Source organism: Massilia orientalis (assembly GCF_030411975.2).
GTDB classification, from domain to species: Bacteria; Pseudomonadota; Gammaproteobacteria; order Burkholderiales; family Burkholderiaceae_D; genus Telluria; species Telluria orientalis.
The window spans coordinates 343,583-456,646 of sequence record NZ_JASNRB020000003.1; the positions used below are offsets into that span (position 1 = coordinate 343,583).

Below are 113,064 nucleotides of genomic sequence, written 5' to 3' on the forward strand. Positions count from 1 at the left end.
GGCGCGGGGCGGTCATGCGCACGGCGATGTCGGCTTCGCGCTGCAGCAGGTCGTGCACCCGGTTCGACAGCACCAGCTCCACCTTCAGCGCGGGATGGCGCTGGACGAGGTCCGCGACGATGGCCGGCATCACCTCGACGCCCACGACCTCGCTGACGCTGATCCTGACCGTGCCCGCCACCGACCCGGCGCCGCCGCGCAGGCCGGACGCCGTCCGTTCCAGCGCGGCGGCCGTGCTTTCCATCGTTTCCGCGTGCGGGCGCAGCGCGAACGCCGCCTCCGTGGGCAGCAACCCCGTCTGGGAGCGGGTGAACAGCACGAGGCCCAGTGCTTTCTCGAGCGCAGCCACGTGGCGCCCGACCGTCGGCTGCGCCACGCCCAGCGCCCGGGCAGAGCCGGACAGCGAGCCTTCGCGCAGCACGCCGAGGAAGGCGCGATACAGTTCCCATTCGATGTCCGATGCCATGTAGTTATACAAAAATGTTGAGCGGATGGTAAAACTTATGCAATTCCATTGAGCCAGAACCGGCGCTACGCTGTCAACACTTTCAACGCACGGAGGACGGCATGAACGGGAACGACACGGTACTGGTACTGGGCGCCGGCGGCGGCATCGGCGGCGAGGTGGCGCGGCAGCTGGCGCGGGCCGGATGGCGGGTACGCGGCATGAAGCGCGGACTGGCCGCCGCGGCGCCGGACGCCGACGGCGTCGCATGGATAGGCGGGGACGCCATGTCGGCCGCCGACGTGGCCCGCGCCGCGCAGGGCTGCGCCGTCATCGTGCACGCCGTGAACCCGCCGGGCTACCGCGACTGGGACCGGCTGGTGCTGCCGATGCTGGACAATACGATCGCGGCGGCCGCAGCGAACGGCGCGCTCGTCGTCCTGCCGGGCACGGTGTACAACTATGGCGCGGACGCGTTCCCGGTCGTCGCCGAGGACGCACCCCAGCATCCGACCACGCGCAAGGGTGCGCTGCGCGTACGGATGGAAGCGGCACTGCAGGCGTATGCGGACCGCGGCGGCCGCGCGCTCATCGTCCGCGCCGGCGATTTCTTCGGCCCCCGCGCCGGCAACAACTGGTTCGCGCAAGGCCTCGTCAAGCCGGGCAAGCCGGTGCGCCGCATCGCCAACCCGGCCGCCCCCGGCGTCGGCCACCAGTGGGCTTACCTGCCGGACGCGGCCGCGGCGATGGTCGCGCTGATCGGGCGCCGCAACGCGCTCGAGCCGTTCGCCCGCTTCCACATGAACGGCCACTGGGACCCGGACGGCACGGCGATGTGCGCCGCCATCGCCCGCATCGTCGGACGCCGCGGCGGCCGCGCGACCGTCGCTACCTTCCCATGGTGGCTCGTGCGGCTGGCCACGCCGTTCAACGAAACCCTGCGCGAACTGTGGGAGATGCGCTACCTGTGGCGCCAGACCGTCCGCCTGGAAAATACCCGCCTCGCCGAGGTGCTGGGCGCGGAGCCGCACACGCCGCTGGACGTGGCCGTCGAGCGCACGCTGGAAGGACTCGGCTGCCTGCCGCCTAACCGCCCAGCCGCTGCCCTTTCCCGTACATCCGGCACTCCGCCGCCAGCGCCAGCAGGTTCGGATCGCGCTCGCGGCTCTTCGAGATGAGCAGGCTGATGATCTGGTGCGACGCGTACGGCGCATCGAGCGGGATCAGCTGGATGCGCGTGCTGAATTCGGCCACGCGGCCCGGCAGCAGGCTGTAGCCCATGCCGCCGCTGACGAGGTTGATCAGCGAGAAGATGTCGGACACGCGCATGATCGTCTCCGGCGTGTAGCCGGCCTGGCGGAACGCGTGGTCGAAGCTGTCCGACGTGACGAAGCCACCGCCCAGCGTGATGAATTTTTCGCCCTCCAGGTCGCGCAAGTCGACGTGCGCGCGGCCCGCGTACGGTGAGCCCAGCGGCGCGGCGAGATGCACCTCGTCCTCGAACAGCGGCACCGTCAACAGTTGCGCATCGTCGAGCGGCGCCTGCAGCCCGATCACGATCGCATCCAGCCGGCCCTCGTCGAGCCCGCGCAGCAATTCCTGGTTCGAGCCCAGCGTGAGGTCGATCTGCAGCTCGGGCCGGCGCAACTTGAGGCCCATGAGCAGTTGCGGGATGCAGCGCAGCGTCAGCGAATACAGCGACCCGATCTTCAGCCTGCCGCCCGCGAAGCCGGCCAGCTCGCGCACCTTGCGCACGCCCTCTTCCGTTTCGCTGACGGCGCGCTGCGCGTGCTTGGCGAACGCGTAGGCGGCCGGCAGCGGCACGAGGCTCCTGCCTTCGCGCCGGAACAACGGACAGCGCAATCCCTCTTCCAGCGAGTGCAGCGCGCGGTGGATGCTGACCGTGCTCTGGCCCAGTTCCTCCGACACGCGCGCGAGGCTGTGCAGGCGCATGAAGGCCAGGAAGACTTCCAGTTTCTTTAAAGTAATCTCTTCATCGATCATCGCGCCGCTCCTCGGTAAAGCATACCCGAATCATTAACCTGGGAGTAAACATTGCGCTGCCGCGTTGATTGAAGCCCGGCCGTCTCCTTTCTATGCTGGCCCTACCTTCCATACAAAGGAGACAACATGGAAAGCAACACTCCCCGCCGATGGGACACGCGGCGCCAGGACAAGGCGCGGCGCATGGCGGCAGCGAGCCACCTGGCCGACGGCCCCGTGCTGGACAGCGCGCGCATCGTCGATGCCCTCGAACTGCTGCTGGCCGGCGGCGACCGCGTCGTCCTCGAGGGGAATAACCAGAAACAGGCGGACTTCCTCGCCCGCGCCCTCGTGCAGGTGGACCCGGACCGGATCAACAGGCTGCACATGATCATGCCCAGCGTGAGCCTGCCGGAGCACCTGGACCTGTTCGAGCGGGGCATCGCCAGCAAGCTCGATTTCGCCTACGCCGGCGCGCAAAGCCTGCGCATCTCGCAATTCCTGCAGGAGGGCACGCTCACGGTCGGCGCCCTGCACACCTACATCGAGCTGTATGCGCGCCTGTACGTGGACCTGTCGCCGAATGTCGTGATGGTCGCGGGCTATACGGCGGACCGCCACGGCAACCTGTACACGGGACCGAGCACGGAAGACACGCCGGCGCTCGTCGAGGCGGCCGCCTTCCGCGACGGCATCGTGATCGCGCAGGTGAACGAGATCGTCGACGACCCGAAGGACCTGCCCCGCGTGGACATCCCCGGCGCGTGGGTCGACTACGTCGTACGGGCCGACAAGCCGTTCTACATCGAACCGCTGTTCACGCGCGACCCGCGCCTCATCAAGCCCGTGCATATCCTGATGGGGATGATGGCGATCCGCGGCGTCTACGAGCGCCACGGCGTGCAGTCGCTGAACCACGGCATCGGCTTCAACACGGCCGCGATCGAACTGCTGCTGCCTACGTACGGCGAGCAGCTCGGCCTGAAAGGCAAGATCTGCCGCAACTGGACCTTGAACCCGCACCCCACGCTGATCCCCGCCATCGAATCGGGCTGGGTCGACAGCGTGCACTGCTTCGGCGCGGAGCTGGGCATGGAAAAGTACACGGCCGCCCGCCCCGACGTGTTCTTCATCGGCCGCGACGGTTCCATGCGCTCGAATCGCGCGTTCTGCCAGCTGGCGGGCCAGTATGCCGTCGACCTGTTCATCGGTTCGACCTTGCAAATGGACGGCCTGGGCAACTCGTCCACCGTGACGCACGGCCGCATGACGGGCTTCGGCGGAGCACCGAACATGGGCCACGACCCGCACGGCCGCCGCCATCCGACACCAGCGTGGCTCGACCTCGTGGAGACGGACGATCCGCTCGCGCGCGGCAAGAAGCTCGTCGTGCAGATGGTCGAGACGTTCCAGGACGGCAGCCAGCCCACGATCGTGGAATCGCTGGACGCCGTCGAGGTGGGCAAGACATCCGGCATGCCGCTGGCGCCGGTCATGATCTACGGCGACGACGTCACCCACGTCCTCACCGAAGAAGGCATCGCCTACCTGTACAAGGCGCGCTCGCTCGAAGAACGCAAGGCGATGCTGGCGGCGGTGGCGGGCGTCACGCCCATCGGCCTCACGCACGATCCGAAGCAGACGGCCCGCATGCGCGCGGAAGGCCTGATCGCGCTGCCGGAAGACCTGGGCGTGCGCCGCGCCGACGCGACCCGCTCGCTGCTCGCGGCGAAGAGCATCGCGGAACTGGTCGAGTGGTCGGGCGGCCTGTACGAGCCGCCGGCGAAATTCAGGAGCTGGTGATGACGGCGCGCGATCCGATTCTCATCCCGGCCGACGCCGCGCCCGACCTCGCATTGGCGCTGGCCGACCACGCCGTCGCGGCGCTGGTCGACGAAGCGATGCTGACGCCGAAGCCCGGCCTCGTCGACCTGCGCGGCGCGGGCGCCCACCGCGACCTCTCGTGGCCGCTGATGTGCGCGTCCGCCTGCGCTCTCCGGCCCGCATTCGGCCAGATGGCGCTGGCGGGCCTGCTCATCGCGGACGACGACGCGCGGCTGCGCCGGCGCATCGGCGCCATCGGCCGCGACGGCGAAGCGGCGATGATGGCGGCCAGCGGCGGCGTGAACACGCACCGCGGCGCGATCTGGGCCCTGGGCCTGCTCGTCACGGCGGCCGCCGGCTCGATGGAACGCGAGGCGCGAACCATCGCGGCCCACGCCGGCAGGCTGGCCCGCATCGCCGACCCGGGCGCACCGTCGACCACGGGTCACAAGGGCGAGCGCGCCTGCATCGAGCACGGCGTGGGCGGCGCCCGCGGCCAGGCCCGCGCCGGCTTCCCGCACGTGATCGACCACGCGCTGCCGATGCTGACGCTGGCCCGCGCGCGCGGCGATGCCGAACACCACGCCCGCGTGAACGCCTTGCTGGCCGTGATGGCCACGCTGGACGACACCTGTTTGCTCGCGCGCGGCGGCCGCAAGGCGCTGGATGCGGCGCAGGACGGCGCGCGCCGCGTGCTCGCGTGTGGCGGCATCGCCACGCCGAACGGGCGGCGCGCATTCGACGTGCTGGAAGCGCGCCTGCGCCGGCTGCACGTCTCGCCCGGCGGCGCCGCCGACCTGCTGGCGGCCGCGCTGCTGCTGGACCGAATCGAACGAGGAGAATAAGACAATGGAGAGACTGGAATACGAATTTGCCGCCGGCCAGAGCGCGCTTGGGCGCACCGTCAGCGGCGTCGTCAGCTCCGGCGACCTGGAAGTGCTGCTGGAGCCCGCAACCGCCGGCCGCACGAAGGTGTCCGTGCAGACGTCCGTCGACGGCTATGGCGCCACGTGGAAGGCGCTGCTGGAGCGCGTGTTCGGCGCCGGCGACCTGCCGGCCGCGCACATCGAGATCAACGACAACGGCGCGACGCCGGGCGTCGTCCGCATGCGCATCGAGCAGGCGTACGAACAGTCAGCGAACAACGGAGGCACGCCATGAACATCGAGAACCTGTTGAAGCGCGACAGCTTCATCGAACGGGGTGCCCGCAGCCGCGCGCAGGCGCTGCTCGACCCGGGCACGTTCCGCGAACTGGCCGGCCCGTTCGCACGCCTGCACTCGCCGTGGCTCGCCATGCAGCACCTCGTCACCCAGGCCGACGACGGCGTCGTCGTCGCCAAGGGCAAGCTCGCTGGCCTGCCCACCGTCGTGCTGGCCATCGAAGGCGCGTTCCAGGGCGGCAGCATGGGAGAAATCGGCGCCGCCAAGATCGCCGGCGCGCTGGAACTGGCGCTGCGCGACAACGAACGGGGCACCCCGACGCAGGCCGTGATCGTGTTCGAGACGGGCGGCGTGCGCCTGCAGGAAGCGAACCTGGGCCTGGCCGGCATCGCCGAGATCCAGTCCGCCATCGTCGCCCTGCGCCGCCACCGTCCCGTCATCGGCATCAGCGCGGGCACGGTGGGCTGCTACGGCGGCATGTCGATCGCGGCCGGCCTGTGCTCGTACTTCGTGATGACGCGCGAGGCCCGGCTGGGCCTGAACGGTCCGCAGGTCATCGAGCAGGAAGCGGGCGTCGCCGAATTCGACGCACGCCAGCGCGCGCTGATCTGGGGCCTGACAGGCGGCGAGCAGCGCGCCGCGACGCACCTGGCCGATGCCTGCGTGGACGACGACACGGCCGCCGTGCGCGCGAGCGTGATCGACTGTTTCGCCCGCGGCGTGCCGGCGGTGCACCGCAGCGACCGCGCGGCGGATTTCCTCGCCTGCCTCGAACGGGTCGATACGGACCGGCAGGCCACGGCGCAGGACGTCCGTGAACTCTATGCGAAAGGACTCGAATGATGGACACGAACCACGCCTCGCGCGGCGCCATGTGGCTGCGCCTGCTCACGGGCGGCGCCCACCCGGCCCACGACTGGACCACCGTGCACGCCTGCGACGCCATCCTGGCTGGCCGGCCCGCACGCTACATCGCCGTCGTGCCCGACCCCGACAACGCATTTCCCCGCGCCCGCAACGGCGAAGTGGGCCTCGTCGAGGGCTGGCGTCTCGCCCAGGCCGTGCGCGACGTCATCGACCTGGACCGGGACGCGTCCGACAAGCGCGCCATCGTCGCCGTCATCGACGTCCCGAGCCAGGCCTATGGCCGGCGCGAGGAAGCATACGGCATCCACCAGGCGCTGGCCGCCGCCGTGGCCGCGTATGCGGACGCACGCCAGGCCGGCCACCCCGTCATCGGGCTGATCGTGGGTCTCGCGATGTCCGGCGCGTTCCTCGCGCACGGCTACCAGGCCAACCGGCTGATCGCGCTCGACGACCCGGCCGTCGCGGTGCACGCGATGGGCAAGGCCTCGGCCGCCCGCGTGACCCTGCGCTCCGTCGAGGCACTGGAAAGGCTCGCGGCCAGCGTGCCCCCGATGGCCTACGACATCCGAAGCTTCGCGTCGCTCGGCATCCTGCACGAGGTGCTGCAGCTGACGAACCTGGCGCTGCCGGACGAGCAGGACATCGCCCTCGTCCACGGCGCACTGGAAGCGGCGCTGGCGGACATCCTCGAGGACCCGCGCCGTGACCTGTCCTGCCGCCTGCGCGGCCAACACCGGGGTGCCTCGCGGTCAGTACGCGCGCTGCTCGCAGCGGAATGGGAGGGCGACGAATAATTCCCCGCAGTACCCGGCCGCCAACAACAATACCTTCGGCCGGTCCACCTTTTTCTGGAAAAAGAGGAGACAGACATGATTATCTACGGAACCGCATTGCTGGCCATCTGCCACCTGCTCGGCATCTTCCTGGGCGACCTGCTCGGGGCGCTGCTGGGCGCCAAGACCAACGTCGGCGGGGTGGGCATCGCCATGATCCTGCTGATCTGCGCCCGCCTGTGGCTGCACAAGCGCGGCCTGATGCCGCAGCAGACCGAAATGGGCGTCGCGTTCTGGGGCGCGATGTACATCCCGGTCGTCGTCGCGATGGCCGCCCAGCAGAACGTCGTCTCGGCGCTGCGCGGCGGACCCGTCGCGCTGCTCGCCGCCCTCGCCTCGGTCCTCGTGTGCGCGGTGTGCGTCTCGCTGATCAACCGCGGCGAACGCCCGGTTCCCGAAGCGGACGCAGACGCCCGCGTCGCCACCCAACACGCCTGACGGAGACCACCATGCTCGAACTCCTGGAAAAGACCGCGAAACACAACGGCCTCGTGCTCGCCTTCGCCCTCGTGGGCCTCGTGATGATCGTGTCGATGCAGTTGTCGCGCCGCCTCACGTTCGGCCGCGTGCACGGCTCCGCCATCGCCATCCTCATCGGCCTCGGCCTCGCCTACTGGGGCGGCATCCAGACCGGCGGCCAGAAAGGCCTCGCGGACGTCACCCTGTTCGCCGGCGTCGGCCTGATGGGCGGCGCCATGCTGCGCGACTTCGCCATCGTCGCCACCGCCTTCGAAGTGCAGGTCGTGGAAGCGAAAAAGGCCGGCCTCGTGGGCGTCGTCGCGCTGATGCTCGGCACCGTGCTGCCGTTCATCGTGGGCGCCAGCGTGGCGTGGGGCTTCGGCTACCGCGACGCCGTCAGCATCACGACCATCGGCGCCGGCGCCGTCACCTACATCGTCGGACCAGTGACGGGCGCCGCGATCGGTGCCAGCTCGGAAATCATGGCGCTGTCGATCGCGACGGGTCTCGTGAAGGCGATCATGGTCATGGTCGGCACGCCGATGGCGGCGCGCTTCCTGCGCCTGTCCACGCCGCGCTCGGCGATGGTGTTCGGCGGTCTGGCCGGCACGGTCAGCGGCGTCTCGGCGGGTCTCGCCGCCACCGACCGCAGGCTCGTGCCGTACGGTGCCCTCGTCGCGACGTTCCACACGGGCCTCGGCTGCCTCCTCGGTCCGTCTCTGCTGTTCTTCGCGACCCGCGCGCTGGTGGGCTGACATGGTCCCGCACGACCTGCTGTTCGTCCGCCGGCCCGACGCGTTCGCGTGCGACGGTGCGCGGCCGGACTGGCTGGATCCGGCCGCGCCGCTGGTCGTGCGGAGGGAGGCGACGGCGCCGGGCATCGTCCCCGTGGGCGCACGCGGCCTGGCACGCAACGAACGGTGCAAAGGCTACGTCGCCGCCAGCGATGTGGCGTCCATCGTCACCCCGCGCATGCTGGCGGCGCGGGCCCGCACGGCAGACGGCGATCTTCCCTGCATCGCGGCCCTGCGCGCGCTGGCCCCGCGGCTGGATGCGCTCGACGTCGACTGGGGGCCGGCCGGCGGTGCGGGCTTCTGGCTCGCGTGCGGCCTGCCCGTGCTGCGCGCTTCGAGCGACCTCGATCTGCTCGTGCGCCTGCCGCGCCGGCCGTCCGCCGGGTTGATCGAGGCGCTGTGCGCACTGTCGGACGGCCAGCCGTGCCGACTCGACATCCAGCTCGATACGGGCGCCGGCGGCTTCGCGCTCGCGGAATATGCGCGCGGCGGGCGCGTGCTGTTCAAGACGGACGCCGGTCCCCGTCTCGTCGACGATCCCTGGGAGGCCGCATGACCGTGCTGTTCACCTTTCCCGGCCAGGGCGCGCAAAAGCCCGGCATGCTGCACGCGCTGCCTGCGCACCCCACAACGGAACGCACGCTGGCCGAGGCCACGCAAGCATTGGGCCGCGACGTCCTCGCACTGGACGCCGCCGAGGCACTGCGTTCCACCGTCGCCGTCCAGTTATCGCTGCTGGTGGCGGGCGTCGCCATGGCGCGCGTGCTGGCGGCGCACTGCGCGGTGCCGCGGATGGTGGCCGGCTTGTCGATCGGCGCCTGGCCCGCGGCCGTCGTCGCCGGCGTGCTGGATTTTAGCGATGCCGTGCGCCTCGTCGAACTGCGCGCCCGGCTGATGGAGGATGCGTACCCGCACGACTACGGCATGACCGCGATCGGCGGGCTCACGCGCCAACAGCTGGAACCGCTGCTGGCGCAGGTCCACGGTCCGGCGTACCTGGCGAACCTGAACGCGCCGCGGCAACTCGTCGTCTCGGGCAGCGCGCCCGCCCTGGACGCCGTCGCCGCGCTGGCCCTGGCGCACGGCGCCACTCGCGCGGAACGGCTCGCGGTGCCGGTGCCCTCCCACTCGCCGCTGCTGGACGACCAGGCGCGCACGCTCGCCTGTGCCTGCGACCAGGTGCCGCGCAAGCGCCCGCGCATCACGTATGTCAGCAGCAGCGCGGCGCGTGCGCTGTTCGACGCCGACCGGATCATGGCGGACCTCGCCGCGAACATGGCGCGCCCCGTGCTGTGGGCGGATACCTTGCGCCACGCATGGGAACGGGGCGCCCGCACGGCGCTGGAAATGCCCAGCCGGTCCGTGCTGACGCGGCTCGCGCTCGAAGCCGACTTCGGCGCCGGCATCGCCCTGTGCGCCGACGGCAACCGGCTCGATACGCTGGTGCAGGTCGCGCGCGCGGATCAGTAGCCGGCGCGGTCCAGCGCCTCGTTCACGGCGTCGACGACGGCTTGCGGCTTGTCGGCCTGGATAATGTGCGACGCGCCCGCCACGACGTGCAGACTGGCGCGCGTGGACAGCGCGGCGATGTCCTTCTGGATCGCCAGGTTTTCCGCCTCCGTCGCCTTGTTCAGGGCACTCTGCGGCTTGCCCGGCACCGCGTACGGGCTCACGCCGCGTACGAGCACGACGAGCGGCAGGTCGCCGAAACTGCGGCGCGCGGCCCGCAACTCCGCTTCGCTCGCGTCGCCCGCCTTGTTGCCCGCGACGAGATCGTCCCAGTACGCGGGTCGGCGCACCGTCGCGAGGCGCGCGGCCGCCAGTTCGCGGCCATACGCCGTGCCCGTGCCGCCCGTGCAGGCGGCGAACAAATCGCTCTCCAGTTCGAATCGTTTGCGGGCCGCCTGCGCGCACTGCTCGATGAACCGGTTCTGTGCGTCGTAGAACTGTTTCAGCTTGCCCTGCGACGCGGCGTTGACCCGCTTTTCTTCGTCCTCGTGCCCTGCTTCGACAAGCACGAGCGCCTTCACATCCTGCGGATAGCGGTACGCATACAACTGGACGGCCGCGCCGCCGAACGAGTTCCCGACGAGGACGTAAGGCGGCGCGATGCCGGCCTTGCCGAGCAGCGCGTGCAGGTCGGACACGGCATTGCCGAACGTGGGCGGCAGCGGCGACGGGTCGCTGAAGCCGCGCGCCGCGCGGTCGTACACGCAGGCACGCGTGCGCGCCGCCACCTTCGGCTGCACGCCGTGCCACGTCCAGCCGCCATCCCCCGACGGCGCGTCGAACACGACGGTCACCGGCCCGCTGCCCGCGCAGTACAGGTTCAGGCGGCGTCCGCCGATGTCGACCATCTGGTGCGGGCGGGCGAACTCGCGGTCGGCGTCGTTCATGGCGGCGCAGATCGCGCCGGTCGATACGCAGGCCAGCACGAGGGAAAGCAGGACGGGACGCGCCATGGAATCTCTGGAAAAGTGGGAAACCGCCATCCTAGCGCGCGGCGCCGGCGTGAAAGCTCACCAATCTCCACACCGCAAGATTTGACACACCCGAGCGGTGCGCGGAGGTTACACTGAGCCCAAAAAACCGACTGGAGACGACATGACGGCAGCCCTCTCGAGATCCCCCGCCTGGTCCACCCGCTACCTGCTGTTCATCGCCGGCATGGGCGGCCTGCTGTACGGCATCGACGTGGGCATCATCGCGGGCGCATTGCCTTACCTGGAATCGACGGCCGCGCTGGCGTGGAAGCTCAATGCCCAGCAGCTCTCGTTCGTCGTGGCGGCCGTGCTGCTCGGGTCCGTGCTGTCGTCGCTGTTCGCCGGCCTGCTCGCCGACTTCATCGGGCGCCGTCCCGCGATGGTCGTGTCGGGCGCGCTGTTCGTCGCCAGCATTCCGCTGATCGCGCTCGCGGATGGCTATGTCGCGCTGCTGTGCGGACGCCTGCTGCAGGGCGTGAGCGGAGGACTCATCGGCGTGATCGTGCCGCTGTATCTCGCCGAGTGCCTGCCGGCGGACCGGCGCGGACGCGGCGCCGCGCTGTTCCAGCTGCTGCTCACGGTGGGCCTCGTGGCTGCCGCCGTGATCGGGCTCGTGCAGGCGCGTAGCGTGCAGGTCGCGACGGAGGCCGCGGCGGTGCTCCCGGATGCGGCCCGTGCCGCCGCGGTGCTGGCCGCCAAGGACCACGCGTGGCGCGGCATCTTCTGGATGTGCCTCACGCCCGGTGTCGTCTTTACGCTGGGCTGCCTGCTGCTGGCGGAATCGCCGCGCTGGCTCGCGCAGCGCGGCAAGCGGGAAGCGACGGCCACGCCGGGTGCGCGCGCGACGGACCCGCTGCTGTCGCGCCGCTACGTGCTGCCGTTCCTGCTGGCCTGCCTGATCCTCGCCTGCAACCAGGCGACCGGCATCAATTCCGTGCTGGCATACGTCGTCAACATCCTCAACCGCGCGGGCCTGTCCGGCGCCAGCGCCAACCTGGCGGACGTGCTGCTGAAAGTGCTGAACGCGCTGATGACGATCGTCGCCGTGCTGCTCGTGGACCGCAAGGGCCGCCGCTTCCTGCTGATGGTGGGCACGGCCGGCATCGTCGTCGCGCTGCTGACTGTCGGCCTGCTGTTCCGCGCGAACGAGATCCGGCAGCGCGACGTGAGCGCGCAGGTGACCGCGCAAGCGCGCGACGACGGCCTGGCGCTGCGCCTCGACGCGCCGACCCTGCGTGCGCTCGGCGCCGACCCGGCCGGCCCGCCGCAGGTGCTGACGGTCGCGTATGCGTACGGCCCGTTCACGAACGTGGCCAGCATTCGCAGCGACGATCCCGCCCTACCGCGCCTGGACGCGCGCCGCGTCGACACCGTGCAGCCCGACAGCGTGATCGGCGCCGCGTTCCGCCGCCTGCACCTGAACCCGTTCCCGGATCCGGCCGCGGCGGCCACCGCGCCGTTTTCGATCGAAGCCGCACGCCTCGGGCCACTGCCGACGGCGGGCCACGGGTGGCTCGTCGCGGTGGCGATCTGCCTGTTCGTCGCGAGCTTCGCCATCGGGCCGGGCGTCTGCGTGTGGCTCGCGCTGTCCGAGCTGATGCCGACGCGGATCCGCTCGAACGGCATGAGCATCGCGCTGTTGATCAACCAGTTCGTGTCGACGTCGATCGCGGCCGTGTTCCTGCCGACCGTCGGCCGCCACGGCTATTCCACGATCTTCTTCTTTGGCGCCGCGTGCACGGTCGTGTATTTCCTCGCGTCCGCCTTCCTGCTGCCCGAGACACGCGGCAAGACGCTGGAGGAGATCGACGCGTTTTTCGCGGGGCCGGCGGCAAAGTAAGCATATGGCACGTCATCCTCGCGCACGCGGGGATCCATGCTCAGTAAAAGACTTCGCTACGTCGACAATTCCGCAGTCTCTCAACGGGTTGGCTTCGGCACTTCAGCATGGGCTCCCGCCTGCGCGGGAGCGACGTGGCGTAGCTGCTCGCGCCGGGCCGCCACGCCGTCCAGCACATCGAGAATGTCCGCCGCCATCACGGGCTTGACGAAATGGCGGTCGAAGCCGGCCGCCAGCGCCCGCTCGCGGTCGCGCGCCTGGCCGTAGCCGCTGACGGCGACCAGCGGCACGTCCGCCATGCCGGGCAGCGCGCGCAGGCGGCGCGCCAGCTCGTGGCCGTCGAATTCGGGCAGGCCGATGTCGAGCACGCACACGTCCGGGTGCCGCTCGGCCGCGTACGCGAGCGCCTTGCCGGGGCTGTGCCACACGGTCGCGCGGTGGCCCACGGCCTCGATGTACATGGCGAGGATCTGCGCCGCGTCCACGTTGTCGTCGACGATCAGCACTTCCAGCGCCTCGGCCGGGGCGGCGGCGCCCGTCGCCACCGGCTCGGCGAACGCGTCGTCGGTGTCGCTGGCCAGGCGCGGCAGCACGACGGTGAAGCGGCTGCCCCGCCCCGGCCCGTCGCTGTGCGCGGCCACGGTCCCGTCGTGCAGCTCCACGAGGCTCTTCACGAGCGCGAGGCCGATCCCGAGGCCGCCCTGCGACCGGTCCGCGCTGCGCTCGGCCTGCGAGAACAGGTCGAACGCGCGCGCCGCCAGCTCCGGCGCCATGCCGATGCCGTTGTCGCACACGTCGACGGCGACGCTGGCGCCGTCGAGCCGCACGTGCACGTCGATGCGCCCGCCGTCCGGCGTGTACTTGGCCGCGTTGCCGAGGATGTTGGCGAAGACCTGCACGAGGCGCTTGCGGTCGCCTTCCACCTGCGCGTCGTCCGACGGCAGGTGCAATTCGAGATGGTGCGACTTCGCCCTGACCTGCGGCCGCACCTGTTCCACGGCCTCGCCGATGACACCCGCCAACGGCACGGGCGCGCGGTCCAGCGTGATCAGCCCGCGCGTGACGCGCGAGACGTCGAGCAGGTCGTCGATCAACCCTGTCATGTGGCGCGCCTGGCGGCCGATGATCGTCGTCACCTGGCGCACGCGGTCCTCGTCCAGCCGGCCGACCTTGAGGAAGTCGGCGGCCGCCGTGATCGGCGCGAGCGGATTGCGCAGCTCGTGCGCCAGCATCGCGAGGAACTCGTCCTTGCGCCGGTCGGCCTCGCGAAGGGCGCGCTGCGCGTCCTGGATCGGCGTGACGTCGACCATCACGGCCACGCCTTCCGTCGCCGGATGATCCATCGTGACGGAGCCCATCTGCACGCTCACCCGGCTGCCGTCCTTGCGCAAGTATTCCTTGACGAGGTTTTCCATGCGCCCGGTCGTGCGCAGCTCTTCCATCGCGCGCGCCGTGGCGTCGGCCCATTCCGGCGGCGTGAGCATGCGCGACTCGAGGCCGTCGCGCTCGAACTCCTCGCGCGTGTAGCCCAGCATATCGAGGAAGGCCTGGTTGGCGTCGATCAGGGTACCGTCCATGCGGTAGCGCACGATGCCCACCACGTTCGATTCGGCCAGGCGCGCGAAGCGCATCTCGCTCGCGCGCAGCGCTTCCTCGGCGCGTTTCTGCCCGCTGATGTCGAGCACGACGCCCGGCAGCCAGGCGGGCCGGCCGGCGGCATCGAGCGTGACCTTGCCGCGCGCGAGCACGTCGCGCCAGGTGCCGTCCGCACGCCGCACACGGTACGTGCATTCGAAGCCGTCGCCGGTCGCCAGGGCGTCCTCGATGCAGCGCCGCGTGTGCGCCACGTCGTCCGGGTGCACGGCCGCCAGGTAGGCGGACAGCGGACCGCCCGCCGCCGCCGCATCGTCCACGCCGTAGATGCCGGCCAGGTTGCGGTCTGCGTACACGCGGTCGTGCGCGAGGTCGTACGTCCAGGTGCCGATGTCGGCCGCCACCAGCGCCGCCGACAGGCGCATGCGCGCATCCTGCAGGGCTTCCTCGTTGCGCTTCTGCTGATGGATGTCGGTGCAGGTGCCCATCCAGCGCGCGATGCGTCCCTGCGCGTCGCGCACGGGCTGGGCGCGGCCCAGCACCCAGCGGTATTCGCCGCTGCGGTGCCGCAGGCGGTATTCGATCTCGTACGTCGTCCCGGTCTCCAGCGAGTGGCGCCAGGCTTCCCACGCGCGCTCCCGGTCGTCCGCGTGGAACATCGCGTTCCAGCGCTCGCCGTCCGTGTCGCCTTCGCGCATGCCGGTGAACTCGTACCAGCGCTGGTTGTAGAAGTCGTGATAGCCGTCCGGCAGCGTGGACCACACCATGTGCGGCATCGCGTCGCAGATGGCGCGGAATTCCGCGTCGACGGGCCGCAGCGCGCCGGTGCCGGACACGATGCACGTGAAGCCGCGCACCGTGCCGTCCAGGTCGCGCAGCGGCGCGAACGCGAGTTCGAGCCACGCCGGCGCATCGTCGTGTCCACCGAGCGGGCACGCGGGCTGGCCGACGCGGAACGATTCGCCCGCCAGCGCGCGCGCCACGTGCCGCCGCAGTTCGCTCCAGGCTTCGGGCCAGTCGGCGAGGCTGCCGCCCAGCAGGGCGGGATGGTACGCGCCGAGCAGCGGCACGGCCGCGTCGTTGTAGAGCAGGCCAGGCGCGTCGCCCCAGCCGATGAACGCGGGCAGCGTGGCGTCGAGGAAGAACCGGGCCGCGTACGCGAGCGCCGGCGGCCACGTCGCCGGCGCCCCCAGTGGGGATGCCGTCCAGTCCCGCGCGCGCAGGATGCGTTCGACGCCCGGTGCGGACACCCCGCCGGCAGAATCGTTCATGATGTCGTGGCCAAAAGCGCCATTCTACCGGAGTCACGCATAGCGGGGCATCCCGGGCAGCAGCTTGTCGAGCGTGACGGGATAGTCGCGCACCCGCACGCCGGTCGCGTTGTAGATGGCGTTCGCCACCGCCGCCGCCACGCCGCAGATCCCCAGCTCGCCCACGCCCTTCGCCTTCATCGGCGACGAGACCGGATCCGTCTCGTCGAGGAAGATGACCTCCTGGTGCGGGATGTCGGCGTGCACCGGCACTTCGTAGCCGGCCAGGTCGTGGTTGACGAAGAAGCCGGCGCGCTTGTCGACGACGAGGTCTTCCATCAGCGCGGCACCCACGCCCATCGTCATCGCGCCGATCACCTGGCTGCGCGCGGATTTCGGATTCAGGATGCGCCCGGCCGCGCACACGGCCAGCATGCGCCGCACGCGCACTTCCGCCGTCGCCGCGTCGACCGCGACCTCGACGAAGTGGGCGCCGAACGTCGACTGCTGGTACGTCTTGTCGAGGTCACCGTATTCCATGGTGTCCTCGCCGATCACGTCCGCCTCGCGCGATGCCTGCTCCAGCGGCAGCGCCTTGCCGCCGGCGCGCACCATGCCGCCGCTGAAATCGGCCTGCGCGGGGTCGAGGCCCAGCTTCTTCGCCACGTTCTCGCGCAGCTTGACACAGGCGGCGTACACCCCGGCCGTGGAGCTGTTGCCGCCCCACTGGCCGCCGGAGCCGGCCGACACGGGATATGCCGAATCGCCCAGCCGCACCGTCACGCGCGACAGCGGCACGCCCAGCATCTCGGCCGCCGTCTGGCCGACGATGGTATAGGTGCCGGTGCCGATGTCGGTCATGTCCGTTTCGACGGTGACGGTGCCGTCGCGCTCCAGGCGCACGCGCGCCGCCGACTTCATCACGAGGTTGTTGCGGAACGCGGCCGCCATGCCGTAGCCCACGAGCCAGCGGCCGTCGCGTACCTGGCCCGGTTTCGGATTGCGCCGGTTCCACCCGAAGCGTCCCGCGCCGAGGCGCAGCGTGTCGACGAAGCGCCGCTGCGAGAATCTGCGGCCCGGCTTTTCCGGATCGACCGTCGTGTCGTTCACGACGCGCAGCGTGACGGGGTCCATCTGCAGCTTTTCCGCCAGCTCGTCCATCGCGATTTCCAGCGCCATCATGCCCGGCGCCTCGCCCGGCGCGCGCATCGCATTGCCTTCCGCGAGGTCGAGCACGGCGAGACGCATCTGCGTGAAGCGGTTCGGGCCGGCGTACAGCAACCGGGTCTGGTTCACCGCGGTCTCCGGTCCGCCGTCCGGCAGGTCGCCCGACCAGCTCTCGTGCGCGATCGCCGTGATGCGGCCTTCGCGCGTGGCGCCGATGCGGATGTGCTGGATCGTCGCCGGCCGGTGCGTCGTGTTGTTCATCATGAGGGCGCGCTGCAACGTGACCTTCACGGGCCGGCCGACGGCCTTCGCGCCCAGCGTGGCCAGCAGCGCTTCCGACCGGAGGAACAGCTTGCCGCCGAAGCCGCCGCCGATGTAGGGCGACACGAGGCGCACGTTTTCCTCGGGGATGCCGAGCGTCCGCGCCATGTCCTTCTTGCCCCAGTTGATCATCTGGTTCGCGGTGTACAGGGTCAGCGTGTCGCCCTGCCACACGGCCGTCGACGCGTGCGGTTCCATCATCGCGTGCGTCTGGTCCGGCGTCTTGTACGTCGCGTCCAGTTTCACGGGCGCGGATGCGAAAGCAGCTTCGAAGTTGCCGACCTTCGTCGTCGATTTCGCCTTGTCCTTGCTGGCCGGCCCGGCGGCGTTCATCGCCGCTTCCAGGTCGTAGACGCCGTTGACCGGCGCGTATTCCACGTGCAGCAGCGCCGCGGCGGCGCGCGCCTGTTCGAACGTCTCCGCGACGATGAGCGCCACGGCCTGGTGGTAGTGCTGGATCTCCGGCCCGCCCAGCAGGTGCGCCGTGTTGTACTTGCCCTTGACGAGCTTGCCCGCGTTCTCGTGCGTGATCACCGCGAGCACGCCTGGCGCCGCCCGCGCGGCACGCGTGTCGATGCGCCTGATGGTGCCCTTGGCGATGCCGGCGCCGACGACCCAGCCATACGCGGCGTTCGGCGCCACCTTGTGCTGTTCGTACGCGTACGGTGCCGTGCCCGTCGTCTTGAACGGACCGTCGATGCGGTCGGTCGGCTTGCCGATGACCTGCAGGCGGTCGATGGGATTCGTGGTGGCGGGTGTCGTGAATTTCATGGGTGCCTCCTCATGCCTGCCGTGCATCGGCCAGCACGGACGCCAGCGTGCGCTGGACCAGCGGGACCTTGAACGCGTTGTCGCTCGTGACGCGCACGCCGGCCAGCAGTCCGTCCGTCACGGCCTGCGCGCCGCGCGGCATGGCCGCTTCCGCCGCCGGTACGCGCCAGGGCCGGTGCGCGACGCCGCCCAGCGCCACGCGCCCGCTGCCGTCCGGCTGCACGACCGCGGCGACGGACACCAGCGCGAACGCATACGACGAGCGGTCGCGCACCTTGTGGTAATAGTGCCTGCCGCCCAGCGGCTTCGGCAAGGTCACCGCCGTGATCAACTCGCCCGGCGCGAGGGTGTTCTCGATGTGCGGCGTGCCGCCCGGCAGGCGGTAGAAATCCGCGATGGGGATGGTGCGCGCCGAGCCGTCCGGGCGCACCGTTTCCACGCCCACGTCCAGCAGTTGCATGGCGACGGCCATGTCGCTCGGGTGCGTCGCGATGCACGCCTCGCTATGGCCGACGATCGCCAGCTGGCGCGTAAAACCGCCGATGGCCGAGCAGCCGCTGCCCGGCTTGCGCTTGTTGCAGGCCATGTTCGTGTCGTAGAAGTACGGACAGCGGGTGCGCTGCAGCAGGTTGCCCGCCGTCGTCGCCTTGTTGCGCAACTGCGCCGACGCGCCCGCGAGCAAGGCGCGCGACAGCACCGCGTAGTCGCGCCGCACGCGCGCATCGGCCGCGAGGTCCGTGTTGCGCACCAAGGCGCCCACGCGCAGGCCGCCGTCCTGCGCCGGCGCTATCCCGTCGAGGCCCAGGCCGTTGACATCGACGAGGTGCGGCGGCGTCTCGATCTCCAGTTTCATCAGGTCCAGCAGGTTGGTCCCGCCCGCGATGAAGCGCGCGCCCGGATGCTGCGCGGCGGCGGCCGCCGCTTCCGCCGGAGTGCGGGCGCGCTGGTAGGTGAACGCCTTCATGCCGGCCTCCCCGCATATTCCGTGATCGCCTCGATGATGTTCGAGTACGCGCCGCAGCGGCAGATGTTGCCGCTCATGCGTTCGCGCAGCTCGGCCGCCGACAGCAGCGGTTGCGCGTCCAGGTCGGCGCTGGCGTGGCTCGGGACGCCGCGCCGGATCTCGTCCAGCGCGGCGACGGCGGAGCAGATCTGCCCCGGCGTGCAGTAGCCGCACTGGTAGCCGTCGTGCTTCACGAATGCGGCCTGCAGCGGATGCAGCTTCTCGGGCGTCCCGAGGCCTTCGATGGTCGTGACGTCCGCGCCCTCGTGCATCACGGCGAGGCTGAGGCAGGAATTGATCCGGCGGCCGTCCACGATGACCGTGCAGGCGCCGCACTGGCCCTGGTCGCAGCCCTTCTTGGTGCCCGTCAGGCGCAGGTGCTCGCGCAGCATGTCGAGCAAGGTGGTGCGCGTGTCGAGGTCCAGCTCGTAGCGCTGGCCATTTACGCGCAACGCCACCCTGGCCGTGACTGGCGCCGGCGTGGCGGCGGCGGGCGCCTGGCCTGTCTCCGGTCCCTGGGCGGACGCCATGGGCGGCAATGCCGCGGCCGTGGCGGACAGCGCGCCGCCGATCAGCAGGTCGCGCCGCGTCTGGTTGATGTCGCTCGAGTCGATCATGAGTACGCTCCCTCCTGTGTACGGCATCGTCGTCAGATTGCGCATATTAAATCCGATCGCCCGAGTACCCGTGCACGATACGCGCGTCCATGCGTAGATTCGGCATTTCCAACCCGTCACCGCCGGCCGGTAGCACATTCCGATACCGTACGGCGCACACCGTGCACCCGCCGCGACATGGCCTTGGCCCGGCCCGGAACGACGGGCAAGATGGCGCCACGTTCAAAAACAAGGAGGAATCATGAAGCGCCTGTTGCTTGCAACCCTGTTTGGCCTGGCCTGTGCAAGTGCCCATGCCGCCGATGCGTCGGCGCCGTCGCATGCCGCCAGCGAACTCGCGGGCAGCGTCGCACTCGGCTCGATCGCCGTCGTGGGCGTCACCGGCAGCGCCGTCGTGGCGAGCGTCGAAACCGTGGGCGACGGCATCGAGGTCGTGCTGGAGGGCGCGGGCCAGGCCAGCCGCGCCACCGTCCGGCTGTCCGGCGCGGCGGCGCGCGGCCTGTCGATCGGCGCCGGGACCGTGCTGCAGGTGGTCGCCATGGCGGCCGGCCATGCGCTGGTCCTGTCCGGCAAGGTGATCGCGTTCATCCCGAACGAAGTCGGCCAGGCGTTGCTGCACCATGCGCGCGCGTCCTGACCGCCTGGCCGGGCTGGCCTGCGCGCTGATGTTGACGACGGCGCCGCCGGCGCATGCGGGCCAGGCCTGCCGCGACGAGCCCCTGAGCGTGGACGAAGTGCGCCGGTCGCTGGAACTCGCCCAACGCACGTTCGCCGCCCTCGACGCGAGCGGCGCCAGCGTCGCGATCATCGCCCGCGCCGGCCAGGACCTCAGCAAATACGGGGTGGAGTACTCGCACATGGGCATCGCCGTGCGCGACCATGCGGCGGGCCGCTGGACCGTCGTCCATGAGCTGAATGCCTGCGGGACGGCGGACTCGGACCTGTTCGTGGAAGGCGTCGGCAATTTCTTCCTGACGGACCTGTACCGCTACCGGGCCCAGGTCGTGATCCCCGGCCCGGACGCGCAGGCGCGCGTGGCGGCACTCGCCGCGGGCCGCACGGCGCGGCGCCTGCACGAACCGCGCTACAACATGCTGTCCTACGTGTACTCGACCCGCTACCAGAATTCGAACCAGTGGGTGCTGGAGACGCTGGCCGCCGCCAGCGCGCCGGCGGGCGCCGTCGAGACGCGCGCCGAGGCGCAAGCGTGGCTGAAGGCCCAGGGCTACCGCGTGCCGACGGTGGACATCCCGGCCGTGACGCGCCTGGGCGCCCGCATGTTGCGCGCCAACGTGGCGTTCGACGACCACCCGTTCGACCGGCGCATGGCCGGGCAGATCGACACCGTGACGACGAACGCCGTCGTGAATTTCGTGCGGGAGCGCGATCCACAGGCACGCGTGCTCGTCGTCGAATAAATACGCCGGTGTGACAATTCTTGAATTTTGCGACACATTCCGGCTGCTATCCTTGCCTCGTTCGACCCATGAGCGGGGATGGCGCGGACCGGCGCATCTTTGCAAGGATTTACACAAACCGTCAGCACCTTGACGGCCAGCGCGTCCATACTCCGGCGCAGGAAACGACACGAGACCATGCACCTGCCCGCCCTGCCCTACAAACAGCTCGCCGCCAGCCTCGCGCTGGCGGTCCCCATGCTGCTCGCCGCACGCGCCGGCGGCGACGTCGTCCCGGTGCGGGCGCCGCTCGTGCGCGTCGCCACCGCGCCGGTGCTCCATCCGCCCGCGCCCAGGGCCGCGCACACGCCGTGAGCCTCGTCCTGCGCCTCGTCCTCGCCTGGCTTGCGCTGGCCTGGTCCGGCAGCGCCGCGGCATCCGGCTCGGAAGTGCTGCTCGAATTCCGCGACGACGCCGTGCTGGCCGAACTGCGCCTGCCGCTGCGCGATCTCGCGCTGGCGCTGGGGCGGCCGCTGCCGGCCTCGCCGCTCCCCGTGCGGGGCCGCCTGCATGCGGTACTCGCGCGCTACCTGGGCGCGCACATCGATCCCGTCAGCGCCGACGGCCGCCACTGGTGGGTGGAACTCGCGGACATGCGCGTCGCCGTCGATGCGGACCCGCAGGTCCTCGTCGCGCACGCGGTCCTCGTGCCGCCCGCCGGCGCCAGCCCGCGCAGCTTCGTACTCGGCTACGACACCATCGCGCGCGAACTGCCCGGCCATCCGACCCGCCTCGCCATCCGCAGCGACTGGCACGGCGGCGTGCTGGCCAGCCACCCGGCCACGATCGCGCTGCTGGATGCGCCGCGCGGCCGCGTCGCCGTCGACCGGGGTCGCGATGGCGCCTGGCGCGGCTGGCTGGCCTCCTGCAGGCTGGGCGTGCGCCACGCGGCGGACGGCGGACGCTACCTGCTGCTCCTGCTCGTGCTGGCCGTGCCGGCGGCCGTGCGCTCGCCGTCCCTGCTGGCGCGCGTCGGCACCGCGTTCGCACTCGGGCAGACGCTCGCCCTGCTGGCGGGCGCGCCCGGCTGGTTCCGGGTGCCCGCCGACATCCTCGACGCACTGGCCGCGGGCGCCCTCGTGCTGGCGGCCGTGCACGCCGTGCGTCCCGTGTTCGCGGGACGCGAGACGTGGTACGCCACCGGCTGCGGCCTGCTGTACGGCCTGGCCGCCGCCGGGACCGTGGGCGCGCTGGACCTGGACGGCTGGCAGCTGGCCGCCGCCATCCTCGCGTTCGCCGCCGGGTGCGCGCTCGCCCAGGCGGCACTGTTGGCCGCCACGCTCGCCGTGGCGGTGGCCGCGGGGCTGCTGGTGCGGCGCCGCACGGCGTGGCTGCCCGCCAAGCGCTGACGCCAGGTCCACGACGCTTGACGACGGCGCAACACCGGTGCTACTGTACTATCCGTACTAGTACAGTGAATTCACCATGACCCGACGTGCCCTTTTGATGCTGCAGATCGTGACCGGCGATCCGCGCCCCATCACCCGCCAGATCACCGACGGTATCAAGCGCCAGATCGCAGGCGGCGACCTGCTGCCGGGCGACGCGCTGCCCAGCGTGCGCGGCCTGGCGCAGCAGCTGTCGATCAACCCGAACACGGTGGCAAAGGCCTATGCCGAACTGACGGCGGAAGGCTGGCTGTTGTCCCGCACGGGACTCGGATTGTTCGTGGCCGAGCAGCGCCAGCGCCTGTCGGACGAAGAACGCGAACGCCGCCTGGCCGAGGCGGTCGACCGCTTCGTCAGCGACGTGATCGGCCTCGATTATCCGCAGCAGACCATCCTCGACCGCGTGGCGGCCGACCTTTCCAACTACGAGACGAAAAAAACCGCATGAGCGATTACGCCATCGATACCGAGGACCTGTGCCTCGTCTACAAGCGCAAGCCCGCCCTCGACCACCTGACCTTGCGCCTGCCGCGCGGCGGCATTCACGCCTTCGTGGGCGCCAACGGCGCCGGCAAATCGTCGCTGTTCCGCGTGCTGCTCGGCTTCGAGCCCGCCGCCAGCGGCCGCGCGCGCATCCTCGGCCACGACTGCCGCCGCCTGACGCCCGCGCTGCGCGAACGCATCGGCTTCGTCAACGAAGAGCACACGCTGCCGGCGTGGATGCGCGTGCGGGACCTCACGGACATGCAGCGCCGCCAGTACCCGCGCTGGAACGACGCGCGCTACGACGACGTGCTGGGCCATTTCAACGTCGAACCCGGCCAGCGCATCGGCGAGCTGTCGCGCGGCGAACGCGCGGGACTGAACCTCGCCATGGCGCTGGCGCAGGGCCCCGAGCTGCTGATCCTCGACGAACCCACGCTGGGCCTCGACGTCGTCGCCAAGCGCGCCTTCCTCGACGCCATGCTGCAGGGCACCCTGGACGACGCCGGCGCCACCGTCGTCTATTGCTCGCACCAGATGGACGAGATCGAACGCGTCGCCGACAACCTCGTGATCCTCGAGCGCGGGCGCATGCGCTACATGAGCGGCCCGGACGACTTCTGCGAGCGCATCCGGCTGTGGATCGCGGCGTTTCCCGCCAAGGTGCCCGAAGTCCGCCAGCTGCCCGGCGTGCTGCAGGTGCAGGTCATCGACGACCTGACCCACGTCGTCGTGTTCGACCAGGACGACAGCTTCGGCGCGCGCCTCAAGCTGCTGGGCGCGCACTCGGTCCAGGCGATGCCGCTGGGCCTGGACCGCGCCGTGAACGCCTTCCTCGCCCACGGTCACGCCCGGCCCGTGGCCAACCTGCTTGCCGCGTAAGGAGACCCCATGCTCGAATTCTTCCTCGCCGAACTGCGCCGTTTCCGGAACGGCGCCGCAGCGTACGCGCTCGCGAATTTCATCGCCCTGGCCGTATTGCAGCAGATGCTTGACGTCCCCAACGGGCCGGTCGGCCTGCACATCATCATGCTGGGCTTCTACGTGCTGTCCGGCCACGCCCTCGCGGTCTACCAGTTCGGCAGCTACCGCCAGCCGAGCCGCTGGATCTGGCTGCAGCACCGGCCCGTCCACCGCGCCCGCATCCTGGCGGCCCTGGTGCTGGCCGCGGCCGTGCTGAGCGCCGTGGCCGTCGCGCTGCCCCTGTGCGCGGCGCTGCGCATCCAGGCGCATTACACCCGCAGCGTCGTCGACGCGCGCCACTACGCGGGCGCCGCCTACCTCGCGCTGTCCGCATTGACCGGGTGGCTGGCCGGCGGCTACATCACGCTGCACCGCAGCCGCTGGGCGTTCGTGGTCTTCGCGCTGCCCACCGTGCTGACGATCCGCCTGGCCACCGCCTCGACGGTCCTGGGACTGACGGCGGGCAGCGCCGCCATCCTGCTGGGGCTCCTCTACACGGTATTCCGCCCGGGCCGCAGCACGGCGGACGACACCGTCGCCACCGCCGCCTCCGCCCTGCCGCTGCAGGCGTGCCTGTACGTCGCCGTGTTGTGGGCGGGCTCGATGCTGTACCAGGCGGGCCTGGTGGCCACCGGCACGCATCCGCAGGTCATGACGCCGACGCCGGCGGGCGGCCCGACGGCGGCGTTCCGTTCGGACCCGGTGACGCGGATGCGGGCCGCGCTGGCGGGCAGCGCGGATCCCCGCGCGGCCGGGTGGCGGGCCGCGCTGGACGCGGGCGCGATGGTCCGCGTCCCGAACGCCATTCGCCAATACGGCGTGCGCGGCATCCTGACGACACAGGGCCAGGTACGGTTCGTCAAGGGCGACACCCTATGGACGTTCAGCCACGACCGCATGCAGTACCGCGGCATCAATCCGCGCGACCGCACGGACCAGGGCACCTTCGGCGCGGGCGGCCCGGGCACGCCCGAACGCTTCGACACGGTGCCGAACGCCCTCGGCGACCGGCAGGGTCTCCAGTGGATGTACGACGCCCACAACCTGTACCGGGTCGAGCAACCGGGCATGCGCATGCGCCACGTCCTGCGCGTGGATGGCCAGGAGCAGGTGGGCGGCGTCGCCGTGCTCGGGCAGCGCATGCTCGTCCTCACCAACCGCCGCGTCGCGATCCTCGCCCCGGCGACCGCGGCACTCGTCTCCGCGACCGACGTGCGCCTGCCGCTCCCGTATGGCGACCTCGCGCTCGCGGAAGCCGCGCAGGTCCCCGACGGCATGCTCGTGAGCTTCGTGTACGGCCGGCGCCAGTTCGACGGTTCGCCCGCGTCGGACCAGGTGACCTACCTCGTCGACAAGACGGGCCGCGTGCAGGAAGTCAGCCGGCGCACGCTGGCGCACGACCTTCCGCCGCTGTTCGAGCACCGCGGTTGGTGGGTGTCGCCCGCGCTGCACGCGCTCGTGACGCTGCCCGACCTGCTGATCGACAACGGCACCGTCCCGGACTACGGCGTGGGCCGGTTCGCGCCCCTGCTGCAGCCGCGTCCGGCCATCGTGTGGGCCGCCGCGCTCGTCGCCGCGCTCCTCGCCGGCGCGGGTGCGGCGTGGTGGACCCGGCGCGCGGGCCTCGGCCGCACGACCCGCATCGCGTGGTGCGTGGCGTGCCTGCTGCTCGGCGTACCGGCGCTGCTGTCGCTGATGATCCTGCAGCCGCGGCGGCAGGCCGTGACGGCCGGCCAGGGCGCCATCTATACTGGCGGTTTTATCGACCTGCCAAGGAAGTCATGACCCGTCGCTCCCTGCCCGCACGCCTGCCCCTGCTTACCCTGCTGGCGGCCCTCGCGTGTTCCGCCCTGCCCCCGGCCGCCCACGCGGCCGACGACGCGAAGCCCGCCCCGCGCGACCTGCGCGAAACGTACACCAAGTACGAATACCGCATCCCGATGCGGGACGGGACGAAGCTGTTCACCGTCGTCTACGTGCCCAAGGATGCATCGAAGACTTACCCGTTCCTCATCAACCGCACGCCGTACAGCGCGGGCGTGCGGGCCGAGGGCGAGCTGCACTACGGCGAGGACTGGTTCCCGAAGCAGATCGGACCGTCGAAGGAATTCGAGGACGCGGGCTACATCTTCGTCAAGCAGGATGTGCGGGGCCGCTACATGTCCGAGGGCAGGTGGCAGGAGATGACGCCGCACGTGAACCCGCGGCGGGCCGCCGGCGAAGGCCAGGAAAGCCAGGACATGTACGACACGATGGAATGGCTGCTGAAGCACGTCCCGAACAACAACGGCAAGGCCGGCATCTACGGCATCAGCTATCCGGGCTTCTACACGTCCGCGAGCATCATCGATTCGCACCCCGCGATCAAGGCCGCGTCCCCGCAGGCGCCCGTGACGGACCTGTACATGGGCGACGACTCCTATCACGGCGGCGCCTTCATGCTGGCCGCGAACTTCGGCTTCTACGCGTCGTTCACCGAGCAGCAGAACCCGACGCCGCTGCCGAAGACGTGGGCCGACTTCGACTACGGCGCCGCCGACTCGTACGACTTCTTCCTGAAGCACCGCACCTTGACGAACATCCTCGGCACGCTGACGGACAACCAGCGCGCATTGCTCGCGCCGACGATCGAGCACGACACCTACGACAGCTTCTGGCAGACGCGCGCCATCGCCCCGCATTTGAAAAACGTGAAGGCGGCCGTGCTGACGGTGGGCGGCTGGTTCGACGCCGAGGATCCGCAAGGCCCGTTCACGACCTACCACGCCATCAGGAAGAACAACCCGGCCATCTTCAACGGCCTCGTGATGGGCCCGTGGGTGCACGGCGGGTGGGCACGCTACGACGGCAAGCAGCTGGGCCGGGTCTCGTTCGACAGCAAGACGGGCGAGTACTTCCGCCAGCACATCCAGTTCCCGTTCTTCGAACAGCAGCTCAAGGGCGTCAAGCCGGCGCAGCCCATCGCGGAAGTGACGGCGTTCGAGACCGGCTCCAACGTGTGGCGCCGCTATGCCGCCTGGCCGCCCGTGCAGGCGAAGGCGCGCACCCTGTACTTCGGTCCGAACGGCACGCTGGCGTGGCAGCAGCCCGCCGCGGGCGCGGGGTTCGACGAATACGTGTCCGACCCGAACAAGCCCGTGCCGTACATCGGCTACCCGGCCACGTCGGTGCCGCAGGAATACATGGTGTCGGACCAGCGCTTCGCCGCCACGCGCCCGGACGTCCTCGTGTACCAGACCGAGGTGCTCGACGAGGACGTCACGGTCGCGGGGCCCGTCACGCCGAAGCTGTTCGTGTCGACCACCGGCACGGACTCGGACTGGGTCGTGAAGCTCATCGACGTGTACCCGGCCGAGTATCCGGCTGGCGAACAGCCGCCGCGTGGGAACGCCAACGACGTGGCGCCGCCGCGCGGCACGCTGGCCGGTTACCAGCAGCTCGTGCGCGCGAATCCGCTGCGCGGCAAGTTCCGCAACGGCTACGAGCATCCGGAACCGTTCGTGCCCGGCAAGGTCGAGGCGATCAGTTACCACCTGGGCGACGTCAACCACACGTTCCGCCGCGGCCACCGCATCATGGTGCAGGTCCAGAGTTCCTGGTTCCCGCTCGTCGACCTGAACCCGCAGACGTTCGTCACGATCCCGAAGGCGAAGCCGGAAGACTTCAAGGCGGCCACGCAGCGCGTCTACCACGCGGCGCAGACGCCGTCGGGCCTGCAGCTGCTCGTCCTGCCGGCGCACTGAGTCCGGCACGCACGCTTTTGTGCAACATGCCGTATCAATACCGTCATTTCCATCAGTTAAAACTTGAACAAGTTCTCGAAATTGATGCAGAATGACGGCGATGCGCGGCCTCGGCAATGCCGCCGCGCGCCAACCGAGGAGCGGCCGTGCTCGTTACCGACACCCTTCCATCCAGGGGCCCCGGCGCATCGTCGGGTTATGGGCTGCGCTGGCTGGCCGCCGTCATCGTCGCGATCCTCATCGGCCTCGCCACGCTGCCGTTCGTTGCCAGCCGCGCGGCCGACGCCACGATGGACGCGCTGCAATCCGTCGCCGACAAGCAGCGCGTCTACGGCCGCCTGCTGGACCTGCTGACCGACGCCGAGACGGGCCAGCGCGGCTACGTCATCACCGGCGATGCCGGCTTCCTCGATCCGTACCACGCCAGCGCCGCCGCGATACCTGCCGCCGTGCGCGACCTGAAGCCGCTGGCGGCCGGCCGCGGCGAGCAGGCGACGCTGGACGAGATCGAACGGCTGGCGCAGCGCAAGCTGGACGAGCTGGCCGCGACGATCCGCCTGCGCCGCGACGGCGGATTCGCCGAGGCCGCGGCCATCGTCGGCAACCGCTCCGGCAAGGCGGACATGGACAGGCTGCGGCTGCTGATCGGCGAGCGGTCCGCCGCGCTCGAACGCGAGCGCCTGGCGCTACGCGACCGGCTGGACACGACGCTCGGCTACAACTCGGTGATCGGCATCTGCGCGGGTGTCGCCAGCATGTTCATCCTCGGCAGCGGCCTGTTCGTCGTCACGCGCAGCCTGCACGCGGGCTCCGAAGCGGCCGACCACGCGCGCCGCCTCGCCGACGCGCAGGCCGACCAGGCGCGCCAGAGCCAGGCCCGCAGCGAGCGCCTCACCGTCACCGCCCGGATGCTGCAGGCGATGGACAGCCTGACGCGTACCGACGAATTGCACAGCGTGTTACCGGCCTTCCTGCCCAAGGTGCTGTCCGGCAGCAGCGGCACCGTCTACCTGTACCGCAATTCGCGCGACTACCTGCAGCGCGCCGCGGCGTGGGGCGGCGGCCACCATGCGGAGCTCGTCAGCCCGAACCACTGCTGGGGCCTGCGCTTCGGCCACGCCCATGCGGCCCAGACGGGCGACGACATGCACTGTCCCCATCTGGGCGACGCCCCGCCCGCGCCCGGCCACACGGACCTGTGCGTGCCGATGATTTCGCAGGGGGAGGTCCTGGGCCTGCTCTCGGTGAGCGTGCCGCAGGGGCCGGACACCGCGGTGGAACTCGCGGCCGCCACGACCATCAGCGAGCAGCTGGCGATCGGCATCAGCAACATCAACCTGCGCGAGGTCTTGCGGCGCCAGTCCACCGTGGACGAACTCACGGGCCTGTACAACCGCCGCTATTTCGACGAGACGCTGCGGCGCGAACTGTTCCGCGCCGAACGCATGCGCGCGTCGCTGGCCGTCGTGATGATCGACCTGGACCACTTCAAGCGCATGAACGACACGCACGGCCACGAAGCGGGCGACGTGGTGCTGCGCACCGTCGGGCGCTGCCTGCGCGAAGGCGTGCGCCGCAGCGACATCGCGTGCCGCTACGGCGGCGAGGAACTGGTGCTCGTGCTGCCCGAATGCGACGCGGCCGCCGCGCGCACGTGCGCCGAAACGCTGCGCAAGGCCATCTCCGCCCTCGATCTGCACCACGGCGACACTACGCTGCCGCAGGTGACCGCGTCGTTCGGCATCGCACTGTGGCCGGCGCACGGCGAGGACGCGCAAGCGCTCGTGCAATCCGCCGACCGCTCGCTGTACGCCGCCAAGCACGGCGGGCGCAACCGGGTTTGCATGGCGTCGTGAGCCCATGCCAGGCTTGCCCTTTCGTTACCGTATGATGAGGCCCGTCTTGAAACGAACCGCCGTCTCCCTTTTCCTGCTGGCGCTGGCCGGCACCGCATTCTCCGCACCGTTGAAGACCGAGGTCGCCGGCAAGGTCGACAAGATGTACCCGTGGCTGGACGGCGTCTACAAGGACTTGCATGCGCACCCGGAGATCGCGTTCCAGGAAGTGCGCACGGCCGGCAGGCTGGCGGCCGAGATGCGCAAGCTGGGCTTCGAGGTGACGGAAAAGGTCGGCCGCACGGGTCTCGTCGCGATCCTGCGCAACGGCGCCGGGCCCACGGTTCTCGTGCGCACGGAGCTGGACGACGGCCTGTTCAAGCGCTTCCCGAAGCCGGATGTCGCGTTCGCCCTGCACTCCTGGCCGCTCGCGTACGGCACGGTGGGCTTCGAGGCGGGGCCGGTGTCGTCCAACTCGGACGCGCTGGAGATCGAGTTCAAGGGCCGCGGCGGCCACGGCTCGGCGCCGGACAAGGCCATCAACCCGATCGCCATCGCCGCGCGCTTCATCGTCGACGTGCAGACGGTCGTCAGCCGCGAGAAGGATCCGAAGGCATTCGGCGTCGTGACGATCGGCGCGATCCGGGGCGGCACCGTGGGGAACATCATCCCGGACACGGTGCAGGTGCGCGGCACGATCCGCTCCTACAGCCCAGACGTGCGCTCAAAACTGCTGGACGGCGTGCGCCGCGTGGCGAACGCCTCGGCCGCGATGGCCGACGCGCCGGCACCTGACGTAAAACTGATTCCGGGCGGCGCCGCCATCGTCAACGACGCGGCGCTCGTGGGCCGCACGGAAGCCATTTTCCAGGACGCGTTCGGCGCGAAGAACGCCGTACGCATGCCCGCGATGACGGCCAGCGAGGATTTTTCCGCGTACGCGAACGAAGGGATCCCGTCGATGTTCTTCTTCACGGGCGTGTACGCGCCGGAGGTTGTGGCCGAGGCGCAGCGAGCGGGCGGCAAGCCGCTCGCGTTAAACCACTCGCCGTTCTACGCGCCCGTGCCGGAGCCGTCGATCAAGACGGCCGCCCAGGCCATGAGCCTGGCCGTGCTGGGCGCGCTGGCGCGGCCTTAGCGCTTGAGGAGTGCCGCCCGCGCCTGTTCCCACGGCGTGCCCGCGAGCGCTTTCGTGCACTCGGCGCACGGCTCGAACGGATTGCAGGCGTGGTCCAGTTCGATGTAGTTGGCGCCGACCATGCGCTTGGCCGCGGCCGAGTCGACACGGCCGGACGGCGCGCCCTCCTTCAGCCATTTCTGGAAGGGTTCGACAGCGACGCCGGTGGGCACGTACCAGCGCTTGCGGCCGGGATTCCAGCGGGCGCCGAGGGCGCGGGCCTCGTCTTTTTCTGCGTAGGGAACGTTCAGGAAAGTCATCCCGCGGATGCTAACCGATCCCGCGCCACCACGCAAACATTGGCGCATGCGATTTTCGATTATGATCGTCTTCCTCGTTTCTTTTCGGACCCCGACATGCCCGCCATCCGCACCCTGCACCCCGACGACTGGCCCATCTACCGCGACCTGCGCCTGCGCGCGCTGGCCGATTCGCCCCAGGCGTTCGGCAGCACGTTTGCCGAGGAATCGCAACGCACGGACGACATCTGGGCCGCGCGCCTGGCCGCGCCCGCGCTCGGGTCGCACCTGCAGGGGTGGCCGTTCGCGGTGGAAGTGGACGGGACGCCGGCCGGCCTCGCATGGGTCAAGATGGAAGGCGCGCACGCCAGCATCTACCAGGTGTGGGTAGCGCCCGAGGCGCGCGGACGCGGCGTGGGTGCCGCGCTGCTGGACGCCGCGATCACGTGGGCCCGCGCGCGCAAGGCGGCGGAGGTCCGGCTCGACGTGACGGCGGGCGACGGCGCGGCGGCGCGTCTCTATCGCCGCATGGGATTCGTCGACGTGGGCGCGCCCGTGCCGATGCCCGGCAGGACGACGTTCGAACAGGCGATGGTGCTCACGCTGGGCGCGTAAGCGTCAGGCCGGCGGCTTCTCCGCGCTGGCCGCTTCCTCCTTCATCTCGCGATTGAGGAAGTAGTTCAGCGCCGTCCGGATCACGGCGATCGCGGCGAGCTTGCCGATGCGGTCCCACGTCGGCGCGACGGACGTCGACAGGACATCGGCCGCCAGCTGCAGTTCCAATGCCAGCGTGAGGTAGCGCGCGAACGCCAGCCGGATCGGGATGAAGCTGCCGCCCCGGGCCAACGCGTAGCGCACGAGCCCCACGATGACGATCACGACACCGGCCGCGATCACGCACGCACCCAGCGCTTCCACCAGCAGGCGCAGCCACTCCACCCAGGCACGGACCTGTTGTTCCGTTTGTTCGAACATTCAACGCCTATTGGCTGTACAGATAAGCCGCCATGTCGCGCGCTTCGGCCTCGGTCACGCCCAGGTCCGGCATGGCCGTATTCGGCACGATCTCGCGCGGATGGCGGATCCACTTCATCAGGTTGTCCGCGCTGTGCGGCAACACGCCCGCAATATAACCGCGCGAACGGATCTCGTCGAGGGGCGGGCCGACCTGGCTCTCCGCGTGGGCGATGCCCTTGATCTTGTGGCAACTCGCGCAACCGTAGCGCGCCAGCAGTTCGCGGCCGTGGCGCGGATCGCCGCCCGTGATGGGCTCCGTCTTCGGCGGGGTCTTCGAACACGCGGCCAGCAAGCTTACGGACAGGAGGATGGTGAGCGGTCGCCACATCATGGTCGGACCTCCAGTGCGCGCGGCGCCGGTCCCTGGCGCAGCCAGCGGGCGCACAGCACGAGGCCCGCGATCAGGTAGGCCAGGCCGCCCGGGATCCACATGATGAGGCCACCCAGCTGCTGGTCTTCCAGCGGCGTCAGGCCGAACAGCTGCGCGCGGTTGCCGTACAGCGGATACCAGATCGTCTCCGACATGGTGAACAGGGCGCCGAGCGCCCCCGTGTGCATCATCGTCGTGAACAGGTAAACGATGGCCCCGCCGCGGCCGTGATGCCCGCCCTCGCGCCCCAGCACGGCCCACCAGAACAGCAGCGCCGTGGCGAGGAAGCTCGTGTGCTGTAGCGCGTGCATGCCGTTGTCGGCCAGCGCCAGCTGGAAGCAGGCCGGCACGTGCCACATCCACAGCGCCGCAAAGTGCAGCAGCCACGCATTCACGGGTGCCGTCAGCGCGCCCCACGCCACGCGCACGGCGGGCCCGCGCATGGCGGCCGCGATGCGCAACCGTCCCTCGGGCCCGAACGCCCATAGCCACAGCGCGAGCGGACGGCCCAGCACGAGCAGCGGCCCCGCCACGATCATCAGGACTTCGTGCTGCACCATGTGGGCGGAAAACGCGTAGCTGCCGGCGCCGTCCAGCGGCGACGCGAGCGCCAGCACGAGCATCGCCCAGCCCGCGCTGAACCACGCGGCCTGGCGCGCCAGCCGGCGGCGTGCCGCGTGCGCGCGGGGCCATAAACGTTTCAGGCCCGCCGCGTACAGCAGCAGCGACAGCGCCAGCAAGGTCACGACCCACCATTCCGCACCCCAGCCGAGCGCCGGGCCGGCCGCAAGTTCGGCCCGGACGTCGTGGGCGCGCGCGGCGAGCGGTGCGAACGCCGGCAAAGCGATCAGGCGGCGCATGGCGGCAGCACCCATTGCGGAAACCATTGCGCCAGCACGGCGAGGCAGGACAGCGCGCCGACCAGCGCGGCCACGAACGCGATGAACGGCGCCCGGTCCGGTACGTGGTCGCGCGCGGCTTCCCCTCCCAGGCTGCTCCCTTCTCTCCAGTTGCGCCACGCGGCCCGGCTCATCCACACGCACACGGCCAGCACGATGGCCGTGACGACGTTCGGCGCCACCATCGACTGGCGCGTGCACGCGGGCGTCACGAGCGCATACGTGATGGACAGGTTCGTGAGCGCCAGCGTGGGCGCGAGCAGCAGTGCCGGCCAGTTTCCCATCGTCCCTCCTTAAAAACGTGCGCCCCAGTAGATGACCGCGTAGATCGGCAGCCAGCTGAGGACGACGAAATACCAGTAGCCCGCGTTCTCGCTGACGTCCACGAAGCGCTTGCCTTCCAGCCGTCCGGTGAACATCAACACCGTCAGCACGAGCGAATCGTAGGCGTCGGTGATGAGGTGCGTCGTGTGCAGACCGAGCAGCATCCACACGACGGAGCCGTAGGCATCGGTGTCCCAGCGCGTGTTCAGCGCGCCGAACTCGAACACGCGCACGGTGAGGAAGCCGACCGACACCGCCATGCACACGGTCATCCACAACCGCACGCCCGCGAGGTCGAGGCGCTCGGCCGCCCGCTTGGCCATCTGGTTCGGCCACAGGCTCGCCAGCATGATCGCCGTGTTGACGGTCCCCCACAGCAGGTCGGGCGGGAACCGGCTCAGCGGCCACACGGTGGCATGGCTGCGCAGGTAGAAGTAGGCCATGATCGTCAGCGCGAACACGGTGCTCTCGACGGCGACGAGGCCCATCGTGCCCCACCACATCGGGCTGCGCACGCCGAATCCGAACGTCGGCAGGTTGGACACGTCGAGCGCCGCGCCCCGCTGCACCGCTTCCTTGCCCGACTTGCGGTTCTCGATGGGCGCGCTCATGGTGCGGACTCCGAACGCACGCGCTGCTCGACGACGGCGCGCTTGGGCCAGAACCACAGCGTCGCGCCGATCGCCACCGGCGCGGCGGCCCAGACGACGGCCCACGGCGTATAGATGGAGCCGACGAACAGGATCGTCGTCGCCACCGCCGACAGGAACGGCCAGATCGACGACGACGGCATCCACAGCCTGTGGTCGGGCTCGGCGTCGGTCACCGTGGTGACGAGGACTTCGCGCCAGTCGTTCGACATGCCGGTGACGTGCGTCGGCTCGGGTTGCGGCTGCCACAAGGGATAGCGGCCGTGCACCATCGGGATGACTTCGAAATTGCCCATCGGCGGCGGCGACGCGACGCTCCATTCCAGTGTGCCCGCGCCCCACGGGTCGGGGCCCGCCATCGCGCCATGCCGCAGCGTGCGCACGACGTTCACGAGGAACAGCAGCACGCTCACGCCGATCATCGCCGCACCGATGCTGGACACGAGGTTCAGGTCGCCCCACCCCATCTCGGCCGGATACGTGTACACGCGGCGCGGCATGCCCCACAGGCCGAGCAGGTGCATCGGAAAGAACGCGACGTTGAAGCCGATGAAGAACAGCCAGAAGTTCCAGCGGCCGAGGCGCTCGCCCAGCAGCCGTCCCGTGAACTTGGGGAACCAGTAATAGAATGCGCCGAACAGCGGGAACACGGCGCCGCCCATTAGCACATAGTGCAGGTGCGCGACGACGAAGAAGCTGTCGTGCAGCTGCGTGTCGAGCGACACGGACGCCAGCATCAACCCCGTCAGCCCGCCCATCACGAGGATGAAGAAGAACGCCAGCACGAACAGCAGCGGCGTCCTGAAGTTGATCCGGCCGCTGCCCAGCGTGGCGATCCAGCAAAAAATCTGCACGGCCGTGGGCACGGCGATGACGAGGCTGGCCGCCGTGAAGAACGTCTTGCCCAGTTCCGGCAGGTTGGTCGCGAACATGTGGTGCACCCACAGGCCGAACGCGAGGAACGCGGTCGTCACGAGGGCCAGCACCATGGCCGGGTAGCCGACGACGGGGCGGCGCGAGAACGTCGCCACGATCGCGGAGATGAATCCCAGCGGCGGAATGAAGATCAGGTACACCTCCGGGTGGCCGAAGAACCAGAACAGGTGCTGCCACAGGAGCGCATCGCCGCCCTTTTCCGGATTGTAGAACTGGGTGTCGACGAGGCGGTCCGTGATAAGCGCGGTACTCGCCAGCATCACGGCCGGCAGCGCGAACAGCACCATGAACGAGGTCACCAGCATGGCCCACACGTACAGCGGCATGCGGTTCAGGCTCATGCCGGGTGCGCGCAGCTTGAGGATGGTCGCGATGATGACGATCGCCTCCATCAGGCCCGACAGCTCCGTGTACGTGATCATCTGGGCCCAGAAGTCCACGCCCTTGCCGGGCGAGTAGCGCAGGCTGGACAGCGGCACGTACGAGAACCAGCCGGCATCCGGCCCGGCGCCGGCGAAGAAGGCGGCGTACAGCATGATGCCGCCCATGGTGAAGATCCAGTAGGCGTAGGCGTTCAGCCGCGGGAACGCGACGCTGCGCGCGCCGATCATCAGCGGGACCAGGTAGACCGCGACGGCCTGCATCACGGGCACGGCGAACAGGAACATCATCGTCGACCCGTGCATCGTGAAGATCTGGTTGTACATCTCCGGCTTCAGGAGGCCGGCGTCCGGCTGCGCCAGTTGCAGGCGGACCAGCAGCGCGAGCACGCCGCCCAGCAGGAAGAAGATCATGGTCGTGACCATGAAGCGCTTGCTGATCGTCTTGTGGTTGATGGCCGCGAACCAGCCGTAGAGCCCCGGCGGGTCGCGCCACGTGCGTTCCAGCGCCGTGGCGGCGGCCGGGTCGGCATGCGGAACGAGGCGTGGGTCGGATGCGGTCATCGGAGGGTCTCCAGGTAAGCCAGCAGGGCTTGCAGGTCGTCGGGGGGCAAGGCATTGGCCGGCATGTTCACGCCCGGCTTGAGCGCCTGGGGATCGCTGATCCAGCCCGCGAGGTGGCCGCGGTTGTTGGGGAACATCCCGGCGCCGATCGTCCGGCGCGACGCGAGGTGCGTCAGGTCCGGTGCGATGCGCCCTTGCGCCGTCGTGCCCGCGATCGCGTGGCAGCGTGCGCAATTCGCATTCAGGAATACGGCGCGGCCGCGGCGGGCCGCGGCGTCGCCCGGTTCGCGCGCGTTCTGGCGCTGGTTCGCGGCCCAGGCATCGTAGCTGGCGGGCGGCACCGCGTGCACGAGCAGCGCCATCAGCGCATGTTCGAGGCCGCAGAATTCCGCGCACTGCCCGCGATACGTGCCCGCGTGGTCGGCACGCAGGTGCAGGGTGGCGGTGCGGCCCGGGATCATGTCCTTCTTGCCCGCCAGGTTCGGGATCCACAGCGTATGGATCACGTCATCGGCACGCAAGGTGACGATGACGGGACGGCCCACGGGAATCGTCAGCTCGTTCGCCGTCGTGAATTCACGGGCGCCGTCCGCATCGCGGTAGCGCGCCTCCCACCACCACTGGTGGCCCACGAGTTCGATGTCGACGGCGTCCCGCAGCGGCAGCCGGGCCAGCGCGCGGCTCGTGAAGACGTCGCCCGCCAGCAGCACGAGGAGGCCCACGATGCACGCACCGGTCGCCCAGCCGATCCGGTGCCAGATGCGCCGCTCGGGCCCTTCCAGCGACGATGTGTCGGGTCGCGTGGCCGCGTCCGCGCGTGGCGCGCACCAGACGGCGATGATGGTCGCGACCACGATGGCCACGAACACGAACGTGCAGAGGGCCAGCGTGCCGTTCCACAGCGCGCCGATGTGGGCCGCCTGGGCGCCGGCGGCACGCAGCGCATCCTGCATGCCGCTCGCTTGCGCAACCGGCTCGAATGCCATGTGCCTCCCCGAAAAAAAGGTCGAATCTGGATGCCAAAATGTCTACATTGCAGATATACCTTTTTTTCGGCCGTTCCCGCGCACGAATGGCGGCCGCGATACCGCCTTGCTACCCCTTCAGCGGCACAGCGCGTCGAGGTTGCCGACCGGGTCGACGGCCGGCAGCCCCGCCAGGTCGATGCCCGCATCCTGCGCGCGCCGCTCGATCATCGCGCCGTTGCCGGCACCCGGACTCGGGATGCGGTAAGCCGCGTCGGACTGCGCCTGGTTCAGCGTCACGTAATGCGCGCCCGCCGCGTCCAGGCGCTTCATCACTTCCGGCAGGGTGGCCGCGCTCCAGGCGCCCATGTGCGTCAGCAGCACCTGCGGAATCATCCGGCCGTACACGCGCTGCGACATGGCCTTCGTGCGTGCCAGTTGCTGGTCGATGCGGCGGTAGTAGCTCGCCTTCATGCCGTCGATCGAGGCCTGGTCGCCTTTCGCCACGCAGCGCGCGTACGTCTCCGTGTACGCCCAGTCGTCGAAGCCGAGGGTCACGTCCGCGACGCGGTAGCCGCGCGCCTTCAGCCACGCCAGCGCATCGTCGTGGCGCGCGCCCTTGCCGCCCGCATCGAGGAACGGGTAGCGCAGTACGTGCCAGTCCTTGCCGGCCATGTATTTTCCCAGCACGGGTTCGTTCTTGCGCACGTCGTCTTCCCAGGCGTCCAGCGACGCCGCCTGTGACAGGCCCATGTGGGTGTAGCCGTGGTTGCCGAGCGGGTAGCCGGCCTTGCGCCACACGTCCAGCGCGGCGTCGCTGTCCGCCTCCTTGCCGAGGGCCACGGCATTGACGAAGCCCCACGCCTCGGGCACGCCGTGCGCCCTGAACGCCGCGATGTGCGAGCGCGCGATCTCGGCGCGCGTGATGTCGGCCGGCTTGGAACCGTGCGAAGGCAGGTCGTCGACCGTGACGGCGACGTCGAAGCGGTCAGCCGGCGCAGCGACGGCGCTGCCGATGGCGAATGCCAGTGCGCACAGGAGGATGGATTGTTTCAAGGTTGTCTCCATAATTGGTTCGATCAATGCATTATTGCCCGGATAGCCCCGGGCAGGCAACGGCATGGAGAACGCTATATGATCGCAAGGATCGATGTCCATTCAACGGAAAAAAAACGCATGCAGACACGCCTCGCCGCCACCCTCCTCGCCGCCGTGTTGGCCGCGCCCGTCTTCGCCGCGCCGCGCGCCGTGGTCGCCGACCCGCCGCGCGACGCCGCGCATCCCGCACGCAACCGCCAGGTGCTGATCCTGTCGCACGGCGACGGCATGAACGCCCTGTTCATGCTGGCCGCGGGCGCCGGGCCGAAGCCGACGATGGTGCTGCTGCACGGCCTGCCCGGCAACGAACAGAATCTCGACCTCGCCCAGGCCGTGCGCCGCGCGGGCTGGAACGTGCTGACCCTGCACTACCGCGGCAGCTGGGGCTCGCCCGGCCGTTTTTCCCTCGCCAGCGCGGGCGAGGACGTCGAGGCCGCGATGGCGTACCTGCGCCAGCCGGACACCGTCGCGCAATACGGCGTCGACCTGCGCCGTATCGTCGTCGCGGGCCACAGCATGGGCGGCTTCTTCGCCGCGCGCTACGCCGCCACGCACGACGGCGTCGCCGGCGTCGTGCTGCTCGACCCGTGGAACATCGGCGCCACCGGCAAGAACCTGGCCGCGCATCCGGAGACGCGCCAGGATGCCATCGCGGACCTGGGCGACGACTTCGGCAACAGCCTCGCCGGCACGGACGCCGCCGCGCTGATGGCGGAAGCGGAGCGCCATGCGCGCGACTGGGACCTGCTCGGCACGGCGCCCGCACTGGCGGGCAAGCCCGTGCTGATCGTCGGCGCGGAACACGGCAACGCGGGCCAGGTGTTGCCGCTGGCGGCGGCGCTCGGGGCACAGCGCGGCGCGCAGGTGCGGGCCGTCACGCTGCCCAGCGACCATGCGTTCGCGGACCAGCGCATCGGGCTCGCGGGCATCGTCGTCGACTGGCTCGCCGCGCGCCGTCCGCGCACCGCCCCGAAATGAACGGCGCCCGTATTGACGGGCCTCATGCGCGATTGGATGATTGACTTTACTTTCGCGGGCGGGGTAGGATGAAATCGATTTCAATTTCATAAGATCCAAGGAGACTGCATGTATTCGTCGCGCCCGCGCCTTCCCACCGCCCTCGCTTGCGCCGCCCTGCTCGCAACGGGCGCCGCACACGCGGCCGCCGGTATCGAAGTGAACCAGCTCGGCTTCCTGCCGGCCGCGCAAAAACTGGCTGTCGTGCCGGCCGGCGCGAACGAGCGCTTCAAGGTCGTCGATGCCGGCAGCGGCAAGACCGTGTTCGAAGGCACGCTGGGCCCGGCCGCGACGTGGGACGCATCGGGCGAGCGCGTGCGCATCGCCGATTTCTCCGGCCTGCGCACGGCCGGCAGCTACCGGGTGGCGGTGGCGGGTCAGCCGGATTCGCCCGTCTTCGCGATCGGCGCCGAACCGTATCGCGCGCTGGACGCCGGCGCCATCCACGCCTACACCTTGAACCGCGCAAGCATCGCGCTGGACGCGCGCGTCGCGGGTCCGTACGCGCGGCCGCTGGGCCATCCGGACGACAAGGTGCTCGTGCACGAATCGGCCGCCTCCGCCAAGCGGCCGGCCGGCACTGTGATCTCGAGCCCGAAAGGCTGGTACGACGCGGGCGACTACAACAAGTACATCGTCAACTCCGGCATCAGCACGTACACGCTGCTGGCCGCGTACGAACACTTCCCGGCCTGGTTCGACAAGCTCGCGGTCAACGTGCCGGAGTCTGGCAACGGTGTGCCCGACCTGCTGAACGAGGTGCAGTGGAACCTCGACTGGATGATCACCATGCAGGATCCGGACGACGGCGGCGTCTACCACAAGCTGACGAACAAGAGCTTCGACGGCATGGTGATGCCGGACCGCGCGACGGCGCCGCGCTACGTCGTGCAGAAGACCACGACCGCGGCCCTCGACTTCGCGGCCGTGATGGCGACGGCGAGCCGCGTGCTGGCGCCGTTCGACGCCAAGGCGCCGGGACGGTCGCAGCGTTACCTGGCCGCGGCGGAGCGCGCGTGGCGCTGGGCGGTCGACCATCCGGCCGTGCTGTACCGCCAGCCGGCCGACATCCAGACGGGCACCTACGGCGACGAAAAGGTCGACGACGAATTCTCGTGGGCCGCGGCCGAGCTGTATATCGCGACCGGCAAGGACGAGTACCGCAGCCGCGCCCTTGCCCAGGCGGCCGGCGTGCAGACGGAACCCGGCTGGTCGGACGTGCGCCCGCTCGGCTGGATCTCGCTCGCGCAGCAGCGCGCGCGCCTGAAGAACCCGGCGGACGGGGACGTCGCCCGCACCCATATCCTCGCGGCGGCCGACACCTTGCTGGCGCGCTGGCAGGCGTCGCCCGCGCGGCTGTCGCTGGCGAAGTCCGACTTCGTCTGGGGCAGCAATGCCGTGCTGCTGAACCAGGCCATGATGCTCGTGCAGGCCTACCGCCTCACGAACAAGGCCGACTACCTGAACGCGGCGCAGTCGGCGCTCGACTACACGCTGGGCCGCAATCCGCTCGGCATCAGCTATGTGACGGGCTTCGGCACCCGTTCGACCCTGCATCCGCACCACCGCCCGTCGGAAGCGGACGGCATCGCCGCGCCGGTCCCCGGCTGGCTCGCGGGCGGTCCGAATCCGGGCCAGCAGGACGCCAAGGATTGCAAGGACGTGTCGTACGCATCGAAGCAGCCGGCCCTGTCGTACCTGGACCATGGCTGCAGCTACGCCAGCAACGAGATCGCGATCAACTGGAACGCGCCGCTCGTGTACGTGGCCGCCGCGCTGCAAGCGCTCCAGCGCTGACGCGGGACATCCGCGGCTCCACTAACGTCGCCCCCGCCTGCGCGGGGGCGACGGTTTCACCAGTTCATCTTCTTCTTGATGAACGCTGTCAGGATCTCGGCATTGTCGCGCTGGTGCTTCAGGCGCGGATGCTGTCCGTAGCCGGTGAACGGAAAGAACACGGTATCGATGCGCTGGTCGCCGCCCTTGCGCATGTCTTCCACCGCCGACTTGATATAGCCCGGCCACTGCGACCCCGGCTTCGTCGCATCCATGCTGCCCAGCGCGCACACGATGTAGGCCTTCGGGTACAGCTGGCGGATACGCTTGACGAACGTTTCGTACGCGGCGATGCGGCCCGCGTCGTCCGGTTCCGGCTGCAGCTGGTGCCGGTCGCCGATCAGCCAGCGGTCGTTCTGCAGCAGGTTGACGACGACGACGTCCGGCGTCCAGTGCGCGAAATCCCAGCGCGTGTCGTTGTTGCCGACGGCGCTCAGCTGGTCGTAGAAGTCCGGCATCGTGAACGGGAACCAGCTGATCATCACGCCGATGCCGCTCTGCGACGTCTGGTGCAGTTCCGCGTTCAGGGCGCGCGCCGTGATGCCCGCGTACGACAGGTAGCTGTTCTTGTCGCGGCCGACGTCGTCGCGGCCGTTCATCGGCGCTTCGTCGCCCATGCCGCTCGTGATGGAATCGCCGAAGAATTCGATGCGGCGCTTGGGACGCGCGGGCGGCGCCAGCATCTGGCCGCCGTCCGCCAGTTCGAGGCCGCGGAACACGGTCGCGCCCTCCTCGCCCTCCGTGCGCTTGGTGATCAGGAAGCTGTGCTTGCCCGGAGCGAGACCCGCGATCACGTCGTACTTCTTCGAACCCTGGGCCGCTTCGATGATCAGCGGGCTCGCCGTGTCGCCGTCGATGAAGACGTTGAAGTAGTTCTTGCCCTTTTCGTCGTCCAGCGTGACGGACAGCGAGGTGCCCGTGAAGTTGCCGGCGATGGCCGTGTTCGGCCACGTGATGACGGGAGCGTCCGGCTGGGCGAAGTCGATGCGGCCCGTGTACAGGAGGTGCTTGTCGCTGGGCGCCACGGCCACGGCCGCGCAGGCGAGGCCGGCATGCAGCAGCGCGGCCAGCACGAAAGTCTTGGTCAGTCGTTTCATTGGGGAGCTTTCAGGAATGCGGGCAGCTCGTCGAGGGTGATCACGTCGGGGTGGTGGTACACCTTCGTCTTGTGCGCCGCGTTGTTGTAATAATCGCCGGTCCAGAAATTGTCCTTGTCGGACGTGCCGGCGGGCGCGCGGCCGTCGTTCCACGTCAGGAACCACAGCCAGCGCGCGCCGTCGCGCCGCATGTGGTCGGGATCGGGAATGTAGCTGTTCTCGGTCATGGCCACGGGTTTCGTCACGGGGCCGATGGCGGCCATGCGGCGGTAGGTGTCGATCTGCGACCGGTACGTCTTGCGGTCGCGCTCATCGTACACGTCGTAACCGGCGATGTCGACGACGTCGTCGCCCGGATACCAGCCCGCGTCCTGGCCATTCCAAACCCAGATCAGGTTGTGCAGGCCATGCTCGCGCACGAGCCGATCGAACATGTGCCGGTACAGCAGTTTGTAGGCCTCGGCATTCGACACGCCGTCCGCTCGCTTGCGGCCCCACCAGAACCAGCCGTCGCCGTTGCTGCCCGACGCTTCGTGCAACGGCCGCCACAGCACCGTCACGCCGGCCGCCTGCAGCCTGCCGAGTTCCACGGCCACGCGGTCGATGTCGGCGTCGATCTGCCGGCCGGCCTGGCTGGACACGTCCAGGCGGCCGGCACGCACGGGGATCGTGAACGCCGTGTTCTTGCGCGCATCCGGCTCGCGCGCATAGAAGTTGCCCTGCGTGCCAGCCGGCGCGGACGGATCGCGCCAGTGCCAGCAGAACGTCACGAGGCCGCCGCGCCGCGCCCAGGCGATCGCTTCATCGACCTGGTGCGATCCATCGCCCTTCTGCCACGTGTTCATGAAGTCGAAGCCCATCAGCGCGGGATACTTGCCGGTGTCGTCGAACACGCGCCGCGCCATGTCGACGCTGTCGTTCCACGTCAGGTCCTGCTGGCCTGCGATGGTCTGCCGGCCCCAGGTCTGCACGAGCCACGTGTATTCGGCACGCGTGCGGGCATCCGCCTGCGCATCGACCGGCGTCGCGCGCGGGGATGCCGGGCGCGGCACCGCCGCGCCGCTCGGACCGGCCAGCGCGAGCATCAGCGCAAACGGAAGTCCCCGCTTCACAGCTTCACGGTGACCGGCTTGCCGTCATACGTCACGGTCTTGTCGGCCGCATCCATGTCCGCGCTCGTCGCGACGCCGGCACGCAGCACGCGCACCTTGATCTGGCGGGTCTGCGGCATGCCCTTGTACTGGCCGCTGCGGGCGCCGATCGTGACGGTCCCCGTCTTGTCGTCGTAGCTGAACGGGATGCGGCTGAACTCACCGCGCTCGTACGCATTGGTGACGCCGTCGTCCTCGTACAGGCTCGCCTGGCCGTTGGCGCCGGCATACACCTGCAGCACGATCGGCGCGTCCGGCTTCTCGTCGACATACTGCGTGACCGGACCGGTCGGAATCACGGCGCCCGTGCGCACGAACACGGGGATGCGGTTCAGCGGGGCATCCACCTTTGCGCTGGTGCCGCCCGCGTAGCGCTTGCCGGTATCGAAGTCGTACCAGTCGGCGCCCGCCGGGAAGTAGACGGTGCGCTCGCGCGCGCCGTACGACGTCACCGGTGCCACCATCAGCGCATGGCCGAACAGGTACTGGTCCTTGATGTCCTTGACCTTGTCGTCCTGCGGGAAGTCCATCACGAGGCCGCGCATCATCGTGCCGTTGGCGTAGTGCGTGTCGGCCGCCAGCGAGTAAATGTAGGGCATCAGGCGATAACGCAGCTTCAGGTAGCCCACCATCGAATCGCGCATCGCGTCGTCGCCGGCCGCGATGTTGTAGATCTCGCGCTTCACGACTTCGCCGTGCGAGCGGAACAGCGGCGAGAACGCGCCGAACTGGAACCAGCGCAGGTTCAGCTCGCGCCATTCCTTCATGTCTTCCGGCTTGGCCTGGCCGCCCGTGGTGGTGCGGTTTTCCTGCGCGGAGCCCACGTCGCCGTACTGGAATCTGTTCTCCTGCGCATAGCCGCCGATGTCGTGCGTCCAGTTCGGGATGCCGGACATCGAGAAGTTCACGCCCGATGCGATCTGGTCGTACAGGTTGTTCCAGCGGCCCGCCGTGTCGCCGCTCCATACGGCGACCGAGTTGCGCTGGATGCCGGCGAAGCCCGAACGCGACAGGATGAACTGGCGCTTGTCCGGCTGGTCGCGGCGCAGGCCTTCGACCATGCCGCCCGAGTGCACGAGGCTGTACGGGTTGAACGTGATCTCGCCCGGACCGTAGACGGTCGGCCCGATCAGCTTCTTGAAGTCTTCCAGGCGCGAATTCGACAGCACGTCAGGTTCGGTGTTGTCCATCCACCAGGCGTCGAAGCCCTTGGCCACCAGTTTGTCCTTCATCTGGCGATAGTAGATGTCGCGCGCTTCCTGCGTGTACGGGTCGTAGTGGCTGTTCTTGTAGCCCTTGCCCACCCAGTCCAGCGCGCCGTCCTCGACGTTCTTCGTCCACATGTGGCCCTTCGCCGCCAGTTCCTTGTAGTTGTCGGTATTGGCGTAGAACTTGCCCCAGACGGAGATCATGATGTGCGCGTGCTGCTTGTGCACTGCGTCGACCATCCCCTTCGGATCCGGAAAGCGGACCTTGTCGAAGTCGTGCGAACCCCAGCCGTCTTCCGGCCAGTAGAACCAGTCCTGCACGATGTTATCCAGCGGCCAGCCGCGCTTGCGGTATTCGGACACCGTGTCCAGCAACTGCTGCTGCGTCTCGTAGCGCTGGCGCGACTGCCAGAAGCCGTACGCCCATTTCGGCATCATCGGCTGCTGGCCCGTCAGCGTGCGGTAGCCTCCGATGACGTTGTCCATGCTGTCGCCGCTGATCACATAGTAGTTCACGGCCTCGGCGATCTCCGACGACATCGTCAGCGAATGGCGCTCCTGGTTGGTGAGCGGATCGTTGTGCGTCATCGCGATCATGCCGCCCGACGGCTTCCATTCCAGGTGCAGCTTGACCGGTTTGTTCGCCGCGAACCTCACCTCGAAGTTGTGGTACCACGGATTCCAGCCCTGGCGCCACACGTCCATGACCTGCTTGCCGTCGACGGTGAGCGTCGCGTAATCCGATGCGTACAGCTGCATCTTGTGCACGCCCGCTTTCGGGCTGGCCATCGCGCCGTCCCACACGACTTTCACGTCCTTGCCGCCCAGCGCCTTCATCGACGGGAGTTCCTTCGGCCAGAACTCCTCGACATCCTTCAGGAACTGGTAGGCGATGTCCTTCTCTTGCCGGGTCAGCGCGAGCTTGCCGTCGATGTAGTAGCGCGCCGTCAGGCCACCCGGCTTGCCCTGCTCGTCCGTCAGCTTCAGGTCGCGCGACAGCCAGGCATACGGCTTCGAATCGCCGAAGCGCGTGATCGAGTTCTGGTCCCACAGCAGGCCGTAGTTCTTGTCCGAGACGACGAACGGCACCGACGCGATCATGTTGTGCTGCTGCAGCAGCACGTCCTCGCCGTTGTAGTTCATCTGCGCGTTCTGGTGCTGGCCCAGGCCGTAGAACGCATCCTTCGTGCCGTAGTTGAAGCCTTCCTTGATCGCGAGGTAGGGCTTGCCGCCCACCTGGATCGGCGTGATGGTTTCCGCCGCCTGCGTCAGGAATGCCTTGCCGGCCGCGTCGAAGAAGCGGACCTGGCCATCCTTCAGCGACACCTGCGCCGAGATCCTTTGTGCCTTCAGCGTCACGGCATCCTTGCCGTCGGCGACGGTGAACGCGCAGCTGTCGCACGGTTTGGCGACCGTCATCAGCGACGGCGTGAGCTGCTTGCCTTCCTGGTCCAGCTTGACGACGTGGACGATGTTATCGGCCATCAGCTCGAGGCGCACGAGCTTCGCCGGGCCGGTGTCCGGACGGACGTCGATGCCGGCGGCCGTTTTCTGGACGGTGCCTGCGAGGGCGTGGCCGCCTGCGGCCAGCAGCAGCGCGGCGGCTGCGATTCTTGTCAATTGCATGTCTCTCTCCTGGTTTTTCGCTGCGTCAGTACGAACCCATCTTCACTTTCAACACCGTCGGCACGGCGGGCAAATTCAAGCCATAGTCGGTCTGGTCCCCATTCCAGTTCCGTTCCATGACCCATTTGCCGTCGGCGTCGAACCGGCCCTCTTCCACCCGCGCGTAACCCGTGGGCTTGCCGGCATTCGGGCCGGTGCCGGACAACTTCACGCGGATCTGCTGGCCCACGATCACGAATTCGTCCGGGCCGATCTGCGCGATCGCGGCGCCGCCGGACGGCTGGTCCGTGCCTTCGGCGTATTCGTTCTTGTCCTTCAAATATTCGCGCTCGCCGAACTGGAATTCGCGGAACGACAGGTGCGCGTTCCAGCCGTTCATGGCCACGGTCTGCGGCTTGCGGTCGTCGCCTTCCGCGACGCCGTACGTGCGGCCTTCGTAGGCCCACTTGGCCCACACGCGCTGCATCGGCGCGAATACGTCGTAGACTTTCGCGAACGGCTCGATCATGCGCTTGTCCGTGTACTTCGAGCCGAGCGGGTAGTTGCTGTACATGGCGTAGTCGAAGCCGAACGGCGCGACGCCCAATGCGCCCTTGCCGATGATCTGGTAGACGTAGCGCGCATAGCCGGCCGCGTTGCCCATCTCCGGCACCATCAGCGGATTATCCGGGCGCTGGAACAGCTGGAGCGTGGCGCTCACGTTGCTGGACTCCGGCATGTAGATGTCCGGGCCGGCGAAATCGATATGCGGCGCGGCCGCTTTATAGATGCCGAGGACGTCGTAGGTCGGGCCGCCGGAGGCGAAGTCCGCCTTCCACGGCGGCGCGGGCTTGTCCAGCACCGGCGCGCGCAGCGCGTTGTTCACGTACATCGGCAGGTCGTACACGGCGCGGCCGGCCTTGGCGATGTCTTCGATGTAGCTGGCGATGGCCCAGGTATGGAAATACTGGTCGGCGTAGTCGCCGTACACGTCGCTCCACGTGCCCTGCTGCGCACGGCCCGCCGGCGGCGGCTGGTGCGCGAGGACGGCGGCCGGCACCGGCTGCTGGAACGCGGCCTGGGCGCGCGCCGCGTAATCGCGCGCGACGCCGTAGGTGCCCACTTCGTTCTCGACCTGCACCATGATCACGGTGCGCTTGTCCGAGTCGATCTTCTTGATGTGCTCCATCAGCGCGACGAAGGCTTTCTTGTCGGCGGCCAGCGTGGCTTCGCCGAAAGGCGACAGGCAGTAGCTCGTCTTGCCGTCCTTGTCGATCATGCGCGGGAAGCGCTTGTTGTCGAACTTGACCCATTCCGGCGCATAGGCCGGGCCGGTATTCTTCCAGGTGCCGAACCACAGCAGCACGAGGCGCGTCTTGTGCTCGCGTGCCTGTTGCACGAGCTTGTCGACGTAGCTGAAGTCGAACGTCCCTTCCTTCGGCTCGATCTGTTCCCACGCGACGGGAATCTCCAGCGTGTTCGCATGCACGTCCTTCATGGCGGCCCAGACCTTCGGCAGCGCGGCCGGGTAGTTGCTGGAATTGTGGGCCTGGCCACCGAGGATCAGGAACGGGGCGCCATCGACCATCAGGGCGTAGCGGCCGTCCTTGCCCACGATGCGGGGCAGTTCGGACGCGGCGTACGCGGCGTGGCAGGTGGCGGCAGCGAGCAGGCCGGCGGCCAGCAGGCGGAAGGACTTGGTTTTCATATGCGAACGGGTCTCCTTCGGTCGCAGGGTTGTAAAAACGGGCGGCCTGTCAGGCCACCCGTCCATGATGCGCTTAGAACGAATAGCGCAGCGAAGCCGTGTAGCGGCGGCCGGACACGAAGACCGCGCGGGTCATCATGCCGATCGACTGCTGCATCAGCTGTCGGTACTTCGAGTTGGTCAGGTTCTGCGCTTCCACGCCGAGCGACAGCTGCTCGTTGATATTGTAGAAGAACGAACCATCCAGTTGGCCGTAGCTGTCCGACCACGTCGGCAGCGCCCACGCGACCGTCTGCGTGGCGCCGGTGGCCGGGTCGACGCGGCGGCCGTCCGTGCCGTTGGTGCCGTTGACGTTCACGTTCTGCAGTGCCTTCGAACGCCATGCCCATGCGAGGCGCGCCGAGACCTTGCCCTTGTCGTACAACAGGGCCAGGTTGTAGGCGTTCTTCGACAGGTTCTGCAGCGGCAGGTTGCCGAAGGTGGCGCCGTTGGTGTCGCAGCCGTTCTGGTTCAGGTTCAGGTTATCCGCGCCGTTCGAGCTGCCCGTGCAGAACGCCGAGTTGACCGGATGGTACAGGTCTTCCTTGCTGTCCACGTAGGTGTAGTTCGCCTGGACGCCGAAGCCCGACATCCAGCCCGGCAGCTTGTCGAAATACTGCTGGTACGCGATCTCCATGCCGCGCGCATGGCCGCGCGCGCCGTTGACCGGGCCCGTGACCGTGAACGTGTACGGCGTGCCCGTCACGCCCGCGACATCGTAGCCGTAGGACTGGTTGATGATGATGTCCTTCAGCTGCTTGTTGAAGACGGCGACCGTCAGCGAGCCGGCCGGTGCGAAATACCATTCCGCCGACAGGTCGACCTGGCGCGACTGCACCGGACGAAGCTTCGGATTGCCGGTGCCCGTGCCCGTCAGGCCGACGTTGTTCACGGTGACGACGTTGCCGGTCGTGGTCTGGTCGACGTTTTCCGACAAGGTCGTGTAGCTCTGCAGCTGCGAGTAATCCGGCTTCGAGATGCCCATCGCGGCCGCGAAGCGGAACTGCAGCTTGTCGGTCGCCTTCATGCGCAGGTTCAGGCTCGGCAGCACGTTGTGGTAGTGGTTATCGAAGTCCTGGCGCGTCGAGAATGCCGCGATATTCGGGATTTCCGGACCGATCACCGTCGTGCCCTCTGCCGGCTGCGTAATGTTCGGATTGAACACCGTGTAGCCGTGCGCCTTCAGCAGCGTCTGCACGTAGCGCACGCCGATGTTGCCGTCGATCGGGTACTTCAGGTCGTCGAAGCCGAAGCGCAGCTGCGTGTAGAAAGCGCCGGTGCGCTCGGACAGGTCGTTGGTGCCGGCCGGGTCGGTGCCGAACGTCGCGGGCGACCACGGCGTGCACGGGTTGCTCGTGCCGTTCGCCTGGTTCGCCTGCTGGCACAGGATGTCGTGGTAGCTGTGCAGCGTGGCATAGCTGCCCGGGTAGCCCGTGGCCAGCGCCACGTTCGGGAACACGAGGGACGGAACCGGGGTGTTATTGTTGAAGAAGTTCGTGAACTGGTGGACCTGCGTCTGGTTCGAGAAGCGCGGATCGCTCAGGTACGCGAGCTGGCCGCCCGTGTCCGACTGCCACGGCTGCGTGATCGCGGCCCAGTTGTAGCTCGGGTTCGAGTTCGTCGTCGTCGAATCGGCCTTCGTCAGGCGCACGCCGAAGCGCACGTCGCGCAGGACCGGATGGTCGAACGTGTACTTCGCATCGGTCTTCCACGCCCATTCGCCGGCATGGCTGTCGTCGAAGTGCTCCTGCGTGAACGCCCAGTAGTAATTGGCCGGGTTGGCCAGGTAGGCGGTCTGGACGTCGTCGAACGTCAGCTTCGGCACGGAGCCGGACAGGTCCACGTTCTCGTACGGCATCTTGACGGCCGTGGCGACGGTCGAGTCGAAGCTGTTGCTCGTCGCACGCACGCGCTGCACGTCGGTGTCGATCTGCCAGTCGCTGTTCGGACGCCACATCAGGTGCCACGAGATGTCGGTCGTCTGCGACTTGCGGTTGGCGGCACGGGTGTCGGCGCCGAAATCGATGCCCTTGTCGGTGGCGTCGGTCAGGGTGCCGGTCAGCAGCTGGCCGTTGGCGCCGTAGGTGCCGTTCGTGACGCCGATGTTGTACGGGCTCGCCGACGAGAAGATCGCCTGCTCGTCCCACTGCATGCGGTACTTCGACTTGAAGTACGTGAGCGACGACTGCAGGTTTGCGTCCCGCTTCCATTGCAGCGCACCGTAGAGGCCCTGGCGCTTGCGGTCGAAGTTCAGCGTGCGGTATTGCGAGCCTTTCGGCACCCACACGTTCTGGCCGGCGACGACGTCGCTGCGCTGGTAATACGGTTCGACCTGGAACGCGTCGGTACGCGTGCCGCTCTCCGAATACGCGTAGTCGACCAGGGCGCCGATCTCGCCGAAGCCCGTCTTCCAGCGGTCCGAGAACATGAAGGAGCCGGACGGCTGGCGCTTGCCCTTCTTCAGCTCCGAATACGTGTCCTGCAGCGACGCGGCCATCTTGCGGCCCTTGAAGTCGAACGGCATCGCCGTGCGCAGGTTCACGAGGCCGCCGATGGCGCCTTCGATCTGTTCCGCCGACGGGTTCTTGTAGATGTCGATGCCGGCCATCAGCTCGGGCGGGACGTCTTCGAAGTTGAGCGAACGGCCGCCGTTGGCCGAGAACGAATCGCGGCCGTTCAGTTCCGAACGCGTGTACGACAGGCCGCGGATCGTGACGCCCGAGCCTTCCACCGAGTAGTGTTCCGGGTCGCCCTTCGACATCGTGCGGTCGATGGTGACGCCGACCACGCGCTGCAGCACTTCCGTGATCGAACGGTCCGGCAGCTTGCCGATGTCGTCCGCGACGATCGAATCGACCATCTCGTCGGCATCGCGCTTGAGCGCCTGCGCCGAATCCAGCGCGGCGCGCTGGCCCGTCACGACGACGACATTGCTTGCCGTCGGCGCCCCGGGCCCCGTCTGCGCGGCCGCCATGCCGCTGGCCAGCAACGCGACATGCGTCACGGCCACGGCAATGGCTGTTTTCTTGAATTGATACATCTACATCTCCTTTGGCTGACAACAGGGCCCATCGAATGACGGCGCCCACTCACTGCAAAGAGACGACCTCTCAGGGTCTGCCTCTGAACTCCTCAAAACCGTGCCGCGTCCAGCCGCAGGCTTTCGCCCGGACGCAGTGTCACCGCGACGGTGCGCGCGCCATAGCGCACGGTCGCGGCACCGCTGCCTGCTACGCGGCGCACGACGGCATCGACGAGACGGCCGCGCGTCCAGCGCATGTCCACCTCGAATCCGCCGCGCGCACGCAGGCCTTTCACTTCACCCTCCGGCCACGCCGCAGGCAGCGCGGGCAGCAGCTCGATCGCGCCGGCCTGCGACTGCAGCAGCATCTCCGCGATGCCGGCCGTCGCGCCGAAGTTGCCGTCGATCTGGAACGGCGGGTGCGCATCCAGCAGGTTCGGATACGTGCCGCCGGCATTCAGTTGCTCCGAGCCGGCGCTGGCCTGCTGGGCCGCGCGCGCGCCGGGGCTGGCCAGCACGCCGCGCAGCATCCTGTAGGCGTGGTCGCCGTCGTACAGGCGCGCCCAGAACGCCATCTTCCACGCCATCGACCAGCCGGTGCCCGCATCGCCGCGCGCTTCCAGCGTGCGCTTCGCGGCCGCGGCCAGCGCCGGCGTGCGCGCGGGACTGATCTGGCGCCCTGGGAACAGCGCGAACAGGTGCGACACGTGGCGGTGCGTGTCGCCCGGCGTGTCGAGCACCGGGTCCTTCTTCTCGTCGAGCCACTCGAGCAGCTGGCCCCAGCTGCCGACCTTCGGCGCCGCGAGCCGGTCGCGCATGCGCGCGAGCCTGTCGCGCAGGGGCCTGTCGACGCCGAGGACGTCCGCCGCTTCCACCGTGTTGTTGAAGAGGTCCCAGACGATCTCCTGGTCGTACGTGACGCCGTCCTCGATGGGGCCGTGCTCCGGCGACCAGCCCTGCGGCGCGACGAGGCGGCCGTCCGGCAGTTCCTTCAGGTAGTCCTGCCAGAACGCGCTCGCTTCCTTCATCATCGGGTACGCGACCTCGCGCAGGAACGCCTTGTCCTGCGTGAACGCGTAGTGTTCCCAGAAGTGCTGGGCATACCAGGCGTTCCCCGTCTTGTTCCAGGTGTAGCTCATGCCGCCGAACGGGTTCGACTCCGTGCGCAGGGTCCAGCCGCGCACCGGCCGCATCTTCCCTTCCTTATCCGTGGTCTTGAATTCCGCCGCCGTCGCCCGGCGCCACACCGGCGCGACACTCGTCACGAAGCCGAAGAACGGCCGCGCCATCTCGGACAGGTTCGTCACCTCGGCCGGCCAGTAATTCATCTGGACGTTGATGTTCGTGTGGTAGTCCGAGCGCCACGGCGGCGTGAGGCTGTTGTTCCACAGGCCCTGCAGGTTCGCCGGGAGCGAACCGCGCGAGCTGGACGCCAGCAGGTAGCGGCCGTACTGGAAGTACTGCGCTTCCAGTTCCGGGTCGTTGCCGTCCTTCGTGTAGGCCAGCACGCGCGCGTCCGTCGGCAGCGCCTTGCGGTCCGCCGCGGTCGCGCCCAGGTCCAGCTGCACACGGCCCAGCAGGCTCGCGACGTCGCGCTCATGCTCCGCACGCAGCTGGTCGACGGGACGCGTGGCCGCCTGCGCGACCTGCGCCGTCACGCGCGCCAGCGGATGTTCGCCGCGGAAGCGCTTCGCCGCGTCCGCGACATAACTCGTGCCCGCGCCGACGATCACAGTCAGCGCATCGCAACCCGTGAACACGATGCGGCCGTTCTCGACGGCCGCCTTGCCGCCCTCGTTCACGACGCGCACCTGGCTCGCGTAGTCCAGCGTGTTCGTCGTCGGCGCCTCGTTCGGCAGCGTCCAGCCGGCCAGCGTGCCCGTCGCGTACAGGGTGTCCTTGCTGGAAGCGAGATGCGCGCCGTGGCGGTCGGACAGCGCGATCGATCCCGTGTACTGGCCCGGCTTGTCGGCCGTCAGCCGCAGGATCATCACCTGCGCCGGATGGCTGGCCCATGCCTCGCGCCGGAAGCGCACGCCGCCGTGCGTGTACGTGACGACGTGGACGGCGCGCGCGATGTCGAGGGTGCGCCGGTAGTCTTGCGCATCCCTGTCGTGCCCGGGGAGGTCGACGACGACGTCGCCGAACGGCTGATACGTCCCCGTCTCCTTCGCGTCGCCCGACCACAAGGTGATGTCGTTGAACTGCAGGTGTTCCCGCGCGAGCCCGCCGAACACCATCGCGCCGATGCGGCCGTTGCCGATGGGGAGCGCTTCCTTTTCCCAGCCCTGGTCGTTGTCCTGGGCCGGGCGGTCGTAGCGCAGCACCAGGTCGGGTGCGGCCAGCGCGGTGGAGACCACACCGGCCAGCGCCAGTGCGAACATCATCCGATGAAATCGATTACAAATAAAGGCCATAAAATTCGCTGTCGAAAAGCGTTGTTCAGTTGGCGGCGGGTTTGCCGTAGACGATGCCGCGGCCGGCAGTGCTCATGTAGACGACGCCGTAGCGGTTCATGTCGCCCACGATGAACTGGCCGTCGCCCGGTCCGCCGTACTGGTGGGCGTCGTCGTTGATGCGGGTCCAGGTGACGCCGCCGTCGATGGAACGGTGGATGCCGCGCACGCCCTTCACGTCGCCCCAGATGTAGACCGCGGGGTAGTCATGGCCCGGCGCCGCCTTGCCGAAGCCGACCGCGCCGCAATAGCGCACCGCATCCAGTGCGGCGAAGTGGGCGCCGCCGTCGACGGAGCGTACGAGACCGCCGTTCTTCAGCGCGACCCACACGTCGCCGCCCCTTCCCGGCGCCGTGCGCACGAGACGCGACCCACCCGCGGGCAGGCGCGCGCGGGGCGCGAACGAGGCGCCGCCGTCGGTGCTGGCGAGGAGCGCCGTGTCGTCGTATGCGTAGAACGTCTTTGCATCGAGCGGATCGCCCACCGGCCGCAGATTGGCCTTCGCGAGGCCCGCGACGGCAGTCCACGTGGCGCCGCCATCGGCCGAGCGCCAGACCTCTTTCGCCTTTTCGGGGGCGTGCAGGATCACGGCGCCGTCGGCCGACACGGCGACCTGTCCGCGCCTGCCCTTGATGGCCGCGGTCTTCGTCCACGTGGCGCCGCCGTCGTGCGTGACGAGCATGCTGTCGCCCACGCGCACCATCGTGCGCGGGTCCCTGGGAGCGTAGGCGAGGCCCGTCGTCGTGCCGATCTGCGGATCGTGGATGCGGCCGTGGCGCGACGGATCGTCGTGCAGGTAGCCGTCGATGTCGCCGATGGCGGAAACCAGCGGGCCGCTGGGAATGCTGGCGAAGCCCAGCGGGACCGTCTCTTCCAGGCCGTCGACCGTGAACGTCCACGTCGTGGGCGACGCATCGATGTTCGCGGTGCGGAACACGCCGTTGCCGGACGTGACCCAGACGGCGTGCGTGTCGGCCGGGTCGAACTCGACGGAGCCGGCCCAGTGGATCGAGTGGCCTTTCAGCCAGGGCACGCCGGCCGCGTCGCGCACGAAACCGCGGCCGATCACGTCGGTCCACGAGGCGCCGCCGTCGTTCGACAGGAAGATGCGGTCGCCCTTCGCGTCGCCCTGCGGCAGGAACGTGTTGATGGTCGACGCGACGAGGCGCTGCGGATTCTTCGGATCGACGCTGATGCCTGCGAACGGCCGTGTCCAGCCGGCGGGCGTGATGTTCGTCCAGGCGCCGCTCGCGATCGCGTACTTCCACACCTGCCCGCGGTCCATCGGCTCGCGCCCGCTGCGGTCCGGGTGCGGGCCGGCGCCGTTCGCGAACGTGACGAGGAGGTTCCCTGCCCCGTCGAGGATCGCGCGCTGGGGCATCAGGTCGACGGGCGCGCCGGCCACGGGTTCGAACGTCGCGCCGCCGTCGTCGCTGCGGTACAGGTTCGGGCCGACGGCGCCGAAGCGCGACACGCCGACGAACACGCGGCGCGCCTGGCCGTCCTTCACGCTGGCGGGATCCGGCACGACGACGGTCAGGCCCACGTCGTTCGGCGTGGACGTCACCGGCAGCGCCGGCACGCGCGCCCACGTGCGGCCCGCGTCGACACTCTTGAACAGGCCGTCGCGGCGCGTGCCGACGTAGAGCGATTTGCTGTTGCCCGGATCGACGGCGAGGCGCTCTCCATCCTGGCGGCCCATGCCGTTCCCGTGCGTCTTGAACTGGCTGGAGACGTCGACGATGGAGAAGGTCTTGCCCGCATCCGTCGAATGCAGGATCGCGGTGCGGCCGCCGTTCAGGTAGGCGATGCCGGCGAGCAGCCAGATGTTGTCGGCGTCGCGCGGATCGACCGCAAGCGCATCGATGCCGAGGTACCCGGTCTGGTCTTCCGCCACCCAGTCGAGCAGCGGCGTCCAGCGGCGTGCGCGCGGATCCCAGCGGTAGGCGCCGCCGACGTCGGTACGCGCGTATGCAACACCCGGCGCGGCGCGGCTGGGCACGACGGCCGTGACGAAGCCGCCGCCGCCGATGGCCACGCTGTCCCACACGTACGGCTCCTGCCGCTGCGCCGCCACGGGCCCGGCCAGCAGGCTCAGCGCTAACGTTACCATAGCGGCCAGCTTCATCGACTTCATCACACCGTCTCCATCATGCGTACATACACCTGTTTAGCCCTTGTAGACACGGAAGCTGTGCGGCGGAATCACCACCTCGCTCACCGTGTCGCGGCTTGCGCCCGGCACGGTCTCGGCCGCCGGACGCGCCTTGCCGTCCACCGCGTGCTTCACGACCTTCACCGTCGTCGGCGTATCGCGGAACGACTGGATGACGTAGGCGCCGTTATCGTAAGTGAACAGGCTCACGCCGGCCGGCGCCTCGATGCGGACGGGCGTGTCGGCCATCAGGTAGGTCTTCACACTGTTCATCACGCCTGGCGGCATACTATACAGGTCGCCGATATTGCTGGGAATGGACAGGATGTAGAGAACGCCCTTCGAATACCGGTTCATCAGCAGCACCGGGAAACCGCGCGCGCCCGCGACGCCGCGGATGATGGGCCACGCGTCGTTCGTGAAATAGTGCAGCTCGGGGAACAGCACGTCGCGCGGCGCCACCTTCGGATCGTCGCGCAGCGATTCGCCGTTGCCGGCGCCATAACCGTTGTAGTAGTCGTTCAGCAGCACCTGGTTCCCCGTCGCGTAGACTTCGACGAGGTCCTGGAAGCCGCGGTCCTTGCGCTTCGGATCCTGCGTCGCCTTGACGAAGCCGGACGTGACGAACACCGCCTTCCCCGCTTCCAGCTGGCGTTTCACCTTGTCGAGGATGTCCGGATCGGCCGCCGATGCCTGGGTGAGCAGGATCGTCTGCGCATCCTGCGGGAAGCGCGCGGTCAGCGCGATCGGGATGCCGACATTGCCCAGGTAGTTGGGCAGGAAGTCTTCCGCCGACGACGAGTTGGCCGGGCGATAGGTCGGGATGCCGGTGGGCTTGCCCAGCTGGTCCAGCACCGCGTCGATCTGTTTCAGCGCGGCGCCGGCGGCGAGGCCCCAGCCCGGCGGCGCCTTCGCGTCCGGGTTCGCGGCCTTCCAGTCGGCCACGATGCGGTCCCAATTGAACGAGGTGTCTTGCCCGGCCCACGGACGCGCGCCCGCTTCGGCCGGCGTGTCCTGCGCGGCCGGGTGCCAGTTGAACAGGGTGATCTCGGGCGCCTTCGCGAGCATGGTGTCCCACAGCTGTTCCGCATAGCGGTCGACGTAGCGGATCGAATACGTGTCGACCCAGCCGCCGCCATTCTTCCCGTCCTTACGGAGGGTCTCGTAGTAGCGGATGATGTTGTACGACTCGTATTGCTGCAGCAGCTGGTCGGTGATGACCGGGTCGCGTGTCTCGGTGCCCGCGTAGATCCCGTCGAACATCTCGGGCTGCTGCGCGAGGTCGAAGCCCAGGCCCTCGAAATGCTCGTACCAGTTCGGGTACTTGATGACGATCTTGACGTTCTTGTTGACGGCGCGCGCCGGATCGATGATCAGGTCCTTCGATACCTTGCGCATGGTGGCGAGGCGGTAGTCCGTCCACGTGCGCTTGCCCTTCGCTTTGATATCGGCGTCCGACTTCGACGTGTAGAACGTGAAGTCGTCGAGGATCACGTGGTCGAAATGGCGCGCCATCAGTGCCATCGCGCGCTTGCACGTGTCGCGGTCCCTGGACGATTCGTAATCGAAGGTCATGAACTGGCCGTTGAATCCGCCCGCGGCCAGCGTGACGCCGCCCGCCACCTCGATGCCCTTGGCCTGGAACTGGCGCTTCACGGCCTCGATCTCGGCGTCGCTGGCGAAGTGGTTGTCGCGGTAGCCCTCGATGTAGACCTTGTCGAATGGGACCTGGCTCATGGCACGCGCGAACTGGTGCTCGAAGACCTGCGGGTCGACGAGGCTTTGCGTGACGTTCACCGGGATGTAGATCGCCGTCTTGAAATGCTTGTAGTGCCCGGCGGCCTGCGCGGGGATGGGCGCCAGCACGGCATTGCCGGCGACAGCAAGGAAGGCCAGCGCGGCGGCGGTCTGGCGGGCGAGCGATTTACGCATGTGTCTCCGGAATTATTTTTATAGCGCTAATGACCGGTATCCTAAGCCAAGGAATGTTGGATGCGCAAGCCAAATGTTCGCGCTAACACGTCAATATACTGTTAGCCGCCTTGTTTAGCATGTTTAGTTGCTAACGCCTGCAACACCACGAGACGGTGTCAAAAGGTAGCGCTCCCAAGACACACATGTTGTATTTCTCACACGCACAATAAGATTTTTTTGGCAGTTATGAAATCGATTGCGTATAACATCGATTTGGTGAACTTACTGCCGAGGTCAGTTGCGACACGCAAACACGTGCGTTCTCTGAAAAAGGCGGTTTTCACTCGGAACACAGGGCCGTGCCCGCTTCCGGCCCAGCGCTCTCCCGGCTGGCCGGTACACGGCGGCGCGGTCCTGGCAACGGTTCGTTTGCTGACCATGTCGGGAAAAAGACACGTTGCGTTGTCACAAAACCGACAACTGAGTAGCAAATAATAAAAATTTTATGGTAGCGTATAACAGTCAGTGTTAGATCTCACATTCACACTGTCTTTGTTAGAGCTTGTTATAACAACACTACCTGATCATCGGGGGAGATAATGAGGAATTTCCAGAAGACCGCGATTGCGGCAGCGGTTGCGCACGTAGCCGTTCTTTCCAGCGCCGCAGCATGGGCACAGACCAGCGCCGACACCACGGCCAACCCAGCCCCTACCGTCGTCCACATCAGCGGCCAGCGCGCGGCACTGCAGTCGGCGCAACAACTCAAGAAGAACGCCGACGAAGTCGTCGATTCGATCGTCGCCGAAGACATCGGCAAGCTGCCGGACCGTTCGGTCACCGAGGTGCTGCAGCGTATCGCCGGCGTCACCATCGACCGCAACATGGCCGGCGACCCGAACCGCCAGTCCGTCGAAGGCTCGGGCGTCTCCGTCCGCGGCCTGACGTACGTGCGTTCGGAAGTCAACGGCCGCGACGCGTTCTCGGCCGGCGGCGGCCGCTCGCTCGGCTTCGCCGACGTGGCACCGGAGCTGATGGCCGGCGTCGACGTCTACAAGAACCCGTCCGCGGAACAGGTCGAAGGCGCCGTCGCGGGTCTCGTGAACCTGCGTACGGCCATGCCGTTCGACTACAAGGGCTTCAAGGGCACCGTGGGCGTGTCGGAATCGTATTCCACGCTGCGCAAGGGCGCCCCGTCCCCGACCGGCACCATCCTGCTGTCGAACCGCTGGAAGTCGGACACGTTCGGCGAATTCGGCGCCCTGGTCGACCTCGCCCATGCGAAGAGCCCGACCCGTTCCGACGGCGTCGGCGTCGACCCCTACTTCCCGCACGTGAACTCGACCGATCCGGCCAAGTACGACCGCTCCAAGACCCAGTGGATCCCGCTGGGCGTCGGCTACCGTTCGCAGGACTTCGAGCGTACCCGCCGCGGCGACTACGCCGCCTTCCAGTGGCGCCCGAACCGCGACTTCACGGCCGCCCTCACCTACTTCAAGACGAAGTACAAGGAAGACCTGGACGAGCACGTCGTCACGTCGTCCGAGGACAAGTGGTACCAGCAGGTCGCGAGTAAGGATTCGGTCTTCGACAGCAACGGCGTGTTCCAGAGCGGTACGATCTCGAACCCGACCTACGGCGGCTCGCCGTTCAACAGCTCGCAACGCATCAACACGCGTGAATCGAGCACCCGCGACACGTCGCTGAACCTGCAATGGCGCGTGACGCCGGACCTGACCTGGACCAACGACTTCCAGCACGTCCATTCGACGACCGAAGGCTTCGACGCCGACGTGTCGACCGGCTTCATCATGCCGAACCAGCAGATGGACATGCGCGGCAACGTCCCGCAGATCACGCTGGGTTCGCCGGCCTACATGGCCGATCCGAACAACTACTACTGGGCCTACACCCAGGAAGCGCTGGACCACGCCACGGCCACCCAGAAGGCGTGGAAGACCGACTTCAAGTACGCGTTCGACCATCCGGTGCTGCGCGACGTCCGCTTCGGCTTCCGCATGGCCAACCGCGACGGCGAGAACCACAAGGCCCAGAAGTTCTACAACTGGCAGGCCATCACGTTCCCGTGGATGGAAGGCTGGCAGATCCCGCACGTCGCCCGCCTGGGTGACCCGCGCTTCGCCGGCGGCGCCTCGCTGCAGAAGATCGACAACTTCTTCGACGGCAAGTACAACATTCCGCCGATGCTGTTCGCCAACGAGTCGGTGGTGCGCGGCTTCCCGGACGAATGGTCCAAGATCCACGCCTACCACGACGTGCTGTGCAAGGAACAGGGTTCGACCTGCGACCCGTGGAAGGCTGCGACCTTCAACGACCCGGCCGCGACCAACACGCAGAGCGAGAAGACCCGCGCCGCCTACACGCAGCTGCGCTTCGGCTTCGACGACCTGAAGTATCCGATCGACGGTAACATCGGCATCCGCTACGTGAAGACGACCGGCGCCGGCAGCGGCTACGTCGCCTACAGCCCGGCCGGCGTCACCATCCCGACCGACGCTCCCGTCACCGGCGTGGACACGCTCATCTACATCAAGCCGTTCGCGGAAGCCCAGTCGTACAACAACTCGTACCACAACTGGCTGCCGAGCCTGAACCTGCGCCTGAAGTACAGCGACGAGCTGCAGTTCCGCTTCGCCGTCGCCAAGGCGATGGCCCGTCCGGACTTCAACCAGCTGCAGGTGCAGACCACGCTGAACTCGGCGCCGAACCAGACGACGATCCGCGATTCGTCCGGCAAGACGACCAATGTCATCTTCAACGGCACCACGCTGACCGGTACCAGCGACGGCAACGCGATGCTGAAGCCGACCACGTCGACCAACGTCGACCTGACCGCGGAATGGTATTTCGCGAAAGCCGGCTCGCTGACCTTCTCGGCCTTCAACAAGGACCTGAAGGACATCATCATCACCCAGGACTACTCGTACAAGGCGACCGACGTCAACGGCAAGCCGCAGACGTTCGTGGTCACGGGTCCGGTCAACGGCGCCAAGGGCTACGCCCGCGGCTTCGAGATCGCGCACCAGCAGTACTACGACTTCGTGCCCGACTGGCTGAAAGGCATCGGTACGCAGGCCAGCTGGACGTACGTCTCGAGCGAGCGCACGCTGAACAAGCCTGTGTTCAACGCCTGGTGCTCGGGTAACGACGCGTCGTCGAACTACAACCTGTCGATCAACGGTTGCGATACCGACGGTCGTGCATTCGGCAAGACCCCGCTGCAGGGCCTGTCGCGTCACACGATCAACTTCGCGGTCATGTACGAGCAGCACGGCCTGTCGATGCGCCTCGCCTACAACTGGCGTTCGCGTTACCTGCTGGGCGTGAACCAGTGGGGCAGCCGCGGCAACAACGGCCTGAACACGAACCCGGCGGCGGATCCGGCGAAGTACCTGATCCCGACGACGAACAACGACCAGGCGTTCGGCCTGCCGCTGTACCAGGCACCGTACGGCCAGCTGGACGGCTCGATCTTCTACGACTTCACGGACAAGTTCCGCGTCGGCCTGGAAGCGACGAACCTGACCAACTCGTACACGCGCCAGATCATGGAGCAGCACGCGGGCAACTTCACGCGCCAGGTCTTCATGAGCGGTCCGCGCTACACCCTGCTGGCACAGTACTCGTTCTGATCCAACGGGAATCCGCATGATTCGATACAATCGCTGATCGATTCCTGCACACCGCCGCCGCGGCCTTCACGGGTCGCGGCGGCGCTTTTTTTTAACAAGGAGCCCTCATGAACATCCAAGGCGAAATGATCATCGGCCGCCAGGCCATGCGCGGCAGCGCCGGCACGCTGCGCGCCTACAACCCGTCCACGCGCGCCGAGATGGAACCGGAATTCGGCGCCGCCAGCATGGACGACCTGGCCGCCGCCTGCCTGCTCGCGGAACAGGCCTTCGACGCCTACCGCGGCCAGCCGCTGGAACTGCGCGCCCGCTTCCTGGAAACCATTGCCGACCGCATCATGGACCTCGGCCCGGCCCTGATCGAGCGCGCCTCGGCCGAATCCGGCCTGCCGACGGCGCGCCTGGAAGGCGAGCGCGCGCGCACCTGCAACCAGCTGCGTCTGTTCGCCAAGGTCGTCCGCGACGGCCACTTCCTCGAAGCGACGCTGGACTCCGCCCTGCCCCAGCGCACGCCGCCGCGTCCCGACCTGCGCATGCGCAAGATCGGCCTCGGCCCCGTCGCCGTGTTCGGCGCGTCGAACTTCCCGCTCGCGTTCTCCGTCGCCGGCGGCGACACCGCGTCGGCGCTGGCGGCCGGCTGCCCCGTCGTCGTGAAGGCGCATAACGCGCACCTGGGCACGTCGGAACTGGTCGGCAAGGCGATCCGCCAGGCCGTCGAGGACTGCGGCATGCCGGATGGGACGTTCTCCATGCTGATCGGCACCGGCTTCGAGATCGGCCTCGCGCTGGTCCAGCACCCCGTCATCAAGGCCGTCGGCTTCACCGGCTCGCGCAATGGCGGCCTCGCGCTCGTCAACGCGGCGCAGGCCCGCAAGGAACCGATCCCGGTCTACGCCGAGATGAGCAGCATCAATCCGTTCTACCTGCTGCCGGGCGCCCTGGCCGCGGGCGGCGCGAAGCTCGCGCAAGGCTTCGTCGATTCGCTCACGATGGGCACCGGCCAGTTCTGCACGAACCCGGGTCTCGTGATCGCCCTCGCCGACCCCGACCTGGACGTGTTCCGCACGGCCGTCACGGAGGCCCTGGCGGCCAAGGGCGCCGGCACGATGCTCACCGCGGGCATCCACCAGGCGTACGTCGACGCGATCGCGCGCCGCTCCGGTCTCGAAGGCGTGGAACTCATCGCCCAGGGCAGCACGGACGGCTGCGGCTGCGCCGCGCAGGCCGCGCTGTACCAGGCGGATGCCGCGACGTTCCTGTCGAACAGCGCGCTGGAAGAAGAAATCTTCGGACCGAGCTCGCTGATCGTCGTGTGCAAGGACGACGCCGAACTGCTGGAAGTGACGCGCCACGTGGAAGGCCAGCTGACGGCCACGATCCACGCCACGGCCGCGGACCGCGACCTGGCCGCGAAGCTGATGCCGACGCTGGAACGCAAGGCCGGCCGCATCCTGTTCAACGGCTTCCCGACCGGCGTCGAAGTGAGCCACTCGATGGTGCACGGCGGCCCGTTCCCGGCCACGTCGGACAGCCGCACCACGTCGGTGGGCGCGACGGCCATCGAGCGTTTCCTGCGTCCGGTGTGCTACCAGGACGTGCCGGCGGAACTCCTGCCGGAAGCGCTGCGCGATGAGAACCCGCTGGGCCTCACGCGCATGGTGGATGGCAAGCTGCAGTAATTACGGCGCCAGCGTCCATTCGACGTTGTCGGCCTGCCCGCCCGCCTGGACCTCGATCCGGTTCGGGCCGGGCTGCAGGCGCACCGGCCAGCGGGCGATGCGGCCCTCGACGGCCCGCTCGCCCAGGTCGACGCCGTTCACCATCAGCCGCGCCGCCGGCTGGTTGCTGTACACCTTGACCTCCACGTCCGCCGCAGTCCGCTTCACGGCGCGCCGCGACGTGATGTACACCATCGGCTTCTTCGACCAGTTGGCCTGGTACCAGTAATACGCGTCCTTGCGCACCTTGCGGTCCATGCTGACGAGGCCCTTGTCGTTGACGCCCCGCGCGTCGCCCTCGTTGCGCCCGGCCGACGCGAAATCGAATCCCGTCCACACATAGCTCGCCCACAGCCACGGCGCCGCCTCGATCTGGCGCCAGGCCGCCTCGTGGTACAGCGCCTGGTACTGCTCCGGGTGCCAGCGGCTGGGCGCCACGGGACGGCGCACCGGGTCTTCCTGGTGCAGCGCGCTGCCGCCGGCGCCGTATTCGCTCAGCGACTGCGGCGTGCGCGGCCGCTTCGCATGGTTGGCCGCCAGGAACGGCGCCAGATCGGAGAATTCCTTGTCGTACCAGCCGAAGTAGACGTTGGACCCGACCGCATCCGTGTGCAGCGCCTGCGGCCCGTCGATGGGCGCGCAGCAGTTCGCGTAAGCGGTGGGCCGGCTCGCGTCCTCCGCATGCACGAGCTTCTGCATCGCGTCGAGCACGCGGCCGCTGACCTCGTCCACCTTGTAGATCTCGTTACCGAGTCCCCACACGAACACGGACGGATGATTGAAATTCTGGCGCACGAGCTCGCGCGCCTGCTGCGCCGCATTGGCCGCGAACGCATCGCTCGCGCCCACTTCCGACGTCAGCGGCAGCTCGGTCCAGACGAGGAAACCCTTGCGGTCCGAGAGCGCGTAACTGTGTTCGTTGTGCTGGTAGTGGGCAAAGCGCAGGCCCGTGACGCCCAGCTCTTCCAGGATGCGGTAGTCGGCGTCGATGTCCGCATCGTCGGCCGCCGTTCCCTTCCCGGGCACGTACGTCAGGTGCACGTTCACGCCGTGCACGCGGTACGGCTTCCCGTTCAGCAGCAGGCCGCGGTCCGGATCGAGCTGCACGGTCCGGATGCCGACGTCGTTGTCCACGCGGTCGAGTAGCGCGTCCGCACGGGCCACCGTCACTTCGCTCGTGTACAGGTAAGGATCCTCGACGCCCTGCCACAGGTGCGGGTTCGCCAGCGCCGCATCCAGCTCGACCGGCACGACGGCGCGCGCGGGCAGCGCGGCGGACCGCTGCGCCGTCGCCACGACCTTGCCGGCCGCATCGCGCAGCCGGGCCGTGACGACGACGTTTTCCGCGCGCGCGCGGTCGTTCGCGACGCGCACACGCCAGTGCGGGCGTTCCGCCCGTGGGGTACTGAAGTACACGCCCGGCCCGCCCGCATCCAGCATGTCGACGTGCACGTCGGCCGTCGTCACGAGCCGCACGCGCCGATACAGGCCGCCGTACAGCGTGTAGTCGCCGCCGAGCGGCGCCACGTCCGGCTGGCGCGTGTTGTCGACGCGGACCAGCAGCGTGTTGGCGCCCGCCCGCAGTTGATCCGTGACGTCGAAGCGGAAGCGCGCGAAGCCGCCTTCGTGGCGGCCGATGCGCGTGCCGTTCAGCCAGACGTCCGTCGACAGCGCGGCGCCGTCGAATTCGAGATACGTGCGCGCCCCTGTTGCAGCCGGTGCGGTGAGCGTGCGCCGGTACCAGCCGGCGCCGCGGTAAGGATTGGGCGACATGCCGTCGTCCGCGTTGAACGTATGGGGCAGCGCGACGGCCGTCCAGCCGCCGGGTGCGCCTTTGGCGAATTCCCAGCCGTCGTCCAGCGCGGTGACGGTACGGGGTGCCGCCTGGACGGAAGCGGCGCAGGAAAGGGCCAGGACGAGTACCCGGCAAACACGAGTCATGGTAGCGTGCATCTAGGGCTCCAGAATGAAAAAAGGGCCCGCGAACGGGCCCTTTCAGGGATGGTGGCGATCAGTGGTTATGGCGCGGCATGTCGTGGCCGACGTCGCGGTACTGCAGGGCCATCTCCATCACGGCGCCGGTATGCAGCTGGCCGACGGTCGCGCGGTAGATCTGCTGCCACGGCGTCTGGTTGCCCGGGATCGGCGGCGGCGCATCCTTGCGGCGCGCTTCCAGTTCCTCGTCCGTGATCAGCACGTTGCAGCTGCCCGTGTTCAGGTCCACGCGCACGCGGTCGCCCGTGCGCAGCAGCGCCAGGTTGCCGCCCGCCGCGCTTTCCGGCGACGCGTTCAGGATCGACGGGCTGTCCGACGTGCCGGACTGGCGACCATCGCCCAGCGTCGGCAGCGCGTTGATGCCCTTCTTGATCAGCGCATCGGGCGGTTGCATGTTCACGACTTCCGCCGAACCGGGCCAGCCCACCGGACCCGAACCGCGGATCACGAGCATCGTGTTCTCGTCGATGCCCAGAGCCGGATCGTTGATGCGGTGGTGGTAATCGTCCGAACCGTCGAACACGACGACCTTGCACTCGAACGCGTTTTCCGAGCCCGGCGTCGACAGGTAGCGCTGGCGGAAGGCGTCCGAGATCACGCTCGTCTTCATGATCGCGAAGTCGAACAGGTTGCCCTTCAGGACCATGAAGCCGGCCTTCTGCTTGAGCGGCTGGTCGAACGGGGTGATCATCTCGCGGTCGATGCTCTCGCGGCCGACGAGGTTCTCGGCCATCGTCTTGCCGGTGACGGTGAGGCGTTTCGAGCGCAGCAGGCCTTTCTGCTCCAGCTCCCACATGATGGCGGGCGTGCCGCCGGCGCGGTGGTAACGCTCGCCGAGGTATTTGCCGGCCGGCTGCATGTTCAGCAGCAGCGGCACGTCGTAGCCGTATTCCATCCAGTCTTCCGGCTTGATCTCGACGCCGGCGTGACGGGCCATCGCGACGATGTGCGGCTGGGCGTTGCTCGAACCGCCGATCGCGGCGTTGACGACGATCGCGTCGATGAACGCGTCGCGCGACAGGATCTGCGACGGACGCAGGTCTTCGAACGCCATGCCGACGATGCGCTTGCCGGTTTCGTACGCCATCTGGCCGCGCTCGCGGTACGGCGCCGGAATGGCCGAGCAGCCCGTCAGCGACATGCCCAGCGCTTCGGCGATGGCATTCATCGTCGAGGCGGTGCCCATCGTGTTGCAGTGGCCGGCCGACGGCGCGGATGCGGTGGCGATGTCGATGAATTTCTTCTCGTCGATCTCGCCCGCGGCCAGGCGGCGGCGGCCCTTCCAGATCGCGGCGCCGGAACCGACCAGTTCACCTTCGAACCAGCCGTCCAGCATCGGTCCGCCGGACAGCACGATCGCGGGGATGTCGACGGTGGCGGCAGCCATCAGCTGGGCCGGCGTCGTCTTGTCGCAGCCGGTCGTCAGCACGACGGCGTCGATCGGGTAGCCGTGCAGGATCTCGACGAGGCCAAGGTAGGCCAGGTTGCGGTCCAGCGCCGCGGTCGGGCGGCGGCAGTTCTCGAAGATCGGGTGCAGCGGGAATTCCATCGGGATGCCGCCGGCATCGCGGATGCCGTCGCGCACGCGCTTGGCCAGGTCCAGGTGGATGCGGTTGCACGGCGAGATGTCGCTGCCGCTCTGGGCGATGCCGATGATCGGCTTGCCCGAACGGAGTTCCTCGGGGGTGATGCCATAGTTCATGAAGCGCTCGAGGTAGAGCGCGGTCATGTCGATGCGCTCTTCGTTGTCGAACCAGTCCTGCGACCGGAAACGCTTCGGTTTGCTGTTCTGTTGTGTCATTCCGTATTACTCCTGCAGCCGCAGCACGTGGTGCGGCAATCCGGCCGTCTCGGCGCGGAAGGTGAACAGCGCGCCCGCGAGCGGCTGCTGGGCCAGTTCCTCGGCCGTCAGGCCCTTGCGCGCCGACGTCGCGTACACGGTGCGCAGGTCGTCGCCGGCAAAGGCCAGTTTCGTGATGTTCGAGCAGGGGAAGCGTACTTCGCCCACCTTGTCGCCTTGCGGATTGCGGCGTTCGATGCGCCAGCCGCGGAACACCGCGATCCACACGTGACCCTCGGCGTCGACCGCCATCCCGTCCGGCCAGCCGCCGTCCGTGATCTCTGCGAACAGGCGCTTGCCCGACAGGCTGCCGTCTTCCGCCAGGTCGAAAGCATACACCCGTTTATCGAGCGTGTCGGTGTGATACAGCGTGCGTCCGTCCGGGCTCACGGCCGGGCCGTTCGTGATGATGTAGCCGTCGTCCATGCGCACGACGTGAGTGCCGTCGAAACGGTACAGGACACCCGACGGCGCTTCTTCCGCATCGTCCATCGAACCGAACCACAGGCGGCCCTGCGCGTCGACGTGGCCGTCGTTGAAGCGGTTGCCCGTCACGTCGGCCTCGACCTTCGCGAACGGGACGAACTCGCCGGTCGCTTCCACGAAGCGGTACAGGCCATCTTCCAGCGACACGACGAGACCGCCGTCCGACGCCCGCACGACGAAGCTCACCTGGCCCGGTGCGTCCCAGCTGCGCTGGTCGGAACCGTCCGCCGCGCAGCGGTGCAGGCGCTTGCCCTTGATGTCGACGAACCAGACCTGCTGGTTCGGGGCATCCCACAGGACGCCCTCGCCCAGGGTCGCGCCGACTTCCCACAGTGGCGTGGGCTGCGTGGCGACGATGCTCATGCGCCGTACCAGCCCGCGTCGACGAAGTACTCGCGGCCGGAGATGTGGCGCGCGTTGTTCGACGCCAGGAACAGCGCCAGCGCGGCCACGTCTTCCATCTCGACGCGCTCGGGAATGCACTGGCCGGCCAGGATGCGCGCTTCTTCGTCCGGGTTGTGCCACAGCGCCTTCTGGCGCGGCGTGACGACGGCGCCCGGGACGACCGTGACGGCGCGGATGCCGTGCGGGCCGAATTCGCGCGCCATGTTGCGGGTCATGCCCTCGATGGCGGCCTTCGCCATCATGTACAGGCCCAGTTGGGTGTGCGGCAGGTGCCAGGAAATCGAACCGAAGTTCAGCAGCACGCCGTACTTGCGCGCCTTCATGCCCGGGATGACGGCCTGCGCGCAGAAGTACTGGTGGCGCAGGTTCACGTTCATGCGGCTTTCCCAGTACGCCGGCGTCACGTTCTCGATGTCGTGGCGGTCGTCGTTGGCCGCGTTGTTCAGCAGGATGTCGACGCCGCCCGCTTCCTCTTCGATGCGGGCGAAGGTCGCCTTCAGCTCGTCGAGGTTGGTCAGGTCGCACTTGATGAACTTCGGCGCGATGCGCGAGTTCGCCAGCGACGTCTCCAGGGAACGCGACGCTTCCTCGGCGATGTCGAGGAAGTAGACGCGGGCGCCCTGGCCGGCGAAGGCCGTGGTCAGCTCGGCGCCGATGCCGCTGCCGCCGCCGGTGATGACGACGCGCTTGCCGGCCAGGTCGGGAAAGGTCGCGTAGACGAATGCTTGGTTTTGTTCAGACATGTAATTCTCGTTATTTGGAAAGCAGGCCGCGTTCGGCCAGGTTGGCGTACAGCGCGCGCACGCCGAAGGTCCACGGTGCGATCTGGTCGCTGCGCTGGACGGTATTGACCAGCGTGCCCAGCGACGGCGTGGAAATGCTCACGCGGTCGCCCGCGTGGTGGGTAAAGCCGCCGCCTTGCGCATCGCGGTCCTTGATCGGCGAGAACATCGTACCGAGGAACAGCATGAAGCCGTCCGGGTATTGGTGGTGCTTGCCGCAGGTCTGGCGCACGAGGTCCAGCGGATCGCGGCTGATTTCGCGCATGAAGCTGGCGCCGGCCAGTTCGAAATTGTCGTCGACGCCTTCGATCAGCATGCGGACTTCCGCGTTGCGCAGGGTGTCGATATCGAAATCGCCGTCGAACAGGCGGATGAACGGGCCGATGGCGCACGAGCCGTTGTTGTCCTTCGCCTTACCGAGCAGCAGCGCGCTGCGGCCTTCGATGTCGCGCAGGTTGACGTCGTTGCCCAGCGTGGCGCCGACGACTTGCGCGCGGCTGTTCACGGCCAGGACGATTTCCGGTTCCGGGTTGTTCCAGTGCGACGACGGGTGCAGGCCGACGGCCGCGCCGTGGCCGACCGCCGACATCGGCTGCGACTTGGTGAACACTTCCGCGTCCGGGCCAATGCCCACTTCCATGTATTGCGACCACAAGCCGCGTGCCGACAGGTCGGCCTTCAGGCGCATGGCAGCTTCGCCGCCCGGTTCCAGTTCCGACAGGTTGGTGCCGATGGTTTCCTGCAGCTGCTGGCGCAGCGCCGTTGCGCGGGCCGGGTCGCCCTTGGCCTGTTCCTCGATCACGCGTTCCAGCAGGCTGACGGCGAACGTGACGCCGCACGCCTTGATCGCCTGCAGGTCGCACGGGGCCAGCAGGCGCACCGCGTTGCCTTCGTCACCGGCCAGCGCGGCCGCGACCAGCGCGTTGACGTCGCCCAGGTCCTCGCCTTCCGCGCCGCGCACGATGGCGACCAGGTCGTCGCGCTCGAGCAGTTCCGACACGGTCGGGGCGTGGCGGGTGATATCGATTACACGACCGTTACGAACGGCGACCACGGCCGGCCCGTTGGTCGGGGAAGAACGCCACACGCGGCCGACCATCAAGGCCTGGTCGAGGTCCTGGGGCAGCGGGTTGGCTTGGATAGCTGTCATGTCTTGTCTCTCTTGGTTATGCCACCGTCAGGGTCGCCTTCTTCAGGTCGACGCTGTTCGGTCCTGCGAAAATGGTGAACGTCCCCGGTTCCACGACGCGTTTCATGTCGCCGTTGTAGAACCACAGGTCGGTCGGTTTGATGTCGAAGGTGACCGTGCGCTTTTCGCCCGGTTCCAGCGTCACGCGCTGGAAGCCCTTCAGTTCGAGCAGCGGACGGGTGACGGAGCTGACGTCGTCGCGGATGTACATCTGCACGACTTCGTCGCCGCGCACGGCGCCCGTGTTCTGCACGTCCACTTGTACCTGGGTCGTGCCGGAGACTCCCATCCGGTCCTTCGTGAGGCGCGGTGCGGAGATGTCGAAGCGGGTGTACGACAGGCCGTAGCCGAACGGGTACAGCGGCGTGGTCACGTCGTCGATGTAGCCGCGGCGGCTGCTCGGCTTGCGGTTGTAGAACATCGGCAGCTGGCCGACGTTGCGCGCGATGGTGACGGGCAGCTTGCCGCCCGGGTTCGCGCGGCCGAAGATCAGGTCGGCGACGGCATGGCCCGTCTCCTGCCCCATATACCAGCATTCCATCAGCGCGTCGGCGCGTTCGGCCAGGTAGTTCACGGACAGCGGACGGCCGTTCAGCAGCAGCACGACGGTCGGCTTGTTCAGCGCGAAGATGGCGCGGGCCAGGTCGTTCTGCTGGGAGACGAGGTCCAGCGACGTGCGGTCGCCCAGGTGGTTGTCGGCCCAGGCCTCACGCGCGGTCTGCTCGTTGTCGCCCAGGACCATCACGATGGTGTCGGCCTTCTTCGCCGCTTCCACCGCATCAAGGATCAGGCGCGCATTGACTTCCGGCTTGGTCCAGACGATTTCGTCCTGGCCCCATACGTGGCCTTCGGTCAGGCGCACGCCTTCCGAATAGTCCAGCGTGAAGCCGCCCGCCTGCGCTTCCTTCTGCAGTGCCTCGTACACGGAGACGACGTGGCGCGGCTTGTCCGAATAGCCGCCGATCGGCGTGTCCTTCGCGTGGGTGCCGACCAGCAGCAGCTTACCGACCTTCTGCGGCGCCAGCGGCAGCAGGCCTTTGTCATTCTTGAGCAGGACGGCGGTGCGCTGGGCGGCCTTGCGCGCGAGGGCGATGGCTTCCGGCGTCGCGGTGCGGGCGGCGGCCTGGTCGGCGTCCGCGTACGGGTTCTCGAACAGGCCCGCGTCGAATTTCCAGCGCAGGATGCGGCGCACGACGGCGTCGAGTTCCTTCGTCGTGATCTTGCCTTCCTTGACCAGTTCGTCCAGCGCGGCGAAGCCGGCGGGGTCCGGCGTCTCGATGTCGACGCCGGCCTTGAATGCGCGCAGGCCGCCTTCCTTCACCGAGCCGACGAGGTGATGGCGGCTGCCCAGTTCCGCGACCGCCATGTAGTCGGACACGGTCAGGCCCTGGAAGCCCCACTCCTTGCGCAGCACGTCCGTCAGCAGCCAGCGGTTGGCGTGCGACGGGACGCCGTCGATCTCGTTATACGACGGCATCACGGCCGCGATCTTGGTTTCCTTGATGATCTTCTCGAACGGCGGGAAGAAGTCTTCGCGCAGCGCGCGTTCGCCCACATTCGCCGGACCGATGTTGGTGCCGGACTCCGGCTGGCCGTGGCCCGTCATGTGCTTCAGCGTGGCGAAGACCTTGTCCTGCGCCAGCGGCAGTGTGTTGCCCGAGAAGCCCAGCACGGCGGCCTTGCCCATCACGCCGCACACGTGCGGGTCTTCGCCATAGGTCTCTTCGATCCGGCCCCAGCGCGGCTCGCGCGCCACGTCGACGACCGGCGCCAGCGCCAGGTTGGCGCCGCGTGCGCGCATTTCCTTCGCGGCGAGCGAGAAGATCTGCTCGACCAGTTGCGGGTCGAACGTGGAGGCCAGGCCGATCGCCTGCGGGAAGCTGGTCGCTTCCGGCGCCACGTAGCCGTGCAGCGATTCCTCGTGCATGAAGACCGGGATGCCCAGGCGCGTGTGCTCCAGCGCCCACTTCTGCACCGCGTTCACGTAGTCCGCCGTTTCCTTCGGACCGCGGTTGCCGACGGCACCGGAGTTGCCGGCGTTGTTGTCCGCGCCGATCTGGCGGTCGGACGGGCGCGCGAACATGCCCATGCCGTGCGGGTGGACTTTTGCCGCCTTCTCGGCGTTGAAGCTCGTGTCGTCGTTCTGGAGGTCTTTCTTCGTCAGCCAGACGCATTGCAGCTGCGCGATCTTTTCGTCGACCGTCATGCGGCCCAGCAGGTCTTCCACGCGCGCCGCGACGGGCGCGTTCGCCTGCTTGTAAACTGGTGCGCCCCCTTTGGCGGCTTTCGCCGCCAGCGCGCCCGGCACGACTGCCATGCCGGCCGCGCCCCCGACGGTGGCCAGAAACTCTCTGCGTTTGATACCCATCGACTTATGTCTCCTGCTTGTTTTTGTAGGTGCCGCCGTGTGGCCGGCGGAGTGTGGTCTGCCTGGCATGCGGTGGATCGAGGTCCAACATCCTAATAACAGAAATGTTACCGCAACCATTCCAGTCTAAACGTCTAATTTGGCGCTTGTCAATGAATTATTGGGAAGATGTCCGGCAGAGGCGACGCAACGGCCTTGGGCCGTGGCGGAATTGGCGGGAAAAGCGGGAAAACTCGATGTTTGCGCGAACAGTTTATGCGTCGCGCGTAGGTCGGCCGCGGCTGGGCGCCGCGGCCGGGAGGATCAGCTGGCGCGCTTGGCGGCGGTGAGCGGCAGCAGTGCCGATGGACGGGTGCGCGGCGCGGCGTCGGACTGGCGGCGTACCAGTTCGAAGTCCATGCGCACCTGTTCCGGCTCCGCCTCCTCGCCTTCGCGCAGCGCGCGCACGCGGCGCACCAGCGACTGCACCGCTTCGCGCGCCATGCCGGCGATCGGCTGGCGCACGGTGGTCAGTTCCGGCCAGATCGTCGTGGCGAGCGCCGTGTCGTCGAAGCCGGTGACGGTCAGGTCGCCTGGCACGTCGAGTCCGAGGCGGTGTGCGACGGCCACGCAGGCGGCCGCCATGTCGTCGTTGCTGGCGAAGATGGCCGTCGGGCGTTCTTCCAGCGCCAGCAGGTGCTCGGCCGCGTCCAGGCCGGAGCGGTACGTGAACATGCCCTGCACGACGAGTTCCTCGGACGCGTCCGCACCCTGCTCCGCGATCGCCGCGCGATAGCCTTCGAGGCGGCGCGCGCTCGCGGTCTGGTTCGGATGGCCGACGACGAAGCCGATGCGGTGGTGGCCCAGGTTGACCAGGTGGCGCGTCATCGCATGCGCCGCTTCGTAGTCGTCGATGCTGACGGCGCCCACGCGGCTGTCCGGCAGGCCGCACGCGACGACGACGGCCGGGATGTTCGCGTCCGCGATGGCGGCGAGCACCTCCTCGCTGTCGCACAGCGGCGGCGGCAGGATGATGCCGTCCAGGCCGTTCTCGACGAGGCGGCGCGTCTGTTCCGCTTCGTGCTCGCCGGCCTCGCATTTTTCCACGAACAGCTGGACGTTGTTCAGGCCCGACTGGCTCAGGAGGCCGACGAGGAACTCGCTCAGGTACGCCGCGCTCGGGTTACTGTACAAGAAGCCGACGCGGATCGGCTTGGAGCCCGCGAGGTTGCGCGCCTCCTGGTTCGGCGTGTAATTCAGCGCCGCCACGGCTTCCGCGACCTTGCGCCGCGTGCTTTCGCGCACGAGTCCCTTGCCGTTCATGACGCGCGAGACCGTCATGGCGGACACGCCCGCGAGCTTGGCGACGTCGGCCATCGTCGGCTGGCCCCGTCGTTCCAGCTCTTCCTGGACGGACTCTGGTTTGGTCTTGGTCATTCTCCCTATTCCCCATCATTTTTTGTTTGCGCTATCTTAGCACTTTCGCCCCGTGCAATGATAGCCATAAACATGACCGTAAACACTCAGAAATCGATTTCCCATTTCCAGAGTTTGCGCTAACATTCCTGCGCCGGACGGGCCGCCGCATCCGGCACCCATATAAATACAACGGAGACTACGATGCAATATTTGCCGCGGCTCGTCCGCGCACGGTTCATGGCGGCGTTCGTCCTGAACGTCGTGCTTGGCCTGGTCGGTACCCACCTCGCCCACGCCGCCGATGAAGACGGCTACGACCTGTGGCTGCGCTACCGCCCTCTTCCCGCCGCCCAGAAGACCGCGCTGGCGGCGGCCGCCACCGGCATCGCGGCGCCGGACGACACCCCGACCGTGCGCGCCGCCGCCGCGGAACTCAAACGCGGCCTCGCCGGCATGCTGGGCCGCGCCCCGGACGCCATCCCCGCGAACGCGAAGGTAAGCGCCGGCACCATCGTCCTCGCCCGCGCCACGCTGCCGGCAGGCCTGGCCGACGCGGATGCCGTGCGCCGCGACCTCGCCAGCGTCGGCAGCGAAGGCTACGTCGTGCGCCGTACGCGCCAGGACGGCGTCCCAGTCACGCTGATCGCGGCGAACTCGGACATCGGCCTCCTGTACGGCAGCTTCGCGTGGCTGCGCCAGCTGCAGCTGGGCACCGCGCCCGACGGCATCGCCCTCGCCGACAAGCCGGCCTTGCCCCTCCGGGTACTGAACCACTGGGACAACCTGGACCGTACCGTGGAGCGAGGCTACGCGGGCGAATCGATCTGGAACTGGTGGGAGCTCCCCAACATCATCGACCCGCGCTACACGGATTACGCGCGCGCCAACGCGTCGCTGGGCATCAACGGCTCGGTCCTCAACAACGTCAACGCGAAGGCCGAGGTGCTGAGCCCCGCGTTCATCGCCAAGGCAGCGGCCATCGCGAACGTGCTGCGCCCGTACGGCATCCGCGTCTATCTCTCCGTGCGCTGGTCGACGCCGCTGGAACTGAAAGAGACGAAGACGGCCGACCCGCTCGATCCCGCCGTCGCCGCCTGGTGGGCGCGCAAGGCGGACGAGATCTACCGCACCATTCCCGATTTCGGCGGCTTCCTGGTCAAGGCCAATTCGGAAGGCCAGCCCGGCCCGCAGGACTATGGCCGCAACCACGCGGACGGCGCCAACATGCTGGCGCGCGCACTCGCGCCGCACAAGGGCATCGTGATGTGGCGCGCCTTCGTCTACAGCCCGCCGGCGCACCCGAACCAGGTCAGTGATCGTGCCGCCCAGGCCTATGACCAGTTCAAGCCGCTTGACGGCAAGTTCGACAAGAACGTGCTCGTGCAGGTGAAGAACGGCGCCATCGACTTCCAGCCGCGCGAACCGGCGCACCCGCTGTTCGGCGCGATGCCGGACACGCCGCTGGTGATGGAATTCCAGGTGACGAAGGAATACCTGGGCTTCGCCACGCACCTCGTCTACCTCGGTTCGCTGTTCCAGGAAACGCTGCGCTTCGACACCCGCGCGGGCAACCAGCCGATGACGGTCGCGCGCGTGCTGGAAGGCGCACAGGATGGCCGCGTGGGCGGCATCGCCGGCGTCGCCAACATCGGATCGAGCCGCAACTGGACGGGCTCCACGTTCGACCAGGCCAACTGGTACGCCTACGGCCGCCTCGCCTGGAATCCGGACCTCGACAGCCGCGCCATCGCACGCGAATGGGCGGGCCAGACGTTCGCGCCGGACGCGCGCGTCGTCGATCCGGTCGTCGCGATGATGATGCGCTCGCGCGAAGCCGTGGTCGACTACATGACGCCCCTCGGCCTGCACCACATGATGGGCACCGGCCACCATTACGGGCCGGCGCCGTGGGTGGACGACCTGGCCCGCGCCGACTGGAATCCCGTCTACTATCACCGCGCGGACAAGGACGGCATCGGCTTCGACCGCACGGCCAAGGGCAGCAATGCCGTGGCCCAGTATGCGCCCGAGGTCGCGCGTCGCTTCGCCGACCCGGCCACGACGCCGCCCGAATTCCTGCTGTGGTTCCACCATCTGCCGTGGGACTACCGCATGCCCGACGGCCGCACCCTGTGGACCGACCTGGTTGCGCACTACGACCACGGCGTGGCCGAAGTGGCCGCGATGCAGGCCGAATGGCAGCGCCTGCGCCCGTTCGTGGATGCGCGGCGCTTCGACGACGTCGCCCAGCGCCTGGCCCAGCAACAGCGCGAGGCCGCATGGTGGCGCGACGCGTGCATCGCTTACTTCCAGCAACAGTCCGGCCTGCCGCTGCCGGCCGGCGTGCGCGCGCCCGCGCAAGCGCTCGATTATTACCGCAAGCAAGCGTTCCCGTTCGCGCCTGGCCACGGCTGAACCGTTTCACCCCACCACGCAAAACAGAAGGATTCAACCATAATGACTACGAGACGAGAGATCATCCAGGCGCTCGCCGGCGCCGCCCTGCTGCCGGCCGCCCTCCCGTTCGCGCGCGCCCAAGGCCCCGCGGGCGAAACGCTGAAGGACGTCGCCGCCCGCAAGGGCATGCGCTTCGGCACCGCCATCAGCGCCGGCCGCAACCAGTTCGGCGACGCCGCCTACCGCGCGCTCGTCGAGCGCGAATGCAACCTGATCGTGCTCGAGAACGAGATGAAATGGCAGGCGCTCGAACCGGCGCCTGGCAGGCCGAACTTCGGCCCGGCCGACGACGTGATCGCCTGGGCGAAGGACAAGGGCATCGCCGTGCGCGGCCACAACCTGTTCTGGCAAACCGAGAAATGGGTGCCGGCGTGGGTCGCCAAGCAGAACTTCGGCCCGCAGCCCGCGAAGGCCGTCGAACAGTTGATGCGCACGCACGTGAGCACCGTGTGCGGCCACTTCGGCAAGAGCATCAGGAGCTGGGACGTCGTCAACGAAGCCGTCGACCCGGCCGACGGCAAGCTGCGCCAGAACGCCCTCACGCGGCCGCTGGGCGCCGCCGAGCAGATCGACCTCGCGTTCCGCCTCGCGAAAGAATATGCCCCGCAGGCGCAGCTGGTCTATAACGACTACATGCGCGGCGACGCCGGCAGCGCCAAGCACCGCGCGGGCGTGCTGGCCCTGCTCGCGGACCTCAAGAAGCGCGGCACCCCGGTCAACGCACTGGGCCTGCAGAGCCATATCGGTTCGTGGGACGAAACGGATAAAGGCCGTTCCGACCTGGTCGAATGGCGCAAGTTCCTCGACGAGGTAACGGGCATGGGCTACGACCTCTTGATCACGGAACTGGACGTGAACGACCGCCGCCTGCCGGCCGACATCGCCAAACGCGACGCCGGCGTTGCCGCCGCCACGCGCGACTACCTGGACGTGACGCTGGCCTACCCGCGCCTGCGCGACATCCTCGTGTGGGGCCTGGCCGACAACGTCAGCTGGCTGCAGACGTGGGACGAGGCGCCGCGCAAGGACAAGCTGCCGATGCGCCCGACGCCGTTCGACGCGCAACTGAAGGCGAAGCCGATGAAGCAGGCGATCATCGACGCCATCAAGGCTGCCCCGGCACGCCAGGGCTGAGCTGCGATACCGATTCGGGTATCGGTCGGTGCACACAAGTGATTGGTGCGCCGACAGATCGGTATTTATACTCGCGCGACGCTCATCAACTCTTAGCCCGCACATGGACTCGAATCGCCGTCGCATCCTCACCGCTTCCCTCGCCGCCGCAGCCGCCGCCGGCGTCCCCTCGCTCGCCTTCGCGGCAAAATCGAAATCCGCTTCAGCGGCCGCGGGGCTCGCGCCGACGCCGCCGATGGGCTGGAACAGCTGGAACTCGTTCGGCCCCACCATCACGGAAGCCCAGGCGCTGGAAAACGCCGACATCATGGTCGCGAAGCTGCTGCCGTTCGGGTACAACGTGTTCACCGTCGACATCCAGTGGTACGAGCCGAACGCGAACAGCTACGAATACCGCAAGGACGCCGAACTGACGATGGACCAGTACGGCCGCCTGCAGCCGGCACCGAACCGCTTCCCGTCCGCCGCGAACGGCGCGGGCTTCAAGAAGCTCGCCGACCAGATCCACGCGCGCGGCATGAAGTTCGGCATCCACCTCATGCGCGGCATCCCGCGCCAGGCCGTGCGCCTGAACACGACTATCCTCGGCACGAGCCTGCGCGCGCAGGACATCGCCGACACGAAGGCGATCTGCGAGTGGAACGGCGACATGTACGGCGTCGACATGACGAAGCCGGGCGCCCAGGAATACTACAACTCCGTGTTCAAGCAGTACGCGGCGTGGGGCGTGGACTTCGTCAAGATGGACGACATGTCGCGCCCGTACGAACGCAACTGGCCCGAGGTCGAAGCGGCGCACAAGGCCATCGCGGCCAGCGGCCGCCCCATCGTCCTGAGCCTGTCGCCGGGCGAGATGGACCTGCGCTGGGCCAACCACGTGCCGCACTATGCGCAGATGTGGCGCATCTCGGACGACTTCTGGGACGAATGGCGCCTCCTCAACGACCAGTTCCAGCGCCTGGAAAACTGGAATCCCGTGATGGGCGCGAACTCGTGGCCCGACGCCGACATGCTGCCGCTGGGCCGCCTCGCCCTCGGCGCGCGCGACACCAAGTTCACGCCGGACGAGCAGCAGACGCTGATGTCGCTGTGGAGCATCGCCCGTTCGCCGCTGATCATGGGCGGCGACCTGCGCCACCTGGATGCGAAGACGCTCGCATTGCTGACGAACCCCGAGGTGCTGGCCGTGAACCAGCGCAGCCGCGACAACCATCCGCACCGCGCGGATGCCGGCACGCGCATCTGGAGCGCACGCTCGGCCGACAAGCGCAACTTGCAGTACCTGGCGCTGTTCAACACGTCCGATGCTCCCACCGAGATCGTGTTCGACCTGTCGCGCCTCGACCTGGGCAACCGCAGCGTCGCCGTGCGCGACCTGTGGGCGCGGCGCGACCAGCCGGCCGTGCGCGGCGCGCTGCGCATCACGCTGGCGCCGCACGCGTCGACCTTGCTGGGCCTCTCGGCCTGAGGTGACAAAGGGTGACCATTCGAGCGGAATAAACTGTCAGAATAGCGTCGATACAAAATTTGGAACATAATGGTCCGGTTCGCGCCGGCCCATCATGTTTCCATCCATCGACCGCATGAGAATACACCCGCTCACCGGGGAGTTTGCGCAGCGCGCAGACGAAACCGCGTTCCTCGTCCACCAACTGCCGCAGACACGGGCGCTGCTCGGCTACACGCTCGTGTTCTGCACCCTGTTCTACCTGGCGTTCTCGCTGTCGGACCTGGCCGCGCTGGGCTATGGTCCGACCTACCTGAAGCTGTGCGCCGCGCGCGCGGTCGTCGCCGCGACGGCCGGCACGTGCGCCTGGCTCGCGTACCACAGGCCGCTGACCCTGCACGCGACGCGCATCGCCGCCAGCGGCGCGGAAACCGTGGCGCTCGCGTGCTTCACGTTCATCGCGGTACAGCGTCCGGACGAGTTCCACTGGCACGCGATGTCGCTCGCGATCATGCTCATCGTGATCTACCTGTACATCCCGAACAGCTTCGCCAACGCGCTCGTGCTGGCATCCGCCGCCACCGCCGTCTTTCTCGTGCTGACGTTGAAGTACGGCCGGCTGACGGCGGCCGACGGCGTCACGATGGTCATGCTGCTCGTGCTGGCGAACGCGTTCGGGGCGCTCGCGGCGCGGCGCTTCAACCAGGTATCGCGCGAGGAATACCAGGCGCGCGTGGCGCTGCAGCACACTGCCGCGCGCGACCACCTCACCGGCTGCTACAACCGGCGCTACCTGCACGAGACCCTGATGCGCCCCGGCCACGTGCGCACGCCCGACCGCGGCGGTCTGCTGACGGTGGTCCTGTGCGACATCGATCACTTCAAGCGCATCAACGACACCTACGGCCACGCCAGCGGCGACGCCGTGCTGCGCAGCTTCGCGGAGCTGCTGCGGCACATGACGCGCGACGGCGTCGACAGCGTCGTGCGCTATGGGGGCGAGGAATTCCTGGCGATCCTGCCGGGCACGGACCTCGACGGCGGCATCCACCTGGCCGAACGGCTGCGCACACGCTTCGCCGACACGAGCGTCATGACCGACGACGGCAAGGAGCGCATGCGCACGACCGCGAGTTTCGGCGTCGCCTGCGCCGACCCCGCGGCCGATGGCGGGCACCACGTGCTGCGCGACCTCATCGCCGTGGCGGACAAGCTGATGTACGACGCCAAGCGCGGTGGCCGCGACCGCGTCCACGCATGCTGCGCCTGCAGCAATCCCCCTGCAGGGCTGCGCCGCGCCTAGTCGCGCACCTTGCCCCGCAACGCCTTCACCTGGCTGCGGCCCGCCTTGGATTCGAGCCGGCGCCGTTGCGACCCCAGCGTGGGCCGCGTGGGCCGGCGCACGAGCGGCACCGCGGCGGCCGCGTCGACGAGCGCCTGCAGCCGCGCCAGCGCGTCCGCGCGGTTGCGCTCCAGGCTGCGCGCGGACTGCGCCTTGATGACGACGACGCCGTCGCGCGTGATGCGCGCGTCCGGCAGCGCGCGCAGGCGCTCCTTCACGTCCGAAGGCAGCGAGGACGCGCCGATGTCGAAGCGCGCCTGCACGGCATTCGACACCTTGTTGACGTTCTGCCCGCCCGGCCCCTGCGCACGGATCGCGCTGAACTCGACCTCGTCCGGATCGATGGCGACGGGCGGGCGCACGGGCGTCAGCGGACCTGGGCGCCCAGGATCGCGCCGCCCGCCGTGCCGTACACGAACGGCCCGTTCAGCGACGAGCCGTCGGCGTACGTCGTCGGCGTCTGCTGCGTCCAGCTGGACAGGTTGAACGTCGCATTCGTCTTGAAGCTGTACTGCGGCGCCGACGGATACGGCGACGGCTGCGCCACTTGCGCGCTCAGGCGGTAGACCTGCACGCCGCTGTTGATGTCCAGCGTCTTCTTCGCGGCACACTGCGCCGGTGTGCGCGCGAGCTTCGTGAAGTAGGCGGAGTTCTGCGGCGCGTACGGCGCCGTCGTGTTCTCGGAATTGTACGGATTGGCGACCAGTTGCGCCTTGACGCCGCCGCGCGGCCCGGACACCAGCACGGCCGTCTCCTCGTCGACGCCGATGCCCAGCACCTGGTCGAACCGTTCCACGCCGCCGGGGCAGCCGTCGCCGATGCGGGAGACGAAGCCGACCAGGCGGCCCAGGCGGTCGCGCGTATTGAAATGGTCGTCGGTGATCGTCTTTTCCAGGCCGGGGATGCCGATGAAGCTCCCCGTCTGGATGAATTTGCCGGACGACGTGTTGAGCGGGTCGATCGTCATGTAGCGGTTGAACGGATTCGCGAGCGCCTCGTCCGACGTCACGGTATCGTTCAACGCGACGAACGCATACTGGCCCAGCATCGCATTGCCGGCGCTCGTGCCGCCGATAGGGATGCCCGCGTCGACGGCTCGCTGCAGCGCGGCCGCCAGCGGCGTGCTTTGCCAGTACTGGTAGTAATCCGCCTGGTCGCCCCCGGCGATGAAGATGGCGCTCGCTTTCGAGATCACCTCCAGCACGAACGGATCGGCGGCCGCGGTGCGGCTCGGGATCACGAGCGTCTCGACGGAGGTCACGCCCAGATCGAGGCCGCCGACCATCTCGTAATTGCGGCTCGTCGTCGTATCGACCGTGCCGAGGCGGCTGTAGACATACGGGTTGTACGCATCGCTGCCGGTCGCACGGAGGATGACGAAGCGGCCGCCGGTGGCCTTCGTGATGCCTGCCTGCGCGATCATCCAGCGGAACGCCTCGGCGACGTCGTAGCCGCCACCCATCAGCACGACGGACGGCGTACAGGCCGTCTGCCAGCACGACACCGGTTTTGCACGCACGGGCGTGGCCGGGTTGCCCACGTAGCTGTACGAGTATTTGGGACCGGCGTGCGCCGCGTCGGCGGCGAGCAGCGGCGCGATGGCGAGCAAAGAGCGGGCGAGCAATGCAGGGGCGGCCTTGGATTTCAGCGTGGAAGTCATGTGGGCTCCAATGGGCGGTGGGTTCGGGACGGCTGGCGTTGGCAGGCTCAGCATATTATCTTTTTTGCACCGTCGGAACCAGCTTCGCAAAGGAATTGCCGGATTTTCAGCATTTGCACCACACGCGGGCGGCGTGTATCGTCATGCCTGACCAATGAACCGCCCCGAAAGAACCACACGATGAGCTTCGACCTGATGGTGTTCGCCCCCGACGCCGCTCCGGCCAAACGGCCCGCCTTCCTCGACTGGTACGAGCAACAGACAGAATGGACGGAGGACCACGGCTACGACGACCCGCGCGTGGCCACGCCCGCCCTGCAAGCCTTTTACGCGGCGCTCGCGGCCGAGTTTCCGCCCGCGCCGGCCGGCGTCGAGGAACCCGAAACCGGCACCGACTACACCATCGGCCGCACACTCCTCTACATGTCGTTCCTCGACTGGGACCGCATCGACGCGGCCTGGGAAGCCGTGCACCGCCTGGCGGCCAAGCACGAACTGGGCTTCTTCGACGTCAGTTCCGACCTCGCCGAAGTCTGGCTGCCCGACCGCAAGGGCGGGCTGCGCGTCGCCCACTCCGATTGATGAAGCGGGAAGATACTCCGTCATGCCCGCGCACGCGGGAATCCATGCCGAGTATGCTTGCCACGTTCTTCATTTCCACCTCGTTGGTCACAAAGAGTCGACTTCAAGCAGTCAGCATGGGTTCCCGCTTTCGCGGGAACGACCGTCTGAGCTAGTTCGTCGGCACGGACCCGACGCGCGGGCTTTCCTGCGGGCCGAGATAGCTCGGCTTCAGCCCGCCCGCATCGATCACGACGCGCTGCAGCACGAGTCCCGGATCGAGCGCCCAGAACTTCAGCGTATGGCGTCCCGCCGCCTTCACGTCGTGCGCCGTCGTGAACTGCGCGACGCCGTCCGTGACGATCTTCTCCCAATGCTGCAGCGATGCGTCCGCATGCACGTCGACGATGCGCGGCGCTTCGTCGTCGATGGAGACGGCATAGCGGAAGCCCGGTCCCGGCCGGAATTTCAAGGTGGGGGCCAGCGTCGCCTGCACGTTCACCTTGCCCGGCTCGAACAGGTAGACGTCGTACTCCAGCCGCATGCCGTCCGCCGGCGCCAGCGCGGGCGCGTCCACCGGCAGGGTCGTCATGCCGGACAGCGTGCGGCCCAGGCCCGGCACGCGCAGCCATTCGCGCCCGGCAGGGGCCAGCGCGCGGCTGTAGTGTTCCGCCTCGATGGCGACCGTGCCGCCCGTCTCCACGAAACCGGCGACCTGCGTGCCGCGCTGGTCCGCGTGGCGCAGGGGGACTTCCACGGCGGCCTGCCGGCCATCCGGACCGCTCACCAGCACGCGGCCGGACGTGGCGCCGGCCGGCACCTGGTCCCAGCGCACGTCGACGGCGATCCGCTTCGACTTGTCCGTCGTGCCGGTCGATTCACTCAATGCGATCCACGGCTGCTCGGCACGCGCGGTCCAGGCCACCGGCGCGGCGCCGCGGTCGAACACCTCGATGTAGCGGTTCGATTTGTCGAACGGGTCGAACGCGGGCAGGCGCAGGTCCTTCGCCGCCGGCCAGGCGGCCTCGCTGCCCTCCACCGCCACGCCCAGCGCCGGCGCGGCCGGCAGCGCGATCTCGCGCACCTCGGGCATGATGTTGGTCGCGGGATCGCGCCAGCTCGTGTAGCCGATGTGCGTCTGCGCCATCAGGTGGTTCCACTTGCCGCCATTGATCGTGTGGTACTCGCGCGAGATCGCGGCGTCCTGCGCGAACAGGTCGCGCGCCCGGGCGGCAAGGTCGTTCGTGTCGGCGCGGCCCTGCTGCGCGTGGAGGCGGTTCGCCTGCACCGTCGCATACAGTTCGCCCAGCGTGCCCGATGCGCGCACGGGATGCTCGACGAGCTGGAAGAACGCGTCCTTCTGCGCCGGCGCCAGCTTCGCCTTCACCCGCTCGACGCGCGCGGCGAGGTCGCGCCAGTCGGCGACGATGCGCTCGGACTCGCGGTAGTTGGTCGCGCTGTACGTGCCCGGCTCCAACTGCTCCGGCCGGCGACGGCCGTTGTAGCGGGCGTACGTCGCGACGATGTCGGCGATTTCCGCCGCGTTCTCTGAGCCGAACTCGCGCGTCGCCCACAGCTTCAGGTACTCCGGCAGGCGCGATGCGGGCCACGCGGCCGGGTTCCACGCATAGGTGAGGAAGAATTCCGTCGGCACTTCCATCGGCTTGAGGTCGCCCACGTTCACGACCCACAGCCGGTCCGCGCCGAGGCGCCAGGCGAGGTGCATCTGTTCCCACACCTTCGGCAGCGGCGTCACGTTGATCCACTTGTACGAGCGCGGGCCGCCCACGTAATCGAAGTGGTAGTAGATGCCGGCGCCGCCGCTGCGCTTGCGTTCCTCGGCGGTCGGCAGGCGGCGGATATTGCCCCAGTTGTCGTCGCACCAGAGCAGCGTGACGTCGTCGGGCACGCGCATGCCCTTCTCGTAATACTCCTGCACTTCCTTGTACAGGGCCCACACCTGCGGCACCTGCGGCAGCGGTTTGCCGGTCGTCTGCGCGATCATCGCGCGCTGGTCGGCCACGATCCGCTGCAGCAGCGCGACGTTCGATTCCTCCGACATCGGCTCGTCGCCGTCGCCGCGCATGCCGAGGGTGATGACCTTGTCGTAGTCCTTCGCGCGGTCCAGCCCCTGCTGCCAGAACTCGCGCAGCACCTGTTCGTTGCGGCTGTAGTCCCACGGACCCTTGCCGTACTTTTTCCACTCCGCGTGGGCGCGCATCAGCGGTTCGTGGTGCGACGTGCCCATCACGATGCCCATCTCGTCGGCCAGCGGACCGTTCTCCGGATCGTCGTCGTAGAACGCATTACCCCACATGGCGGGCCACAGGTAGTTGCCGCGCATGCGCAGGATCAGCTCGAACAACCTGCCATAGAACTTGTGGTTGAAGCCGCCGAATTTTTCCTTGGCCCAGCCGGACAAGGCGGGCGCCTCGTCGTTCAGGAAGATGCCGCGGTAGCGCACGACGGGCGCGTCGGCCACGCGCGTGCCGGCCGCCACGGCGAGCACGTCGTGCTTCGCGGGCGCCACGTCGGCCCACCAGTTCCACGGCGAGACGCCGATCTGCTCGGACACCGTGTACAGCCCGAAGATCGTGCCGCGCCGGTCGCTGCCCGCGACGACGAGTGCGCGCGCCACGCCCGGCAGCGGATTGCGCACCGTCTGCACCAGATAGCCTTCCCATTTCCCGCGCACGGCCTTCGCATCGATCTTGTTCTCGCGCGCGAGGCGGTCGATCAGCGCGCTTTGGCCGAGCGTGCCGACGATGACGACGTCCGACCCCTTCGCCACGGCACCGGCCGACGCCAGCAGCGCGGGCCGGATGCCGGACACGCGTTCGATGTCCGCCTGCAGGTCGGCCGCCGCCCGGCGCACGCCCTTGAATTCGTTCGGGTCGACGACGATGCGCGCGGCCTGGCCGGATCGCGCGAGTACGACGGCATCCTTGCCGGCTTCGAACGCGACGAAGGGGCGCTCTCCCAGCGCCCATGCCGGCTGTGCGGCCGCGAGCGCCAGCATGGCGGCTGCGACGAGTGATCTCATAAGTCTCCTGATGTTTTTATAGGTGGTTTCAGCGCGCGATGCGGCACGTCTTGAGCTGCTCCAGCGGCACCGCGTCCGCCATCGCCTTGTAGCCGGCGGTGGACGGATGCAGGCCGTCGTTGTCCAGGGTCTTCAACAGGTGGTCCGGATGCGCCGGATCGCGCAGCGCCGCATCGAAGTCGACGACGCCGTCGACGACGCCCGCGGTACGGATCCACTGGTTGTAGGCGAGGCGGTCGGCCTCGTTGTCCGGACCCGGCGCGTAGTAGCCGCTGCCGCCGTACGGGGTGATCGTGGCGCCCAGCACGCACACGCCCTGCAGGTGGGCGCGCGCGACGATCTGGCGGTAGGCCTGTTTCAGGTCGTCCAGCAGGGCCGCGCGCGCCGCCGGCGTGTCTTCCTTGTTCCGGTGCTGCACGCCGAAGTCGTTCACACCGATCATGACGATGGCGTGCGTGACGCCGGGCCGCGCCAGCACGTCGCGATCGAAGCGGGACACGAGGTTCGGGCCCAGCCCGTCGCGCAGCATGCGGCCGCCGCCGATGCCCGCGTTGACGACGCCGACGTTCGTCATTCCCGCGGCGCGCAGGCGGGTCGCGAGGCCGTCCGTCCAGCGCGCATAGGTATCCGGATTCACGCCGTAGCCGTCCGTGATCGAGTCGCCGATCGCGACGACGGTGTGCGCCCCGGCGCGGGCCGGCACTTCCACGCCCGTGATCTGGTACCAGCGCGTGAAGGTGTCGGCCTGCGGCCAGCTCGCGGCCTGGACCTGGTTGCCGGGCACGCGGAAGCTCGTCGCCCGGGCGCCCGGGTGGCCCGTCTGGCGCGCGGGCGCCTGGGCGAAATGCAGCGAGATGGCGAGGTCGGCGCCCGCCGCATGCGGCAGGTCGATCGGGTCGCTCACGTATTCCGCGCCGGCGGGAATCGTGACGGACGCGGCGCCGCCGAAACGCAGCGGGCGCAGGCTGGCGCCGTCGACGTCGGCCTTGCCGGGCGCGCGCGCCAGCGCGACGCTGCCGGCGTCGATCACGAGCGGCGTCGTGCCGAACGCATTGGTGAGCTTCACGCGCAGCTGGTCGCCGCTCAGCGACACCCGCACGATCTGGCGCAGGCTGGCGTCCTGCCACTGCGCGGCGGGCAGTTCGTTCTGGCCTTCCGGCACGAGTTGGGCGCTCCCCCACGAGGCGACCCAGTGTTCGCCGGCGGGGGTTTGGACGGCGATGGCGGCACAGCCGCCGAGGGAGAGACACAGGAGGCTGGCTGCCAGAATCGATTGACGGGACATCGTTATTCCTTCACACTGGGCAAATGGTTGCGCTACCATTCTAGTTTAGATCAATGTTACGGGCAACGAGATATATTTTTTTCGTATGCCCGACATCACCAGGAGACCCATACAATGCCCCTCATCCAGCGCGCCGCCAGCCCGATCATCACCGAAATGCAGGTGATCCCCGTGGCCGGCCGCGACAGCATGCTGCTGAACCTGTGCGGCGCCCACGCGCCCTACTTCACCCGTATCCTCGTCCTGCTGAAGGACAGCGCCGGCAACACCGGCATGGGCGAGGTGCCCGGCTCGAATGGCATCCTGCGCGCGCTGGAGCGGCTCGTGCCGCTCGTGACGGGCACCGAAGTGGCGCGCTACAACCGCACCCTGAACGTGCTGCGCGCGGCGATTTCCGGCGTGAGCCACCAGGTGACGTCGAGCGCCGAGGAAGCCGTCATGAAGCAGCCGCACGAGATCAACCTGCGCCTGGAGAACGTGGTGACGGCCGTGGAGGCGGCGTTGCTGGACCTGCTGGGCCAGCACCTCGCGGTGCCGCTGTGCGAACTGCTCGGCGACGGCCAGCAGCGCACGCATGTGACGATGCTCGCGTACCTGTTCTACATCGGCGACCGCACGCAGACGGATCTGCCGTACGACGGCGACGCCGCCAAGGACGGCTGGTACAAGGTGCGCGACGAAGAAGCGTTGAGCCCCGAGCAGATCGCCGACCTGGCGTCCGCCGCCGTCGACAAATACGGCTTCCGCGACTTCAAGCTGAAAGGCGGCGTGATGCGGCCGGAAGACGAGATCGCGGCGGTGGCCGCCATCAAGCGGCGCTTCCCGGATGCGCGCGCGACGCTGGACCCGAACGGCGCCTGGTCGCTGGCGGAAGCGATCGCCGCGTGCAAGGGCCAGGGCCACGTGCTGTCGTATGCGGAAGACCCGTGCGGTCCGGAGGGCGGTTATTCCGGGCGCGAGATCATGGCCGAATTCAAGCGCGCCACGGGCATCCGCACGGCGACGAACATGGTCGCGACGGACTGGCGCCAGATGGCGCACTCGCACCTGCTGGGCGCCGTCGACATCCCGCTGGCCGACCCGCACTTCTGGACCATGCAGGGTTCCGTGCGCCTCGCGCAGCTGTGCCACGACTGGGGACTGACCTGGGGCTCGCACTCGAACAACCACTTCGACGTGTCGCTCGCGATGTTCACGCACTGCGCCGCCGCGGCGCCGGGCGACATCACGGCCATCGACACGCACTGGATCTGGCAGGAAGGCCGCGAGCGCCTGACGACGGAACCGTTGCAGATCGTGGGCGGCCAGGTCGCGGTGCCGGATGCGCCGGGCCTGGGCATCCAGCCCGACATGGAACGCATCCTCGCCGCGCACGAGTTGTACAAGAAGGTCGCCGGCGGCGCGCGCGACGACGCGATGGCCATGCGCTACCTCGTGCCCGGCTGGCAGTACGACCCGAAGAAGCCGAGCTACGCGCGCTGACGTCGTCGTTCCCGCGAAAGCGGGAACCCATGCTGACTGCTCGAAGTCGATTCTTCGTAGCCAACGAGGCGGAAATGAAGAACGTAGTTGGCATACCCGGCATGGATTCTCGCCTGCGCGGGAAAGACGTTGCGCGGTGTCACGCGGCCTGCGCGCCCGGCACCTCGCACTGCAGGAATTTGTCGAACTCCGCCAGCGCCATCGGCCGCGCGAACAGATAGCCCTGCGCTTCGTCGCAGCGGCAGCCGCGCAGCATCTCCATCATCTCTTCCGTCTCGATGCCTTCCGCGACCACGGTCAGGCCGAGCGCGTGCGCCATGTGGACCAGCGCCGCGACGAATTCGTCGCCGTTGGGGCACTCGTCGAGGAAGAACGAGCGGTCCAGTTTCAGCACGTCGACGGGAAAGCGCTTCAGGTACGACAGGCTCGAATAGCCGGTACCGAAATCGTCCAGCGCCAGCTTCACGCCCAGGCGCTTGAGGCGGTGGAGCACGTCGACGGACTGGTCGATGTCGTCGATCAGCGCGCTCTCCGTCAGCTCCAGTTCCAGTGCGGACGGCGCAAAACCGGATTCGCGCAATGCCTGTTCGACGTCGGCCACGAGCTCCGCCGACCGCAGCTGGCGCGCCGACACGTTCACCGACACGCGCAACTGCGTGCCGTATTGGTCGGACAGGCGCTTGCCGACACGGCAGGCCTCGCGCAGCGCCCAGCGGCCGATCGCCTCGATATGGCCGCGCTCTTCCGCGATCGGGATGAATTCGAGCGGCGACACCTGCCCCAGTTCGGGATGCTTCCAGCGCAGCAGGACTTCCACGCCGCGCAGGCGCCACGTGCGCACGTCGATGCGCGGCTGGTAATACAGTTCGAACTGGCCCAGCTCCAGCGCGCGCCGCAGCGCCGCCTCCACCTGCAGGCGGCGGCGCGCTTCCACGCTCATCTCCGGCTCGAAGAACTGGTACGAGCTCGCGCCCAGCGCCTTCGCCTTGTACATCGCCGTGTCCGCGTTCTGGAACAGCAGCTCCGGCGTGGCGCCGTCCTGGCCCGACAGGCTGATGCCGATAGCCGCGCCCACGCACATCTCCAGCCCGTCGATGTGGAAGGGATTGGTGAGGGTCTCCAGCAGCCGCTGCGCGATGCCGGCGGCGGCGCCGCGGCCCGCGCAATGGGCCGCCACGACGAATTCGTCGCCGCCCAGGCGCGCCACGACGTCGCCCGGACGCAGGCACGATTGCAGGCGCAGGCCCACCTGGCGCAGCAGATGGTCGCCGGCCGCGTGGCCCAATGAATCGTTGACTTCCTTGAAGCGGTTCAGGTCGATGAACAGGACGGTGGTTTCCGCCTGGCCGCGCGCCTGGCCCAGCATCGACCGCAGATGGCCGTTCAGCCACGCGCGGTTGGGCAGGCCCGTGAGGTCGTCGCGCGTGGCCAGCTGCTCCAGCCGCTCCTCGGCGCGCTTGCGGTCGGTGATGTCGTGGAAGAAAACCGACAGTCCCTCCTCGTGCGCATACACGCGCACGCTGAGCCACACGCCTTCCGGTTCGTAGAATGTCTCGAACGCCGCGTTCGAGCGCGTCGCCATCGCCCGCCGGTAGATGACGCCGGTCTCGGTGCCGTCCAGGTCGTTCGCGAGGTCCCACAACACCCTGCCGCCCGAGGTGCCGGGCTCGACCCCGGCGAACACCTCGGCCAGCGTGTTGGCGTACGTGATCTCCCAGTTGCGGTTCACCGAGAAGAAGCCGTCCTCGATGCTTTCCAGGATCGTGCGCAAGCGCGCATGCGCATCCTCGACGCGGTGCAACATCTCCCTTTCGCGCGTGATGTCGCGCGACACGAGGACGGCGCCGAACACGGTGCCCGTGACCGGATCCGTCACTTTGCGCACCTTGGAGCCAAGCTCGACGTAATGACCGTCGCGGTGCCGCTTGCGCACCGCGACCACGTCGGCGATGTCTTCACCGGCGAGGATGCGCGCGAGCGCGGCGCCGGCCGCCGCCTGGTCGTCCGGATGGAGGAACTCGAGGACGCTGCGCCCCACCATCTGCGCCGCGTCCCAGCCCACGACAGTCGTGTATGACGGCGACACGTGGATGTAGCGCCCATCCACGCCGCAGTGCGCGATCAGGTCCATGCTGTGGTCGGCGATGAGGCGGTGCTCCGCCTCGCTGCGCAAGGCGCGGTCGAGCGTGGCCCTGTGCGCGGTGACGTCGGCGAAGGTGCCGGACCATCCCGCGCAGCGGCCGTCCGCATCCACGGTCGGCAGCCCGGACACGACGACCCGGCGCAGGCGGCCATCCATGCCGCGGAGCTCGACTTCATGGCCGAACGCCACGTGCCCGGCCAGCGCATGCGCGACATCGTCCGCCGCCTGGCGGTCCACGACGTACGAACCCACCCAGTCCTGCAGGCGCGTCGCGACGGCGAACGGCGGCAGCGCGCCGGCGCCGTGGTCGACGACCGACGTGCAGACGCCGTCCGTATCCGTGGTCCAGATGCTCGCGATAAACGTTGTGGGGTGTGGCATGGGGATTCTGAAAAGGTGGGAAACAGCATCCTGAGCAGTCATTATGCGACATGACTATTGGCGTAGCACAAGGCCCACGCAAAAACAGCTTGGAGATGTTGCCCCACAACAACTCAGAAGGGCGATGCAGCACGGCGCCGGCGGCGATGCCGGCACCGCGTGAGGAGAACTACTGGCGCAGCAGCGTACGCAGGGTGCGCGACAGGTCCTCGGCCGAGAACTTGGCGACGTAGGCGTCGGCGCGGACATTCTTGACGTGTTCCTCGTTCGTCGTGCCGGACAGCGACGAGTGGATCACGACCGGCATGTTGCCGAAGCGCGCGTTCGACTTGATGTTGCGCGTCAGGGTGAAGCCATCCATTTCCGGCATCTCGAGGTCGGTCAGCACGAGGGCGACCTTGTCGTGCACGGTCTTGCCTTCGGCTTCCGCCGCGGCCGCGATGTGGTTCAGCTGTTCCCAGCATTCCTTGCCGCTCTTCGTCATCACGAATGGCAGGCCCATCGCGTCCAGGCCCTGCTCGATCAGCGCGCGCGCGACGACGGAATCGTCCGCGGCCAGGATCACGGCGCCCGGCTTCAGCTTCATCTTGGCGCCGACGGCCTGTTCGATGTTCTCGGTCTGCGCTTCCGGATTCAGGTTGCGCAGGATCGTCTCGACGTCGAGCACCTGGGCCAGGCGGGCCGGCTGGCCGTCCACCGGTTCGAGGCGCGCGATGCTCGTGACCATGCCGCTGCCGGCGCTCTTTTCGGCCGACATCACCTGCGTCCAGTCGAGGCGCACGATTTCTTCCACGCTCTCGACGGCAAACGCCTGCGTGGTGCGCGCGAATTCCGTCACCAGCATGATGTTCAGGCCGGTCTTGGGCGTGACGCCGGCAATGCCCGGCAGGTCGAGGACCTGGATGATCTGGCCTCGCAGGTTGACCACGCCCAGGACGTGGTCGGGCGCGCCGGCCACCTTGGTGATCGTCGGCATGGCGACGATCTCGCGGATCTTGAAGACGTTAATGCCGAACAGCTCGCTGTGCTCCCCGCTGGCGTCGCCGCCGAGACGGAAAAGCAAAAGCTCGAATTTGTTCGTGCCCGTAAGGTTGCTGCGCTCGTCGACTTCCTGCTGAACCGATTTCATGTCCCATCCCGAAAAAGTTGATTCTTTTGGGAAATTCTAGACGCGAACTGCGTGTCGGTGTAAAGACCAGCAAGAATCTCTGTCACTTTTCGGCGATTTCGCACCAAAAAACCACACACATTTGATGAAATCGTAACGGCTGATCACGCTGTCGAGGCCTGCGCATCCACCTCGCGCAGCGCCTGCCGCGCCATCTCGAGAATGCCTTCGAACGACTTCGCGGCGGCGATGAAGCGGCCGTTGTGGCAGAAACCGGCATCCGCCACGCCGGTGACGGCGGCCAGGTCGGCATCGCGCAGGCCCGCCCAGGCGGCCGGGAGGTCGGCGCGCGCGTCGAAGCTCTCGGCGCTGACGGGCACCGTGTGGATCATGTGGCGCTGCTCGGCCAGGCTGTAGCTGACGACGAACAGCACTTTCGGCATCTCCTTGCGCACGATGGCCGTCCACGGCAGCGCGGCATTTTTCAGATACAGCACGCGGCCGCCTTCGAGCACCTCGGCATGCCGCACCTGCTCCACGGCGAGCTGCGCACCGACGCGGTACTTGACCGCATTGATCATCAGGTCCGTGAGCAGGCCCAGCACGCGCCGGAACTGCTCGTCGCGGTAGGCCTCGGCCGCCGGGCCATAGCCGAGCCGTTGCTCGTCGAGCCAGTTCGGGTTGAAGCCGGAGACGATCGCGGACAGGCCATAGCTGCCCGGCGCGTTGCGGGCCGCGCCCACGTCGGACAGGTCGAGGTATTGCACGACGTCCGCATCGATCGCGTACGCCATCTGCTGGGCGCCCTCCTCCGACAATCGGTGGCCCGCGTGCCGTTCGGCCAGCAGCGCCACGCAGCGCGCGCCGTATTCGCGCCACACGAGGCCGGCGCTGGCATACGGTACGCCGCTCATGCGGGCGCCGTCGAAGCCCTTCTGGTGGTGGTCGAAGCGGCCCGCGGCCGGGTTCCACTCGCCGCCCACGTCGATGGCGACGTCGGCCCGCGCGATGATCGCGGGGTCGCGCGTGCGCACGAGCTCCGCGCCGGGATACAACAACAGCAGCACGGCCACCGCCCATGCATCGTCCGCGTGGAATTTACCGCTGTGGGTCACGATCAACATACTGGCTCCAGTCTGAATGCATACCCGGATGATACCGGCTTTGGCCGCAAGGCCGGGCACGGGTATCATGCTTTGTATTCCCATCCGCATCGAGACGACCCCATGGCGATCCGCTTTCCGACCCTGCCCCTCGCTTTCGTACTGAGCCTCGGCCTGGCGCCGGCCGCCGCGCGCGCGGACGCGCAGGCACCCGCGGGCAGCGCGAAGGGGTCGCTCGTCATCGCGGGCGGCGCGCTGCGGGCCGACAACGCCCCCGTGTGGAAGAAGATCGTCGAGCTCGCCGGCGGACGCGGCGCGCGCATCGCCGTGTTCCCGACGGCGGCAGGCAATCCGGAGCGCTCCGGCCGCCTGACGGCCGAGATCCTGGCCAGCTACGGCGCCCGCCCGTTCGTCGTGCCGCTGGCCGCCAGGCTGGCCGGCACCGACGTGCGCCGGGCCGCCGACGACCCGCAGCTGGCGGCCAGCGTGCGCTCGGCCGGCGGCGCGTTCTTCACGGGCGGCGACCAGGGCCGCATCACGGCCGCGCTGCGCCACGCCGACGGCGGCGCCAGCGCCGTGCTGGACGCGCTGTGGGACCTGTACCGGCGCGGCGGCGTCATCGCGGGCACGAGCGCCGGCGCCGCCATCATGAGCAAGACCATGTTCTACGAAGGCCGCGCTCCGTTGCCCACGCTGCGCGACGGCATCACGGACGGCCGCGACATCGCGCCGGGCCTCGGCTTCATCGGCGACGAGGTGTTCGTCGACCAGCATTTGCTGATCCGCGGCCGCTTCGCCCGCATGCTGCCCGCGATGCTGGCCAAGCACTACAAACTCGGCCTCGGCATCGACGAGAACACGGCGGCCGTGGTCGCGCCGGACCGCTCGATCGCCGTCATCGGCTACAAGGGCGCGCTGCTGCTCGACCTCGGCCAGGCCAGCGTGGACGCCGCGCGCACCGACTTCAACGTCACGGGCGCCCGCATCAGCTACCTCGACAGCGGCGACCGCTACGACCCGGCCAGCGGCCGCTTCACGCCCGGCCCGGACAAGGAAAAAGTCGACCCGGCCGACCCGTCGTACCGCGGCCCGCTGTTCGCCGCCGATATCCTCGGCAACACGGCCGTCGTCGACCTGCTGATGAAGCTGTGCGACAGCGACCAGGCGCGCGCCACGGGCATCGCGTTCGGCGACCCGGCCGGCGCCGCGGCCGACCGCGGCTTCGAATTCACTTTTACGCGCACGCCGGAGAGCGAGGGCTGGACGTCGAACCGGGCCGATACCTATTCGGTGTACCGGGTGCGGATGGACGTGCGGCCGGTGAAGCTGGCGTTGCCGCTGTATCGGGCGGAATGACACGCCGCGCTTGTCGCCGACCCGGGTTCGACCACCCGGTTCAGCGTCCGGGACTTTACGCCGTGTCGAGTACTGATATTTCCATGTGGAAATGTTAGAATGCCGGGGTTCGATCGATTGCGGCGCGCCAGCATCGCGTCACCGCAAGTTTCCCCGGAAGTTCGTATGTCGGTAAAAATTAACGATTCTGATAGCCCCGCCCGCTTCAACTATCTGGTCTGTCTCGACCTCATCGTCGTGGCCTGCATCCTGGTCGTGGCCGGCCGGACGGACGGCCTCGCGATCACGGTCAGCGCGATCATCATCGCCGGGGCCGCGGTCATCTATCGCTGCGCGGTCGGGGTGAAGTCCCATATGTCGGCCAGGCCCGCGCAGCCGCACGCGGATCCAGGCCAGGTGGAGCGCGATTTCGTCGCCCCCACGCCGGTGGAAAGCCCCATCGTGGCCCGCTCCCGGTCGAAGTCGTGGCTGCGCGACGGCGACTAGCGCGCGATCGACACGGCCAGTGTCTCCTTGACCTCTTCCATCACGACGTAACTCTTCGACTGGCCGCCGTCCGCCACATGCAGGATCTCGCCCAGTAATCTGCGGTATTCCGTCATCTCCGGAATGCGCGCCTTGATCAGGTAGTCGAAATCGCCGGACACGAGGTGGCACTCCATCACCTCGGGAATCGCCAGCATCGCCCGGCGGAAGCGCTCGAACGCCTGCTCCGACTTCTGGCGCAGCGTGATTTCCACGAACACGAGGACTTGCAGCCCCAGCGCCCGCGGCGCCACGCGCGCGTGGTAGCCCGCGATGACGCCGTCGCGCTCCATGCGCTTGACCCGCTCGATGCACGGCGTCAGCGACAGGCCGACGCGCTCGGCCAGGTCCTTCATCACGATGCGGCCGTCGTCCTGCAGGATGGAGAGGATGTGCAGGTCGATGCGGTCCAGCACACGGTTCGAGTCTTTTTGCACGCGCATGATTTTTCACTGAAAAGTTGATGGCAAACCGAAACAATTATCGCATTCCTACCACTACAATAAAAACATCTTCTAATTTTAGAATAACAGAGACACAAGGAAAACTATGCGCGTCATCGTACTCGGCAGCGGCGTGGTCGGTGTGACCACAGCTTATTACCTGGCGAAGGCCGGCCACGACGTCACCGTGATCGACCGTCAACCGGGTCCGGCCCTCGAAACCAGCTTCGCCAACGCCGGCCAGATCTCGCCGGGCTATGCGTCGCCGTGGGCGGCGCCGGGCATTCCGCTGAAGGCGTTCAAATGGCTGTTCCAGCGCCACGCGCCGCTGGCGATCCAGCCGGACGGCTCCCTCTTCCAGCTCCAGTGGATGTGGGAAATGTATAAAAACTGCGACGCCGGCCGCTACGCCGTCAACAAGGAACGCATGGTACGCCTGGCCGAATATAGCCGCGATTGCATCCGTGCGCTCCGAGCCGAGACCGGCATTGCCTACGAAGGCCGCCAGCAAGGCACCTTGCAGCTGTTCCGCACGCAGGCCCAGTTCGACGGTGCCGCGAAGGACATCGAGGTGCTGAAACAGGCCGGCGTGGCGTTCGACGTCCTCGGCCGCGAGCAGCTCGCGCAGGCCGAGCCGGCGCTGGCCCACGTGCGCAACAAGCTGGTCGGCGGCCTGCGCCTGCCGAACGACGAGACGGGCGACTGCCAGCTGTTCACGGCGCGGCTCGCGCAAATGGCACGCGACCTCGGCGTGCGCTTCCAGTTCGACACCGCGATCGAGCGCCTCGATATCGCCAATGGCCAGGTCGTCGGCGTGCAGACCAGGAAAGGACAGGAGCGGGGCCGGGTGACGGCGGACCGCTACGTGCTGGCACTGGGCAGCTATTCGCGCCTGCTGCTGAAGGATCAGTTCCGCGTCCCGGTCTACCCGCTCAAGGGCTATTCGATCACGGTGCCGATCGTCGATGCCGCCAGGGCCCCCGTCTCCACGATCCTCGACGAGACCTACAAGATTGCCGTGACCCGCTTCGACGACCGCATCCGGGTCGGCGGCATGGCGGAGATCGCGGGCTACAGCAAGGTGCTGAATCCGCGCCGGCGCGAGACGCTGGAACTCGTCGTGAACGACCTGTTCCCGGGTGGCGGCGACGTGGCGCGCGCCACGTTCTGGACGGGCCTGCGTCCGATGACGCCGGACAGCACCCCGATCGTGGGCGCGACGCCGCTGAAGAACCTGTTCCTCAACACGGGCCACGGCACGCTGGGCTGGACGATGGCGTGCGGCTCGGCCAGCGTCATCGCCGACCTGGTGAGCGGCAAGGTCCCGGCCATCCACGCCGACGACCTCGCCGTGTTCCGCTATGCCGGCACCCGCACCGCGAACGTGCGCGCGGAGCTGGCCAAGGCATGAACGCGGTCGCCCATCCCTCGCACATCGTCGATCCTGGCCATGCGTCCCGTGCCGGCGCCGTCCTGACGATCGACCTGGACGCCATCGCCGCGAATTACCGCCTGCTGGCGGAACGCGCGGCCGGCGCCGTCGTCGCCGGCGTGATGAAGGCCGATGCCTATGGTCTCGGCATGGCGCGCGTGGCGCCCGCGCTCGTGCGCGCGGGCTGCCGCGTGTTCTTCACGGCCCACGTCGACGAAGGCATCCGCCTGCGCGGCATCGTCCCGCCCGGCAGCACCGTCTACGTCCTGCATGGCCCGCCGCCGGGCACCGCCGCCGACTTCCTCGAACACGGCTTGACGCCGGTGCTGAACGACCCGGGCCAGGTGCGCGAATGGAGCGCCCTGTGCGCACGCATCGGCCGCCGTCTCGCGGCCGCGGTGCAGGCCGACAGCGGCATGTCGCGCATGGGCCTCGCGCCCGCCGATCTCGCCGCGCTGGGCGAGCCGCGCGACTGGCTGGCCGCGTTCGACCCGGTCCTGCTGATGAGCCACCTGGCCTGCGCGGACGTGCCGGACCACCCGATGAACGCGCGCCAGCGCCTGCGCTTCGACGCCATCCGCGCGCAGTTCCCCGCCATGCCGGCGAGCCTGGCGAATTCGTCGGCCGTCTTCCTCGGTCCCGATTTTCATTACGACCTCGCGCGCCCGGGCGCCGCGCTGTACGGCATCAACCCGCAGCCGGGCCATGCGAACCCGCTGCGCCAGGCCGTCTCGCTGGATGCGCGCATCGTGCAGGTACGGACGATCGAGGCGGGCGCCGCCGTCGGCTACGGCGCGCGCTACGTGGCGGAGGGCACGCGCCGCATCGCCACCATCGCCATCGGCTACGCGGACGGCTGGCTGCGCGCCCTGTCCGGCCGCGGCAGCGCGTACATCGACGGCGTGCGCGTGCCGGTCGCGGGCACCGTGTCGATGGACAGCATCACGCTGGACGTCACCGGCATTCCGGACGCGCGCCTGCAGCCGGGCATGAGCGTCGAGTTGCTCGGGCCGCACCAGCATGTCGACGACGTCGCGGCGGAGGCCGGGACGATCGGCTACGAAGTGCTGACGCGGCTGGGTGCGCGGTTCGAGCGGCGTTACGTGGGCGGGTAGCCTTTACCCCGGCCTACCGGCGGCAGAGCGCGCTCACCGGATTGCCGCCTTTCGCGGTAATGACACCAAGGCGATACGGCAGCTTGATGTAATCGTCCACGCGCACTGCCGGGTCGTTCCCCTGGAACAGATATTCGAGAGGGCGGCACGGATCGATCGTCATCGTCTGATCCGCATTTGTCCGTATCATTTCACCGTGCGAGATGCCTTCGGACCACAGCCGTTCGACGTTATCGTGGCCGGCGAACGTATTCATCGGCGCGGACGAAAACGGTTCCCATTTTCCGTCCAGGCGATCGCTCTTCCAGATGCGGAAGTAGCGCCCTTTCGGCGAGATCGCCTCCACCAGCGTGATGTACGTAGCCGAATTCGCGATCCGGTAGGTGTTGCTGGCCTCGAATACATCTTCGGTCTTTTCGCTGATCACCGCGACGGTATTGCGGAAGCCGTTCGGGAACTCGCTCAACCCCGTTTCCGAGCGCAGCAAGCGCCCATGGTCATCGGTATTGAACAGATAGCATTTCTTGTCGTCGCAGATCACCCAGAAGTCCAGCCAGCCCTGCCCTTGCGGTGGCTTGATGATGTCCGGAGCAACGGAAAAGAACGGTTTCGGTGCGCTCCACGACATCGGATCGCCGATATCGTCCGACGTCGAATACAGCGGATCGCCGCCCTGGTAGACCAGATACCATTTTTTCTGCGGCGCGAAATAAAACACCTGCGGCGCGGCGCGATAGCCCGGACCCATCGGGGATTTGTCGAGCGGGACGATCTGCGCCGACGCGGCGTCCGTCCATTTGCCGAAGCTCGTGTAAGCGAGCCCCCAGCCCTTGGAGCCGGCGGTCGTCATGAACACATGATATTTGCCGTCCACGTACACGATCGACGGGTCTTTGACACCATAAATCGTCTGGCCTGAAGCCGGTTGAGGCGATATCAGCGGTGCGCTCGACGTCCAGTCGAACGTCGACTTTGCAGGCGCCTGTACGGGCTCGGCGGCGCTGGTCGCCAGCACGGCGGCGAGTGTCGCCCCGAGAATGCACTTCCCAAATCTCATGGTGTTCCTATTGTTGGCACGTTGAATGATGCAGGCAGTCGCGGGAGATTGTATGCTATGGATCGAATGCGAAAAATCGCGGAGATGTATGTTTTCCGCCAATCGTGCCAATGAAATTGTCCGACCGGGGCGGCAGAGATGAAGCAGGACGACATCAATGAGATCGAGTGGCGTAATCCGGCCAACTGGACCTGGCGCGGACCGCTCGGCCTGTATGCCAGCAAGCGCGACACGCGCCTGCTGGTTCCCAAGGCCATGCCGATGATGGGTTGGACGCTCAACTTCGGGCACCCCGGCTGGACCGGCGTCCTGGTTGCCCTCGCGGCCCTAGCGCTCGTCCTCGCGGTGGCGCAGCGCTTGTTCACGTAGCGCGTCCTCGAGCCGGTCGTTCCCCCAGAACATCTCGTCGCCCGCGAAGAACGTGGGCGCACCGAAGATGCCGCGGGCCTGGGCGGCAGCCGAGCGCGCACGGAGTGCGGACTTGCACGCCTCCGACCGCGCCGCCTCGATGACCGCCCCGCCGTCCACGCCAAGGCCGGCCAGGATGGCACCGATGACCGCCTCGTCGCCGATGTCCCGGTCATCCGCGAAATTGGCCAGCATGACCTGCTCGCAGAACGCGAATTCCCACGCCGTCCCCTCCCCCTGCAACGCGACCCGCGCGGCCAGCAGCCCGTTGCGCGGAAAGACGGAAGGCCGCCGCCAGCGCAAGCCGTATCTTGCGCACTGCCGCTCCATGTCGCGCCACACATAGCGCCCCTTGGCCTCCTGCAGCACGAACGGCGACGTCTCCCAACCCTGCGCCTTGAAGATCGGCCCGAGCAGGAATGGCCTGGGCACCACCCGCACACCCGCGGCGGCCGCGAGACCACGAATCCGCATCATGCTCAGGTAGCTGTAATTGCTGCCGAAGTCGAACCAGAATTCGATCGTATCCATGTACGGCTCCTGTCAGTCGAAGATGAGAAGGCAGCGGATCTCGATGCTCTCGCGCGGCGGCGTGCCGGGCGGCGTGTCCGGATGGGCGAACGCGGCGTGCGGCGTGAAGCATGGCATGCCGTCCAGGGAATCATACTGCTTGAACACCAGCACCTCGTCGAACTGCATCGCGGGAAAATACGACCACGCGTGGGCCGGGTTGTGCAGCACTTCGAAGATCTCGCCGGTGCGGGTCGGGTAGACGATGTCCGCGGCCACGAGATCCGACCGCGCCACGGTGCGCGCATCGCAGACCGCCAGCGGCGCGTCCAGCACCGGCAGCCTGGTCGTGCGCCACAGGTTGAGGATCGCATGGCGCGCGGCCGGCCGCAAGCCGTGCGCTTCCATCTCGAGCGCCAGCCTGCGCTGCGCCGACGCCGGCGTGAAGTCGCAGTGGACGCGCGTGGCGGTGCCGGGACGCTGGCCGTCGCGCGCGCCGAACGGCGTCAGGGTGCCGGGATCGCGCCGGCGTACGAGATGATCGAACACGATGGCGCGGCGCGCGCCGGTGACGGCCCGCGCCAGCGCCTCCATCTCGCGGTAGTACACGCGCTCGATGGCGTCGCGGCCGGCGAACGACGGCATCGCGCTCGGAGCGCTGCACAGCTGGAAGCCCTCGCGGTCGAGCGCGGGCGGCTCGGCGGCGGCGCGGCCGTCGCGGATCGTCACGGGCATGGCTGCGTAATCGCCGGTGTCCCATGCATGCCCGCCGGGCGGCGCGAACATCCAGGTGACGGGTTTGCGGTCTGCGCTTTGCAGGTACTCGAGTGTCGCGTCGACGGTGGCGGGATGCATGCCGGGTCCTTGGATGAAGTGGCGAAGAGTCTTCATTACATGCTGTCGCGGCCTGCCCTTCAAACGTTTAAAATGACCGTGCCGCATGCCGAACCGGCATGTCAGGAACCTGCCCATGCCGAGCCGACTGATCGACCTGCCGCCGCTGGACCTGCTGCGCACCTTCGTCGCGGTGGGCCGCCGCATGAGCATCACGCTGGCCGCGCAGGACTTGTGCATCGTGCAGTCCGCCGTCAGCCGCCAGATCCAGGCGCTGGAAGCGACCCTCGGCTGCCGCCTGTTCGTGCGCGGGTATCGCAGCATCGAGTTTACGCCCGAGGGCCGGCACCTGTTCCGGAATGCCGATCCGATGCTGGAACAACTGGGGTCCGTGATCGGTATGCTGCGTCCTCCCGCCGAGCGGCCGTGCATCACCATCACGGCCACCATCGGCGTCACCGCGCTCTGGCTGCTGCCCCGGCTGGGCGCCTTCCAGCGCGCCTCGCCCGACATCGACGTGCGCGTCGCCGCCACCAATCGCGTGATGGACCTGGACCGCGACGGCATGGACCTCGCCCTCCGCTACTGCCCCGACGCGGCGGCGCCGGGCGGCGCGGTCCGCCTGTTCAGCGAGATCCTCATCCCGGTCGCGCATCCGTCGCTGGGCGTGTCGGCCATCGAGGAACCGGCCCAGGTGCGCCGGCACGTGCTGATCGATTACGACGACAGTTCGCGGCCCTGGCTCCAGTGGAAGCACTGGCTGCGCGGCGCCGGCCACAAGACGGGGACGTCGGGCAACGGCCGTCTGCTGTTCAACCAGTACGACCAGGTGGTGCAGGCGGCGCTGGCCGGACAGGGCGTCGCACTCGGCCGCCTGGCGCTGGTCGGCAACCTGCTCGCCGAAGGCAAGCTCGCGGTGGCGACGGCGCGGCCGCCCGTGACGACCGATCACGGCTACTGGCTGCTGACGCGGCCCGGTGCGGACAGCCGCGCACTGGCGGCAGTGCGGGACTGGATTCTCGCGGAGGCCGCGGCGACAAATCGATGACAGATTTCATCCGGTATCGCGACTATATTGGCGAGACCCAAACCAATCAACGAAGGACTACCAGGCATGCTGAAACATCTCCTGAGCGCCGCGGCAGCGGCATGCGTCCTGGCCGGCTGCGCCGAAGCGCCGACCAGCGACGGCCCCCAACTCTCGCGCGAGGACCGCGAGCCCCCCACCGGCAGCATGCTGCCGCGCCGGCACCAGACCGGTAACCCCCAGGTGATCAACAAGGACCAGATCGACACCAACCAGATCCTGAACCCGGGCGCCACGCAGCCGCACATCAAGCCCTGAACAGCATGTCCCGCGCGAGCGCGCCGATCGCGACCGTGGCCGGATGGCTCATGCGCCGTTCGGTCGTGATCGCGTAGACCTGCTCGACCACCGCATCGACCGTGCCGAGCGCCACGACCTGGTACTGGTCGCACACCTGCGCCGCGATGACCGTCGGCGCGAAGAACACCCCCGCCCCTGATTGGCCGAATGCCTGCATCATCGCGCTATCGTCGAACTCGCCGATGACCCGGACGTGGATGTCGCCGCTTTCCAGCCAGTGCAGCAAACGGCCACGGATCGCGACATCCTCGCCGGGGAACAGCACCGGGGCATTCTCGAGGCACGCCGGAAAATCCGGTCCCAGCCGGGCCGCCAGGTCCGCGGTGGCGAACGCGGTCATCGAACTTTCCCCAAGCAAGTGGTTGTAGGCACGCACGCTGAAGTGCGCGGGGATCGTCCGGTCCGCGATGACGAGGTCGAGACGGTGGACGGCCAGGTCCGCGAGGAGGTTGTCGAGGCGGCCTTCGCGGCACACGAGCCTGACCGGTTCCTCCAGCTTCAGGGCCGGCTCCACGAGCCTGCACGCGATGAGTTTCGAGACCGAATCGGCACACCCCACGCGAAACGGTTGCGGCGACGCGAGCTGGCTGTTCCGCACGAGTTCCAGCAATTCATCCCCGACCGTGAAAATCTGTTCGGCCGAGCGGGCAATGCGCCGGCCGGCCTCGGTCAACTCGAGGTTGCGCCCGGCGCGCCGGAACAGCTGCACCCCCAGCGTGGCCGCGAACTCGGACAGCTGCCCCGAGATCGCGTGCGGCGTCAGGTGGAGCTGCGCGGCGGCCGTGGCGATGCTGCCGGTCTTTGCCACCATCCAGAAGTAGCGCAAATGCTTGTAGTTGAGTGAGCTCATGGCGTTCGAATACATCGAAAAAGTCGATGAATGATGAAAGATAACACGATTAGTCCGATCCTTACCTGCCATCTATAGTGAACGTTCAATCAACCGCAACGATGACCGGAGGGCGATGATGAACGGAATCGAGACTATTGCGAGCGGCCCGATGTGGGCCGGTTTCCTCGGGTTCGTGCTGGTGATGCTCGCGCTCGACTTGTTCGTGTTCGGCGGCAACAAAGCACACAAGGTGGGCGTGAAGGAAGCGGGGCTGTGGTCGATCGCGTGGGTCAGCATGGCGCTGCTGTTCAACGGCGGCCTGTGGTGGTACCTGAAGACGACGGTCGGCGCCGACGTGGCCGACCAGAAGGCGCTCGAATTCCTGTCCGGCTACCTCATCGAAAAGGCGCTCTCGGTCGACAACATCTTCGTGTTCCTGATGATCTTCACCGCCTTCCAGGTACCCCAGCAATACCAGCGCCGGGTGCTCGTCTACGGCGTCCTCGGCGCCATCGTCATGCGCGCCGTCATGATCGGCGCCGGCGCGTGGGTCGTGAGCGAATTCAGCTGGGTGCTGTACGTCTTCGGCGCCTTCCTGCTGCTCACGGGCCTGCGCATGCTGGTGGCGGCCGACGAGGAACCGGACGTCAAGCAGAGTCCCGTGATGCGCTTCGCCCGCAAGCACCTGCGCGTGGCGGAAGGCGACCATGGCGAGAAATTCTTCGTGGCCGCAAACGGGATCCGCTATGTGACGCCGCTGTTCCTCGTGCTGCTGCTGATCGAAGCGACGGACCTGATCTTCGCGGTGGACTCGATCCCGGCGATCTTCGCCATCACGACGGACCCGTTCATCGTCTTCACGTCGAACCTGTTCGCGATCCTGGGCTTGCGTGCCCTGTACTTCCTGCTGGTCGACATGGCCGACCGTTTCCACCTGCTGAAGTACGGCCTGGCGATGGTCCTGACCTTCATCGGCACGAAGATGCTGATCATGCCCTGGTATCACATGCCGGTGCAGGCGTCGCTGACCGTCGTCGCCGTGCTCATTGCCGGCAGCTGTATCGCCAGCCTGTACGTCGCGCGCAAGCACGACGCCAACTAACGTCTTTTACTGGAGAACCTGACATGCGCTCATACCCCAAGAACAGTCCCCGCGCCGCCGGCCGCCTGCTGGCCCTGACGATGATCGTCGACGGCAACGTCGCCCTCAGCGAACTGAAGGCAGTCTACCGTTCGCGGATCCTGGAGCACATCGCGCTGGACGACGACGAGTTCGACGCCGTTTTGCACGAGTTGTGCAACGACCTGCTCGCGACGGCGCACCACGGCAGCGTGCACGTCGACACGGCGACGATCGACGCCTTCCTCGACGACGTCGACGCGCCCGAACTGCGCCGCAACCTGCTGGGCGCCATGTGGCGCCTAGCCGATGCCGACGGCTGGCTGGCGGACGCGGAAGCCATCGTGCTGAACCGGGCCGCGATCCGCTGGGGGGCCGAATCGGGCTTCGTCACCGCGCACTGACTCGAGGCTTGCCCATGCTGGCGGATGCTTCGGCCGCGGCCGAATCGTCGCGGACTGGCTCCCGCTAGCATGGGCGCATGGAACTCATCGACTACCTGCACACCCATTTCCTCACCCGCGCACAGTTGCTCGCGGCCTGCGCCACGGACGGTGCGCATCTCGACGCCGTCACGGCCGCCGGCGCGATGCCGGCACCGTCGTACCGGCTGCACCTCCGGATCGATTGCGCGTCGTACTTCGGCGACCACACGGAAACGCACACGCAAGACTGGTTCGCGACAGGCTATGTCGAGTGGCTGCGCATGCTGCTGGATGGATCCCAGGATCCGTACACGCTGTTCGCGGCGCGCTACCGGGCGGCGCTGGCCGCCCTGCCCCTGTTCGACATGGACGCGACGGACGCGCACCTGCGCAGCGAATGGCAGCATTTCATCGCCGGCACCTACGGCTTGTGCACGCGCTCCGGCCTGCCCGAGGACATCGCGGCGAAGGAGCTGGCGATCCACGTCATCCGCATGCTGACCGATGACGGCCGTGTGCTCGACGCGGATGAGCGGGAACGGCTGGCCAGGGCGCGCGACCTGCTGGACCGCGCGAGCAGCCTGTTCGCCCCGCACGAACGGGCTCGCAGCTCGCGCGCGCGATACGGTTTGAAATAATTCGCGGGACCTGTCACAAAGCCGGGAGGCGTTCCGTCTAATGGTTAGAAGGCTGCATGTCGCAGCCGATCCAACGAAAGGAACCATCATGTCGCACGCTGCCCGCATCAACCTGTTTGCCCTGGCCCCATCCGCCCTGAAGGCCATGGTCAACCTGTCCCAGACCGTCAAGCAGGGCGCGCTGGGCCCACGCCTCGTGGAACTCGTCAACCTGCGCGTCTCGCAACAGAACGGCTGCGGCGTGTGCGTCGACATGCACTGGCGCGACCTGATCAAGCAGGGCGCCGACCCGCGCCACCTGAACAGCGTGGCCGCCTGGCGCGAATCGCCGTTCTTCAGCGAGCGCGAACGGGCCGCGCTGGCCTGGGCCGACGCCGTCAACGCCCTGCCCCACCGCGACGACACGGACGCCGCCTGGCCCGCCTTGCGCGAGCATTTCAGCGAGGGCGAGATCGCGGAACTGGGCTACACGATCGCCGTCATCCGGGGCTGGAACGCGATCAACCTGTCGCTGCGCAACCCGATCCCGGTCGAGCCGCCGGCCGGCATGTAATCAGCGCACGGCGGCGGGGTCGAACAGCGGGTTCTCGATGAGCCCGAGGATGTTGCCGAACGGGTCCTGCAATTCCGCCACCTTGATGCCCTCGCCCACCTCCTGGATGGCCGCGTGGACGGTGGCGCCGAGGCCGACGATGCGCTCGACCTCGGCCGCGATGTCGTCCACGCCCCAGAATGTCGTCGACCCCGTCGTGCCCGGCGTGCCGTCCGGAACGAGTCCCAACTCGAACCCGCCGACGGCAAAGCCAACGTAGAACGGCTGGTCGAAATAAGGCTGGACGCCGAACACGTCGGCGAACCAGGCTTTGGCGCGGCCGAGGTCGGCCGCGGGATAGGTCACGGTGCGCAATCCTTTGATCATGGTGTCTCCTGTCGTAAAGGCGCCATGATGCCCGATTCGCGCGGCCGTGGATTGGAAAAATGGAAAGCGGATCAGAGCAAGGCGTCGATCTGCGGCGTGATCTGCGCCTGCAGCCCGACGAGATCGACCGTCGTGCCCTGCCCGTGCGCGACAGCCGTGTAGACGCCGTCGCCATTCCCGTCGTGGAAGACCTCGTAGTAGGCGTGATTGCCGCGGGTGATCGTCTCCACGACATAGCCCGCGGCCGCCTGCGCGTACGTGACGGTGGAGCCCAGGTGGACGTCGACCGCCGTGCCGTCCGGCTTGACTGCCTGGGCCGCCGTCACCGTGGCGCCGTCGAACGTGAAGCGCATGCGCTCGTACGGCTCGACGTCCAGCGCCGTCGCCGCCGTCCCCACTGGCACCACGGTCAGCGTTTCCGCCGCGAGCTTGTACGTCGTGCCGTCCGTCGTCGTGTACGTCAGCGTCTCCAGCGTATTGCCCCGGATCGCCGTTTCCGTGACGGCGCTGCCGGCGACCGTGAACACGCTCGCCGCCAGGTCGCCGACGGCCACGTCGTGGGTCCATCCCGACGTGCCGAAGGTCTGGGTCATGCCCGTCACGGCCCCATTGGCCACCGTGAAACCGTAGGTCGGCGTGTTGGCGGCGGTCGTGTCGAAGCTGCGCACTTCCTGCGTCAGGTGATACAGGCCGGCGTCGCTCGCATCCACGGTCCAGGTCAGCGTCGCCGTGGCCGTGCCGCGGGTCAGCGTCTCCGTGACCGTGCCCGTGCCGACGGCGAACGAAGCGTCGGCGGGCAGGCTGGCCGCGATGGTCCGGCTGCCGAACACGTGTTCGAGGCCGGTGACCTGGCCGTCGGTAATCGTGAACCTGACGTCGGCGGTTGCCAGTTCGTCGGCCAGGCGGCCGACCGGGGGATGGTCGCGCATAGAGGTGTCCTTTCATGTCCGGGATGGTGCGAAAAGGATAAAGCGCTCGTCTGTAAAATGGCGTTAAGACCGCTCCTCACAAGTGTTACCAGATATTGCGATGCCCACCCAACACCCCGTCACGCCCGACGGCCGCTATTTCGTCGTCGCGGGCCGCCTTTGGCGCATGAGCAATCCGGACCTCGATCCGGCCACGCGGCAGGCGCTCGTCGACCGCCTGATGCGCGCGCGGCGCGCCGTCGGCGCCGCGAAGAAGGCGGGAGACGCGCAGGCGGAGCGGCGGGCGCGCGATGACGTCGACGCGGCGAAGCACGCCCTAGGCGAGCGCGGCCCCGCGTGGTGGACGGACGGCGCGCCCGATTACAACCGGCGGCTCGTCGAGAACACGCCGTACGCGGACTGGTACGCCGCGCTTCATCTTCCGTGAGTTGCGTATTCCCGCTTGCTGTCCTACACTGCTTAATTCGCAACCGTTTGGTTGCATCTTAAACGCGACAAGGAGAGCCATCATGGAGCACGCATCGGATACGGACCGGATCGAACGCAGCATCGTCATCGACGCGCCGCGCGCGACAGTGTGGAACGCGCTGGCCGACGCCGAAGCCTTCGGCCGGTGGTTCGGCGCCGACCTGAAGGGCCAGACGTTCGCACCGGGCCAGCGTGCACGCGGGAACATCACCTACCCGGGCTACGAACATCTCCATTTCGACGTGGTAATCGACCGCATGCAGCCGCCCGAACTGCTGTCCTTCCGCTGGCATCCCTACGCCGTCGATCCCGCCGTCGACTACAGCGAAGAACAGCCGACACTCGTGACGTTCACGCTCGCCGACGCCGGAAACAACCGTACTTTGCTGACGATCGTGGAATCGGGATTCGACAACGTCCCGCCGCACCGGCGGCTGGAGGCATTCCGCATGAACGGTGCCGGCTGGGATGCGCAGCTGACGAACATCGTCCGCCATGTCGCGGCCTGACGCCGCACTCCGCGACCTGGTCGATGCCGGTCCGGCGCTGGCGAACGTGTTCGCGGCGCTGGGAGACGCCACTCGCTTGACGTTGGTTGCGGCGCTCTGCGCGAACGGGGCCCTCTCGATCGCGCAGCTGACCGCCAACACGCACATCAGCCGGCAGGGTGTGACCAAGCACATGCAGGTCCTGGCCCAAGCCGGCATCGTCCACGACGTCAAGGTCGGACGCGAGCGCAGGTGGACGCTGGACACCGCGCAGCTGGACGCCGCCCGGCGCACGCTGGAAGTCATCGGGCGTGAGTGGGACGTCGCCCTGGCGCGGCTCAAGGCGTTCGTCGAATCGGGGTGACCTGGCAGGCGTTATCCGCGGTGATACCGGTATTCCTGGGTATGCCCGCCGTAGCCGTAGCAAGCGGCGCGGACGGCCTGCACGTGGGTGTAGCTTTCCTCGTGGCGCTTGCCCAGGATGCCGGCGAAGCCGTGGAACACTTCCCGAATATTCCCACGGTATCCCGGTCTCGAGCACAAACAGGATCCCCGTCAGGGTCGCGCGATCGTTGATACGTGGCCGTCCGCCCTTCGGCGATCTGCTGTGAGTCGGGAGATGACCTGCTGCGAGCGAACAAAGGTCTTCAGGAGAAGTGCTTGGGCCATGGCATCAGTCCGTCTGGGAACACGGCCGTTTAAGTCCGCTATCGACCCGAAGCGGAAGTTCCAAAATTTTACTTCTCGACTTCCCTGAGCCAATCGCGAAACCATTGCAATGGCATAGTCTCGTTTTCAAACGACTTTGTGCGCAGCTCATCAATCGAATATGTGTTCGCAAGATAGAGGTACCATTGCGTCTCGACGTCGGTCAACACAGGAAGTAGCTGTTCAATTGCAGGCCCAGCGTCGACATCCAGATACTGACACCAGAAACGATCACACCACTCGGCAATCTGCTTGTGACTGTATGGACTGGCCTCTGGAGTAGCACCGTACGTAAGCACACGGATCATTAAGTCACATCAGCTTCAATTATTTAGATGTTGCTGAAGCTCGATGACGAGATTCATCGAGCAGCCAGTTTCCTTTCTAAATCTTCCAAAAACGCGCGCACTTTTGTATCGTCTATTTCGTTATATAACCGTTCGCAATCCTGCTCCTTGAAGGTGCCTCCGTATGCGTGTAAAGTGGATATAACGTCAAGCGGTTCTCGAACCGCTTGAGCTTTCCGCGCTATATCATTTTGAAAAGACTCCAGCGCCGTCCGGCCGATAGCATTATTCGACGTCGATAAGGCTTCGAACAGCGATGAAGTATACGCCACGTACTTATGATAGTTCTTGTTCGGTTCGGCTCCGCCGAAAATTTCGTCGGGATCATTAAAGAATTCGAAACCGTGCCCCACTAGACTTCCGAATGCTTTAGGCTTTTCCAAGTCGCCATGCACATGAGCAAAACTATCACCGAGTGCGTGTATCAAAAATCCGGTCTCCCAATCGCGCGTTCGACTAGTAGAGGATACTTTAACAAGTTGATGAAGAATTGAGCGACGACGCGCCACTGCGGCGTAATCCCCTCCATGCAACGAGTGCAGAGTGTCCATAATTCGTCTACGATAGTCCCACGATATTACCCCCCACACGGCTACGGGAACCGCATTATAACGCTTGATCTCGTCCGGAGCCTGTGAATAGCAAGCAAGCTCAATGGCCCTATTCTGCAAGCCCGCTATTTCGGCAATATAAGCAACGGTGTGGAAGTGTCCATCTTTTTTAAATGCATCCATATCGCCGCCAAGACTCGGTTCATTTTTCTCCGCTAATTTCGTATAGAGGCCGATTGTCGTGGATGAAACTGGAGACGCAAAAGGTGTGCCAGAATACATAGCACATCCGGTCAGGCCAATGCTCACAGAAGAGAAAACAAGATATCCTAAAAACCGTTTGAGGATTTCGATTGTCCTGGTCATAAATGGCTCGCTTAATTAGTCGATTCTGCATCACCCATGCCTCTGCGTCGCGCATGATCGAGATAAATCTACGGTTTGGAATTCCTACCTTGACCTGAATGCGCTCTCGACAGCTTTTCATCAACCAGCGTACGCGTCGCGGCTCAGTGATGCGTGCCTTGTCCGGTAAAGCCGACGCAAATTGCTCCGTTGACTCCACACTTTGCCCCATCCCTTCAGGTCCGTTCCTGGTCGACAGCGGACGGTCGGCACGGCTCAGTGTACCCGGCTGTTGCCTGTAGAACAACTAGGCGGTTTTGCCAGGTGCTCCAACTCCGGCGTCGGGTCAGCGCCCGAACGGCAGCCTGCCCAGCAGGCCGACGAGCGTGCGGGCATGGCGCCCGTCCGGATCGAGGTCGGGATCGAACACGGTGACGGTCATGCCGATGCAGCGTGGGTCGGACACGAGGCCGGACAGGATCGCCACGAGATCGTCCGGCGCGATGCCCGGCGCGCCCGGGCTGTCGACCGCGGGCATCACGGCTTCGTCGAGGACGTCGACGTCCAGGTGGATCCAGAAGCGCTTGTCCAGCCGTTGCCGCGCGCGTTCCAGCACCGCGCGCGGCCCGATCTCGTTCGCCGTGAACACGTCGATGTGTTCGAAGTCGGTGTCGTTCACGTCCGCCCAGGCAAAGTCGGGACGCCGCCCGTCCCGCTCGCCGATCTGGACGACGTCGCGGTCCCGCACCAGGGGCGTCTCCACGCCGGGCCAGTCGGTCATCAGCGCCTCGCCGCGGCCCGTGGCCAGCGCGAGGTCCATGCCCGCGACGGCACCCGGCATGCTGTCCGGGTCGTAGTTGCCCGGGTGGCGGAAATCGCTGTGGCCATCCACGTGGACGAGCGCCAGCGGCCCGCGGCGCCGCGCGCCCGCCAGCGCCCCAAGCAGGATCGAGCAATCGCCGCCGACGACGAACGCGAATTCGCCGCGCGCACCGGCCGCCGCCACGTGGTCGGCCAGCGCCAGGTTGAAGTCGCGCATCGCGAGGCCGTTGCGCAGCCGCGTGCCGGGATCGGGCCCTGGCTTCCAGGTCGGCCGCGGCATGACGACGGGAATGCCGGCACCCACGGCGTCCAGCAGGCCGGCCTCGAACAACGCGGCGGGTGCGCGCCATGTGCCGGGTTCATGGCCGGGGCGCAGGGGGCGGAGTCCGAGATTCGATGGGGCGGCGATGACGATCATGGCGCGGTTTGCAGGAAGGATTCCGGGGTGGCGTCCGCGAACTGGCGGAATGCGTGGATGAGATGCGACTGGTCGTAGTAGCCGCAATCGCCCGCGAGGCGCGCCCAGTCGACGCCGGCGTCCCGGCCGCGCAGCGCCGCGTGCGCGCGGCGGAAGCGGCACACCATGGCGAAGGTCTTCGCATTCAGGCCCACGCGTTCGCGGAACAGCGTGGCGAGGTGCTGGCGCGTGACGCCCAGGCCATCCGCCAACGTGTCGATACGCACGGCCCCGCCGCTCGCCTCGAGCCGCAGGACGGCAGCGCGTGCGAGTGCGTCCGCCCGTGCCGGCCCGCGCGTGCGCAGGCGCGCGAGCAAGGCCTGTTCGATGACGGCAAGGCGCTGTGCCGTCGTGCGCTCGCGCTCCCACAATCCGGCGGCCAGCGCTTCCGCCTCTGCGCGCGGCCACAGGTCGGCCAGGGCGGGATGCCCGTCCAGCAATTCGGACAGCGGGACGTCGACGAAGGCACGCGCGGCGCCGGGCAGGAAGCGCACTGCCACCGTCAGCACCGGAGCACGCATCTCGACATGGTGCGGACGCGACATCATGCCCGCCACCTTGCCCAGCGGCGAGGCATCTTGCCACAGGATGTCGATGCAGTTATCGGGCAGCACGCGCGTGCGGACGGGCGCACCGTCCGGGACGGCGTGGCTCGTCCACAGGCAGGCCACATTGCCTGCCAGCGCGGGATGCGGCGGAAATTCGCGGTACAGGTGCATGGTCGCGTCAGTATAGCCCGCGCCGCGCCGTGGCTTTCACGCCGAGCGCGAAACCGATGCCCGCCAGGCCCCACAGGAGAGCGGCGACGACCTCGAACGTGTTGCGCAGTTCCGAATGCGTCATGGCCAGCGGCGGCAGGAGCAGCGCGCGCACGAGGCAGATCGCGGCCATCACGGCCAGGCCCGTACGCAGCAGCGGCGGGCGGCGCACCGCGCCCAGCGCCGCGCAGGCATACCAGGCGCACGTCGCCATCAGGAGCGCGATGACGAACGCCCCCGCGGGCGCGGGCCACGTGCCGGCGCGCGCGGAGTCGACCACGCCGGGCGGCGCGCCGAAGTATGCGTACCAGGCCGGTCCGGCCGGAATGGCCGCCAGGTGGATGAGGGCCCCGACGGCCGCGATGGCGGCGGCAAGCTGGATCCATGGCCTGGATGATGTCGTCATGCACGTCTCCCGATGTCGAACCGTGATGGTGCCATGGCGGCCGCCGCCAAAGTGCGCGCATTCTCACCCCGTCCCTATCAGAATCGACAGGAAGGCCGGGCTGGCGCGTTCCGTATTGACGCCTATACTGACTTGATTCGTCTTCAGCCACCGACCTTGGGAGACACAGCATGAACGCAGCCCGCCGCACCTGCCTTGCCTTCGCCCTCGCCGCCGCCAGCGCGGCCCCCTACGCCGCCGGCCCCGGCCCGGACAACGACATGGACGCCGCCACCGCGTTGAGCGACACCAACAGCCGCGCCATGCGCGGCCGCGAAATCGTTCCTCCCGGCGTCATCCTGAACCTGAAGGGCAAGCAGAGGAACCTCGTGTGGCAGGGCAGCTATATCGTCAACACGACGGGCTGCATCGACTGCCACACGCACCCGACGTATTCGCCCGGCGGCGATCCGTTCCAGGGCCAGCCCGAGCGCGTGAATGCCGAGCAATACATGTCCGGCGGGCGCCAGTTCGGCCCCTTCACGGCGCCGAACCTCACGCCGGACAACGCGGGCCGCCCGGCCGGCCTCACGCGCGAGGAATTCGTGCGGACGCTACGCACGGGCCACAATCCGCACGACCCCGCCGGCGAGATCCTGCAGGTGATGCCGTGGCCGGCCGTCGGCAAGATGACGACGCGGGACCTGTACGCGATCTACGAATACCTGCGCGCGATCCCGTCGTTGCCGGACAACCCGAACCCGGGGCCCTGACCCTATTGCCTGATGGACGGCAGCAGGCGCTTGGTACGCGCCTTGTAGTCGGCATAGGCTTGTCCGAAATGCTCGAGCATCATGTCTTCCTCGTGCTCGATGCGCGCGGCATACAGGATGCTGAATGCCAGCAGGAACGCCGGTCCCACGACGGCGTTCCCGATCAACAGCAGCTGCGCGGTGGCGATGAGGAACACGGCCGTGTACATCGGATGCCGTATGCGGCTGTAGATGCCTTCGGAGACCAGGTGGTGCGCTTCCTTGACCTCGAGCGTTGGCGAGAACTGCCGGCCCAGGTCGCGGTGCGATTTCCAGAACAGGAACACGCCCAGCACCCCAAGCGCGGCGCCGGGCCCGCCGACGGCAGGCCGTACCGCGTAGTCGGCGAAATCGAACCACGGCGTGAACAGGTACAGCAACGGCAGCGTCGTCGACCCCGTGAACACCAGCATGAGGCAGAACTTCTCGAACATCCCTTCGCGCGATTCGACGGCCTTGACCTTCCTGTTCCTGATGTCGAGCGGCGCGCGGATGGCGAAACAGACACAGAACATCGCGAGAAAGACAGCATCGAACGTGCCGGCATGATGCATGACCACCCCCTGTTGTTTTCATTGAACCCCGGGCCGGATAGTAACATCGTATTTACAGAAGTGCACGGCCGCGATGGGAGACGCCGGCCGCGATGGGCTGGTAAACTCATGGGAATAGCCATCACTCACGACACACCATGAAGCATTCGAACGGAGGCCTCGTCTATTCGACCGAGAGCGGCCGCATGTGCCCCGCCTGCCGGCAACCGCTGACCGCGTGCACCTGCAAGACCGGCACGGCACCGATCGGCGACGGCAACGTGCGCGTCGCGCGCCAGACGAAGGGCCGGGGCGGCAAGGCGGTCACGCTCGTCAAGGGCCTGGCGCTCGATGCCGCCGCCCTCGCCGCG

General features: G+C 68.0%; 99 protein-coding genes and 1 pseudogene (2 of these 100 only partly in view). 48 read left to right on the top strand and 52 right to left on the bottom strand.

The window, feature by feature from the left end:
• Nucleotides 1-466, bottom strand: partial view of a LysR family transcriptional regulator gene (locus tag QPK29_RS05815; RefSeq protein ID WP_371771470.1) — the 5' portion only. The gene continues 449 nt to the left of window position 1, outside the view; the window shows 466 of its 915 coding nt (coding positions 1-466); it begins with the start codon at nucleotides 464-466; its stop codon lies beyond the left edge, outside the window.
• 101 nt (nucleotides 467-567) lie between these two features.
• Between QPK29_RS05815 and QPK29_RS05820 the strand changes: the two genes are divergently transcribed.
• Nucleotides 568-1,623, top strand: coding sequence for an NAD-dependent epimerase/dehydratase family protein (locus QPK29_RS05820; protein WP_371771469.1), 1,056 nt, complete (start codon nucleotides 568-570; stop codon nucleotides 1,621-1,623).
• Here the strand turns inward: QPK29_RS05820 and QPK29_RS05825 are convergent.
• A complete protein-coding gene (locus QPK29_RS05825; protein WP_371771468.1) occupies nucleotides 1,532-2,449 on the bottom strand; it encodes a LysR family transcriptional regulator in 918 nt (305 codons plus the stop codon). The two genes, QPK29_RS05820 and QPK29_RS05825, sit on opposite strands and share 92 nt — an antisense overlap.
• 126 nt (nucleotides 2,450-2,575) lie before the next feature.
• Between QPK29_RS05825 and mdcA the strand changes: the two genes are divergently transcribed.
• The 9 genes from mdcA (at nucleotide 2,576) to mdcH (ending at nucleotide 9,838) form a co-directional block, all read left to right on the top strand.
• Entirely contained in the window at nucleotides 2,576-4,231 is a 1,656-nt protein-coding gene (gene mdcA / locus QPK29_RS05830; RefSeq protein ID WP_371771467.1) for a malonate decarboxylase subunit alpha, read from the top strand.
• Nucleotides 4,231-5,097, top strand: coding sequence for a triphosphoribosyl-dephospho-CoA synthase (locus tag QPK29_RS05835; RefSeq protein WP_371771466.1), 867 nt, complete (start codon nucleotides 4,231-4,233; stop codon nucleotides 5,095-5,097). The genes mdcA and QPK29_RS05835 overlap by 1 nt, the downstream gene beginning before the upstream one ends.
• A gap of 4 nt (nucleotides 5,098-5,101) precedes the next feature.
• A complete protein-coding gene (locus QPK29_RS05840) occupies nucleotides 5,102-5,413 on the top strand; it encodes a malonate decarboxylase subunit delta (protein ID WP_056133297.1) in 312 nt (103 codons plus the stop codon).
• The gene (locus QPK29_RS05845; protein ID WP_371771465.1) at nucleotides 5,410-6,258 is read left to right on the top strand and encodes a biotin-independent malonate decarboxylase subunit beta; all 849 of its coding nucleotides are present in this window, start codon (nucleotides 5,410-5,412) and stop codon (nucleotides 6,256-6,258) included. Before QPK29_RS05840 ends, QPK29_RS05845 begins: the two co-directional genes overlap by 4 nt.
• Nucleotides 6,255-7,076 (top strand): biotin-independent malonate decarboxylase subunit gamma, encoded by an 822-nt coding sequence (gene mdcE, locus QPK29_RS05850; RefSeq protein WP_056133301.1) that lies wholly within the window; start codon nucleotides 6,255-6,257, stop codon nucleotides 7,074-7,076. Before QPK29_RS05845 ends, mdcE begins: the two co-directional genes overlap by 4 nt.
• Before the next feature lie 75 nt (nucleotides 7,077-7,151).
• The gene (madL, locus tag QPK29_RS05855) at nucleotides 7,152-7,553 is read left to right on the top strand and encodes a malonate transporter subunit MadL (protein WP_371771464.1); all 402 of its coding nucleotides are present in this window, start codon (nucleotides 7,152-7,154) and stop codon (nucleotides 7,551-7,553) included.
• 11 nt (nucleotides 7,554-7,564) lie between these two features.
• A complete protein-coding gene (gene madM / locus QPK29_RS05860; RefSeq protein WP_056133307.1) occupies nucleotides 7,565-8,329 on the top strand; it encodes a malonate transporter subunit MadM in 765 nt (254 codons plus the stop codon).
• Between the two features lies 1 nt (nucleotide 8,330).
• Nucleotides 8,331-8,924, top strand: coding sequence for a malonate decarboxylase holo-ACP synthase (locus tag QPK29_RS05865; protein ID WP_371771463.1), 594 nt, complete (start codon nucleotides 8,331-8,333; stop codon nucleotides 8,922-8,924).
• Nucleotides 8,921-9,838, top strand: a complete 918-nt coding sequence (gene mdcH / locus QPK29_RS05870) for a malonate decarboxylase subunit epsilon (RefSeq protein WP_371771462.1) — start codon at nucleotides 8,921-8,923, stop codon at nucleotides 9,836-9,838. Before QPK29_RS05865 ends, mdcH begins: the two co-directional genes overlap by 4 nt.
• On the opposite strand, the gene QPK29_RS05875 is transcribed toward mdcH, so the two are convergent.
• The gene (locus QPK29_RS05875) at nucleotides 9,832-10,830 is read right to left on the bottom strand and encodes an alpha/beta fold hydrolase (RefSeq protein ID WP_371771461.1); all 999 of its coding nucleotides are present in this window, start codon (nucleotides 10,828-10,830) and stop codon (nucleotides 9,832-9,834) included. The genes mdcH and QPK29_RS05875 overlap by 7 nt on opposite strands.
• 142 nt (nucleotides 10,831-10,972) lie before the next feature.
• Between QPK29_RS05875 and QPK29_RS05880 the strand changes: the two genes are divergently transcribed.
• Nucleotides 10,973-12,691 (top strand): MFS transporter, encoded by a 1,719-nt coding sequence (locus tag QPK29_RS05880; protein WP_371771460.1) that lies wholly within the window; start codon nucleotides 10,973-10,975, stop codon nucleotides 12,689-12,691.
• Nucleotides 12,692-12,771: 80 nt separating this feature from the next.
• Here QPK29_RS05880 and QPK29_RS05885 read toward each other — a convergent pair whose 3' ends face one another.
• Genes QPK29_RS05885 through paoA form a run of 4 tightly spaced genes read right to left on the bottom strand, consistent with a single transcriptional unit; the run spans nucleotide 12,772 to nucleotide 19,413 of the window.
• On the bottom strand, nucleotides 12,772-15,555 hold the full coding sequence (locus QPK29_RS05885) for a PAS domain-containing protein (protein ID WP_371771459.1): 2,784 nt from the start codon (nucleotides 15,553-15,555) through the stop codon (nucleotides 12,772-12,774).
• 33 nt (nucleotides 15,556-15,588) lie between these two features.
• Entirely contained in the window at nucleotides 15,589-17,793 is a 2,205-nt protein-coding gene (gene paoC / locus QPK29_RS05890; protein ID WP_371771458.1) for an aldehyde oxidoreductase molybdenum-binding subunit PaoC, read from the bottom strand.
• A 10-nt stretch (nucleotides 17,794-17,803) separates the two neighbouring features.
• Nucleotides 17,804-18,757 (bottom strand): FAD binding domain-containing protein, encoded by a 954-nt coding sequence (locus QPK29_RS05895; RefSeq protein WP_371771457.1) that lies wholly within the window; start codon nucleotides 18,755-18,757, stop codon nucleotides 17,804-17,806.
• Nucleotides 18,754-19,413: an aldehyde dehydrogenase iron-sulfur subunit PaoA gene (gene paoA, locus QPK29_RS05900; RefSeq protein ID WP_371771456.1), complete on the bottom strand. Its 660-nt coding sequence runs from the start codon at nucleotides 19,411-19,413 to the stop codon at nucleotides 18,754-18,756. The genes QPK29_RS05895 and paoA overlap by 4 nt, the downstream gene beginning before the upstream one ends.
• 241 nt (nucleotides 19,414-19,654) lie before the next feature.
• Between paoA and QPK29_RS05905 the strand changes: the two genes are divergently transcribed.
• The 10 genes from QPK29_RS05905 (at nucleotide 19,655) to QPK29_RS05950 (ending at nucleotide 30,420) form a co-directional block, all read left to right on the top strand.
• The gene (locus QPK29_RS05905; protein WP_371771455.1) at nucleotides 19,655-20,050 is read left to right on the top strand and encodes a hypothetical protein; all 396 of its coding nucleotides are present in this window, start codon (nucleotides 19,655-19,657) and stop codon (nucleotides 20,048-20,050) included.
• The gene (locus QPK29_RS05910) at nucleotides 20,034-20,831 is read left to right on the top strand and encodes a DUF2145 domain-containing protein (protein WP_371771454.1); all 798 of its coding nucleotides are present in this window, start codon (nucleotides 20,034-20,036) and stop codon (nucleotides 20,829-20,831) included. Before QPK29_RS05905 ends, QPK29_RS05910 begins: the two co-directional genes overlap by 17 nt.
• Before the next feature lie 78 nt (nucleotides 20,832-20,909).
• Nucleotides 20,910-21,185: a hypothetical protein gene (locus QPK29_RS05915; protein ID WP_371771453.1), complete on the top strand. Its 276-nt coding sequence runs from the start codon at nucleotides 20,910-20,912 to the stop codon at nucleotides 21,183-21,185.
• The gene (locus tag QPK29_RS05920) at nucleotides 21,182-22,219 is read left to right on the top strand and encodes a HupE/UreJ family protein (protein WP_371771452.1); all 1,038 of its coding nucleotides are present in this window, start codon (nucleotides 21,182-21,184) and stop codon (nucleotides 22,217-22,219) included. The genes QPK29_RS05915 and QPK29_RS05920 overlap by 4 nt, the downstream gene beginning before the upstream one ends.
• A 76-nt stretch (nucleotides 22,220-22,295) precedes the next feature.
• Nucleotides 22,296-22,706 carry a GntR family transcriptional regulator gene (locus QPK29_RS05925; RefSeq protein ID WP_056133343.1) on the top strand — a complete coding sequence of 137 codons (411 nt, stop codon included), beginning with the start codon at nucleotides 22,296-22,298 and terminating at the stop codon, nucleotides 22,704-22,706.
• Nucleotides 22,703-23,623 (top strand): ABC transporter ATP-binding protein, encoded by a 921-nt coding sequence (locus QPK29_RS05930; RefSeq protein WP_056133347.1) that lies wholly within the window; start codon nucleotides 22,703-22,705, stop codon nucleotides 23,621-23,623. Before QPK29_RS05925 ends, QPK29_RS05930 begins: the two co-directional genes overlap by 4 nt.
• 9 nt (nucleotides 23,624-23,632) lie before the next feature.
• Nucleotides 23,633-25,489, top strand: a complete 1,857-nt coding sequence (locus tag QPK29_RS05935; protein ID WP_371771451.1) for a hypothetical protein — start codon at nucleotides 23,633-23,635, stop codon at nucleotides 25,487-25,489.
• Nucleotides 25,486-27,447: a CocE/NonD family hydrolase gene (locus QPK29_RS05940; protein ID WP_371771450.1), complete on the top strand. Its 1,962-nt coding sequence runs from the start codon at nucleotides 25,486-25,488 to the stop codon at nucleotides 27,445-27,447. Before QPK29_RS05935 ends, QPK29_RS05940 begins: the two co-directional genes overlap by 4 nt.
• Before the next feature lie 146 nt (nucleotides 27,448-27,593).
• Nucleotides 27,594-29,303, top strand: coding sequence for a sensor domain-containing diguanylate cyclase (locus tag QPK29_RS05945; protein WP_371771449.1), 1,710 nt, complete (start codon nucleotides 27,594-27,596; stop codon nucleotides 29,301-29,303).
• Nucleotides 29,304-29,307: 4 nt separating this feature from the next.
• The gene (locus QPK29_RS05950) at nucleotides 29,308-30,420 is read left to right on the top strand and encodes a M20/M25/M40 family metallo-hydrolase (protein ID WP_449819833.1); all 1,113 of its coding nucleotides are present in this window, start codon (nucleotides 29,308-29,310) and stop codon (nucleotides 30,418-30,420) included.
• Here QPK29_RS05950 and QPK29_RS05955 read toward each other — a convergent pair.
• Nucleotides 30,417-30,719: a DUF5710 domain-containing protein gene (locus tag QPK29_RS05955; protein WP_371771448.1), complete on the bottom strand. Its 303-nt coding sequence runs from the start codon at nucleotides 30,717-30,719 to the stop codon at nucleotides 30,417-30,419. The two genes, QPK29_RS05950 and QPK29_RS05955, sit on opposite strands and share 4 nt — an antisense overlap.
• 96 nt (nucleotides 30,720-30,815) lie before the next feature.
• Here QPK29_RS05955 and QPK29_RS05960 point away from each other — a divergent pair, with 96 nt between their 5' ends.
• On the top strand, nucleotides 30,816-31,313 hold the full coding sequence (locus QPK29_RS05960; protein WP_160410468.1) for a GNAT family N-acetyltransferase: 498 nt from the start codon (nucleotides 30,816-30,818) through the stop codon (nucleotides 31,311-31,313).
• 3 nt (nucleotides 31,314-31,316) lie between these two features.
• Here the strand turns inward: QPK29_RS05960 and QPK29_RS05965 are convergent, their stop codons facing one another.
• The 8 genes from QPK29_RS05965 to QPK29_RS06000 form a co-directional block, all read right to left on the bottom strand.
• Nucleotides 31,317-31,673 (bottom strand): DUF1622 domain-containing protein, encoded by a 357-nt coding sequence (locus QPK29_RS05965; protein WP_056133366.1) that lies wholly within the window; start codon nucleotides 31,671-31,673, stop codon nucleotides 31,317-31,319.
• A 7-nt stretch (nucleotides 31,674-31,680) separates the two neighbouring features.
• Nucleotides 31,681-32,046, bottom strand: a complete 366-nt coding sequence (locus tag QPK29_RS05970) for a c-type cytochrome (RefSeq protein WP_371771447.1) — start codon at nucleotides 32,044-32,046, stop codon at nucleotides 31,681-31,683.
• Entirely contained in the window at nucleotides 32,043-32,945 is a 903-nt protein-coding gene (locus tag QPK29_RS05975; RefSeq protein WP_371771446.1) for a cytochrome c oxidase assembly protein, read from the bottom strand. Before QPK29_RS05975 ends, QPK29_RS05970 begins: the two co-directional genes overlap by 4 nt.
• A complete protein-coding gene (locus QPK29_RS05980; RefSeq protein WP_371771445.1) occupies nucleotides 32,933-33,268 on the bottom strand; it encodes a hypothetical protein in 336 nt (111 codons plus the stop codon). Before QPK29_RS05980 ends, QPK29_RS05975 begins: the two co-directional genes overlap by 13 nt.
• A 9-nt stretch (nucleotides 33,269-33,277) precedes the next feature.
• Nucleotides 33,278-33,919 (bottom strand): cytochrome c oxidase subunit 3, encoded by a 642-nt coding sequence (locus tag QPK29_RS05985; protein WP_056133377.1) that lies wholly within the window; start codon nucleotides 33,917-33,919, stop codon nucleotides 33,278-33,280.
• On the bottom strand, nucleotides 33,916-35,838 hold the full coding sequence (gene ctaD, locus QPK29_RS05990) for a cytochrome c oxidase subunit I (protein ID WP_056133380.1): 1,923 nt from the start codon (nucleotides 35,836-35,838) through the stop codon (nucleotides 33,916-33,918). The genes QPK29_RS05985 and ctaD overlap by 4 nt, the downstream gene beginning before the upstream one ends.
• Nucleotides 35,835-36,824: a cytochrome c oxidase subunit II gene (locus QPK29_RS05995; RefSeq protein WP_371771444.1), complete on the bottom strand. Its 990-nt coding sequence runs from the start codon at nucleotides 36,822-36,824 to the stop codon at nucleotides 35,835-35,837. The genes ctaD and QPK29_RS05995 overlap by 4 nt, the downstream gene beginning before the upstream one ends.
• Nucleotides 36,825-36,941: 117 nt before the next feature.
• Nucleotides 36,942-37,859 (bottom strand): polysaccharide deacetylase family protein, encoded by a 918-nt coding sequence (locus QPK29_RS06000; RefSeq protein WP_371771443.1) that lies wholly within the window; start codon nucleotides 37,857-37,859, stop codon nucleotides 36,942-36,944.
• 120 nt (nucleotides 37,860-37,979) lie between these two features.
• Between QPK29_RS06000 and QPK29_RS06005 the strand changes: the two genes are divergently transcribed.
• Both QPK29_RS06005 and QPK29_RS06010 read left to right on the top strand, forming a co-directional pair.
• Complete coding sequence (locus QPK29_RS06005) at nucleotides 37,980-38,879, top strand: alpha/beta hydrolase family protein (protein ID WP_371771442.1); 900 nt, start codon at nucleotides 37,980-37,982, stop codon at nucleotides 38,877-38,879.
• 108 nt (nucleotides 38,880-38,987) lie between these two features.
• Entirely contained in the window at nucleotides 38,988-40,715 is a 1,728-nt protein-coding gene (locus tag QPK29_RS06010) for a glycoside hydrolase family 9 protein (RefSeq protein ID WP_160410473.1), read from the top strand.
• A 56-nt stretch (nucleotides 40,716-40,771) separates the two neighbouring features.
• On the opposite strand, the gene QPK29_RS06015 is transcribed toward QPK29_RS06010, so the two are convergent.
• From QPK29_RS06015 to QPK29_RS06050, 8 genes are all read right to left on the bottom strand, one after another.
• Nucleotides 40,772-41,851 (bottom strand): SGNH/GDSL hydrolase family protein, encoded by a 1,080-nt coding sequence (locus QPK29_RS06015; RefSeq protein ID WP_371771441.1) that lies wholly within the window; start codon nucleotides 41,849-41,851, stop codon nucleotides 40,772-40,774.
• Complete coding sequence (locus QPK29_RS06020) at nucleotides 41,848-42,963, bottom strand: glycosyl hydrolase (RefSeq protein ID WP_371771440.1); 1,116 nt, start codon at nucleotides 42,961-42,963, stop codon at nucleotides 41,848-41,850. Before QPK29_RS06020 ends, QPK29_RS06015 begins: the two co-directional genes overlap by 4 nt.
• The gene (locus QPK29_RS06025; protein ID WP_371771439.1) at nucleotides 42,960-45,836 is read right to left on the bottom strand and encodes a TIM-barrel domain-containing protein; all 2,877 of its coding nucleotides are present in this window, start codon (nucleotides 45,834-45,836) and stop codon (nucleotides 42,960-42,962) included. Before QPK29_RS06025 ends, QPK29_RS06020 begins: the two co-directional genes overlap by 4 nt.
• A 25-nt stretch (nucleotides 45,837-45,861) precedes the next feature.
• Nucleotides 45,862-47,523 carry a GH35 family beta-galactosidase gene (locus tag QPK29_RS06030; RefSeq protein ID WP_371771438.1) on the bottom strand — a complete coding sequence of 554 codons (1,662 nt, stop codon included), beginning with the start codon at nucleotides 47,521-47,523 and terminating at the stop codon, nucleotides 45,862-45,864.
• A gap of 73 nt (nucleotides 47,524-47,596) precedes the next feature.
• Complete coding sequence (locus tag QPK29_RS06035) at nucleotides 47,597-50,602, bottom strand: TonB-dependent receptor (protein ID WP_160410477.1); 3,006 nt, start codon at nucleotides 50,600-50,602, stop codon at nucleotides 47,597-47,599.
• Nucleotides 50,603-50,694: 92 nt separating this feature from the next.
• Nucleotides 50,695-52,971 carry a glycoside hydrolase family 95 protein gene (locus QPK29_RS06040; RefSeq protein ID WP_371771437.1) on the bottom strand — a complete coding sequence of 759 codons (2,277 nt, stop codon included), beginning with the start codon at nucleotides 52,969-52,971 and terminating at the stop codon, nucleotides 50,695-50,697.
• Nucleotides 52,972-53,026: 55 nt separating this feature from the next.
• Nucleotides 53,027-55,177, bottom strand: coding sequence for a beta propeller repeat protein (locus tag QPK29_RS06045; RefSeq protein ID WP_371771436.1), 2,151 nt, complete (start codon nucleotides 55,175-55,177; stop codon nucleotides 53,027-53,029).
• Between the two features lie 33 nt (nucleotides 55,178-55,210).
• Nucleotides 55,211-57,127: a hypothetical protein gene (locus QPK29_RS06050; protein WP_371771435.1), complete on the bottom strand. Its 1,917-nt coding sequence runs from the start codon at nucleotides 57,125-57,127 to the stop codon at nucleotides 55,211-55,213.
• Nucleotides 57,128-57,708: 581 nt separating this feature from the next.
• Here QPK29_RS06050 and QPK29_RS06055 point away from each other — a divergent pair.
• Both QPK29_RS06055 and QPK29_RS06060 read left to right on the top strand, forming a co-directional pair.
• Nucleotides 57,709-60,762, top strand: a complete 3,054-nt coding sequence (locus QPK29_RS06055) for a TonB-dependent receptor (protein ID WP_371771434.1) — start codon at nucleotides 57,709-57,711, stop codon at nucleotides 60,760-60,762.
• A gap of 107 nt (nucleotides 60,763-60,869) precedes the next feature.
• Nucleotides 60,870-62,441 (top strand): aldehyde dehydrogenase (NADP(+)), encoded by a 1,572-nt coding sequence (locus QPK29_RS06060; protein ID WP_371771433.1) that lies wholly within the window; start codon nucleotides 60,870-60,872, stop codon nucleotides 62,439-62,441.
• Here the strand turns inward: QPK29_RS06060 and QPK29_RS06065 are convergent, their stop codons facing one another.
• The 7 genes from QPK29_RS06065 to QPK29_RS06095 all read right to left on the bottom strand — a co-directional run bounded on the left by QPK29_RS06065 (nucleotide 62,442) and on the right by QPK29_RS06095 (nucleotide 72,961).
• Complete coding sequence (locus tag QPK29_RS06065) at nucleotides 62,442-64,421, bottom strand: glycoside hydrolase family 2 protein (RefSeq protein WP_400189736.1); 1,980 nt, start codon at nucleotides 64,419-64,421, stop codon at nucleotides 62,442-62,444.
• A gap of 70 nt (nucleotides 64,422-64,491) precedes the next feature.
• The gene (locus QPK29_RS06070; protein WP_056133424.1) at nucleotides 64,492-66,276 is read right to left on the bottom strand and encodes an IlvD/Edd family dehydratase; all 1,785 of its coding nucleotides are present in this window, start codon (nucleotides 66,274-66,276) and stop codon (nucleotides 64,492-64,494) included.
• Nucleotides 66,277-66,282: 6 nt separating this feature from the next.
• Nucleotides 66,283-67,164, bottom strand: coding sequence for an SMP-30/gluconolactonase/LRE family protein (locus QPK29_RS06075; protein WP_371771431.1), 882 nt, complete (start codon nucleotides 67,162-67,164; stop codon nucleotides 66,283-66,285).
• Nucleotides 67,161-67,949 (bottom strand): SDR family NAD(P)-dependent oxidoreductase, encoded by a 789-nt coding sequence (locus QPK29_RS06080; protein ID WP_371771430.1) that lies wholly within the window; start codon nucleotides 67,947-67,949, stop codon nucleotides 67,161-67,163. The genes QPK29_RS06075 and QPK29_RS06080 overlap by 4 nt, the downstream gene beginning before the upstream one ends.
• Nucleotides 67,950-67,959: 10 nt before the next feature.
• Nucleotides 67,960-69,138, bottom strand: coding sequence for a fumarylacetoacetate hydrolase family protein (locus tag QPK29_RS06085; RefSeq protein ID WP_056133433.1), 1,179 nt, complete (start codon nucleotides 69,136-69,138; stop codon nucleotides 67,960-67,962).
• Between the two features lie 16 nt (nucleotides 69,139-69,154).
• A complete protein-coding gene (locus tag QPK29_RS06090; protein ID WP_371771429.1) occupies nucleotides 69,155-71,545 on the bottom strand; it encodes a glycoside hydrolase family 3 N-terminal domain-containing protein in 2,391 nt (796 codons plus the stop codon).
• 303 nt (nucleotides 71,546-71,848) lie between these two features.
• Nucleotides 71,849-72,961 carry a LacI family DNA-binding transcriptional regulator gene (locus QPK29_RS06095; RefSeq protein WP_371771428.1) on the bottom strand — a complete coding sequence of 371 codons (1,113 nt, stop codon included), beginning with the start codon at nucleotides 72,959-72,961 and terminating at the stop codon, nucleotides 71,849-71,851.
• Nucleotides 72,962-73,144: 183 nt separating this feature from the next.
• Here QPK29_RS06095 and QPK29_RS06100 point away from each other — a divergent pair, with 183 nt between their 5' ends.
• The 4 genes from QPK29_RS06100 to QPK29_RS06115 all read left to right on the top strand — a co-directional run bounded on the left by QPK29_RS06100 (nucleotide 73,145) and on the right by QPK29_RS06115 (nucleotide 79,284).
• A complete protein-coding gene (locus QPK29_RS06100; RefSeq protein WP_371771427.1) occupies nucleotides 73,145-75,358 on the top strand; it encodes an alpha-glucuronidase family glycosyl hydrolase in 2,214 nt (737 codons plus the stop codon).
• A gap of 42 nt (nucleotides 75,359-75,400) precedes the next feature.
• Complete coding sequence (locus tag QPK29_RS06105; protein WP_371771426.1) at nucleotides 75,401-76,534, top strand: endo-1,4-beta-xylanase; 1,134 nt, start codon at nucleotides 75,401-75,403, stop codon at nucleotides 76,532-76,534.
• Between the two features lie 103 nt (nucleotides 76,535-76,637).
• The gene (locus QPK29_RS06110; RefSeq protein WP_371771425.1) at nucleotides 76,638-78,002 is read left to right on the top strand and encodes a glycoside hydrolase family 27 protein; all 1,365 of its coding nucleotides are present in this window, start codon (nucleotides 76,638-76,640) and stop codon (nucleotides 78,000-78,002) included.
• A gap of 115 nt (nucleotides 78,003-78,117) precedes the next feature.
• Nucleotides 78,118-79,284 (top strand): GGDEF domain-containing protein, encoded by a 1,167-nt coding sequence (locus tag QPK29_RS06115; RefSeq protein WP_400189737.1) that lies wholly within the window; start codon nucleotides 78,118-78,120, stop codon nucleotides 79,282-79,284.
• Here the strand turns inward: QPK29_RS06115 and arfB are convergent.
• Together arfB and QPK29_RS06125 are read right to left on the bottom strand one after the other, a co-directional pair.
• Nucleotides 79,281-79,685, bottom strand: coding sequence for an alternative ribosome rescue aminoacyl-tRNA hydrolase ArfB (gene arfB, locus QPK29_RS06120; protein ID WP_371771423.1), 405 nt, complete (start codon nucleotides 79,683-79,685; stop codon nucleotides 79,281-79,283). The genes QPK29_RS06115 and arfB overlap by 4 nt on opposite strands.
• A 5-nt stretch (nucleotides 79,686-79,690) precedes the next feature.
• The gene (locus QPK29_RS06125; protein WP_371771422.1) at nucleotides 79,691-80,983 is read right to left on the bottom strand and encodes a cyanophycinase; all 1,293 of its coding nucleotides are present in this window, start codon (nucleotides 80,981-80,983) and stop codon (nucleotides 79,691-79,693) included.
• Nucleotides 80,984-81,163: 180 nt separating this feature from the next.
• On the opposite strand from QPK29_RS06125, the gene QPK29_RS06130 reads away from it, so the two are divergent.
• Nucleotides 81,164-81,565, top strand: a complete 402-nt coding sequence (locus tag QPK29_RS06130; RefSeq protein ID WP_371771421.1) for a hypothetical protein — start codon at nucleotides 81,164-81,166, stop codon at nucleotides 81,563-81,565.
• A 151-nt stretch (nucleotides 81,566-81,716) separates the two neighbouring features.
• Here QPK29_RS06130 and QPK29_RS06135 read toward each other — a convergent pair whose 3' ends face one another.
• Together QPK29_RS06135 and QPK29_RS06140 are read right to left on the bottom strand one after the other, a co-directional pair.
• Complete coding sequence (locus QPK29_RS06135; RefSeq protein WP_371771420.1) at nucleotides 81,717-84,587, bottom strand: glycosyl hydrolase 115 family protein; 2,871 nt, start codon at nucleotides 84,585-84,587, stop codon at nucleotides 81,717-81,719.
• A gap of 28 nt (nucleotides 84,588-84,615) precedes the next feature.
• The gene (locus tag QPK29_RS06140; RefSeq protein ID WP_160410486.1) at nucleotides 84,616-85,872 is read right to left on the bottom strand and encodes an SGNH/GDSL hydrolase family protein; all 1,257 of its coding nucleotides are present in this window, start codon (nucleotides 85,870-85,872) and stop codon (nucleotides 84,616-84,618) included.
• 114 nt (nucleotides 85,873-85,986) lie between these two features.
• On the opposite strand from QPK29_RS06140, the gene QPK29_RS06145 reads away from it, so the two are divergent.
• Entirely contained in the window at nucleotides 85,987-87,354 is a 1,368-nt protein-coding gene (locus QPK29_RS06145) for an enolase C-terminal domain-like protein (protein WP_371771419.1), read from the top strand.
• 139 nt (nucleotides 87,355-87,493) lie between these two features.
• On the opposite strand, the gene QPK29_RS06150 is transcribed toward QPK29_RS06145, so the two are convergent.
• The 3 genes from QPK29_RS06150 to QPK29_RS06160 all read right to left on the bottom strand — a co-directional run bounded on the left by QPK29_RS06150 (nucleotide 87,494) and on the right by QPK29_RS06160 (nucleotide 92,110).
• Nucleotides 87,494-89,878 carry an EAL domain-containing protein gene (locus QPK29_RS06150; RefSeq protein WP_371771418.1) on the bottom strand — a complete coding sequence of 795 codons (2,385 nt, stop codon included), beginning with the start codon at nucleotides 89,876-89,878 and terminating at the stop codon, nucleotides 87,494-87,496.
• Nucleotides 89,879-90,047: 169 nt separating this feature from the next.
• Entirely contained in the window at nucleotides 90,048-91,007 is a 960-nt protein-coding gene (locus tag QPK29_RS06155) for a chemotaxis protein (protein WP_056133461.1), read from the bottom strand.
• A 143-nt stretch (nucleotides 91,008-91,150) separates the two neighbouring features.
• A complete protein-coding gene (locus QPK29_RS06160) occupies nucleotides 91,151-92,110 on the bottom strand; it encodes an MYG1 family protein (protein WP_371771417.1) in 960 nt (319 codons plus the stop codon).
• Nucleotides 92,111-92,212: 102 nt separating this feature from the next.
• Here QPK29_RS06160 and QPK29_RS06165 point away from each other — a divergent pair, with 102 nt between their 5' ends.
• Both QPK29_RS06165 and QPK29_RS06170 read left to right on the top strand, forming a co-directional pair.
• Complete coding sequence (locus QPK29_RS06165; protein WP_371771416.1) at nucleotides 92,213-93,445, top strand: cyanophycinase; 1,233 nt, start codon at nucleotides 92,213-92,215, stop codon at nucleotides 93,443-93,445.
• A gap of 99 nt (nucleotides 93,446-93,544) precedes the next feature.
• Nucleotides 93,545-93,931, top strand: coding sequence for a hypothetical protein (locus QPK29_RS06170; RefSeq protein WP_371771415.1), 387 nt, complete (start codon nucleotides 93,545-93,547; stop codon nucleotides 93,929-93,931).
• Here QPK29_RS06170 and QPK29_RS06175 read toward each other — a convergent pair.
• Nucleotides 93,928-94,413, bottom strand: a complete 486-nt coding sequence (locus QPK29_RS06175; protein ID WP_160410490.1) for a winged helix-turn-helix transcriptional regulator — start codon at nucleotides 94,411-94,413, stop codon at nucleotides 93,928-93,930. The two genes, QPK29_RS06170 and QPK29_RS06175, sit on opposite strands and share 4 nt — an antisense overlap.
• A 106-nt stretch (nucleotides 94,414-94,519) precedes the next feature.
• Between QPK29_RS06175 and QPK29_RS06180 the strand changes: the two genes are divergently transcribed.
• Both QPK29_RS06180 and alr read left to right on the top strand, forming a co-directional pair.
• Nucleotides 94,520-95,824, top strand: a complete 1,305-nt coding sequence (locus QPK29_RS06180; RefSeq protein ID WP_371771414.1) for a D-amino acid dehydrogenase — start codon at nucleotides 94,520-94,522, stop codon at nucleotides 95,822-95,824.
• Nucleotides 95,821-96,960, top strand: coding sequence for an alanine racemase (gene alr / locus QPK29_RS06185; RefSeq protein WP_371771413.1), 1,140 nt, complete (start codon nucleotides 95,821-95,823; stop codon nucleotides 96,958-96,960). Before QPK29_RS06180 ends, alr begins: the two co-directional genes overlap by 4 nt.
• Nucleotides 96,961-96,973: 13 nt before the next feature.
• Here the strand turns inward: alr and QPK29_RS06190 are convergent, their stop codons facing one another.
• On the bottom strand, nucleotides 96,974-98,119 hold the full coding sequence (locus QPK29_RS06190) for a non-reducing end alpha-L-arabinofuranosidase family hydrolase (protein ID WP_400189738.1): 1,146 nt from the start codon (nucleotides 98,117-98,119) through the stop codon (nucleotides 96,974-96,976).
• A gap of 36 nt (nucleotides 98,120-98,155) precedes the next feature.
• Here QPK29_RS06190 and QPK29_RS06195 point away from each other — a divergent pair, with 36 nt between their 5' ends.
• On the top strand, nucleotides 98,156-98,386 hold the full coding sequence (locus QPK29_RS06195; RefSeq protein ID WP_371771411.1) for a DUF5808 domain-containing protein: 231 nt from the start codon (nucleotides 98,156-98,158) through the stop codon (nucleotides 98,384-98,386).
• On the opposite strand, the gene QPK29_RS06200 is transcribed toward QPK29_RS06195, so the two are convergent.
• Nucleotides 98,345-98,956: a 2-hydroxychromene-2-carboxylate isomerase gene (locus QPK29_RS06200; protein WP_371771410.1), complete on the bottom strand. Its 612-nt coding sequence runs from the start codon at nucleotides 98,954-98,956 to the stop codon at nucleotides 98,345-98,347. The two genes, QPK29_RS06195 and QPK29_RS06200, sit on opposite strands and share 42 nt — an antisense overlap.
• Before the next feature lie 12 nt (nucleotides 98,957-98,968).
• Entirely contained in the window at nucleotides 98,969-99,790 is an 822-nt protein-coding gene (locus QPK29_RS06205; RefSeq protein ID WP_371771409.1) for a CmcJ/NvfI family oxidoreductase, read from the bottom strand.
• Between the two features lie 115 nt (nucleotides 99,791-99,905).
• Between QPK29_RS06205 and QPK29_RS06210 the strand changes: the two genes are divergently transcribed.
• Both QPK29_RS06210 and QPK29_RS06215 read left to right on the top strand, forming a co-directional pair.
• The gene (locus QPK29_RS06210; protein ID WP_371771408.1) at nucleotides 99,906-100,817 is read left to right on the top strand and encodes a LysR substrate-binding domain-containing protein; all 912 of its coding nucleotides are present in this window, start codon (nucleotides 99,906-99,908) and stop codon (nucleotides 100,815-100,817) included.
• 66 nt (nucleotides 100,818-100,883) lie between these two features.
• Nucleotides 100,884-101,114, top strand: coding sequence for a hypothetical protein (locus QPK29_RS06215; protein WP_371771407.1), 231 nt, complete (start codon nucleotides 100,884-100,886; stop codon nucleotides 101,112-101,114).
• On the opposite strand, the gene nhaR is transcribed toward QPK29_RS06215, so the two are convergent.
• Nucleotides 101,104-102,006, bottom strand: a complete 903-nt coding sequence (gene nhaR, locus QPK29_RS06220) for a transcriptional activator NhaR (RefSeq protein ID WP_371771406.1) — start codon at nucleotides 102,004-102,006, stop codon at nucleotides 101,104-101,106. The genes QPK29_RS06215 and nhaR overlap by 11 nt on opposite strands.
• A gap of 118 nt (nucleotides 102,007-102,124) precedes the next feature.
• Between nhaR and QPK29_RS06225 the strand changes: the two genes are divergently transcribed.
• The 4 genes from QPK29_RS06225 (at nucleotide 102,125) to QPK29_RS06240 (ending at nucleotide 104,724) form a co-directional block, all read left to right on the top strand.
• Complete coding sequence (locus tag QPK29_RS06225; RefSeq protein ID WP_371771482.1) at nucleotides 102,125-103,090, top strand: TerC family protein; 966 nt, start codon at nucleotides 102,125-102,127, stop codon at nucleotides 103,088-103,090.
• A gap of 23 nt (nucleotides 103,091-103,113) precedes the next feature.
• Entirely contained in the window at nucleotides 103,114-103,512 is a 399-nt protein-coding gene (locus QPK29_RS06230) for a TerB family tellurite resistance protein (protein ID WP_371771405.1), read from the top strand.
• Between the two features lie 77 nt (nucleotides 103,513-103,589).
• Entirely contained in the window at nucleotides 103,590-104,171 is a 582-nt protein-coding gene (locus tag QPK29_RS06235; RefSeq protein ID WP_371771404.1) for a DUF6058 family natural product biosynthesis protein, read from the top strand.
• 88 nt (nucleotides 104,172-104,259) lie between these two features.
• Nucleotides 104,260-104,724, top strand: a complete 465-nt coding sequence (locus QPK29_RS06240) for a carboxymuconolactone decarboxylase family protein (protein WP_371771403.1) — start codon at nucleotides 104,260-104,262, stop codon at nucleotides 104,722-104,724.
• On the opposite strand, the gene QPK29_RS06245 is transcribed toward QPK29_RS06240, so the two are convergent.
• Complete coding sequence (locus QPK29_RS06245; protein ID WP_160410501.1) at nucleotides 104,725-105,090, bottom strand: VOC family protein; 366 nt, start codon at nucleotides 105,088-105,090, stop codon at nucleotides 104,725-104,727.
• Nucleotides 105,091-105,161: 71 nt separating this feature from the next.
• Complete coding sequence (locus tag QPK29_RS06250; protein ID WP_371771402.1) at nucleotides 105,162-106,019, bottom strand: hypothetical protein; 858 nt, start codon at nucleotides 106,017-106,019, stop codon at nucleotides 105,162-105,164.
• A 100-nt stretch (nucleotides 106,020-106,119) separates the two neighbouring features.
• Between QPK29_RS06250 and QPK29_RS06255 the strand changes: the two genes are divergently transcribed.
• From QPK29_RS06255 to QPK29_RS06265, 3 genes are all read left to right on the top strand, one after another.
• Nucleotides 106,120-106,446, top strand: a complete 327-nt coding sequence (locus QPK29_RS06255; RefSeq protein ID WP_056133505.1) for a hypothetical protein — start codon at nucleotides 106,120-106,122, stop codon at nucleotides 106,444-106,446.
• An 82-nt stretch (nucleotides 106,447-106,528) separates the two neighbouring features.
• Nucleotides 106,529-106,996 (top strand): SRPBCC family protein, encoded by a 468-nt coding sequence (locus QPK29_RS06260; RefSeq protein ID WP_371771401.1) that lies wholly within the window; start codon nucleotides 106,529-106,531, stop codon nucleotides 106,994-106,996.
• Nucleotides 106,983-107,339, top strand: a complete 357-nt coding sequence (locus QPK29_RS06265) for an ArsR/SmtB family transcription factor (RefSeq protein WP_371771400.1) — start codon at nucleotides 106,983-106,985, stop codon at nucleotides 107,337-107,339. The genes QPK29_RS06260 and QPK29_RS06265 overlap by 14 nt, the downstream gene beginning before the upstream one ends.
• Nucleotides 107,340-107,350: 11 nt before the next feature.
• On the opposite strand, the gene QPK29_RS06270 is transcribed toward QPK29_RS06265, so the two are convergent.
• The 6 genes and pseudogenes from QPK29_RS06270 to QPK29_RS06295 form a co-directional block, all read right to left on the bottom strand.
• Nucleotides 107,351-107,479: a hypothetical protein gene (locus tag QPK29_RS06270; protein WP_371771399.1), complete on the bottom strand. Its 129-nt coding sequence runs from the start codon at nucleotides 107,477-107,479 to the stop codon at nucleotides 107,351-107,353.
• A 10-nt stretch (nucleotides 107,480-107,489) separates the two neighbouring features.
• A pseudogene (locus QPK29_RS06275) lies at nucleotides 107,490-107,576 on the bottom strand (IS5/IS1182 family transposase); the annotation flags it as partial.
• Nucleotides 107,577-108,044: 468 nt separating this feature from the next.
• Complete coding sequence (locus tag QPK29_RS06280; protein ID WP_371771398.1) at nucleotides 108,045-108,947, bottom strand: hypothetical protein; 903 nt, start codon at nucleotides 108,945-108,947, stop codon at nucleotides 108,045-108,047.
• Between the two features lie 325 nt (nucleotides 108,948-109,272).
• Nucleotides 109,273-110,166, bottom strand: a complete 894-nt coding sequence (locus QPK29_RS06285) for an arginase family protein (protein WP_371771397.1) — start codon at nucleotides 110,164-110,166, stop codon at nucleotides 109,273-109,275.
• Complete coding sequence (locus tag QPK29_RS06290; RefSeq protein WP_371771396.1) at nucleotides 110,163-110,924, bottom strand: DUF6597 domain-containing transcriptional factor; 762 nt, start codon at nucleotides 110,922-110,924, stop codon at nucleotides 110,163-110,165. The genes QPK29_RS06285 and QPK29_RS06290 overlap by 4 nt, the downstream gene beginning before the upstream one ends.
• 7 nt (nucleotides 110,925-110,931) lie before the next feature.
• Nucleotides 110,932-111,369, bottom strand: a complete 438-nt coding sequence (locus QPK29_RS06295; RefSeq protein ID WP_160410505.1) for a hypothetical protein — start codon at nucleotides 111,367-111,369, stop codon at nucleotides 110,932-110,934.
• 170 nt (nucleotides 111,370-111,539) lie between these two features.
• Between QPK29_RS06295 and QPK29_RS06300 the strand changes: the two genes are divergently transcribed.
• A complete protein-coding gene (locus QPK29_RS06300) occupies nucleotides 111,540-112,121 on the top strand; it encodes a hypothetical protein (RefSeq protein ID WP_371771395.1) in 582 nt (193 codons plus the stop codon).
• A gap of 2 nt (nucleotides 112,122-112,123) precedes the next feature.
• On the opposite strand, the gene QPK29_RS06305 is transcribed toward QPK29_RS06300, so the two are convergent.
• The gene (locus QPK29_RS06305; protein WP_371771394.1) at nucleotides 112,124-112,714 is read right to left on the bottom strand and encodes a protein-S-isoprenylcysteine O-methyltransferase; all 591 of its coding nucleotides are present in this window, start codon (nucleotides 112,712-112,714) and stop codon (nucleotides 112,124-112,126) included.
• 137 nt (nucleotides 112,715-112,851) lie between these two features.
• Between QPK29_RS06305 and QPK29_RS06310 the strand changes: the two genes are divergently transcribed.
• Nucleotides 112,852-113,064 carry the 5' portion of a translation initiation factor Sui1 gene (locus QPK29_RS06310; protein WP_371771393.1) on the top strand. The gene runs 141 nt beyond the window's last position, so 213 of the gene's 354 nt are visible here — the first part of the coding sequence; its start codon is at nucleotides 112,852-112,854; its stop codon lies beyond the right edge, outside the window.

Excerpts from the sequence above, each read along its gene's own strand:
- QPK29_RS05820 (WP_371771469.1), top strand. The coding sequence starts at position 568 with ATGAACGGGAACGACACGGTACTGGTACTGGGCGCCGGCGGCGGCATC.
- QPK29_RS05825 (WP_371771468.1), bottom strand. The coding sequence starts at position 2,449 with ATGATCGATGAAGAGATTACTTTAAAGAAACTGGAAGTCTTCCTGGCC.
- mdcA (WP_371771467.1), top strand. The coding sequence starts at position 2,576 with ATGGAAAGCAACACTCCCCGCCGATGGGACACGCGGCGCCAGGACAAG.
- QPK29_RS05835 (WP_371771466.1), top strand. The coding sequence starts at position 4,231 with ATGACGGCGCGCGATCCGATTCTCATCCCGGCCGACGCCGCGCCCGAC.
- QPK29_RS05840 (WP_056133297.1), top strand. The coding sequence starts at position 5,102 with ATGGAGAGACTGGAATACGAATTTGCCGCCGGCCAGAGCGCGCTTGGG.
- QPK29_RS05845 (WP_371771465.1), top strand. The coding sequence starts at position 5,410 with ATGAACATCGAGAACCTGTTGAAGCGCGACAGCTTCATCGAACGGGGT.
- mdcE (WP_056133301.1), top strand. The coding sequence starts at position 6,255 with ATGATGGACACGAACCACGCCTCGCGCGGCGCCATGTGGCTGCGCCTG.
- madL (WP_371771464.1), top strand. The coding sequence starts at position 7,152 with ATGATTATCTACGGAACCGCATTGCTGGCCATCTGCCACCTGCTCGGC.
- madM (WP_056133307.1), top strand. The coding sequence starts at position 7,565 with ATGCTCGAACTCCTGGAAAAGACCGCGAAACACAACGGCCTCGTGCTC.
- QPK29_RS05865 (WP_371771463.1), top strand. The coding sequence starts at position 8,331 with ATGGTCCCGCACGACCTGCTGTTCGTCCGCCGGCCCGACGCGTTCGCG.
- mdcH (WP_371771462.1), top strand. The coding sequence starts at position 8,921 with ATGACCGTGCTGTTCACCTTTCCCGGCCAGGGCGCGCAAAAGCCCGGC.
- QPK29_RS05875 (WP_371771461.1), bottom strand. The coding sequence starts at position 10,830 with ATGGCGCGTCCCGTCCTGCTTTCCCTCGTGCTGGCCTGCGTATCGACC.
- QPK29_RS05880 (WP_371771460.1), top strand. The coding sequence starts at position 10,973 with ATGACGGCAGCCCTCTCGAGATCCCCCGCCTGGTCCACCCGCTACCTG.
- QPK29_RS05885 (WP_371771459.1), bottom strand. The coding sequence starts at position 15,555 with ATGAACGATTCTGCCGGCGGGGTGTCCGCACCGGGCGTCGAACGCATC.
- paoC (WP_371771458.1), bottom strand. The coding sequence starts at position 17,793 with ATGAAATTCACGACACCCGCCACCACGAATCCCATCGACCGCCTGCAG.
- QPK29_RS05895 (WP_371771457.1), bottom strand. The coding sequence starts at position 18,757 with ATGAAGGCGTTCACCTACCAGCGCGCCCGCACTCCGGCGGAAGCGGCG.
- paoA (WP_371771456.1), bottom strand. The coding sequence starts at position 19,413 with ATGATCGACTCGAGCGACATCAACCAGACGCGGCGCGACCTGCTGATC.
- QPK29_RS05905 (WP_371771455.1), top strand. The coding sequence starts at position 19,655 with ATGAAGCGCCTGTTGCTTGCAACCCTGTTTGGCCTGGCCTGTGCAAGT.
- QPK29_RS05910 (WP_371771454.1), top strand. The coding sequence starts at position 20,034 with ATGCGCGCGCGTCCTGACCGCCTGGCCGGGCTGGCCTGCGCGCTGATG.
- QPK29_RS05915 (WP_371771453.1), top strand. The coding sequence starts at position 20,910 with ATGGCGCGGACCGGCGCATCTTTGCAAGGATTTACACAAACCGTCAGC.
- QPK29_RS05925 (WP_056133343.1), top strand. The coding sequence starts at position 22,296 with ATGACCCGACGTGCCCTTTTGATGCTGCAGATCGTGACCGGCGATCCG.
- QPK29_RS05930 (WP_056133347.1), top strand. The coding sequence starts at position 22,703 with ATGAGCGATTACGCCATCGATACCGAGGACCTGTGCCTCGTCTACAAG.
- QPK29_RS05935 (WP_371771451.1), top strand. The coding sequence starts at position 23,633 with ATGCTCGAATTCTTCCTCGCCGAACTGCGCCGTTTCCGGAACGGCGCC.
- QPK29_RS05940 (WP_371771450.1), top strand. The coding sequence starts at position 25,486 with ATGACCCGTCGCTCCCTGCCCGCACGCCTGCCCCTGCTTACCCTGCTG.
- QPK29_RS05950 (WP_449819833.1), top strand. The coding sequence starts at position 29,308 with ATGCCAGGCTTGCCCTTTCGTTACCGTATGATGAGGCCCGTCTTGAAA.
- QPK29_RS05955 (WP_371771448.1), bottom strand. The coding sequence starts at position 30,719 with ATGACTTTCCTGAACGTTCCCTACGCAGAAAAAGACGAGGCCCGCGCC.
- QPK29_RS05960 (WP_160410468.1), top strand. The coding sequence starts at position 30,816 with ATGCCCGCCATCCGCACCCTGCACCCCGACGACTGGCCCATCTACCGC.
- QPK29_RS05965 (WP_056133366.1), bottom strand. The coding sequence starts at position 31,673 with ATGTTCGAACAAACGGAACAACAGGTCCGTGCCTGGGTGGAGTGGCTG.
- QPK29_RS05970 (WP_371771447.1), bottom strand. The coding sequence starts at position 32,046 with ATGATGTGGCGACCGCTCACCATCCTCCTGTCCGTAAGCTTGCTGGCC.
- QPK29_RS05975 (WP_371771446.1), bottom strand. The coding sequence starts at position 32,945 with ATGCGCCGCCTGATCGCTTTGCCGGCGTTCGCACCGCTCGCCGCGCGC.
- QPK29_RS05980 (WP_371771445.1), bottom strand. The coding sequence starts at position 33,268 with ATGGGAAACTGGCCGGCACTGCTGCTCGCGCCCACGCTGGCGCTCACG.
- QPK29_RS05985 (WP_056133377.1), bottom strand. The coding sequence starts at position 33,919 with ATGAGCGCGCCCATCGAGAACCGCAAGTCGGGCAAGGAAGCGGTGCAG.
- ctaD (WP_056133380.1), bottom strand. The coding sequence starts at position 35,838 with ATGACCGCATCCGACCCACGCCTCGTTCCGCATGCCGACCCGGCCGCC.
- QPK29_RS05995 (WP_371771444.1), bottom strand. The coding sequence starts at position 36,824 with ATGGCATTCGAGCCGGTTGCGCAAGCGAGCGGCATGCAGGATGCGCTG.
- QPK29_RS06005 (WP_371771442.1), top strand. The coding sequence starts at position 37,980 with ATGCAGACACGCCTCGCCGCCACCCTCCTCGCCGCCGTGTTGGCCGCG.
- QPK29_RS06010 (WP_160410473.1), top strand. The coding sequence starts at position 38,988 with ATGTATTCGTCGCGCCCGCGCCTTCCCACCGCCCTCGCTTGCGCCGCC.
- QPK29_RS06015 (WP_371771441.1), bottom strand. The coding sequence starts at position 41,851 with ATGAAACGACTGACCAAGACTTTCGTGCTGGCCGCGCTGCTGCATGCC.
- QPK29_RS06025 (WP_371771439.1), bottom strand. The coding sequence starts at position 45,836 with ATGCAATTGACAAGAATCGCAGCCGCCGCGCTGCTGCTGGCCGCAGGC.
- QPK29_RS06030 (WP_371771438.1), bottom strand. The coding sequence starts at position 47,523 with ATGAAAACCAAGTCCTTCCGCCTGCTGGCCGCCGGCCTGCTCGCTGCC.
- QPK29_RS06035 (WP_160410477.1), bottom strand. The coding sequence starts at position 50,602 with ATGTATCAATTCAAGAAAACAGCCATTGCCGTGGCCGTGACGCATGTC.
- QPK29_RS06040 (WP_371771437.1), bottom strand. The coding sequence starts at position 52,971 with ATGATGTTCGCACTGGCGCTGGCCGGTGTGGTCTCCACCGCGCTGGCC.
- QPK29_RS06045 (WP_371771436.1), bottom strand. The coding sequence starts at position 55,177 with ATGAAGTCGATGAAGCTGGCCGCTATGGTAACGTTAGCGCTGAGCCTG.
- QPK29_RS06050 (WP_371771435.1), bottom strand. The coding sequence starts at position 57,127 with ATGCGTAAATCGCTCGCCCGCCAGACCGCCGCCGCGCTGGCCTTCCTT.
- QPK29_RS06055 (WP_371771434.1), top strand. The coding sequence starts at position 57,709 with ATGAGGAATTTCCAGAAGACCGCGATTGCGGCAGCGGTTGCGCACGTA.
- QPK29_RS06060 (WP_371771433.1), top strand. The coding sequence starts at position 60,870 with ATGAACATCCAAGGCGAAATGATCATCGGCCGCCAGGCCATGCGCGGC.
- QPK29_RS06065 (WP_400189736.1), bottom strand. The coding sequence starts at position 64,421 with ATGACTCGTGTTTGCCGGGTACTCGTCCTGGCCCTTTCCTGCGCCGCT.
- QPK29_RS06070 (WP_056133424.1), bottom strand. The coding sequence starts at position 66,276 with ATGACACAACAGAACAGCAAACCGAAGCGTTTCCGGTCGCAGGACTGG.
- QPK29_RS06075 (WP_371771431.1), bottom strand. The coding sequence starts at position 67,164 with ATGAGCATCGTCGCCACGCAGCCCACGCCACTGTGGGAAGTCGGCGCG.
- QPK29_RS06080 (WP_371771430.1), bottom strand. The coding sequence starts at position 67,949 with ATGTCTGAACAAAACCAAGCATTCGTCTACGCGACCTTTCCCGACCTG.
- QPK29_RS06085 (WP_056133433.1), bottom strand. The coding sequence starts at position 69,138 with ATGACAGCTATCCAAGCCAACCCGCTGCCCCAGGACCTCGACCAGGCC.
- QPK29_RS06090 (WP_371771429.1), bottom strand. The coding sequence starts at position 71,545 with ATGGGTATCAAACGCAGAGAGTTTCTGGCCACCGTCGGGGGCGCGGCC.
- QPK29_RS06095 (WP_371771428.1), bottom strand. The coding sequence starts at position 72,961 with ATGACCAAGACCAAACCAGAGTCCGTCCAGGAAGAGCTGGAACGACGG.
- QPK29_RS06100 (WP_371771427.1), top strand. The coding sequence starts at position 73,145 with ATGCAATATTTGCCGCGGCTCGTCCGCGCACGGTTCATGGCGGCGTTC.
- QPK29_RS06105 (WP_371771426.1), top strand. The coding sequence starts at position 75,401 with ATGACTACGAGACGAGAGATCATCCAGGCGCTCGCCGGCGCCGCCCTG.
- QPK29_RS06110 (WP_371771425.1), top strand. The coding sequence starts at position 76,638 with ATGGACTCGAATCGCCGTCGCATCCTCACCGCTTCCCTCGCCGCCGCA.
- QPK29_RS06115 (WP_400189737.1), top strand. The coding sequence starts at position 78,118 with ATGAGAATACACCCGCTCACCGGGGAGTTTGCGCAGCGCGCAGACGAA.
- QPK29_RS06125 (WP_371771422.1), bottom strand. The coding sequence starts at position 80,983 with ATGACTTCCACGCTGAAATCCAAGGCCGCCCCTGCATTGCTCGCCCGC.
- QPK29_RS06130 (WP_371771421.1), top strand. The coding sequence starts at position 81,164 with ATGAGCTTCGACCTGATGGTGTTCGCCCCCGACGCCGCTCCGGCCAAA.
- QPK29_RS06135 (WP_371771420.1), bottom strand. The coding sequence starts at position 84,587 with ATGAGATCACTCGTCGCAGCCGCCATGCTGGCGCTCGCGGCCGCACAG.
- QPK29_RS06140 (WP_160410486.1), bottom strand. The coding sequence starts at position 85,872 with ATGTCCCGTCAATCGATTCTGGCAGCCAGCCTCCTGTGTCTCTCCCTC.
- QPK29_RS06145 (WP_371771419.1), top strand. The coding sequence starts at position 85,987 with ATGCCCCTCATCCAGCGCGCCGCCAGCCCGATCATCACCGAAATGCAG.
- QPK29_RS06150 (WP_371771418.1), bottom strand. The coding sequence starts at position 89,878 with ATGCCACACCCCACAACGTTTATCGCGAGCATCTGGACCACGGATACG.
- QPK29_RS06155 (WP_056133461.1), bottom strand. The coding sequence starts at position 91,007 with ATGAAATCGGTTCAGCAGGAAGTCGACGAGCGCAGCAACCTTACGGGC.
- QPK29_RS06160 (WP_371771417.1), bottom strand. The coding sequence starts at position 92,110 with ATGTTGATCGTGACCCACAGCGGTAAATTCCACGCGGACGATGCATGG.
- QPK29_RS06165 (WP_371771416.1), top strand. The coding sequence starts at position 92,213 with ATGGCGATCCGCTTTCCGACCCTGCCCCTCGCTTTCGTACTGAGCCTC.
- QPK29_RS06170 (WP_371771415.1), top strand. The coding sequence starts at position 93,545 with ATGCCGGGGTTCGATCGATTGCGGCGCGCCAGCATCGCGTCACCGCAA.
- QPK29_RS06175 (WP_160410490.1), bottom strand. The coding sequence starts at position 94,413 with ATGCGCGTGCAAAAAGACTCGAACCGTGTGCTGGACCGCATCGACCTG.
- QPK29_RS06180 (WP_371771414.1), top strand. The coding sequence starts at position 94,520 with ATGCGCGTCATCGTACTCGGCAGCGGCGTGGTCGGTGTGACCACAGCT.
- alr (WP_371771413.1), top strand. The coding sequence starts at position 95,821 with ATGAACGCGGTCGCCCATCCCTCGCACATCGTCGATCCTGGCCATGCG.
- QPK29_RS06195 (WP_371771411.1), top strand. The coding sequence starts at position 98,156 with ATGAAGCAGGACGACATCAATGAGATCGAGTGGCGTAATCCGGCCAAC.
- QPK29_RS06200 (WP_371771410.1), bottom strand. The coding sequence starts at position 98,956 with ATGGATACGATCGAATTCTGGTTCGACTTCGGCAGCAATTACAGCTAC.
- QPK29_RS06205 (WP_371771409.1), bottom strand. The coding sequence starts at position 99,790 with ATGCATCCCGCCACCGTCGACGCGACACTCGAGTACCTGCAAAGCGCA.
- QPK29_RS06210 (WP_371771408.1), top strand. The coding sequence starts at position 99,906 with ATGCCGAGCCGACTGATCGACCTGCCGCCGCTGGACCTGCTGCGCACC.
- QPK29_RS06215 (WP_371771407.1), top strand. The coding sequence starts at position 100,884 with ATGCTGAAACATCTCCTGAGCGCCGCGGCAGCGGCATGCGTCCTGGCC.
- nhaR (WP_371771406.1), bottom strand. The coding sequence starts at position 102,006 with ATGAGCTCACTCAACTACAAGCATTTGCGCTACTTCTGGATGGTGGCA.
- QPK29_RS06225 (WP_371771482.1), top strand. The coding sequence starts at position 102,125 with ATGAACGGAATCGAGACTATTGCGAGCGGCCCGATGTGGGCCGGTTTC.
- QPK29_RS06230 (WP_371771405.1), top strand. The coding sequence starts at position 103,114 with ATGCGCTCATACCCCAAGAACAGTCCCCGCGCCGCCGGCCGCCTGCTG.
- QPK29_RS06235 (WP_371771404.1), top strand. The coding sequence starts at position 103,590 with ATGGAACTCATCGACTACCTGCACACCCATTTCCTCACCCGCGCACAG.
- QPK29_RS06240 (WP_371771403.1), top strand. The coding sequence starts at position 104,260 with ATGTCGCACGCTGCCCGCATCAACCTGTTTGCCCTGGCCCCATCCGCC.
- QPK29_RS06245 (WP_160410501.1), bottom strand. The coding sequence starts at position 105,090 with ATGATCAAAGGATTGCGCACCGTGACCTATCCCGCGGCCGACCTCGGC.
- QPK29_RS06250 (WP_371771402.1), bottom strand. The coding sequence starts at position 106,019 with ATGCGCGACCATCCCCCGGTCGGCCGCCTGGCCGACGAACTGGCAACC.
- QPK29_RS06255 (WP_056133505.1), top strand. The coding sequence starts at position 106,120 with ATGCCCACCCAACACCCCGTCACGCCCGACGGCCGCTATTTCGTCGTC.
- QPK29_RS06260 (WP_371771401.1), top strand. The coding sequence starts at position 106,529 with ATGGAGCACGCATCGGATACGGACCGGATCGAACGCAGCATCGTCATC.
- QPK29_RS06265 (WP_371771400.1), top strand. The coding sequence starts at position 106,983 with ATGTCGCGGCCTGACGCCGCACTCCGCGACCTGGTCGATGCCGGTCCG.
- QPK29_RS06280 (WP_371771398.1), bottom strand. The coding sequence starts at position 108,947 with ATGACCAGGACAATCGAAATCCTCAAACGGTTTTTAGGATATCTTGTT.
- QPK29_RS06285 (WP_371771397.1), bottom strand. The coding sequence starts at position 110,166 with ATGATCGTCATCGCCGCCCCATCGAATCTCGGACTCCGCCCCCTGCGC.
- QPK29_RS06290 (WP_371771396.1), bottom strand. The coding sequence starts at position 110,924 with ATGCACCTGTACCGCGAATTTCCGCCGCATCCCGCGCTGGCAGGCAAT.
- QPK29_RS06295 (WP_160410505.1), bottom strand. The coding sequence starts at position 111,369 with ATGACGACATCATCCAGGCCATGGATCCAGCTTGCCGCCGCCATCGCG.
- QPK29_RS06300 (WP_371771395.1), top strand. The coding sequence starts at position 111,540 with ATGAACGCAGCCCGCCGCACCTGCCTTGCCTTCGCCCTCGCCGCCGCC.
- QPK29_RS06305 (WP_371771394.1), bottom strand. The coding sequence starts at position 112,714 with ATGCATCATGCCGGCACGTTCGATGCTGTCTTTCTCGCGATGTTCTGT.